Raw genomic sequence first — 112,010 nt, forward strand, 5'->3', positions numbered from 1 at the left:
ACGGCGAGCACCGTCCCGATCGATGCGATGGCAGTCCTGAAGCGCACGTGTTCCCCCGTTCCCCGCGCCCCGTCGGCGCACCGGGAGTCTAGGACGATGCGCTCAGCAACACACCACCCCTGTCCGCGAACTGTGCACGACGACACAGTGACGCGAGCCTGTGGAACACACCGAACGCAGAACGGCCCGGAACCTGTTGGTTCCGGGCCGTTTCGGTGTTGCCTTGGTGGAGCTAAGGGGATTCGAACCCCTGACCTTCTCATTGCGAACGAGACGCGCTACCAACTGCGCCATAGCCCCAAGTGCTCGACCACACTAGCACCACCGTTCGGCCGAACCGAAATCGTGGCCAGTCGGGCGAGCCGCGACTCAGACCGCGCGGCGCCGACGCATGATCGCGTCGAGGTCGGCCTGCTGGTACGTGTCGTCGTCCAGGACCCCCATGCCAGCCCACTTGCTCGGCGGACCCGTGGGCGTGGTCGGCTCGTCAGGCGTCTCGGCGACGAGCTCCGGAACGGCGGGAGCACGCAGCCCCAGCCGCTCGGCGAGACGCCCCTGGTCGTGCGCCGACAGTGACGCCGCCGCCTCTTCGAGCTCCGGACGCATCCGGGACACGGTGGCGAGCGACGGATCGGACTCCCCCGCACGGATCGCTGCGGCTTCGGCGTCCGCCTCGGCCTTGGCCTCGGCGACGCGCTCCTTGAGCCGCGCGGCGAGTTCGGCGGACGACTCCGGCGTGGCAGCGGGGGCGGTCGGACGCTCCACGTACAGCGGCTTCGGCACCCGGTTCGGGGTCCAGCTGCGGTCCTGCGCGGCTTCGGCGGACTGCTCGGTCGTCAGCGGCGGCGCCGGGTCCGTCCACGTGGTCGTGGGCCGGGAGGCACGGGTCGCGCCCGCCTCGGCCGCCGCGACACGGGTCTTCCGCGCCGTCGCCACCTGGTGCAGCTGGGCGAGGACCGCTGCGGACCCGCCCGCGGCGAGGAGTCCCGCGACACCGACGAGCCACAGGGCGGGTGCCGCGACGAAGACGACGAGTGCGACGACGACGCCGAGCGTGCCGAACAGGGTGGCTCCGAGGCGGGAGCGGCGCATGCGCATCGCGGTCAGGGCGGGCACCGACGACGCACGCTCGAGGACCGGGGCCTGCTCGGCGAGCCGGCGGGTGATCTCCCGCTGACGCGCGGCTTCGTGGGCGCGGACGATGGCGGTGCGCTTGGCCTCTTCGGACCGGGCGACACGCTGCGCCTCGGCCAGGGACTTCGCGTTCATCTCGACACGGACCTCGTCGGGGAGTTCGGCGGTCTGCGCCAGGATCCGCAGGGTCTGCTGCAGCCGGATCGCGTTGCGTTCGGTGGCCAGGTACTGGCGTCGGGCGGCCCACGACGGCATCAGGTAGACGAGCCAGAGGACGGCCGCGACGAGCAGGACGATGCCGCCACCCCACGAGCCGATTCCTGCCATGCGAACACGGTAGGGGCGGGGGTATCCCCGTCGCGTGATTGCGGAACGCGTGTTGCGCGTGTCGCGGCGGAATCTACAGCCGGGGCGTGGTGGTGATCGGCAGCGCCGCTTCGTCACGGGCGGCGAGCGGTACGGCGCCGAGTCCGGGCGGCACCTGTCCACGGACCCACCGCTCGAGGACGCCCTCTCGGACCTCTTCGGCGACGAGCGCGAAGCAGAAGTGGTCGCGCCAGTCGCCGTTGATGTGGATGTACCGGCGGCGCAGCCCTTCGTACCGGAACCCGAGCTTCTCGACGACGCGCAGGGACGGGGCGTTCTCGGGGCGGATGCAGATCTCGATGCGGTGCACGCCGACGGCCCGGAAGCAGTGGTCGACGGCGAGGGCGACCGAGATCGGGGTCACGTTGTGCCCGGCGGCGTCCTCGACGACCCAGTACCCGATCGAGGCACTCGCCAGCGACCCGTAGGTGATGCCGGAGACGTTCAGCTGCCCGACGAACCGGCCGTCGAGCTCCATCGCGAACGGCAGTCCGAGTCCCGCGCGGGCGTTGGCCTGGAGCGCGCGGATGCTGCCGCGGACATCGGTGGAGACGTGTCCTGAGGGGTTCGTGGCCTCCCAGGTGCGGAGCCACGATCGGTTCGACGCGAGTGCGACGTCGAGGTCGCGCGTGTCACGGAGCCGGAGGGGCCGGATGGTGACCCGCCCGTGGGACAGGGTCGGGATCGTCGTCATCGCTTGGTTCCTCCGGGATCCCGCCGCTGTGCGGGACGGGGTGTCCCGCCCGGGTCCGTGTGCACGGGCCCGGGCGGGATGGCCGACTCATTCGCCCGCGTTGAACTCCTTCAGCCACGACTTGAGGTCGGGGCCGAGGTCATCGCGGTCCGAGGCGAGCTGCACGATCGCCTTGATGTAGTCGAGTTTGTCACCGGTGTCGTACCGGCGTCCACGGAACACGACGCCGTACACGCCGCCGGTCCACTCCTCGGCGCTCGCCATCTTCATGAGCGCGTCGGTGAGCTGGATCTCGCCGCCCTTGCCGGGCTCCTGCTTCTCGAGGACGTCGAAGACCTCGGGGCGGATGACGTAGCGGCCGATGATGGCCAGGTTGGAGGGCGCCTCGCCCTGCGGGGGCTTCTCGACGAGCCCGGTGATCTTCACGACGTCGTCGGTGTCGGTCGGTTCGACCGTGGCGATGCCGTACAGGTGGGTCTGCGACTCGGGGACCTCGAGCAGCGCCACGATCGTGGCGTTCTTCTCACCCTGGACCTCGATCATGCGCTTGAGCAGCGGGTCGCGGGCGTCGATGATGTCGTCGCCGAGGAGCACGGCGAACGGCTCGCGGCCGACGTGCATCTTCGCGCGGAGCACCGCGTGGCCGAGGCCGAGCGGGTCGCCCTGACGCACGTAGTGCATGTCGGCGAGGTCCGTCGACTGGTTGACCTTCTGCAGCTTCTCGTGGTCACCCTTCTTCTTGAGGGTCTCCTCGAGCTCCGACACGTGGTCGAAGTGGTTCTCGAGTGCGTTCTTGTTGCGGCCCGTGATCATCAGGACGTCGGTGAGTCCTGCGCCGACAGCCTCTTCCACCACGTACTGGATGGCTGGCTTGTCGACGACGGGGAGCATCTCCTTCGGCATCGCCTTGGTCGCGGGGAGGAAGCGAGTGCCCAGCCCTGCCGCTGGGATCACCGCCTTGGAAATCTGGAAGCCCATGCCCCAGACCGTATCCGATCCGGGTTTCCGGGGCATGTCATCGCTACAGGGGACACGGCATCAGCGCGTTTCCCGGCGGGAAGCCGCAACGGGTGCCCTCGGTAGACTCCTGCGCATGATCGCCGATCTCGGGAACGAGAAGCGCGCCCTGCGAGCCGAACTCCGGCAGCGGCGGCGCACCCGGACCACGACGGAACGCGACGCGGACAGCGCGGCGCTCACCGCCACCCTGCAGCGCTTCGCCGAGGAGCGCCAGGTCACCTCGCTGGCGCTGTACCTGTCGGCGTCCGACGAGCCGAACGTCCGCCCGTTCCTGAACTGGGCGTTCGCGCACGACATCCGGGTCCTCCTGCCGGTCACGCGTGAGGACGGCCTGCTCGACTGGGCGGTCGGCGACGGTGAGAGCGAGACCGAGGGCATCTTCGGCATGCCGGAGGTCGTGGGCGAGGTGCTGTCCCCGCTCGCCATCAACGACGTCGACGCGATCCTCGCCCCCGCGGCTGCGGTCGGGCACGACGGCGTCCGGATGGGATGGGGTCGCGGCTACTACGACAAGACCCTCGGGTCCATGGCGAAGCGCCCGCCCGTCTATGCTGTGATCTTCGACGCGGAGTACCTCGACGAGGTCCCGCGCGAACCCCACGACGAACCCGTGGACGGCATCATCACGCCGTCGCGCATCATCACGTTCCGGAGCTGACGTGCCCACCTACTCGTACCGTTGCACCGAGTGCGACAACGCGTTCGACATCAAGCAGTCGTTCTCCGACGCCACCCTGACCGAGTGCCCGGTGTGCGGCGGTGTCCTGCGCAAGGTGTTCTCCCCCGTCGGTGTGACGTTCAACGGCGGCGGCTTCTACCGCACCGACTCCCGCCCGGCGCCGAAGTCCGAGGGCTCGTCGAGCACGCCGGCGAAGTCGGAGACGAAGGCCACCCCGGCCAAGACCGAGTCGAAGCCGAGCACGCCGAAGCCCAGCGCCTCCTGACCACGAAGACTCCTCGCCGATAGGTTGATGGGGTCGCCGTCCGGCGACTGTCCTCGACCGGAAGGAGACCCTCGCATGAAGGGCTTCAAGGAGTTCCTGCTCCGCGGCAACGTCATCGACCTGGCCGTCGCAGTCGTCATCGGTGCTGCGTTCACCGCGATCGTCACCACGATCGTCAACGCACTGATCAACCCGCTCATCGGCGCGGTGTTCAACGCGTCGAGCCTCGACGAGGCACTGGTCTGGAAGATCCCGACGGTGTCCGGCGGCCACGCGTCGATCCTCTTCGGCGCGATCATCGGCGCCGCACTGAACTTCGTCATCGTCGCCGCGGTCGTCTACTTCGCCCTCGTCGTACCCGTGAACCACCTGAAGAAGGTGGCGTTCGAGCGCGTCAAGAACGACGAGCAGCAGACCCCGCAGGACGTCCCCCCGACCGACGTCGAGGTGCTGCTCGAGATCCGCGACCTGCTCCGCTCCCAGAACGGCGAGCCGACGAGCACGGGTTCAGGTGCGCACGTCGCTCCGAGCACCGCGCCCGAGGGCCCCGGCATTGGCGGCTCCACGAAGCTCTAGCAGCGCACCGGAACCAGGTTCCGGGCACGACACCACGGAGATCCGCGGTGCTGTGTCCGGAACCAGGTTCCGTTCGGGGCGGGCGACCGTCAGGCGGTGACGCGGCGGCGCTTGGCGAACATCGCCACGGCGTACTGGATGCCCGCCAGGACGTGCCCTACGGTGCCGAGGTAGACGAAGACCAGTGCGACGACCCGCACCCACGGCGCGTTCTCGTCGACGGCGTGCACGGCCGAGAAGAGCAGCACCGGCAGGCCCATGAACAGCAGTGCGGAACGGATCTTGCCCGTCCACGTGACGTCGAGGTCCGGGTTGCCACGGAACAGCACGCTCGACAGCACGACGAGCACCAGGTCGACGAGCACCACGACGGCGACGACCCACCACGGCAGCAGTCCGGTCAGCACGAGCGACAGCACGATCGCGATGATGGCGAGTCGGTCGGCGACGGGGTCGATCGCCTTGCCGAGCTTCGAGCCCTGGTCGAACTTGCGGGCGATGAAGCCGTCCGCCCAGTCACTCACCCCGATGACGACGAGTACGACGAGCGCCCAGCCCGGGTGTCCGGCGACGACGAGCCACACGAACACCGGGATCAGCAGCAGCCGGACCAGCGAGATCAGGTTGGGCCAGGTCTGCCAGTCGGGGCGCTGCCGTACGGTGTCAGTCATCGCAGGCCAGGCTACCTGCTACCAGTGGGGCGGGACGTCGCGCCGGAGCTGGTCGTCGTTCTCCCCGTCGCGGTGTCGCGCCGGTTCCGGCGGCGGTGCCGGGTCGTAGCCCGGCACCGCCTGGGTGGTGACGCGTCTGCGGCGCCGCACCGGGCCTCCCGACAGATCGTCCGTCTCGCGTCCGGTCGACGCTGCTGGACCGGGAGGCGCGGCCGACGACGCGTCGTCGGCTCGCGTCCACGTGCCCACCAGCTGGTCCGTCTCCGGCGTGACCGGACCGGCGGGCCGGGAGGCCCGCCGACTCGGCCGGTCAGTCATCGGCGGGCGGGGATCGGTGGGATCGAGATCTCCTGCGTCGCACCGCGGTCGACACCGAGCACCGCGGCGACGGTGTTCGCGACGCGGTCCGGGTCGGAGAACAGCTGGAACGCGTGCACCCGCACGTAGTGCCAGCCGAGTCGGCGCAGTACCTCGGGGCGCAGGCGCAGGGACTCACGCAGCGAGCCCTTGACGAGCGACGCGTCAGTCTCGATCGTGACGCAGACCCCGCCGTGCGCGGCCACCAGGCCGAGCTTGCCGCGGTGTCCGAGCGCCACCGGGATGCCGCGCATCTCGAGGCGGCGGGCCAGGTCCACGAGCAGCGGGTCGGAGTCGTCCGGCACGTACTCGGCGGTGGTGCGCGCACGCACCTCGGCCAGGATCTCGGCGAGGGCGACGGTGCCGTGGCCCATGCGCTCGGCCTCGATGTCGGACGGCTGGAAGCAGGTGACGATCACCATCGAGCGGCGCGCACGGGTCATCGCGACCGCGAGCAGCCGCTCGCCGCCGGGCTTGCCGAGCGGACCGAAGTCGCGCAGGACGCGGCCGTGCGGGGTGCGGCCGTAGCCGATGGAGAACACGACGCGGTCGCGGCTCTGCGCCACCGACTGCTCGAGCGTCGCCACGATGAACGGCTCGGCGCGGTCGCCGATGACGAACTCGGTCAGGTCCTTGTGCCCCTGCGCCGCGGTCAGCACGGCCTGCTCGACGCGCACGGCGTGCTTCGCCGACGCGGTGATGACCATGAGCGACTCGCTCGGGCGGGTTCGGGCGTGGTCGATGACGAGTCGGACCACGCGGTCCACCTCGGCGTCGACGCTCTCGACGGCGCCGGACTCGGGGTCCGGCACGGCCTTGCCGTCGCTGACGTAGTCGAGCGCGATCGAGCCGTGGCCGAGGAACGACCCGGCCCACGGGAGCGACTCGATCTTGCCGCCGTAGAAGCGACGGTTCACGAGCTCGGCCAGGTCCTCGCCGCCGGCACGGTACGACCGCGAGAGCGAGAGGGTCGGCAGGAGGGTGGAGAGCTTCGCCAGGGCGGAGTCGGCGTGGAAGGCGTCGAGGGTGCCCTCGTCGACCTGCAGCGCACGGTGCTCGGGGTCGACGGCGATGCGGAACGGCGACGGCGTCTGCGTGACCGGGTCACCGAAGACGACGGTCTGGCGCGCACGACGGACGGCTCCGACGGTCTCGGCGATCGTCACGGCCCCGGCGTCGACCAGGATCACGGTGTCGAACGGCATCGTGTCGGCGATCTGCGACACCTCGTACGGGCTCGCGAGCCACACGGGCGCGATGGACCGGGACAGGTGCGGTGCGGAGTCCTGGAGCAGCCGCGAGGTGATCGCACCCTCGCGCAGCTGGGTCTTCAGCGCCGTGGCCTCTTCCGGCCAGTCGACGAGTCCGACCTTCCAGTTCTCGGCGAGCTGCCACGCGAGGCCCTGGGAGACCCCGGCCGCGTGGGCGTCGTCGACGAGGCGGAAGTCCGCCTCGACCCGGTCGAGCATGTCGGTGTTCGCGCCGAGCAGGGCCCGGTCGGACTCGAGCATGGTCTCGAGCGCGGACTGCCACCAGGCGAGCTCGAGCTCGGCCGGCACCTGCAGGTCCGGCACGTGCCGGTTCGCCAGGTCGGTGATGAGCGGCTCGAGCTGCAGGTCGCGCAGGGTCTGCATGAGCTCGGTGCGCTCCTGCAGGTTGTGCAGGACGTCGGACTCGGCGGCGAGCTCGGCGATGGTGGGGACGAGCTGGTCGACCGGGGTGTTCGCGAGCTGACGGTCGCGCTCGGTCCGGCCGAGCGGCTCGTCGAGGCGCGCGAGGTCCTCGGCGACGTTCGAGAACAGCACCTGCACGTCCGCGATGCCCGTGGGCACCTCGGGGTTCACGCCGGCGGCGACGTAGCGCTGCCAGAGCACGCGCTGCTGCTGCACCCGGGTTAGGGCCTCGTGCAGGTCGGAGACGTGCACGCCGGGTCGGACGTACTCGCGAGCGAGCTTCTTCAGGCGACGACGGTTCGTCGAGGACATCGGGGCGCCCTCGCCACGCGGGGCCGTGGCGGCGACGAGCTCCGACACCGAGCGGTCGAAGACCACCGGCAGGAAGCGGTCGAGGGTGTCACGGATCTCGGTGAGCAGGCGCAGGTAGATGCCGAGCTCGTTGATCGTCGTGAACTGGCGCATGTGCGTCGTGGCGACGAGGTCGTGCGCACGGCGGAGGAGCGTCGGCAGCCCCTCGGAGTCGAGGTCCTTCGCGATGCGGTGGGCGCGCTGGGCGCCGTCGCTGGTGGAGAACTTCGCCCCGTACCAGGGCGAGTCGTCGGGGCCGTAGCGGAACTCGCCGAGGTTGGCCGCGCTGACCATCGTCTCGGCGACGCGCGAGCGCCCCTCGACCATGGACGCCACGGACTGCTTCGACAGGCGCGCCGTCGTCGACGGTGGGACGGGCAGGAGCGACAGCCGCGACAGCTCGACCAAGCAGTCGAGCACCGAGACGCCGAAGTCGGCGTCCTTGCGGGTGAGCGAACCGCGGTAGTCCTTCAGGACCTTGCGGAGCCGGACCAGGGCGTCGTCGACCTCGCGGAGGTTCGGACGTGCGGCCTTCTCGTTCCGGGCGATGGCACGGACGACGTCGCGGCGCAGGGTCGACGGCGTGACCGCGACGCCGGGCAGCTGCACCTCGCCGAAGCGGGCCGCGATGCCCCGCAGGGTCGCACGGCGCGGGCTCACCACGAGGACGCGCTTGTTCGCGGCGACCAGGCCACCCAGGGCGTTCACGATCGTCTGGGTGCCGCCGGTGCCGGGCAGGGTCTTCACGACGATGGAGTTGCCGGCCGCGATCTGCGCGATCACGTTCTCCTGCTCGTCGTCGGCGTCGAGCAGCAGGGTGTCGGTCTCCGGGCTGCGCTCGTCCGACGGGGTCTGCTCGACCGGGTGGTAGGACTGCTCGACCTGCCACTTGGCGCTCGGGTTGCCGGCGAGGGCGTCGAGCACCGGGTGGGACAGGTCGCCGGTGTCCTCGACCATGCCGGTCGCGACCTCGGCGAACGTGGAGACCACGAGCCGGGCGTGCACCGAGAAGCCGGGGATGTGCGCGGTCAGGCCGCGCAGTCGGTCGATGACGGGGTTCGGGGTGAACGAGCCGTCCTGCTGCGCGAGCGCCACGAAGGACTGCGCGTCGAGGATGACGCCGAACTGTTCGTGCAGGGCGTCGGCGAGGCCCGGGTTGAGCACGGGCTCGCCGAGGAGCCGGACCTCGAAGTCACGGCCGTGGCGGCGGATCGCCAGCGGGCGCAGGAGCACCGGGCCGCGGAACTGCTCGTCGCCGTGCTTCCAGTCGGCCATGCCGATGCCGAGCTTGACGGCGTCGATGCCGCGCACCGTCGCGAGTTCGGTGCCCTTCGCCTCGACCTGGCCGGCGGCGACACGGGCAGCACGGAGGGCCACCTCGTCGCGGATCAGGCTGGACAGCAGGGTGGTCTTGCCGGTGATGAACTGGGCGAGGCCGCCCGGGTGCGTCGTCGACAGCTCGATGCGGGCGCGGGGGTGGTCGCTGAAGTGGGTGAGCGGGCTCGTGCCGCCGACGCCGGTGAGCTGGCCGCGCCAGCCGTCCCACGTCGGTTCCGCCGCGTTGCCCGCCTGCAGCCGGGGGTCGCCGAGGCTGATCGCCTGCGGGCTGGTCAGCTGCAGTTCCGGGCGGAGCGTACGGTCCGGTTCGTCGTCGGTCCGGTCCTCGTCCACGTCCTGCTGCTCGTCTCGGTCGTCTCGCTCATCGCGGTCGTCTCGCTCGTCGTCGGGGCGCGCGGGGGCACCCTCGACGGGGACGTCGTCGTTCACGTCGTCCTCACCGTCGGTCACCCTGTCCGCTCGCCACACATCCGACACTGTAGGCGGGAACGCGCGCCCTCTCTGGCAATGAACCGAGGTTTCGGGGTTTCCGGTACACGGCGTCAGGCGTCCGATCCGACGCGACAGACCTCCGATCGGCCGTCCGGCACGTCCGATGTGGTACCAACGGGGCATGGCCATCGACGACCGCACCACCCCGTCCGCCCCCACGCCGAACCGGCGTCGATCGGTCCCCGCCGAGATCTCCCGCTCGTGGCTGCTCGTCTCCGGTACCGCGACCGACCGGTTCGAGAAGTCCCAGCGGTCCCGCGCCGACCAGATCATCCTGGACATCGAGGACGCCGTCGACCCCGCCGCCAAGCCCTCGGCACGGCAGGGCGTCGCCGCATGGCTGGCCGGAGGCGGCGAGGCCTGGGTCCGGATCAACGACGTCACCACCGACTTCTGGGCCGACGACGTCGAGGAGCTCCGCGGCCTGCCCGGGCTGCAGGGCGTGATGCTCGCGAAGACCGAGTCCCCGGCCCAGGTCACCGACACGTGGCACCGGCTCGGCGGCCAGACCCCGGTGATCGCGCTGGTCGAGTCGGCGCTCGGCATCGAGGAGTCCGTCTCGATCGCGCGGGCGCAGGGTGCGTTCCGGCTGGCGTTCGGCTCCGGCGACTACCGCCGCGACACCGGCACGAGCGCCGACACCCTGGCGATGGCGTACCCGCGGTCGAAGCTCGTCGTCGCGTCGCGCGTCGGCGACCTGCCCGGCCCGATCGACGGCCCGACGGTGGGGTCGTCGCACCCGATCCTGCGCGAGCAGTCCCAGGTCGCGGTGTCGCTCGGGCTCACCGGCAAGCTGTGCCTGGACACCGAGCAGCTGCCCGTCATCAACGAGGTCATCTCCCCCACGCCGACCGACGTCGCCTGGGCGCAGGACTTCCTCGACGACTTCGAGGCCCGCGGCAAGGTCATCCGGGACGGATCCGACCTGCCGCGCCTGGGTCGGGCGCAGAAGATCCAGCGGCTCGCACAGGCGTTCGGCGTGGAAGCGCGGTAGGACTGCTCCCATGACCTGGTCCAACGTCCCCGGCGGTCCGCCGCAGTCCTCGCCCGGCCCCCAGGACCCGCAGCGCGCGGCCTGGGAGCGCGGTGGCACCACGCTGTTCCCGCCGGCGAAGCTCGCCGACCGGATCTCGACCGTGCTGCTGCTGGCCTTCGGTGCGGTCATGACGATCGTCACCGCTGTCGTCGGCATCATCGCCGTCATCTCGGCGACCGCGACGTGCGACGCCTCGGCCGGGTGTACCCCCGGCGGCTACATCGGCGGCACGGCCATCGCGGTCGGTGGTGCGTTCGTGATCGGGGTCGCCACGATCGTGCTGGCGATCGGCGCCTGGATCCGCCGGAAGTCGTCGTGGTGGATCGCCGCGATCGGCTTCGTGCTCGCGATCGGCGTGATCGCGTGGGGCGGGGTCGTCTTCGCGAACGCGGCCGACGGCGAGACCGCGTCGTCGTCGGTGTCCGCGAGCGCCTAGCGCCGACGCGCACCGCGCTGGTCCTGCCGGACCGACTCCGAACGACACGATCGGGGTCGTACGACAACGAGTTCGTCGTTCGTTGCGACCGCCGCCAGTTGCGCGCGCGCAGCGGCGACATCGTCGATGTCGTACGACGTCGACCATGTCGCACCGCGTCGCGTCGCGCGGGCCGACGCGACCGGGCGCCGGACGGGAGGCCCGTGGCGGACACGGCCCCGGGCCTCCCGTCCGACACGGCGTAGCGTCCAGGGCATGGTGACGGTGTCGCGGACGACGGTCGCGGTGGTCGGCGGCGGCCCCGCCGGGGTCGTCCTCGGACTGCTGCTCGCACGGGCCGGCATCGACGTGCGCGTCATCGAGCAGCACGACGACTTCAACCGGGACTTCCGGGGCGACACCGTGCACGCCTCGACGATCCGGCTGCTCGACGAGCTCGGCCTCGGCGAGCGCTTCCGGGCACTGCCGCAGTCTCGGCTCGACGACTTCTCCCTGCCGATGCCCGACGGGTCGCGGCTGCTGCTCGGCGACTTCTCGCGGCTCGAGCCCCCGTACGACCACGTGGCGATGGTGCCGCAGTGGGACCTGCTCGACCTGCTCGTCACCGCTGCCCGGCAGGAACCGTCGTTCGACATCGCGATGGGCCTCGCGGCGACCGGACTCATCGAGGAGAACGGCGTCGTCACCGGGGTGCACCTGCGCCGGCGCGACGGGAGCGGGGACGCCGAGGAACTCCGCGCCGACGTCGTGATCGCGTGCGACGGACGGAACTCCGTCCTGCGTCGGGCCGCGGGCTTCGTTCCGCGGGCGTTCCCGGTGCCGTTCGACACCTGGTGGTTCCGGCTGCCCCGGCGTCCGGGCGACGCGGCGAGCGCCCTGACGCCCGCGTTCTCGGACCGGGACGTGCTGCTGAGCTTCCCGCGGCCCGACTACCACCAGGTCGCGTACTTCGCCCCGAAGGGTTCGGACGCTGCACTGCGGGCCGAGGGCGTCGGCGCCTTCCGGGCGCGGGTGGCCCGGCTCCGTCCGGACTTCGCCGACCGGGTCGACGCGATCGGGTCGATGGACGACGTGCACGTGCTCGACGTCCGGATGGACCGGTTGCGGCGGTGGTGGCGGCCGGGTCTGCTGTGCATCGGCGACGCGGCCCACGCGATGTCACCCGCGGGTGGGGTGGGGATCAACCTGGCGGTGCAGGACGCCGTGGCGACCGCCGCGATCCTGGTGCCGGCGCTCCGGCACGGGCGGAGCGGTACGGCGCTGAACCCTGCGCTGGCCGCGGTGCAGCGCCGTCGGAGGCCGCCGGCCGTGGTCGTCCAGTCAGCGCAGGCCGTGCTGCACCGCGTCGTCTTCGAGCGGGCGTTCGCGGGGCAGCTGCGGAACGGGCCACCGCTGCTGCCCGTGCTGCTCGCCCGGTACGTACGGCCGTCGCGGGGCCTCTACGCCCGGGGCATCGCGTTCGGCCCGCTGCCGGAGCACGCGCCGGGCTGGGCGCGGCGCTGAGCCGGGGACGGGCGACGCTCCCTGGGCGTGACCGTGCGCCCCCGGCGCATGCTGGGGCGTATGAAGCAACGAGTCATCGGAGACGTGTCGGTCAGTGCCATCGGTCTGGGCGGGATGCCCATGTCGATCGAGGGACGACCCGACGAACGACAGTCCATCGCGACCATCCACGCCGCGCTCGAGAACGGTGTCACGCTCATCGACACCGCCGACGCGTACCACCTGGCCGCCCACGACGAGGTGGGGCACAACGAGGAGCTCATCGCCCGGGCCGTGCGGGAGTTCCACGGCGACACCGAGTCCATCCTCATCGCCACGAAGGGCGGACACCTGCGACCGGAGGCCGGCGCATGGGCGCAGAACGGCCACCCGGAGTACCTGAAGCAGGCGGCGAAGGCGTCGGCGAAGCGCCTCGGCGTCGAGGCGATCGGCCTGTACCAGTTCCACCGTCCGGACCCCGCGGTCCCGTACGCCGAGTCCGTCGGAGCACTCGGTGAGCTGCTCGACGAGGGGGTCATCCGGATGGCCGGCATCTCGAACGCGGACCCCGAGCAGATCCGGACGGCGAACGAGGTCCTCGACGGACGGCTCGCCTCGGTGCAGAACCAGTTCTCGCCGAAGTTCCGGTCGAGCGAGCCGGAACTCGAGCTCTGCGACGAGCTCGGGATCGCGTTCCTGCCGTGGAGCCCACTCGGCGGCATCGCGAACGCCGCGGACCTCGGCACCGCCTACGAGGACTTCGCGTACATCGCGCGGGACCGTGGCGTCACACCGCAGGTGATCGCGCTCGCGTGGGAGCTGCAGAAGAGCGACGTGGTCGTCCCGATCCCCGGGGCGTCGCGCCCGCAGTCGATCCTCAACTCGCTGACCGCACCGACCGTGAAGCTGCGGCCGGAGGACGTCGCGCGACTCGACGCATCGCAGCCGGCCGCCGTCTGAGCCGTCCCCGGCACGACGACGCCCCGCGGTTCCGGTCGGAGCTGCGGGGCGTCGTCGTGTCGGGATGTGGTGTTGCGACTAGTTGCTCGGGCAGACCGCCGAGACCTCGTCCAGCGAGGACTGCACGTCGGTCTGGGCGTCCTTCGCCTCGGCGGAGTCGCTCGAACCGCTGGAGGTGAGCGCCGAAGCGTAGCCCTCCGCGTCCTCGCTGAAGTCCTCGAAGGCGTCGTGGACGTCGTCGTTGGTGACCTTCGGCAGCGCAGCGTCGAGGCGGTCGGCGAACTCACCGACGAGCTTCGCCCGCGCAGCGGGATCGGCCGGCGCCGACGACGACGTCTGCTCGTCGATGAACGACTTGAGCTCGTTCTCGACCAGGGCGCACGCCTCGGCCTTCGTCTGCGCGGGCGCAGCGGCCGAGGTCTTCGACGGTGCGGACGTCTTCGACGTCTCCGCCGAGGCACCGTCGTCGGACGATCCGCCGGAGCAGCCCGCCAGCAGCGTCACGGCGACGAGCGCGGTGGTGACCGCGGTGAGGGTTCGGCGCATCAGGAGTTGCACTCCTTCTGGAAGGCGTTGCCGGCGTCCTGCACCTTGGTGCTGGACTTCGTGAGCGCCGAGACGTCGGCCGACTGCGTGTCGTCAGCGATGTCCTCGATCTGGTCGACGAGGTCACCGTATGCGTCCTCGAACGCCTCGCCCTTGTCCTGCAGGTCGTCGTCGGACAGGTCGTCGACGCCGTCGGAGATCTTCTCGTCGAGCTCCTTGAGCTTCGTGACGGCGGCGTCCGGGTCGGACTGCAGGTTCGCGGCCTCGGACTGCACGCCCTCGGCGGCGGACTTGACCGTCTTCTCGAACTGGGTGCACTGCTCGGCCTTCGACGGCCCGGTCGAGCAACCGGCGAGCAGGGTGAGCGCGAGGCCGGCGGTGGCGAGCGCGATGAACTTGTTCTTCGGCATGGTGGAGAGTCCCCCTCGATCGGTCCGCACTCCCCCGGATGAGGTGCAGATCCGTCATCGAGCGTACATGGGGCACTCACAGGATGACCGGCCGGCCAGCGTACCGTCGAGGGCATGCGCGCCATCACGTTCGACGACACCACCATGTCCGTGACCGACCTGCCCGACCCGGTGCCCGCCGCGGGCGAGGTGCTCATCGAGGTCGCCGCCGCCGGGGTGAACAACGCCGACCTGCAGCAGCGCGCGGGGAACTACCCGCCGCCGCCCGGTGCTTCGGAGATCCTGGGGCTCGAGGTCTCCGGCACCGTCCGGGCACTCGGCGACGGGGTGACCGCGGTGGCCGTCGGTGACCGCGTGTGCGCGCTGCTGTCCGGCGGCGGCTACGCGTCGCTCGTCGTGGCACCGGCAGCCCAGGTGTTGCCCGTCCCCGACTCGGTCGACCTGGTCGAGGCTGCCGGCCTGCCCGAGGCCGCCTGCACCGTGTACTCGAACATCGGCATGCTCGCCGGACTCCGCCCCGGCCAGACCCTGCTCGTGCACGGCGGCACCGGCGGCATGGGCTCCCACGCCGTGCTGTGGGCGAAGGCCCTCGGTGCCACGGTGATCGCCACGAGCGGCGGCGACCGCAAGGTCAAGGCGTCGCGGGACCTCGGTGCCGACCTGGTCGTCGACCACCGCTCCGAGGACTTCGTCGAACGCGTCCTGGCGTTCACGGACGGTGTCGGAGTCGACGTGGTGCTCGACGTCGTCGGGCCGGCCTACCTGGCACGGAACCTGCAGGCCCTCGCGCCCAACGGGCACATCGCCGTCATCGCCTCGGGCAGCGGCAGCACCGCCGAACTCGACCTCGGTGCCCTGATGCGGAAGCGGGCGTCGATCAGCGGGACGACCCTGCGCGCCCGACCGCTCGCCGAGAAGGCCGCCATCGTCGCCGCCCTCCGCGAGCACGTCTGGCCCTTCGTCGCCGACGGCAGCGTCCGACCGGTCATCGACACCGTCCTGCCCCTGGCCGAGGTCGAGGAGGCGCACCGGAAGGTCCGCGACGGCGAGGTCGTCGGGAAGGTGCTGCTGACGCCCTAGGCGTGGACGCGGGAGAGGAACTCGACCAGCGCCGGGTGCTGCGGTGCGTCGAGGACCTCGGCGGGGACACCCTGCTCGACGACCTCTCCCCGGTGCAGGAACACGATCCGGTCGGCGACGTTCCGTGCGAAGTGCATCTCGTGCGTTGTCATCAGGATCGTCGAGCCCTGCCGCTTCAGTTCGGTGACCAGGTCGAGCACCTCGCCGACGAGCTGGGGGTCGAGGGCGCTCGTGACCTCGTCGAGCAGCAGGAGCTCGGGGTCGGACGCGATCGCCCGGACGATGGCCACACGCTGCTGCTGGCCGCCGGAGAGCCGGTCCGGGTAGGCGTCGGCGAACTCCGCAAGCCCGATGCGCTCGAGCAGCCGACGCGCGGTCGCCTCCGCCTCGGCCCGGCCGACGCCGTGCACCTGCCGCGAGGCGAGCGTCACGTTGTCGAGCACGCGCATGTGCGGGAACAGGTTGAACTGCTGGAACACCACGCCGATCCGTGCACGGACGCCGTCGACGGCGATACGGGGATCGGCGATGTCGGTCCCCTGCAGCAGGATCTCGCCGTCGTCGATGCCCTCGAGCAGGTTCACCGTCTTGAGCAGGGTCGACTTGCCCGAGCCGGACGCCCCGATGACGCAGATGACCTCGTGGCGGTGCAGCGTCAGGTCGATGCCGCGCAGGACCTCGTGCTCGCCGAAGGCCTTGCGCACCCCACGCAGTTCGAGGACCGCAGCGTCCGCGCCCGACGCACCACGGGCCTCCTGGCCGACCTCGCTCATACGGTCCCTCCGATCTGCTCGCGCCGCTGCTGGCGGCGCGCGATCGCGTCCGTGACGCGGATCAGCGGCAGGCTGATCACCACGAACAGCAGTCCCGCGACGAAGTACGGCGTGAAGTTGTAGGTCTCCGCCTGGGCGATCTGCGCCGACCGGACCGCGTCGACGGCGCCGAGGATCGAGACCAGGCCGACGTCCTTCTGCATCGACACGAAGTCGTTCATCAGCGCCGGTGTGACCTTGCGGATCGCCTGCGGCAGCACCACGAGCCGCAGGGTCTTCGCGTGCGACAGTCCGAGCGACCGGGCGGCGAGACGCTGCGACGGGTGCACGGCCTCCATGCCGGCACGCAGGACCTCGGCGATGTACGACGAGTACGTCAGGACGATCGCGATGGTGCCCCAGACCTCGGCGGGCAGCCGCGGGAACACCCCGAGCCCGGGGATCCCGTAGCCGACCAGGTACAGCACGATGATGAGCGGCAGGCCGCGGAACAGGTCCGTGTAGCCGGTCGCCAGCATCCGCAGCGGGAAGAACACCGGGTTCCGCAGGCCCCGCACCACCGCGAGCAGGGTGCCGAACACCGCGACGCCGATGGCACTGAAGAACAGGATGCGGACGTTCAGCCAGAGGCCCAGCAGGATGTCCGGGAACGTGTCGATCGCGGTCTGCGGATCGAAGAACGACTGCTGGACCGCTGCCCAGCCCGGGGTGTTCACGACGCCGAAGTAGGCGATCGCGATCACCACGAGCGTCGACACCACCGACACCACGATCGACCGGCGTCCGCGCTGCCGGCGGTAGAGCCGCCGCTCGGCCTCGACCTGGCTCGGCGCGGCTGCGGCGACCGGGGTCCCGGCGCCTGCTGGCACGGTCATGCGGTTACTTCAGGACCGGGGTGTTGGTCTCCGAGGAGAGCCACTTGGTCTGCAGGTCCTCGAGCGTGCCGTCGTCCTCGAGCGTCGCGAGCGCCTTGTCGACCTTGCTCGTGAGCTCCGAGTCCTTCGGCAGGACGAAGCCGAACTGGTCACCCTTGCCGTCGGACGGGAACTGCGCCGACACCGTGCCGTCGTCGAGCTGCGCCGCGGCCATGTAGAACGCCGTCGGCAGGTCGGTGACGATCGCGTCGATCTGGCCGGACTTGAGCGCCAGGACGGCGTCGTCGTTCGAGTTGAAGACCTGCGGGGTGATCCCGAGCACGCTCTTCACGCTCGCGATCGACGTGGACCCGGTGGCGACCCCGATCGCGTCCTGCTTGAGGGCGGCGATGCTCGTGTCGTCGACGGCCTTCGAGGTGCTGGTCGTCACCACGGCCTGCGTGGTCGTGTAGTACGCGCTCGACATGTCGACGGCCTTCTTGCGCTTGGCGTCGATGGAGAACTGCTGGACGTTGAGGTCCCAGTCCTTCGGGCCCGGGGCGATCGCGCTGTCGAAGGTGCTGCGCTTCCAGACGACGTCGGACTTGCTGTAGCCCATCTCCTTCGCGACCGCGTAGGCCACGGCGGACTCGAAGCCCTTGCCGGACTCCGGCTTGTTGTCCTCGATCCACGGCGAGTACGCCGGCTCACCGGTGGCGATCGTCAGCTTGCCGTCGGTGACGGTGCCGTCGTCGTTGCTGCCGCTGCCGGCGGAGCACGACGTCAGGGCGAGGGCGGCGACCGCGGCTGTTGCGACGGCGAGGGTGAGGCGGAGGGATCGGGTCACGGTCGGGCCTTCGTGCGAGGGGGTGGGGGCAGGTCGAAGTGTACTTCGCGGTGGGATACCAACGCGAAACGGTGTCGCGGTACTACTCGGCCTCGTCGGCCATCGTGAAGTCCTCGAACGAGAAGCCCGGCGACACGAGGCAGCTCAGCAGCACCTCGCCGTCGTTCGGGATCGTCCGCTGCCACACGCCACCGCGCACGAACGCCTGCGCGTCGTTCACCCGGTCGCGACCGGCGTCGGGCCCGAGGGTGATCCGCGCGCCGGGCTCGGGAGCATCACCGGAGCCGCCGAGTTCGAGCTCGACGGTGTCGGGCCCGTGCCACATCCAGATCTCGTCGCTCGAGACCCGGTGCCAGGCCGAGGCCTCGCCCGGGGGCAGCAGGAAGTGGATCAGGGTGGCGGCTGGACGGTCCCCCGCGGGCGTCGTCACCGTGGCCGGCGAGGTCCAGGTACGGACGTACCAACCGCCCTCGGGGTGCGGCTCCATGCCGAGGGCGATGGCGCGCTTCGGCACGTCGAGCCACTCGATCAGTTCGCCGTCGACGGTGCGACGGGCGGCCATGCCGGGGCGGGGTGCGGTCTCGGTCATGATTCCTCCACAGGGATGACAGGGCGGGCGGGGCGGTCGGGCGACGACGTGGGCACGCCGGTCAGCGCTCCGTCGACGGCGCGGACGACCCCACGGATGACGGTGGCGGCTGCGCGCCCGGCGCCGTCCTCGACGAGCTCGGCGAGTGCGTCGGGCACGGTCCGGGCGTCGACGTCGAAGACGGCCAGGTCGGCGCGGGCGCCCACGGCGAGGTGGCCGATGCGGTCCGGTCCGACGGCGAGCCCCATGGCGTGCGCACCGCCGAGCGTCGCCGCCGCCAGGAGCCGCTCGTGCAGGTCGCGGTGCCCGTAGCCCTGGGCGCGGGCGATCCGGTGCAGGGCGGTGACGTCGGCCATCAGGTCGAGAGACGGGGACGACGACAACGAGTCGGTGCCGATGGCGATCGGGCTGCCCTCGCGCAGGTAGTCGGCGACGGGCGGCGGGTCGAGGCCGATGACGGCGTTCGACCGCGGGCACAGTGCGACGGCGGTGCCACGGGCGCGGAGGAGCGCCCGGTCGGCGGCGGTCATGTAGACGCCGTGCGCGATGTGGCAGTCCGGGCCGAGCACGCCGAGTCGGTCGACGAACGCGGTGGCGCTCGCCCCGAACCCGAGGGCCCGCAGCGCCCGGAACGAGGGCACGTTGGCCAGGTGCCAGTCGTTGCCGTGGCCGACGCCGTCGACACCGTCGAGTCCGGGGACGGGTCCGAGGGCGACGCGCTCCCCCTCGAAGGCCGCTTCGCCGAGGTGCAGGTGCAGTCGGAGTCCGCGCTGCCGGACGATGTCGGGGAGTTCGAGCAGGGGCGCGACCTCGAGCGAGTAGGGCGCGTGCGGTGACAGGCCGGCCCCGGGGGTGGTCGGGATCCGGGCGAGTTCGTCGAGCACCTGGTCGCGGCCGTGCGACTGCCAGGCGTCGTTCTCCCAGTCCATCACCTCCCAGTAGGCGATGCCGCCGAGGCCGGCGTCCTCGAGCGCGGTGGACGCCTCGATGTCGGTGACGATGTCCGCGATGCTCGTGACGCCGGCGCGGATCGACGCCGCCGCGCCCGCAGCGGCTTCGGCCCGCCAGTCGTGCGGCTCGGCGTAGTCCTGGTTGAACGCGGCCGCCCAGTCCTCGAAACCGGCGTACTGTCCACGGCCGACACTGGCCATGCCGGTGTACTGCAGGTGCGAGTGCGCGTTGACGAGGCCCGGCAGGAGGGCTCCGCGCCACTGCCGTTCGGTGAACGTCGTGCCGGAACCGGCGAGCTGGTCGACGACCCAGGACCGGTCGCCGACGTGCAGGATGCGGCCGTCCTGCACGGCGACCGCGCCGTCGGCGATCGGGGGCGCGGTCATCGGCACGACGACACGTGCCGAGTGCACGACGACCGAGTGGTCGGCACGCGGGGACGTGGCACTCATGCGGGGTCTCCGAAACGGCGCGTCCAGACGTCCGGCTCGCGGTCCGCCGGGTGTTCGGCAAGGCGGACGGGAGGAACGGGTCGAATCCCGAACGCGTCGAGCGCCACGCGGGCAGTCGCGTCGTCGACCGCGGGATCGATGGGCACGACGGCTCGCGCCAACTCGTCGCCCCGCTCGAGCAGCATGCGGACCGCCCCGAGCTGCGCCGCGAAGGACAGGTCCATGATCTCGATCGGGTTGCCCTCGGCCGCCGTGATGTTGATGCACCCGCCGCGGTCGAGCACGATGGGCCCGCCGTCGGCATCGGGGAACACGAGGCGCTCGGCCTTCGGGCCCACTTGCTGTCGGGTCGCACCGGCCGCCACCGCGTCGGCCAGCGCGACCTCGTGGTCGACCCCGCCCGCGACGGCGACGACCACCCCGTCCGCACACGAGCGCAGCACCCGCAGGTCGATGGTGTCGGCGACCCCGGTGGCGCTCAGCACGAGGTCGGCGTCCTGCACGGCCTCGGCGAGCGGCGCGACGGCGTGGCCGGCGAACAGCGCCTGCAGGGCGCGCACGGGATCCGTCTCGGCGACCGTGACCCGGAACCCGAGGGCGGACAGCACCAACGCGACCCCTTCGCCGACGTGCCCGAACCCGGCGACGACCGCCGCGCCTCCCGGGATCACCCGGTGCGTGCCGGACGCGAGCCCGTCGACCAGGTCGAGCACCGCGAACACCGTCGACTGCCCGGTGCCGTACCGGTTGTCGAAGAACGTCTTGGTGCGGGCGTCGTTGACGGCGACCACGGGGATGCCGAGCTCGCCCCGCGACGCCATCACGCGCAGGGGTCGGAGGCCGCTCGTGGTCTCCTCGGCCGCGCCGAGCATCGTCGGCAGCAGGTCCAGTCGTTCCTGGTGGGCGAGCCGGATGACGTGCGAACCGTCGTCGAGCAGGATGTGCGGTCGGGTGTCGAGCATCGCGAGGGCGAGCGCCTTCTGCTCCGGCACTGAGGCGGTGCTGCTCGCGTACACCGTCAGACCCGCTGCCCGGAGCGACGCGGCCACGGCGTCGTCGGTCTCGTCGGCGTGCGCGTAGACGACGACCTCTGCCCCGGCGTCCCGCAGCAACAGGCTCAGCACCGCCGTCTTCGGCTCGAGGAACATCGCGACGCCGATGCGGGTGCCACGGAGCAGTCCGCCGTCGCGGAGTTCCGCGGCGACCGCACGCGAGACGGGCATCGAGCGTCGTGCCCAGCGCAGGCGGGCGTCGGCGGCCGGGTCGTCCTCGGGGTCGCGGCCGGTGGAGACCAGGAAGACGTCGTCGGAGAGCATCGGGACGCCGAGCACCCCTGGGCGTGCGGTGACGACGGGACCGAAGGCGTCCTCGTCGACGGCGGGCAGGTGGCGGCCGGCGTCGATCACGATGAGCGTGGCGCCGCGGGGACGGTCGGCCTCGCGCTCGATGACGGGGGTGGAGTCCTCGGGGGAACCGAGGCACCACAGCTGGTCGATCGGTTCGTGCTCCGCGGCCGGGCGTGCGCCGAGTCCGGTGAGCAGCTCGTGCAGCGCCGCGGCGTCGCGGGGGTCGCCGCCGACGATGCGGAACCGGCGAGCCGCCACGAGCAGGTTCGTCACCGCGGCGAAGCGTCGGACGGCCGCCGACGCCCAGGATCGCGTCTCGGGGTCGGGTCCTGGCGGCATGCGTCAATCGTAGGGAATGCGCGGGGGCCCGCCGACGTACTCTCTGGGCATGAGCGATGCAACCACGACCGAAGCGTTCGACAAGGTGACGATGTTCGGCGCGGACTGGTGCCGCGACTGCCGCCGGTCGAAGGCGCTGCTCGACACCCTCGGCGTCGACTACGAGTACGTCGACGTCGAGCAGGACCTGTCGGCGGCCGACCGTGCCGAGGCGATCAGCGGGCGGAAGAACATCCCCGTCGTGGTGCTGCCGAACGGCAAGCACTTCGTCGAGCCGTCCGACGCCGAGCTGCGCGCCGAGCTCGAGGCCTCCGGCGCCGTCTGAGCTGCGGGCGCTCGAGCCCGCGATCTGTCGCTTCCGCGAAAGCGACAGATCTCGGCCGAACATCGGCGGCAGACCGTCGCGCTGGCGGCACCGACCGTGCGACGGGACGGGATCTGTCGCTTTCGCGCCAAGCGCGCCGAGCAGCACCGGGCGGACATCGGATGAATGGGGCATCATGAGCGGGTGATCATCGACGCTCACCACCACCTCTGGGACCCCGCCGACCGGCCGTACCCCTGGATGGACGACTCCGTCGCCCCGATCCGGCGGCGGTTCGACGTGGACGACCTCCGCGCGGCGACGCAGGGCACGGGCGTGACGCGGACGATCGTCGTGCAGGCCGTGCACGACCCCGGCGAGACCGCCTGGCTGCTCGAGCAACCCGGACCCGTCGCAGGCGTCGTCGGCTGGGTGGACCTGACCGCGCCGGACGTGACCGACCGGATCGCCGCCGTTCGAGCACTGCCCGGCGGCGAGCGCCTGGTGGGGATCCGGCACCAGGCACAGGACGAACCCGACGCGGACTGGCTCGCCCGCCCCGACGTCGTCCGCGGGGTCCACGCACTCGCCGCCGCCGGCCTAGTGTTCGACGTCCTCGTCCGTGCGCGCGAGCACGCCGCAGCACTGACCCTGATCGATGCCGTCCCCGAGGCGTCGTTCGTCCTGGACCACGCGGGCAAGCCGTCGATCGACACCGGCGACCCGGCCTGGCGGGGCCGGCTGACCGACTTCGCAGCGCGCCCGAACGTCACGTGCAAGGTCTCCGGCCTGTTCACCGAGGCCGGCCCGGACTGGCGCGACCGCCCCGTCGACCGGTACGTCCGCGGGGTCGTCGAGCAGTTCGGTCCCGAACGGTCGATGTTCGGCTCGGACTGGCCGGTGTCGACCCTGGCGACAGGGTACGCCGACGTCGCGCAGCGGACGACGTCGGCACTCGCCGACCTGTCGACGACCGAGCACGAAGCCGTCCTCAGCGGTACCGCGGAACGCGTCTACCTTGTCCGGGGGCGTCCACAGACATAGGATGTCTCCGGCTGCACTGGCGCAGCCGGAGAGCGAGGAACGATGCAGTTCGCACGACTCGGCCCGGCGGGGAGCGAGATCCCCGTGGCCATCGACACCGACGGCGAGGTCTTCGACCTCCGCTCCATCACCAGTGACGTCAACGGGGCCTTCCTGGCCTCGGACCCGGTCGGCCGCGTCGACCACGCACGCAGCGCCGGCGACCTGACGAGCATCGACCGAGACCGGGTCGACGGCATGCGGCGCGGTGCACCGATCGCCCGGCCCGGCAAGGTCGTCTGCATCGGCCTGAACTACCGCGACCACGCTGCCGAGACCGGCGCCGACATCCCCACGGAACCGATCGTGTTCATGAAGGACCCGATGACGGTGATCGGCCCCGACGACGAGGTCCTGATCCCCAGGAACAGCACGAAGACCGACTGGGAGATCGAGCTCGCGATCGTCATCGGCCGCACCGCCCGGTACTGCGAGTCCGATGCAGCGGCCGAGGCGTCGATCGCCGGCTACGCCATCGCGAACGACGTGTCCGAGCGCGAGTTCCAGCTGGAACGCGGCGGGCAGTGGGACAAGGGGAAGTCCTGCGAGACCTTCAACCCGCTCGGCCCGTGGCTGGTGACGCCCGGGTCGCTCGAGGCCGCCGGCCTCGACCCCGCGGCACTCGCGCTCCGGCTGACCGTCAACGGCGAGGTCCGGCAGGACGGCACCACCGCCGACATGATCTTCCGGCCCGTCGAGATCGTCCGGTACCTGTCGCAGTTCATGGTGCTGTACCCCGGCGACGTCATCAGCACGGGCACCCCGGCGGGCGTCGCACTGGCCGGTCACGCGCCCTACCTGCAGCCCGGCGACGTCGTCGAGCTCACCGCCGACGGGCTCGGCTCGCAGCGCCAGACGGTCGGGGCAGCCTGATGGCAGACCCAACCGGCAGCACCGGCAGCACCGGCACCGCCGGCAGCCACGACGGCGTCCGGGCGATCGTCACCGGGGGCGCGTCCGGCATCGGCGCCGCGATCGCCGTCGCGCTGCGGGACCGCGGCGCGGCGGTCGCCGTCCTCGACCTCCAGCCGTCCACCGCCGAGGGGTTCGTCTCCGTCACGTGCGACGTCGGCGACGACGCCTCCGTCCGCACCGCCGTCGCCACCGCCGTCGAGCAGCTCGGCGGCCTCGACGTCCTGGTGAACAACGCCGGCATCGGTGCGCAGGGCACGGTCGAGGACAACCCCGACGACGAGTGGCGCCGCGTGTACGAGGTCAACGTCCTCGGTGCCGTCCGGCTGTCGCGGGCCGCGCTCCCCCACCTGCGGGCGTCGGGCAACGCGAGCATCGTGAACACCTGCTCCATCGCCGCGACCGCGGGGCTGCCCCAGCGGGCGCTCTACTCGGCGACGAAGGGCGCGATCGCCGCCCTGACCCGCGCCATGGCAGCCGACCACATCCGCGAGGGCATCCGCGTCAACGCCGTGAACCCGGGGACCGCCGACACCCCATGGGTGGCGCGGTTGCTGTCGACGGCAGGTGACCCGGCCGCGGAGCGTGCTGCCCTCGAGGCCCGGCAGCCGCACGGTCGGCTCGTGCAGGCGGAGGAGGTCGCCGAGGCGGTCGCGTACCTGACGAGCCCGCTCGCCCGGTCGACGACGGGCGTCGACCTGGCCGTCGACGGCGGGATGCAGGCCCTCCGGCTGCGGCCCGCCTGATGGTCGGGCCGTGACGACCGGGAGGCCCGGCTATCGTCGACCTGTCGGCTCGCGTCCGCGAGCGGGCCGGGATCAGGAGGTGGTGACGTGGCGTCGCTGACCGACGATGCGATCGCACGCATCCAGCAGATGATCGTGAGCGGTGAGCTCCAACCCGGGCAGCGCCTCCCGCCCGAGAAGGAACTGAGCGAGTCGCTCGGCCTGTCCCGGAACAGCCTGCGCGAAGCGGTGAAGGCCCTCGAACTCATCCGCGTGCTCGACGTCCGACGCGGCGACGGCACCTACGTGACGTCGCTCGAACCGGGTGTGCTGCTCGAGGCCGTGTCGTTCGTCGTCGACATGCACCACGACCGGTCCCTCGTCGACCTGCTCGAGGTCCGACGCATCCTCGAGCCCGCGTCCGCCGTCCTGGCGACGGCGCGGGCCTCGGAGCAGCAGATCGACGAGCTCGCGACCCTGATGCAGTCCGTCGGCGAGGACACCGGCGTCGAGGACCTGGTGGCCCACGACCTGCTGTTCCACTCGACCATCGCGGGCATCGGCGGCAACCAGTACCTGTCCGGGCTGCTCGACGCCCTGTCGAGCAAGACCGTGCGGGTGCGGGTCTGGCGCGGGCTGACGCAGAACGGCTCCGTGCAGCGCACCCTCGACGAGCACGCCGCGATCGTGGACGCCATCCGACGGCGCGATCCGCAGCTCGTGCAGGCCCTGGTGGTGTCGCACGTCGAGGGTGTCGAGCGCTGGTTGCGACGCTCCCTCGACTGAAACCGAGAGCGCGTGCAGGTGGGTGGGTGTTGCGTTGGTCGTCGGCCCTGACTCCGGCAACCATGCCGCGGCAACCGCACCCACGAGGAGGAAACCGTGCTCGGTCTCATCATCAGCTTGATCATCGTCGGACTCATCGCCGGCGCCATCGCCCGGCTCGTCGTCCCCGGCAAGCAGAACATCTCGATCCCCATGACCATCCTGCTGGGCATCATCGGCTCGTTCGTGGGCGGGTTCCTCGGCTTCCTGATCTTCCAGCACGACCCGATGGACGGCTTCTTCCAGCCCGCCGGCATCATCGGCTCGATCATCGGCGCCATCATCGTGCTGATCATCTACGTCCGCTTCTCGGGCCGCGGCGCCAAGACCCGCTAGGCAGGTCGCACCGGCACGACCCGCCGCACGACCGAAGTCACCCCGAACCGCGCATCCGTGCGGTTCGGGGTGACTTTCGTCGTGCGGGGATCAGACGCTGAGCAGGCCCGCGGCGCGCAGGTCCTCCCACAGGGACTCCGGGACGACGGCGGCGGCCCGCTCCACGTTCGAGCGCACCTGCTCCGCGGACTGAGCGCCGAGCGCGATCGCGGCGACCGCAGCCGCTCGGCGCGGGAACGCCAGCGCGGCCTCGGGCAACGTGACCCCGTGCCGCTCGCACACGTCGGCGATGGCGTTCGCCCGCGCGACGAGCTCGGCCGGAGCAGCCGCGTAGTCGTACGTCGCCGTGGCGTCCGGCCGGTCCCGCCCGAGCAGGCCCGAGTTGTAGACCCCGACCGCGACGACCGCGACACCGAGCGAGGCGCACCGGGCGACGAGCTCCGCCGCGGGTTGTTCCAGGAGCGTGTACCGCCCCGCGAGCATGATGACGTCGCACAGCCCGGTGGACACCGCGGCGTCGAGGGCATCGACCGAGTTCGACCCGACACCGACGGCCCGGACGACACCCTCGTCCCGCAGCTCGGCGAGCGTCGGCAGTGCCTGTGTCAGGCCGTCCTCGAGCGAGTAGACGTCGGGGTCGTGCAGGTACGCGACGTCGACGTGGTCGAGTCCGAGGCGTCCGAGCGACTCGTCCAACGACCGCCGCACGCCCGACGGCGACGGATCCCACTGCCGCACGGTGTCGTTCGGCACCGCGAACCCGCCGGACGCCAGGTCGTCCCCGTCGCCGCGACCGGGCACGAGCAGCCGCCCGACCTTCGTCGACACCAGGAACGAGTCACGCGGGCGGTCGGCGAGCGCCGCCCCGAGCCGTCGTTCGGACAGCCCGAGGCCGTAGTGCGGTGCGGTGTCGAACCCGCGCACGCCGGCGTCCCACGCGGCGTCGACCGTGGCGCGGGCGTCGTCGTCGGACACCGCGCGCAACAGGTTGCCGATGCCGGCGCCGCCGAACCAGAACGGTCCCCGGTCGAGGTCGAGCTCCGTCATGCGTCCACCTGGCCGGCGAGCGACCAGACCCGCGGGATCCCGTCGTCGTTCCCCGAGTAGTCGTCGTCCGCCTCGAGCAGCGGGTTGATCGTCTCCTGCCACGCAGCGTTGACCGGGTCGTCGGCGAGCGCCCGACGCATCGCGCGGTAGTCCTCGACCTCGATCAGGTGGACCAGGTCCAGCCCGTCGCGCCACACCGTCCAGTCGTGCACGCCGGCCTCGCGCAGCCGGGCCGCGAGCGCGGGCGGGACCGAGGCGTGCACGGCGTCGTACGCGGTCTCGTTCCCCGCCCGCAGTCGGGTCCTCGACAGGATGCGCTGCATCAGTCGCGCAGGAACAGTTCGACCACCGGCACGGCGACGTCCGGCCGCACGATCGGCAGCGTGAGCGTCAGTGTCCCGTCCGGCTGCCCGCCGAGCCCGGTGTTCTGCGCGCGGGTCCCCGGCGGGATCTCGCGGAAGTGCAGCTCCGACGCGTCGTTCAACAGCTGCGCGTACGCCACCTTGCCGGCCAGGTCGGGCAGGTGCACGTGCTCGAACGGCCACGCGAACAGGTGCAGGTACAGGCGGTTGCCGTTCTGCGTGTACACGGTGTTGCGCGGCGCGACGAAGGACGACGGCCCGGCGCCGTAGACGGACCGGGCGTGCTGGTGCATCCACGTGCCGATGCCGTCGAGGGTCTGGCGGGAGACCCCGTCGAACTCGCCCCGGCCGGTGGGGCCGATGTTGAGCAGCATGTTCCCGTTGTTCGAGACGCCGTCGACGAGCATGCGGACGAGCAGGTCGACCGGCTTGAGGTTCACGTTGTCGCGGTCGTAGCCCCACGAACCGTTGAGTGTCTGGCAGGCCTCCCACGGCACCGGAGCACCGTCGACCTCCATCGGCTTGTCCGGCTGGTACTGCTCCGGGGTGACCAGGTCGCCGGGGATGTCGAGCCGGTCGTTCACGATGATGCCGGGCTGCAGGCGCTTCGTCAGGGCCATGAGCTCCTCGGAGCCCCAGTCGTCCCGACCCTTGCCGCCCCAGATGTCCTCGTGGTCGTTGTCCCGGTACGAGAAGTCGTAGAACAGGTAGTCGACCTGCCCGTAGTCGGTGAGCAGCTCCTCGACCTGACCGTGCAGGTACTCCCGGTAGCGCGACATGTCGCGGCCCCGGTCGAACGCCTCGATCTCCTCGGGCGAGTCGTCGCGCCGGGGGTGCACGCCGTCCACGGTGAAGTCGGGGTGGTGCCAGTCGATGAGCGAGTGGTAGAAACCGACCCGCAGCCCCTCGGCCCGGACGGCGTCGACGAACTCGCGCACGATGTCGCGGCCGAAGGGGGTGTTCGTGGACTTGTAGTCGGTGAGCTTGCTGTCCCAGAGGCAGAAGCCCTCGTGGTGCTTCGTGGTGAGCACGACGTACTTCATGCCGGCCTCGCGAGCACGGCGGGCCCAGTCGGCGGCGTCGAACAGGTCGGGGTCGAAGTGGTCGAAGTACTTCTGGTAGTCGGCGTCGGTGATCCGTTCGCGGTTCTTCACCCACTCGTGCCGTGCCGGCAGGGCGTAGAGCCCCCAGTGGATGAACATGCCGAACCGGTCGTGGGTGAACCACGCGGGGAACTCGGCGGCGTCGGTCGCGGTCTGCGGCTCTGCAGGTGCGGTGATGGTCATGAGGCCAGTGTTCCTTTCAGAGGGGGGGGGGAGGGGTGTCACCGGCCGCCGAGGCCGCTGGTGACGATGCCCTTGACGAGGTGCTTCTGCAGCAGGACGAGCAGGATCACGGTGGGCAGCATCGAGATCACCGACGCCGCCATCACGAGGTTCCACTCGGAGCCCTGCTGCCCGAAGAACTGCTGCAGGCCGAGCGGGATGGTGCCCCGGGCCTCGACGTCGTTGACGATGACGAGCGGCCAGAGGAACGAGTTCCAGTACGAGATGAACGAGAACACCGCGAGGACGGCCATCGTCGGCCGGGCGAGCGGGAGCATCACCGAGAAGAAGGTCCGGATGGCACCGGCGCCGTCGACCCGGGCGGCGTCGTCGAGTTCCTGCGGCACGGTCAGGAAGAACTGCCGCACCAGGAACGCGCCGAGGGCCGTGAACGCCCACGGGATGATGAGCGCCTGGAACGTGTCGACCCAGCCGAAGCCCTGCATCATCACGTACATCGGGATGACGAGGACGTCCTGCGGGATCATCAGCGTCGCGAGGAACAGGACGAAGACCGTGTTCCGTCCGCGCCACCGCAGCCGTGAGAACGCGTACCCGGACAGCACCGCGACGGCGACGTTGATCGCGGTGCCGGCAGCGGCGACGAAGATCCCGTTGAGGATGAAGCGGGCGAAGGGCAGGTACGTGAACGCCTGCGCGTAGTTGCCCCACTCGATCGATGAACCCCACAGGGTCGGCGGCGTCGTGAACACGTCCGCCGAGGGCTTCAGGCTCGTCGCCACCATGTAGATGAGCGGCGAGACGAACAGCAGGGCCACCAGGCAGAGCAGCACGTAGCCGACGGCGTGCCGCACCCGGCCGGACTGGCGGTGCGTGCGGGGCAGCGCCCGCGGGTTGATCGTCCGGTTGGACGAGGTCAGTTCAGTCATAGTGCACCCACCGCTTCTGTCCGAGGAACTGGATGGCCGTGATGCCGAGGATGATGACGAACAGCACCCAGGCGCCGGCCGATGCCAGTCCGAGCTGCTGCGTCTGGAACCCCGTGTTGTAGATGTACTGCACGAGGGTCTCGGTCGAGGTGCCCGGTCCGCCCTTCGTCAGCACGAACGGTTGGACGAACACCTGGAACGACGTGATCAGGGTCATCATCGTGGCGAAGAAGATGGACGGCGAGATGAGCGGGAACTTGATCCGCCAGAACATCTGCCAGGCGTTGGCACCGTCGAGCTGTGCCGCTTCGAGTTGGTTCTCGGGCACCGAGTCGAGTGCCGCCGAGAAGATCAGCATGTTGTAGCCGAAGCCCTGCCAGACGCTCATCGCGACGACGGCGAGCATGGCCCAGTTGTCGTCGGCGAGGAAGTTCGGTGCGTTCACGCCGACGGTCGACTGCAGGGTCGCGTCGATGGCGCCACCGGGCTGGTAGAGCATCCGCCAGACGACGACGTTCGCGACGATCGGCGTGATGGTCGGGATGAAGAACAGCACCCGGAACACGTGGCGGTGCCGGATCTTCGGTGTCAACCACGCGGCGAGGCCGAGCGAGACCACGAGGTTGAGCGGCACGTAGAGCACGACGAACAGCACCGTGTTGAGCGTGACCGTCCGGAAGATCGGGTCCGAGAAGAGCTGCGTGTAGTTCGACAGCCCGGCCCACGACCGTTCGCCGAGCATCGGCCAGTTCATGAAGCTCACGACGAGCGACGCGAGGATCGGGAACGCCGTGAACACGACGAGTCCGATCGAGTGCGGTGCGGCGAAGGCGGCGCCCCACCACGAGCGGCGGCCGAGTTCGGCGTCGGCGCCGCCGGTCTTCCGGCGGGGTGTGCCGCCGGTCGCGACCGCGACCGGCGGAGCGGCGACCGCCGCTTCGGCGGGTGGGTCCTGGATGGTGGTCATGCGACGACCTCCTCGTCGTTCGCGCGGTCCTGCACTTCGGATGGGGCGGACGGGAGGCGCGGGGCGGGCTCGACCCGCGCCTCCCGTCCGTCAGGGGGTGACGCCCGTCACTGCGAGCCGAGCTGGCTCGCGATGGACGACATCGTCTCCTTGCCGGAGGTCTGTCCGTTCACCGCCTGCAGCGCGTACTGCGCGAAGAGCTGGTTCAGCTGGTCGCTCTGCTTGTTGCCCGGCAGGGGCGTGGCGTCGTCGAGTCCGGTCTTCAGCGCGTCCTCGACCCCGTCGATGCCGGCGTTGTCGTACCAGGCCTGCTGCGCCGCGGTGCGTGCCGGGAAGGCGCGGCCCTGCTCGGCGAGCGAGGTGAGCGTGGCCTCGTTCGTCATCGTGCTGATGGCCTTGAACGCCTGCTCGGGGTACTTGCACTGCTTCGAGATGCCGAAGCCCGACCCGGCCGCGAACGAGCTGGGCCCGTCCGTGCCGGAGGGGATCGTGGTGATGCCGAGGTCGAACTTCACCTTGGCCTTCTGGCTGATGATCGACCACGGGCCGTCGCTGTACATCGCGACGTCGCCGGACACGAACGCGTTGTCGTCGGTGGAGCCGTCGGTGCTGGCCTGGGTGGCGTAGCCGTCCTTGACCAGGCCGCCGATCCAGTCGAGCCCCTCGGCGAACTCCGGGTTCGACGCGTCGAGCGTGCCGTCGGCGTCGATCACGCGGCCGCCGTTGTAGCCGAGGATCATCGACTCGAGCGGGATGTCCTCGACGCTCGTGCCCCAGATCGGGGTGCCGGCCGCCTTGAGGTCCTTCGCGGCGGCCTCGAACTCGTCGACCGTCCAGCCGGGCTTCGGCTCGGCGACGCCGGCCTTCTCGAAGATGTCCTTGTTGTAGAACATGACCATGGGGCCGGTGTCGTAGGGCAGACCGTAGAGCTTGCCGTCGACCTTCATGCCGTCGAGCCCGGTCTGGTCGTACTCGCTCAGGTCGAGGTTCGCCTTCTCCGCCATGTCGTCGATCGGCACGAGGACGTCCGTGTAGTTCGCAGCACGGAGCGACTGGATGCTCACGATGCACGGCGCGGTGCCGGTCGAGAGCTGCGTGCGGAGCTTCGTCCAGTAGTCGTTGAAGGGTGAGCCCTGGATCGTGACGTCGACCTCGTCGTCGGTCTTGACGGTGTCCGCGACCTTCTGCCAGGCGGCCTTGTCCTCCTTCCCGGCGATCCACATGGCCCAGGTCAGGGCGTCCTCGGACTGGCCGTCGCTGGCGGTGCTGCCGGACGAGCAGCCGGTGAGCACGAGGGCGGCAGCTGCTGCTGCCGCGAGCCCCGCGGTGAGTCGTCGTCGTTGCATCGGTGTCTCCACTTCGTCGTGGTGATGGGGTGTGTGGGGTGGGTTGCTGGCTCGCTTGCGTGCCGTCTCAGGCGACGCGGACCGCGTCGGGGACCGTCTCGGTGTCGACCACGGCCCAGGCCGGGCCGTCCGGGAAGGCGTGGGCGTCGAGGGAGTCGGCGAGCATCTCGGTGCCGGCTCCGGGGACGGTCGGCGGCCAGTAGCGACCGTCGTGGACGTCCACCGGGGTCACGAAGTGCTCGTGCAGGTGGTCGACGAACTCGATGCAGCGGGTGTCGAGGTCGCCGGTCAGCGCGACGGCGTCGAACATCGACAGGTGCTGCACCGCCTCGCACAGGCCGACCCCGCCGGCGTGCGGGCAGACCCGGACGCCGTGCTTCGCGGCGAGGAGCAGGATCGCGAGGTTCTCGTTGACCCCGGCGACGCGGGTCGCGTCGATCTGCAGCACCGACATCGATCCCGCCTGGATGAGCTGCTTCGCGATCACCCGGTTGGCCATGTGCTCACCGGTCGCGACGGGGATCGGGGCGATGCGCCGGGCGATCTCGGCGTGCGCGAGGATGTCGTCGGGGCTCGTCGGCTCCTCGACCCAGGCGATGTCGAAGGGGCGGAGCCGCTCGATCCAGGTGACGGCTTCGTCGACGTCCCACCGCTGGTTGGCGTCGATCGCGATGCGGATGTCGGGGCCGACCGTGGCGCGGGCGATGCCCATCCGGCGGACGTCCTCGTCGACGTCGCCGCCGACCTTGAGCTTGATCTGCTCGAAGCCCTCGTCGACGGCCTCGCGGCAGAGCCGGGCGAGCTTCTCGTCGTCGTAGCCGAGCCAGCCCGGGGTGGTCGTGTACGCCTGGTAGCCCTGCGTTTCGAGCCGAGCCCGACGGGTCGCACGGTGCGGCTCGGCGGCACGGAACAGCTCGAGCGCCTCGGCGGGGGTGATGGCGTCGGTGAGGTACCGGAAGTCGACCAGGTCGACGAGCTCCTCGGGGCTCAGGTCGGCGAGCAGGGCCCAGAGGGGCCGTCCGGCGCGCTTCGCCCGGAGGTCCCAGAGTGCGTTCACGACGGCGCCGATGGCCATGTGCATGACGCCCTTCTCCGGGCCGAGCCACCGCAGTTGCGAGTCGTGGACCATCGCGCGCCAGGTGCCGCCCATGTCCGCCAGGACCGCCTCGGTGTCGACACCGACGACGTGGCCGCGCAGGGCGGCGATCGCGGCTTCCTGCACCTCGTTGCCGCGGCCGATGGTGAAGACGAAGCCGGTGCCGACGAGGCCGTCCAGGGCGTCGGTCGTGATCTCGACGTAGGCGGCCGAGTAGTCGGGTGCGGGGTTCATGGCGTCGGATCCGTCGTGCTCCCGAGAGGTCGGGAAGCGGATGTCGCGCACGTGCAGACCGGTGATGCGGCTCATTCGTGTCTCCTGCCGTCCGGTCTCCGTCGACCGAACGAGGCAATCAAAACATCGGATGTCTCCAGCGTCAAGAGAACTCTTCGTCACGTTCTGGTCTCGAACAGCGCGAAGTGGTCGGATGGCTGCGCGGCTTGCGACCGGACCACGGACGGGAGGCGCGGTGCGGGTCGGACCCGTACCGCGCCTCCAGGCCGTGGTCGCGTGTCAGGCGGTGGCGAGCCGGCCCATCTCCGCCACCACGCCGCGGAGGCGGTCCGCCAGCTCGTCGCGCGAGCCGTCGGCGAAGCGGTGCGCCGACTCGATGAGCGCCGCCATCACGAGCGTCACCGCGGTCCGCGCGGAGTCGACGTCGGTGCGCTCCGCGGCGACCTCGAACACGGCGAGCCGGGCCCGCGCCATCCACTGCAGCATCGCGGGCACCATCTCCGGGCGCTCCTGCACGAGTTCCTTCACGCGGCGGCGGTCCGCGGGCAGCGTCACCGTCCGGGCGACGAGGTCGCACAGGTCCGACACGAGCGGGCCCTCGGCGGTCAGGAACGCCTGCCGAGCAGCCTCGGGGACCGAACCGTCGGGGAGCCCGAGTGCCGCGTCACCCTTCGACGGGAAGTAGTTGGAGAAGGTGCGGGGCGAGACCCCCGCGTCGGCGCAGATCTCCTCGACCGTGACACCGGCCAGGCCGCGGTCGATGACCAGCGCCAGCGCAGCCTGGTGGATCGCGTGCCGGGTCTGTTGCTTCTTGCGCTCCCGCAGGCCGCTGTCACCCGCCGGGTGGGATTCGATCGTGCTCACTGCTGCCCCTCGTGCGGGTCCGGGGCCTCCCGTCTGGCGACGGGAGGCCCCGGTGGCCGCTCCTACGCGCGGTCCCGCTGGACGGGGATCGAACCGGTGACGGGCGCCGTGGGCGACCCCATCGTGTCGGCCGCCTTCACGGCCTGCACCTCGAGGTCGTCAGCGGTCCCGGCCTGGTCGGCCTGCTCCTGCAGGGCCGAGCTCTTGCGGAGCGGCGGTGCCTTGAAGAACCAGCTGAGGACGAACGCGAGCAGGATCACGGCGAAGCCGACCCAGTAGACCGTGACGGCCGACGCGTTGAAGCCGGTCATGACCGGCTTGGTCAGGGCCGGGGTCGCGCCGTTGAGGTAGGACGTGTCGCTCGTCTCGCTGCTCGAGCTGCTGCCGTCACCGGCCCCCTCGTCGATCTGCTTCGACAGCTCGGGAGCGAGCTCATCGACCCAGTACGAGCGCTGCGCGGCGTCCGACCAGTCGACCACGAGCTTGCCGTCCTGCACGCTGGCGTGCGCCTTGTCGGCTGCGGCGGTCAGGGCCTGCTGCTGCACGGCCTCCGGGGCTCCGGCCGTGGCCGTGGTCACCTGCGCCGTGGCCTGGTCGAGGCCCGACTGCACCTGCGACTTCACCGGGGTGACGATCGGGTTCCAGATCTGCTCCATGACGCCCGCGTTCGCCTTCGCCGTGGCGACGGTCGGGTTCAGGGCGGCATCGAGCGCACCCGACAGGTTCTTCTGGTCCGCGGTGGCGTGCAGGATGTTCGCCGGCATGATCGAGAACAGGACGCTCAGCAGGACCGCCGTACCGAGCGTTCCACCGATCTGGCGGAAGAACGTGGCGGACGACGTCGCCACACCCATGTCACGCGGCTGCACGGAGTTCTGCGAGGCCAGGGTGATGCTCTGCATGAGCTGTCCGAGGCCGAGGCCGATCAGGAACATGCCGATCATCAGGAACCAGAGCGGCTTGTCGATCGTCATGAACGTCAGGACGACGTAGCCGACCGAGACCAGGGCCGTGCCGATCACCGGGAAGATCCGGTAGCGACCGGTGCGGGCGACGATCTGCCCGGAGGCGATCGAGGCGATCATCAGACCGCCGATCATCGGCAGGGTCGCGAAGCCGGACTCGGTGGGCGTCAGGCCGGTCACGATCTGCAGGTACAGCGGGATCGTCAGCATGGCGCCGAACATCGCGAAGCCGACCAGGAAGCCGAGGATCGTGGCCATCGAGAAGGTGCCCGAGCGGAACAGCTTGAGCGGGATGATCGCGTCGTCCTTCATGAGGGTCTCGATCACCAGGAAGGCGACGAGTCCGAGCGCGCCGATCACGTAGCAGGCGATGGCGCCGGCCGAACCCCAACCCCAGGTGCGGCCCTGTTCGGCCACGAGCAGGAGCGGGACGAGGGTCGCGATGACCGAGGTGGCACCCCACCAGTCGATGCGCGGCTTCGCCTTGGCGTCGCCGAACTTCGGCAGGTGCAGGAAGGCGATGACCATCAGGAGCGCCGCGACGCCGATCGGCACGTTGATCAGGAAGACCCAGCGCCAGCCGGTCACGCCGAGGATCGTGCTCGCGCCGGCGAACAGACCACCGATGAGTGGGCCGATGACGGACGAGATGCCGAACACGGCGAGGAAGTACCCCTGGTACTTGGCACGCTCACGCGGGGCGAGGATGTCCCCCATGATCGCGAGCGGCAGCGACATCAGCGCACCGGCACCGATGCCCTGGAAGGCGCGGAACGCGGCGAGCATGATCATCGAGGTCGACATCGTCGAGAGCAGCGAGCCGAGGATGAAGACCGCGATGCCGAAGATGTAAAGGGGCCGGCGGCCGAAGACGTCGGAGAGCTTGCCGTAGATCGGCGTCGTGATGGTCGACGCGATCAGGTAGGCGGTCGTGACCCAGGCCTGCTGGTCGAGGCCGTGCAGGTCGTCGCCGATGGTGCGGATCGCGGTGCCGACGATCGTCTGGTCGAGCGACGACAGGAACATGCCGGCCATGAGGCCGTAGATGACGAGCAGGATCTGACGGTGCGACATGATCGGCTTGCCCGGCGTGCTGGCCGGGGAGTCGTGTCGTCCGCGCGACACCTCGACGGGTGCGGTGGCAGTAGACATGGGGGTCCTTCAGGGGTACGTGGTGGTCGTCGTGCGGGCAAGGGACGCCGGAGCGTGTGTGGCGGGCCGTCGAACGGCGGGTCAACCTTGCAGACGCTGCAACTTTACATCACGAGCACGTTTGCCGCCAACGCAAACTTGCCATCCGTGCACGTTGGTGAACGGCTTCTCAGGTAGCGTCGTCGGGCATGGGGCGAACTGCGTGGACGGACGTGCCGGCGATCCTGCGCGAACGGGTCGAGCAGACCCTCGGCGGAACGGTGACCACCGCCGAGTCCCAGGCGGCCGGGTGGTCGCCGGGGAGTGCCGACCGCGTGGTCACGGCGACGGGGCGACGGGCGTTCGTCAAGACGGTCTCGCGATCGCGGAACGCCGACGCCTTCGACCTGCACCGCCGGGAAGCCCGTGTGGTGGCGCAGCTGCCGTCGACGGTGCAGGCGCCGCGCTTGCTGGACGCCTTCGACGCCACCGTCGACGGCGACGAATGGGTCGTCTTGGTCCTCGACGACATCGAGGGCAAGCACCCCGGGGCAGCACTCGACGGCAGGGACACCGCGGCGGTGCTCGACGCGCTGGACACCCTGCCGCCGGCGACCGGGGATCTCCGTGCCCTCCCCCGGATCGCCGACGACCTGCGCCACGAGTTCAGCGCCTGGGACCGGATGCTCGGCGACCCGACCCTGGCCGACCGGGTGGTCGAGGTCGTGCCGGCACACGTCCTCACCGCCGGACCCGCGATCGCCCGAGCCGCCGACCGAGCAGCGACACTCGTCGACGGTGAACACCTCGTGCACGCCGACTGCCGTGCCGACAACCTGCTCGTCGACGGTTCCGGGGTCGTCTGGGTCGTGGACTGGCCGTGGGCGAGCATCGGCGCGCACTGGCTCGACCCGCTGACCTACCTGGTCGACACCCTCGTCCGCGGCGAGGACAGCGACGTCGAGCACCACCTCGCCACCCACCCGGTGTTCGCCGGCCTGCCCGCCGCGACGGTCGACGCCGTCCTCGCTGGTCTCGCCGCACTGTTCTTCGAGCACGCGCTGCCGCCGGCACCGCCGAACATGCCGACCATCCGCGACTTCCAACGACGCGAGGGGGTCGCCGCGGCGGAGTGGTTGCTCCGCCGGTGGGACGCGGCACCGCGCTGACGACGGGCAACAGGCGTCGGGTACCCCGACTGTCCAGCAAGCGCGGCACCCCGGAGCGTACGGTCCCCCGCATGACTGATGAGCACCGCACTCCGCGTCCCGAAGACGACGCAGCGCGCCTCGGTCTCGTCGTCGTCGGAGAAGCAGCAGCGCTGCGCTCCGGTGACGAGGCGGCACTGGACGCGAGCGAACAGAACATCCGCGACACCATCGACGAGATGATCGACGAACCCCTCACCCCACGCCAGGAGCAGGTGGTCGAGCGGCTGGCGTCGGCCGGCGGGACCCTGACGGCGGGGCTCAGTGGCGCGCTCGCTGCGCAGACCGGGCGCAGCGTCGACGACGTCCTCGAGGGCGCGGCCCGCAGCGTCGTCTGGCAACAGCGGCTCGCCGACCAGCGCGATGCCGCCGCCGCTGAGGACCCGCGCGACACCGATCGGCGCAGCGGCGGCCAGCGCGAGGACGCCGGTGGACAGCAGCGCGAGCGCCGCGAACAGAACGGGCGCGACGAGGACTGATCCTCGCCACGCCCGCTCCGGGTAACGCTGACGACTACTCGGTCGGCTCCACGACGCCGGTTGACTGCTCGCGGACGACGGCCCGGGCTGCGGCCTGTCCCGTCGTCGCGCTCTTGACGATGTCGCTCAGGGTGAACCCGGCGGTCGTCCCGAGCAGGGCGTCGACCTCGCTGAACTGACTCACGACGCTCTTCGACAGGGCACCGGCGCCGTCGGAGGACACCACGGTCAGCTTGTCGATGTTGCCCATCGGCGCCGCGAGCTCGCGGGCGATGCTCGGCAGGGTCTCGATGGCCTTGACACGCAGGACGGCCTCGGAGTGCTGCGCGAGTGCGTCGGCCTGGGCCTTGGTGGCGTCTGCCTCGGCCTGACCCTTGGCACGGATCGCGTCGGCAGCTGCCTCACCCTCGGCACGGGAGGCATCGGCGGCCAGCTTGCGGGCCTCGGACTCGGCCTTCGCCTCGGCGGCGATCGCCTCGGCCGAGATGCGACGGGCCTCGGCCTGGGCACGAGCGGTCTCGACCTGGGCACCGGCGGCCGCTTCGGCCTCGACACGGGTCTTGCGCGCCTGCGCCTCGGCGACGGCGGAGACCTCGGACTCGAGCTCGGCACGGCGCAGTTCTGCGCGCTTCTGCGCGGTGATCTGCTCCTGCTCGACGACGCCCTGCGCCGCACGGGCCTGGGCGAGCGGCCCGGCGGCTGCGGCCTCGGCCGACGCACGGTCGGCGTCGAGCTGCAGCGCGGCACGACGGATCGCCAGGGTGTTCTCGGCTTCGGCGATGGCCTGGTCCGCAGTGGCACGGGCCTCTCGCGCTTCGCGGTCGGCCTGCGCCTCGGCGTTCTCCGCCTCGAGCCGGACGCGGGCGCGCTCGGCACGACCGAGGTCGCTGATGTACTCATTGCGGTCCGAGATGCCCTTGATCTCGAAGGAGTCGACGTCGAGGCCCTGGCTGTGCAGGGCGTCCTTCGCCACGTCGAGCACCGCGACGGTGAGCTGGTCGCGGTTGCGGATGATCGTGGACACGTCGGTCGCACCGATCGACGCACGGAGCGAACCCGACAGGACCTCGCGCGCGAAGTCGTCGATCTTCTTCTCCTGCCCCAGGAACCGCTGCGCGGCCGCCCGGATCGAGGCGTCGGTCTCGCCGACCTTGACGAGCGCGACCGCCTCGACGTCGATCGTCACGCCGCGGGAGTCCTGGGCATTGACGTTGATGTCGATCGCTCGCGAGCTGAGCGAGAGCTTCGCGACCTTCTCGAAGAACGGCCGGACCAGGACGCCGGCGCCGAGGACGACCTTGATGCCGGACTCGACGGTCTCGGTGCCGTCGTCGTTCTTGACCTTGCGCGAGCGCTTGCCGGTGATGATGAGCGCTTCGTCGGCGCCGGCGTTGCGGTACACGACCTTCGCGTAGATCAGCGCGATCACGGCGAGGACGATGATCCCCACGATGATCAGCGGGATGGCTCCGAGCGCGAACAGGACTTCCATGACTCCCCCTCCGGACCAGACGACAGCCTGGATTCCGCATCTGTTGTTCCGTCGGCTCCCATCCTAGGAGACCGCGCGGACGGACAGGAGGCGCGCTGCAGGATCACCTGCAGCGCGCCTCCTGTCGATGGTCGCGTCAGCGCCTACGCGCCCGCACGCCACCAGTCGTCGAAGGGCGTCGCCGGCACCTGGCGCTTGTGCTCGGTCGCGCGGTACCGCGACTCGATCGCCTCGGCGACCTCGAGCGGCACGTCGTGCCCCTGCAGGTAGGCGTCGATCTCGGCGTAGGACAGCCCGAGGTTCGCCTCGTCGGTCTGGCCGGGCGTCTCGTCGAGCAGGTCCGCGGTGGGGGCCTTCTCGTACAGCCGGGCCGGGGCGCCGAGGTGCTCGAGCAGCTGCCGCCCCTGGCTCTTCGACAGGCCGGTGAGCGGCGTGAGGTCGACGCCGCCGTCGCCGTACTTCGTGAAGAAGCCGGTCACCGCCTCGGCCGCGTGGTCGGTCCCGACGACGAGCAGCCCGCGCTGGCCGGCGACGGCGTACTGGGCGACCATGCGCATCCGGGCCTTGACGTTGCCCTTCACGAAGTCGCTCAGCTCGACGCCGGAGGCAGCGGTGTCCTGCATGACGCCGTCGACGCCGTGCTCGATGTTGACGGTGATGCCCGGGTCGGCCGCGATGAACTGCAGGGCGAGCTGGGCGTCCTCCTCATCGGCCTGCACGCGGTACGGCATGCGGACGGTCGTGAACTCGGCGGGGTGCCCCTCGGCGCGGAGCGACTCGACGGCGAGCTGGGTCAGGCGCCCGGCGAGCGTGGAGTCCTGGCCGCCGCTGATGGCGAGCAGGAACCCCTTCGCGCCGGTCGTGAGCAGGTAGTCGCGGAGGAACCCGACACGGCGGGCGACCTCCTGCTCCGGCTCGATGGTCGGCTGGACGTTGAGGTCCGCGGCGATGGCGGCTTGGAGTTCACGCACCACCCCAGTATCCCGCTGCACCGGCCGGTGTGCACAGCGTTCAGCGGACTGGTTCTGCGCCCACCGGCCGGATCGTGTTGTCGTGGTCGACGCCGATCGCGCAGGTGCAGACGACGCCGAGGGTCTCGGCGGTCTGCGTCAGCCGGAACCGCTCGACGTGCGTCGGGCCGACCCGACGGTCGAGCGGGTGGGTGTCGTGATCGTGCACAGTGACGTCCTGATCCTCGAGTGACTCCCGGTAACGGCACCGGGACCGACAGGCGGGTGGTGAGTCCGCACGGGTGCAATCTACTCGCCCGTGAACACGGACCAGCACACCCGTCCGGGGGGCATTCCTTGCAAACCCCGCGCGCGTTGACAGTTAGATATCAAACAGTTAGAGTCCTGATCATGCAGGCACCGGACCTCACCACCCCGCTCGAACTCATGCGGTGGATCGGATGGGCACAGCGCAAGGCGGCCGACGAGTGGGTCCGTGATCGGGACCTCACCCGCGAGCAGAGCTTCGTGCTCGGGTACCTGCAGCAGAACCCCGGGGCGATCCAACGCGACATCGCCGAGATCACCCGGACCAGCGCGGCCAGCGTCTCGAGCCTCCTGCAGGGCCTCGAGCGGCGCGGCCTCGTCGAACGACGCCCCGACGCCACGAACGGCCGGACGAAGACCGTGCACGCCACCCCGGCGGGCACCGACCTCATCGCCGGCTTCACCGACGCGATGGTCGCCCTCGACGACACCCTGCTCGCACCACTCGACCCCGACGAACGGGCCACCCTGCAGCGTCTGCTGCAGAAGGTGACCGCGGAGCTCGCACCGCCGACGCGGTAGCGCCCCGACCCGGCAACGTCCCCGACCCGGCAACGTCCCCGACCCGGCAACGTCCCCGACGCGGTAGCGCCGCCCCGGGACCGACGTCACCGGCGCGCTCGACGCGCCACGGGCCTTCCGGCCCCGCCCCCGCACGCGGCGACATCCCGTCGCGCCCTCCGCCCTGCCCAGAAGGAGGCAGTCATGACCACCACGACCCCCGAGAACACCGCCGCGGCCACGAACCGCTGGTACCTCTCCGCCGCCCCGATCGCCCGGGCCCTCGTGCACCTGTGCGTGCCGATGGCCGCAGCGATGGTCGTCAGCGCCCTGTACAACGTCATCAACGCCGGCTTCATCGGCGCGCAGCACGACACGTCGCTGCTCGCCGCGATCACCTTCGGCACCCCGCTGCTCGGCATCGTCATGGCCGTCGGCGGCGTGTTCGGTGTCGGCGGCAGCGCCCTGATGTCGCGCCTGCTCGGTGCCTCGGAGCACGACCCCGCCAAGGCCCAGGACATCAAGCACGTCGCCTCGTTCGCGCTGTGGGGTGCCGTCGTCACCGGCGCGGTCCTGGCCGTCGTCGGGCTCGCGTTCCTGCGACCGCTCGTCGCGGTGCTCGGCGCCGACGCCGCAGCGGTCCCCGCCACGAGCGAGTACGTCGCCGTGATGCTCGCGTTCGTCCCGGTGCTCGCCTCGTCGTTCGCGCTCGAGCAGATCGTCCGCTCCGAGGGCGCCGCACGCCAGGCGATGATCGGTCTGGTCCTGTCGACCGTCGGCAACCTGGTCTTCGACGTGCTCTTCATCCTCGTGCTGCACTGGGGTGTCGGTGGTGCCGCGCTGGCCGTCGGACTCGCGAACGTCGTGTCGATCGCCTACTGGGTGACCTGGCTGCAGCGGAACAGCGAGAACGTCAGCTTCGCCCCGAAGTGGTTCACCCTCCGTGCCGACGTCCTGAAGCCCGTCTTCGGCATCGGCGTCGGCGAACTGCTGCAGTCGGCCTTCCTGATCGTCACCACACTCGTGCTCAACAACCTCGCCGCCGCCTACGGCGACGACCCGCTCGCCGCCATGGGTGTCGCGGTCCGCATCGCGCAGGTCCCGGAGTTCCTGGTGATGGGCGTCACGATCGGAGTCCTGCCGCTGCTCGCCTACGCCTTCGGCAAGGGCGACGCCGCACGGCTCCGGGCCGCCCTGCGCGGAGCCGCCGTCACGGTCGGCGCGATCGTCCTCGTGTTCTCCGGCGCGGTGTTCACGTTCCGCGAGCAGGTCTTCACGATCTTCTCCGGTGACCACTCGGTACTCGCGATCGGCCTGACGATCCTGACGGCACAGCTCGTCGCCGCGATCGTGAACGGGTTCACGGGGCTGCTCACCTCGCTCTTCCAGGCGACCGGCATGGTGCTGCCCGCGATGGTGCTGTCGCTGGCGCAGGGCGTGCTGTTCATCCCGATCGTGATCGTCGGCAACGTGTGGTTCGGGCTCGCCGGGATCATCTGGGCGCTCACCGTCACCGAGGTCATCGTGTTCGTGGCCGCCCTCGTGCTGTGGCTGGCATCACGCGGGAAGATCGCGCGTGGCCTGGCCGCCGGCAGCGAGGAGCGGGCGGACGCCGCGCTCGCGGAGGCGCCCGCCGTGTAGCGCCCGCCGCGCTCGTGCCGCCTTCGCATGGTGAGCAGAAGAAGTCGGGTCCCGTTCCAGGACCCGACCTCTTCTGCTCACGAAGCGGGGTGAACGCGGCCGGCGTCGGACGGGAGGCCCGTGGCGGCCGGGTGGCGGGCCTCCCGTCCGGCGCGTGTCCGGGTCGCGGGCGCAGCACATGGTGAGCAGGAATGGTCGGGTCCCGGAAGGCGACCCGACCATTGCTGCTCACGAAGTGAGCGGGGCGCGCTACGCGCGGCCGCGACCGCGTCCGCCGCGGCGCAGGAGGAGCACGACGACGGCACCAGCGGCGAGGACCGTGCCGGCGCCAAGCGCGACCCAGACGCCGGGCGCGATCCCGGGCGCGGAGTCAGGGGCACCGTCCGAGGCCCCGGTGGCCGTCGCGGTCGACGTCGGAGACGGAGACACCGGTTCCGACGTCGGCGGAGTCGTCGCGGACGGTGTCGCGACCGCGGCCCGGTACTCGAACCCGTACGAGCCGTCGATCGGGTGTCCGTCCGGCGACACGTACCGCCAGAGCACCGTGTACGCGCCGTTCTCGAGCTCGACGGCCTTGCCCATCGTCATACCGGACACGGTCACGTCGCCCGTCGACACGTCGGTGCCGTCGGCGTCGGTGACCTGGATCCGCAGTCCAGCGTCGAGACCCGCGAGCGGTGCCTCGCTGAAGGTCAGGTCGACCCGGTCGAGCGGCTCGGTGACGACCGCGCCGTCAGCGGGCGTGCTGCTCGTCAGTGCCGAGTGCGCCGATGCCGGCTGGACCCCGAGGATCGCGAACACCCCACCGATGACGATCGCGAGGGAAGCTGCCGTCGTTCGTCCTGTCCGCATGCACAGACTCTACAAGCCGTAGAGCAGCGGACCGGGACGGGTCAGATCTGTTCGCCGAGGAAGTCGGCGTAGGACGGCTCGCGACGGGCGTCACCCGTAGCGGTGGAAGCGTGGCCCGTGCCTTCGAGGCGCTCGGCCACGAGGGCTTCGAGGTCCTCGGGCGACCGGAGACCGTGGCGGTGCCAGTCGTTCTGCATTCTGGCGGTCATGATGACCAGCCCTTCGTCGAGATGATGCGCATCTCGGATTCGTCCGGATCGACCCGCTGTGCCAGACCCCACATCTGTGAGGAGCATCGTGACGACGGGTCCCTGATGACCGATCCGGTACCTCCACGGTAGGGGTTCCGTCCGACGTCGTCGAGCGCGATGCGCTTCTCGGCCGACCGCGCGCCGGCTGGTCCGCGCGCCGGCGCGCGGTGGTGCGCTCCGGACAGGACGGGAGGCGCGGTGCCAGCTGGCACCGAGCCTCCCGTCCGTCGGGTCCGTGCCATCAGGGCACGTGACCGGTCGCGTGGTCTCGCTCTGGTCAGTCGGTGCCGGAGTCGAAGGCCGCGCCCTCGGAGGCGAGGTCCGTCCGACGACCGAGCGCGTCCTCGGCGTCCGAGGCGATGACGGCGCCGCCGAGGATCTCCTCGGACTCGCCCGCCTCGAGCTCGCCGACGAGCTCGGCCGTCGCACCACCGATGAGACCGGCGGCCGCGTACTGCTCGAGCCTTGAGCGGGAGTCCGCGATGTCGAGGTTGCGCATCGTCAGCTGACCGATGCGATCGTCCGGACCGAACGCGGCGTCGCCGACCCGCTCCATCGAGAGCTTGTCGGGGTGGTACGACAGCGCCGGACCCGTGGTGTCGAGGATGGTGTAGTCGTCGCCGCGACGCAGGCGCAGCGTGACCTCACCCGTGACGGCCGACGCGACCCAGCGCTGCAGGGACTCGCGGAGCATGAGCGACTGCGGGTCGAGCCAACGGCCCTCGTACATCAGGCGCCCGAGGCGGCGCCCCTCGTTGTGGTACGACGCGACGGTGTCCTCGTTGTGGATCGCGTTGAGCAGCCGCTCGTACGCGATGTGCAGCAGGGCCATGCCCGGTGCCTCGTAGATGCCGCGGCTCTTCGCCTCGATGATGCGGTTCTCGATCTGGTCGGACGCACCGAGGCCGTGTCGGCCGCCGATCGCGTTCGCCTCGTAGACGAGCGCGACGGCGTCCGTGTACTCCTCGCCGTTGATCGCGACGGGGCGTCCGGCCTCGAAGCGGATGCTGACGACCTCGGTCGCGACCTCGACGTCGTCACGCCAGGCGGCGACGCCCATGATCGGCTCGACGATGTCCAGGCCGCTGGAGAGCTCCTCGAGGCTCTTCGCCTCGTGCGTGGCGCCCCAGATGTTGGCGTCGGTCGAGTACGCCTTCTCGGTGGAGTCGCGGTACGGGAAGCCGCGGGCGACGAGCCACTCGCTCATCTCCTTGCGGCCGCCGAGCTCCTCGACGAACTCGGAGTCGAGCCACGGCTTGTAGACGCGCAGCCGCGGGTTCGCCATCAGGCCGTAGCGGTAGAACCGCTCGATGTCGTTGCCCTTGTAGGTGGAGCCGTCGCCCCAGATGTCGACGCCGTCCTCCTTCATCGCGCGGACGAGCATCGTGCCCGTCACCGCACGACCGAGGGGCGTCGTGTTGAAGTAGGTCTTGCCGCCGGAACGGATGTGGAAGGCGCCGGTCTGCAGGGCGACGAGGCCTTCTTCGACCAGGGCGCTCTTCGCGTCGACCAGGCGGGCGATCTCGGCGCCGTACTCGTGGGCGCGGCTCGGGACGGCGTCGATGTCCGGCTCGTCGTACTGACCGATGTCAGCCGTGTACGTGCAGGGGATCGCCCCCTTCTCGCGCATCCAGGCAACGGCGCAGGAGGTGTCGAGACCCCCTGAGAACGCGATGCCGACTCGTTCGCCGACGGGGAGACTGCTCAGGACCTTGGACACGGGGTCAATCGTACGGGGAGACCGGGGCACGCTACCGTCCAGCGCGACGGTTGTGGAGAACTCGTCCCGCGAACCGGGAACCGATCCGCTGCGCCCGGACAATACAGGGCATGAACCAGATCACGGGGGACCGAGCGGACTGGGCGCTGGGCATCGCCGGCGACGGCCGAGCGGTCGGACGCGTCTTCGACCGGCACGCCCCACGCCTGCGCCGGCACGCCGTCGGCCTCGTCCCCACACCGGCCGACGCCGACGACGTCGTGGCCATCGCGTTCCTCGAGGCCTGGCGGAAGCGCGAACGCGTCCGCTTCGTCGACGACTCCATGCTGCCCTGGCTGCTCGTCACGGCGACGAACACCGCGCACAACCTGACCCGCGCCACGCGCCGTCACCGGCTGTTCCTCGGGAGGTTCCCGGTCGACGACCCCGCTCCCGACCCCGCAGAGTCGTTCACCGACGCCGAAGCGGTCGCAGCGTTGCGCGGGCTCCCGATCGCGGACCAGCGGGTCCTCACCCTCTGCGTACTCGAGGGCCTCGGCGAACGCGAAGCGGCCGCAGCCCTCGGGGTCGCACCGGGGACCGTGAAGTCCCGGCTCCACCGGGCGAAGGCACGACTCCAGCAGCAGTACTCGACGTCAGCGGAACCCCTCGGAGGCACACTGTGAACGACCACATCTCCCCTCGTCTCGCGGCGATGCGCGACGCCCTCGTCGCCGACGTCGACGCGACCGCCACGGCCAACCCACCGGCCCGTCGACGCCGCCGACCGACGCGGGGCACGGTGATCACGGTCGCGGCGGCCTTCCTCGCCGGTTCGGCCGTGACCGGTGGGATCACCGCGGCGGCCCTGCCCGCGACCGACCAGGACGCCGTGCTCGAGACCGCCCTCGCCACGTCGACGCGGTACCAGGTGGAGGAGGGGAACCACGCGACACTGCTCGGCACGCCGGCGTTCGCCGTCACCCGCGGCGACGGCTCGTTCCCCCTCGGCACCCGTCCCGACGGCGCGGATCGCGTGACGCTCACGTGGGAGTGCCTCGAGCCGGGGACGTTCACGATCCGGGTCGACGGGACGACCGTGGACTCCGCCGCCTGCACCCCCACGAGCACGAAGGACCAGGTGACCGTGCTCGGTTCCCGCTGGGGCATGTACCCGGCGCCGGGATCGGGAGGAGCCACCGTGTCCGTGTCCGGCGAGGGTTCGGCGCGGTACGCGGTGTGGGCCTCGTGGGCGAAGTCGGCCTCGATCGCACGGCCGTCCGCTCAGCAGCGGGCGGAGACCGCCGACGGGAAGGTCACACTCGACGAGTACACCGCGGCGTTCAACCGGCTCCAGGCCTGCCTGGCGCAGGCCGGTCAGTCGATGGGCACCGTCCCGCTGTCGTGGTACGCCGACGGCGCGTGGACGAGCCGTCCGACGGGAACCGGACCGTGGTACCTCTACTCGACACCCTCGGACGGTTCGGAGATCTTCGACACCCAGTGCTACCCGCGCGAGTTCGGAGACGTCGACGCCGTCTGGCAGGACGAGCACCCGATGCCGGAGGACCCGCCGGTCCAGCCGGCCGCGGGGTGATCCGCAGCGATGAGATCGGCGTCGGTGCCCCTGGAAGGAGCTGCAGGGACGCGAACCCCTTCGACCTGCTGGTGCCCCTGGAAGGCGCTGCAGGGACGCGAACCCCTTCGACCTGCTGGTGCCCCTGGAGGGACTCGAACCCCCAACCGTTTCCTTAGGACGGAACTGCTCTTCCATTGAGCTACAGAGGCTGGCCCGTCCACTCTAGCGGCGGAACGGCTCCAGGAAGGTCGTGAGCTCGTCGACGTACAGGGCCGGCTGCTCGAACGGCGCGAAGTGTCCCCCGCGCGGCATCATCCGGTACGACACCAGGTTCGTCGTCCGCTCGAGCCATGCGCGCGGCGGCTCCACCAGGTCGCCGGGGAACAGCGAGAACCCGGACGGCACCTCGACCCGGCGGGCGAGCTGGTCGGCCGGGATCGCGGCGTTCGCGTGGTACATCCGCATCGCCGAGCCGATCGTGCCGGTGGCCCAGTACTCGGTCAGCAGTGCGAGCACCTCGTCCTGCGTGTACACCGACCACAGGTCGCCGTCGCAGTCACTCCAGGACCGGAGCTTCTCGACGATCCACGCGGCGAGCCCGGCGGGTGAGTCGTTCAGGCCGACCGCGACGGTCTGCGGCTTGGTGCGGTGCATCATCGCGTAGGCGCCCTCGGCGTCGCGCCAGCGGGCGGTCGCGGCGACGAACCCGCGTTCCTCCGGCGACAACGTGTCGAGGTCGATGCCCGGCCAGGCGAGCCCGCCGTCGATGCGGTGCACGGCGACGACCCGGTCGGCGTGGTCGAGCGCGAGGTAGCGGGCGACGTGCGTGCCGATGTCCCCGCCGGCGACGGCGAATCGTTCGTGGCCCAGTTCCGTCATCAGCTCGGCCCACATGCCGGCGACCGCGCGGGCGTCGATCGGCTGCGGTGGCGCGTCGGAGAAGCCGTACCCGGGCATGTCCGGCACGACCACGTCGAACCCGGCTTCGACGAGCATCGGCAGGACCTTGCGGTACCGCCACCCGGAGTCGGGCCAGCCGTGCGCGAGCAGGAGCGGCAACGCGTCGGGCGTGCCGGCTCGGGCGTGCAGCACGTGGATCCCGGTGCCGTCGATCGTCAGCCGTCGGCTGGGCAGCGCGGCGAGCTGTGCCCGGTGCGCGTCGAAGTCGAAGCCGTCGGCCTAGTACGCGATGAGGGCCCGGAGTTCGTCGACGTCCGCCCCGAGCGACCACCCGGCGCCGGCGGGTGCGTCCGGCCAGCGCGTGGCACGCAGTCGCGCGCGGAGGTCCTCGATGGTCGCGTCGTCGATCTGCGGTGTCTCGCCCATGGCGGCGACGCTACTCAGCGGGACCGACACCCGGACCGCGGGCGCCGTGCGACGTCTTCAGCAGCACTCGCAGGCGTCGGCTGCACGCTCGCCGGTCAGGGCAGCGACCGGCTGCTTGCACGCGTCGCCGCGCCAGGCCTCGAGCCCCTCGCGCACCGCGAACACGACGACGACCAGGCCCGCGACGGGGTCCGCCCACGACCACCCGAACAGCGTGTTCAGGAGCAGACCGATCAACACCGCGGCGGACAGGTAGCTGCACACCAGGGTCTGCTTCGAGTCCGCGATCGCCGACGCCGAACCGAGTTCCTTCCCGGTACGACGTTCGAGCAGGCTGAGGAACGGCATCACGGCGAGGCTCACCGCCGCCAGCACGATCCCGACGGTGCTGTGTTCCGGCTCGCGCACCCCGGTCAGGGTCAGCGCCGCGTCGACGCTGACGTACAGCGCCAGTGCGAAGAACGACACCGCGATGACCTTGAGCGCGACGCGCTCCCGCGCCTCGGGGTCCGGCCCGGCGAACTGCCACGCGACGGCAGCGGCGGACAGGACCTCGACGACGGAGTCGAGTCCGAAGCCGATCAGGGCGGTCGAGGACGCCACCGAACCGGCGGCGATCGCGATGACCGCCTCGATGACGTTGTACGTGATCGTCGCGGCGACGACCCACCGGATCCGTCGCTGCAGCACGCGCCGGCGGTCGGGGACGACCGCAGCCGTCACGCCGGTCATGCGCCGGGTCCGCAGCAGAGCGGGACGTCACAGTCCTCGTCGGTGCACGCTTCGCCGTCGTCGACGGCGAGCACGACCTCGAGGAGCGAACGGATCGCGGCCCCGAGGTGCGGGTCGGCGATCTCGTAGCGGGTGGAGCGCCCCTCGGGTACCGCGACGACGATGCCGCACCCGCGCAGGCAGGCGAGGTGGTTCGAGACGTTCGACCGGGTGAGCCCGAGGTCGGTGGCGAGCCGGCCCGGGTGGACCGGCGCCTCGAGCATCTCGAGCAGGATCCGGGATCGCGTCCGGTCCGCCATCGCCCGGCCGAGCCGGTGCATGACGTCGAGCCGCGGTGCAGTGGTCAGCATGCACTGACCATACAGCGTTCGCTGACCTGTCGGATCCCCATCGGCAGGCGGACCCGGGATGCGGCAGGCTGAGGCCGTCAGCCACCCACCAGGCACCACACACACCACCGGGGAACCACATGACGGATCAGACGACCGAGAACGCGTGGCAACGCTTCTGGGCACGCGGCGGGTGGTGGCGTTCGATCCTGCTCGCCGCCGTCTACCTGCTCGTGTACCTCGGCATCAGTCAGCTGATCGGCCTGTTCGTGCGGCCGTTCATCGACCTCGACGACCTGTACGGCGACCCCGCGAGCGTGCTCTGGGCCTCGATCCTGCCGATCGGCCTGATGGGACTGCTCCTGCTGCTGTTCGCGCGCTCACTCGGGTGGTTGCCGCACCTGTTCCGCCGGCGCACTGCACGCGCCCCGCGGTGGATGTGGATCGCGGTCGTCATCACCGTCGTCCCGCCGGTGATGAAGCTCGCCGGCACCGACTGGTCCCGGTTCACCCCCGCACTCGTCCTCGCGATCCTGTTCTTCGGGTTGTGCGTCGGGTTCGCCGAAGAACTCCTCACCCGCGGTCTCACGGTCGAGCTGCTCGAACACCACGGGTACAGCGAGCGTGCGGTCTACGTGCTGTCGTCGGTCGTCTTCGGGTTGATCCACTTGCAGAACCTGCTCGGCGGCGGCAACCCGCTGCTCGTGTTCGCGACGGTCGGCTACGCGATGGGCTTCGGCGCGATGATGTTCCTCGCGCTCCGGGTGAGCCGGTGGCTGATCGTCCCGATGCTCCTGCACGCCCTCACCGACCCCACCACCCTGATGGCGGCGGGCGGGCTCAACGATGCGCACGCCGTCGTGACCGGCGGATCGCACGCGCTGGTCACCTTCGCGTCGCTGTTCAACTTCGTCTACATCGCCTTCGGCATCGTTGCGGTCTTCCTCTTGCCGGGCCGCAAGCGCGCGCTCTGAACGCACCCACCTGACGGACTGGAGGCACGTGGCGGGTTCGCCACGTGCCTCCAGACCGAACATGGTGAGCGCGGCGGGCCGGCCGCTACGCGGCCACGAGGTACTCATCCCACTCGGCCTGCGGACGCTCGATGCCGCGCACGACCCACGACGACCCGTGCGGGATCTTCGGACGGAAGCGCAGCCGCCACCCCATCTCCTGCGGGGTGCGGTCACCCTTCTCGTTGTTGCAGGCCAGGCAGCAGGCCACGAGGTTCTCCCACGAGTCCTGCCCGCCGCGCGACTTCGGCTGCACGTGGTCGATGGTCGTCGCGTGCCGGTCGCAGTACGCGCACCGGTTCGCGTCACGGCGCAGGACGCCTCGCCGCGACACCGGCACGAGTCTCGAGTGCGGGATCCGCACGTACCGGGTGAGGATGATGACGGACGGACGGTCGTAGCTCGACGTCGACCCGGTGACCGGGTGTTCGAGGTCGGCGGCGACGATGGAGGCCTTCTGGTTCATGACCAGCACGAGGGCTCGTCGGAACGAGATCACCGCGAGGGGCTCGTAACCGGCGTTGAGGACGAGAGTGCGCATTGGTTCCCTTCCGACGTGCCTGGACGGCTTCCAGGCGCTGCGGGTGCGTCGGACCGGGGTCCTTCGCAGGTGACCGTCGCTCGCGCACACGTCCCCTGAACCACGAAGAGCACCACCCGGATGGGCAGTGCTCTCGTCATGCAGGGGCGTGCTCGTGCACGCAGGCGGTGGTCGACCGTATGTCGATGCGCGCGCGCCGACCCATGGTTCGGGTCGTGCGGAACATCGACATGGGGTCTCCCTGCTCGGGGCCTTGCGGACCGGTGCAGCGCCAGGCTACGTCAGAAACCGGCCCGGCACGAGGGTGCACGGGCCGGTTCCGGCGATGTTCACGGGATCGATGCCCCGCGGTCGGGTCGGACGCCGCGGCGCCTCAGATGCCTCAGATGCCGAAGCGGACGATGTGGTAGTCGCTGGTCCAGATCGGACGGATCGACACGGAGCCACCGGGCTTCGGGGCGTCCATGATCATGCCGTTGCCCATGTAGAAGCCGTCGTGCGCCTCGTTGTTGAAGATGACGACGTCACCGGGCTGCGCCTCGGACTCGGGGATCGTGGTGCCGGCCTGGTCCTGCAGCGGCACGGAGTGCGCGAGGTTGATGCCGTACTGCGCGTACACGAACATGACGTAGCCGGAGCAGTCGAAGCCCGACGGGTCGGCGCCGCCGAAGACGTACGGGGTGCCGATGTACTGCTTGGCGGTCGCGACGACGGCCGGCAGCGAGAACGGGGTGTCCGCGGCGGTGGAGCTGGCCACGTAGTCGGCGGCGGACGGGCCGGTGTACGAGGCGTACTGCTCGGCGGTCTGCGCACGCGCAGCCTGGGTCGCGGACGCCTGCTCCTCCGCGTCGGCTGCGGCCTGCGCCGAGGCCGCGGCCTGGTCGGCCGCTGCCTGCTTCGCCGCTGCGCGGGCGTCGAGCGTCGCGGTCGAGGTCGCGCCGTAGCCGTCGCGGCTCGTACCGGCCAGGGCCACCGCGTCGGACACCGAGAACTCCTGGCTCTCGGTCGCGCGGACCTGACGCTGGGCGTTCGCCGCGTCGGTACCGGTGGCGGGCTGCGCGGCGAAGGCCGGTGCGACCGCCACGGTGCCGAACATGCCGGCGGCGACCGTCAGGACGATGGGGGCGAGGAACTTGCGCTTGCGCGACGCCGAACTGGCCTTCGCTGCGGTGGCACTGGCTGCAGCCTGCGCGGCACGACGGCCGCCGGGGAGCGGCGCGGACCGCACGGGGACGACCTTGCGGGTCGTGCGCGCATCGGCCTGGCGGGCGGACCGCCGGGTGAGCGGGGCGTCGGTGGCGTTCTCGGTGTTCGTCGGGTTCGCGGGCGTCTGGTCGTCCGCGGCGGAACCGGTCTGCGTCAAGGGTGTGGTCTCCGGCGTCTCGTCATCACGCTGCCGTGGGTGTCCGGCGACGTGCAACCCCATCCGTTCGTCATCGTTTCCGATCGAGGCAGGAGACGGGTTCGAGACGTCCTGCCACGGGTCTCCGGCTCAGGCGCAGCGCGGGGACTCGACGAGTGTACGGGGCCGTCGTTACCTTGTCGAGATGAAACGGCCCGTTTGTAACGAAACGGTTAAGAAGCCCTGGTCAGAGCGGGGAAATCAATTCCGCTCGATGTACACGTGCTGCGCGACCTCGACGGGGAGCTCGATGCCCGAGTCCTCGCCCTCGACACGCACGGCGACGTAGGCCCCGGCGCGCTGCACGCCCGCGAGCCGACCGGGCATGACGCCGGCCGTGCGGAGCTGGTGCAGGAGTTCGGGTTCGAACTGCACGGGCTCGCCCAGACGTCGGATCACACCGGTCGCGACGGCGTCGGTGCCCTCGGTCGCGGCGACGATGTTCTGCACGCCGTCGAGGAACCCGGCGGCTGCGGGGCCGCCGATCTCGGCCAGGCCGGGGATCGGGTTGCCGTACGGCGACTCGGTCGGGTTGCCGAGCATCTCGAGCAGGCGGACCTCGACCTGCTCGCTCATGACGTGCTCCCACCGGCAGGCCTCGTCGTGGACGAAGGCCCAGTCGAGCCCGATGACGTCGGCGAGCAGTCGCTCCGCCAGACGGTGCTTGCGCATGACGTGGGTGGCGCGTGAGCGGCCCTCGTCGGTGAGTTCCAGGTGGCGGTCGCCGGAGACGACGACCAGGCCGTCGCGCTCCATGCGGGCGATGGTCTGCGAGACCGTCGGGCCCGAGTGACCGAGCCGCTCCGAGATGCGGGCGCGCAGCGGAACGATCGCCTCCTCCTCGAGGTCGAGGATGGTGCGAAGGTACATCTCCGTGGTGTCGACGAGATCGGTCACGGTCCGCCTCTCATGTCTGGGCCCAGCGGCCACCACCCTACTTGTTCGGACCGACGAACTCCGACCGACACTTGCACGGGGCAAGAAGAGCGCCGCAGCCGCACCCCGACGGGCAACCCCGTCCGGCCGGTACAGGCGCACCAGCACTGGGATCGCGCTCGGTAGGATCGGCGCATGGCAGACATCGTCATCCCCGCCGAACTCCTCCCGACCGACGGCCGCTTCGGCTGCGGACCGTCCAAGATCCGCGGCGCGCAGCTCGAGTCCCTCGTGACGCGCGGGGCCACGATCCTCGGCACGTCCCACCGCCAGAAGCCCGTGAAGGACCTGGTCGGCAGCGTCCGCTCCGGGCTCGCCGACCTGTTCCAGGTCCCCGAGGGCTACGAGGTCGTCCTCGGCAACGGTGGTTCGACCGCCTTCTGGGACGCCGCCGCGTTCGGCCTCATCGAACGCCGTGCGGAGAACCTGTCCTTCGGCGAGTTCGGGTCGAAGTTCGCCAAGGCGGCCGGCGCACCGTGGCTCGAGGCGCCGCACGTCGTCGAGGCCCCCGGCGGATCACTCGCCGCGCTCGAGCCGATCGACGGCGTCGACGTCTACGCCTACCCCCACAACGAGACCTCGACCGGCGTGATGGCCCCGGTCGTCCGCGCCGCCGGTGACGCCGGTGCGCTCACGGTCGTCGACGCCACGAGCGCCGCCGGTGGTGCCGCGTTCGACGTGGACGCCACCGACGTCTACTACTTCGCACCGCAGAAGAACTTCGCCTCCGACGGCGGCCTGTGGCTCGCGCTGTTCTCCCCCGCCGCGATCGAGCGCGTCGAGCGCATCGCGGCGAGCGGTCGGTACATCCCGGAGTTCCTGTCGCTCAAGAACGCCGTCGACAACTCGCGCCTGAACCAGACGCTGAACACCCCGGCGATCTCGACGCTGCTGCTGCTCGACGACCAGGTCCGGTGGATCAACGAGTCCGGCGGCCTGGCGTGGGCGGACACCCGCACGAAGACCTCGTCGTCGACGCTGTACGACTGGGCCGAGTCGGTCGACTACGCGACCCCGTTCGTCACCGATCCCGCAGCCCGCTCGCAGGTCGTCGCCACGATCGACCTCGACGACTCGATCGACGCCAAGGCCGTCGCCGCGACCCTGCGCGCGAACGGCATCGTCGACACCGAGCCGTACCGGAAGCTCGGCCGCAACCAGCTGCGCGTCGCGACGTTCACCGCGATCGACCCGGACGACGTCGCGAAGCTCGTGCAGGCGATCGACTTCACGGTCGACGCCCTGCGCTGACCCCACGCCCCGCCGTCCGGTCGACGGACACCTGGGAAACGACGAAGCACCACGGGAGACCGTGGTGCTTCGTCGTTCTGGTGGCGCGGGTCAGGAGCGGTGGAAGTCCGGGTCGACCTCGCCCGCATCGAGCTGGTCGACCACGAGGTCGGCGTCCGGGTCGACCGGCCGCACGCGCTGGGCGCGGCGACGGCGGGGCGGCTGCGGAGCCTCGTCGACTGCGTCGTCGTCACCGTCGGAGGCGTCATCGTCGACCTCGGCGAGCGCGTCGACGTCCACACCCTCGATGTCGTCGTCGTCCGACTCGTCCAGGTCGTCCTCGTCGGCGTCGAAGTCGTCGTCGTCCGACTCGTCGTCGGCTTCGTCGTCGTCCGCGTCGTCGTAGTCGGCGTCCTCGTCCGAGTCGTCGTCCGACTCGTCGTCGAAGTCGTCGTCCTCGTCGTCGTCGGACTCCTCGTCCGACTCGTGGTCCTGCGCCGCCCGGTACTCGGCCAGTCGTTCGGACCACGGCACCCACTCCGGTGCCACGAGCGAGCCGTCGCCGGGCATCAGCTCGACCTCGAGCACGGTGGGGTCCTCGTCGCCGACCTTCGCGACGCTGACGGTCCAGCGCCAGCCGGGGTACCCCGGCATGCGGTTCGCGAACAGGACGGAGACGACGCCGTCGCCCTCGTCCACGGTGCCGACGGGCGCGCCGATGCTCGACTCCGGGGTCACCTCGAGCAGCGCGGTCCGCGCCAGGTCGGTGTAGTCAACAGGTACTGCGTCGCTGTCTGTCATGGCGTCACGCCTCCAACTGGTCTGCGACGTGCCGCAGGATGGCGGCGAGTCGATCGCCGTTCTTCGGGTAGCGGCCGTGGCGGAGGTCTCCGCTGATCCGGTCGAGTTCCTTCACCAGGTCCTCGACGATCACGGCCATGTCGTCTGCGGAGCGACGGGTCATCCGCGACAACGACGGCTGCGGGTCGAGGAGCCGCACGGACAGTGCCTGCGACCCCTTCTTCCCCTGCACGACGCCGTACTCGAGCCGGGATCCCGCCTTCACGGTCACGACGCCGTCGGGCAGCGAGGAAGCGTGCAGGAAGACCTGGTCGCCGTCGTCTCCGGTGATGAAGCCGAAGCCCTTGTCGTCGTCGTAGAACTTGACCTTGCCGGTGGGCATGCGTGGACTCCTCGAGGTCGTGGTACGGCCGTGGTGCGTCGGATATCCTGGGTCGATGGCCAATCCGACCCGATCAACCGGGAACCCGCAGGATTCCGCAGAACCCCCGGTGACGTTCAATCGTACCGAACGCGCTCTGGCGTTCATGGTCGGTGGCATCTTCATCGCTGCGTTCCTCTGCATGGCGGCGATGATCGTCATGTGGCTGACGGTCCCGAGCGCGCAGGGTTCCATGCCGTGGCCGGTGATCATGGCGATCCCACTCGTCGGGTTCCCGATCGGCATGGTGCTGGTCTTCACGCTCCTCGGCATCACCTGGACGCGTCGCGCACGAGCCAACCGGACGGCTCGCTGACGTCCGCCCCGGACGCTGGCACCGGACGATGACGACCACCGCCGACCTGGCCGCCCGACTCCGGGCGCTGCCGGACGACTCCCTCGAACGACTCGTCGCTGCGCGGAGCCTGCCCCCGGCCGCCCTCGGCGAGACCGGTCCGCAACGGATCACCGACTTCTTCGACCTGGCCGAGGCGCTCCGCACCGACGACGCCGTCGACGCCGCGGTCGAGCACCTGCCCCGCGCCACCATCCTGGCGCTCCGTGACGGCGGTGACGCCGACAGCCTGGGCCCGGCGATCACGCTCGGCCTGGCCGACGAGGACGGCGCCGTCGACGACGCGGTCGCCGCACGCGTGGCCGCCCACCCCGACCTCGTGGCACTGGAACGGTCAGGAGGCCCGGATCGCCCCGACCGCGCTCCGCACGCCGACGACGTGGCCGGTCAGGACCGCGCACGCACCTCCGGCGCGGAGCAGGCGTTCTCGAGCATGACCGTGCTCGCCGAACTGCTGCGTGCGGTGGACGCCGGCTCGGTCCGCGAACTCGTCAAGGGCGGCATCGGCACACCACTCGCCAAGGCGCTGGCCGAGCGCATCGGCACCGAGGCGGACCTCGTGCCCGGGAGGCTGGAACTGCTCGACCGCGTGGGCTTCGCGGACCCGGGCTCCGGCCGCTGGACGGTCACCGACGCCGGGCAGGCCTGGCTGGTCGCCGACTGGCCGGACCGCTGGGCGACGCTGGTGTCGGCCTGGGCGGACACCCTCGGTACCGCGGTGCACGAGGTCCTCGCGCTCGCAGACGACGACCTGCGCGACCTCGTGGCGCTCGGACGCTGGGCGTACCCCGCGGGCTCCCGTTGGCTCGACGCCCTCCTGCTCGACGCCGCCGGTACCGCCGGGTCGCTCGGACTCGCGGTCGACGGCATCGTCACGAGCACCGGCCGGGCGCTCCTGGACGGTGACGCCGGACCCGCGTCGGAGGACCTGCCCGGCACCGTCGACCAGGTGTACCTGCAGCACGACCTGACCGTGATCGCTCCCGGGCCCCTCGCACCGGTCGACGACGCCGCCCTGCGCACGGTCGCCGTGCTCGAAGCCCCCGGGTTGGCCGCCCGGTACCGGATCTCCGAGGACACCCTGCGCGCGGCGTTCCGTGCCGGGCACTCCCGCGACGACGTCCTGGCGCTGCTCACCCGACTGTCGTCGACGGGTGTCCCGCAGCCGCTCGCCTACCTGGTCGACCAGGTCGCCGGACGCGACGGCAGCATCGTCGTCGACCGCGGCGAGGGTGGGGTCGGCGCCGTGGTGCGCGGCACCGCGGACCAGCTCGACCTCATCGGTGTCGACGCCGAACTCCGGCAGATGGCGTGGGAGCGCAGCGACCTGACGACGCTGACCACCCGCTACCCGGCGCACGTCGTGCACACCGCGCTCGAGGACCAGCGCTACCCGGCCGTGCTCGCGACCGGCGCCCGCCCCGAGACGCACCACGGGCCTCCCGGTCGGCGCAGCCCCACCGGACGCTCGCCGGAACAGGCGGCGCACGCACTCGTGGAACGACTCCGCCTGACCACCCAGCGTGGTGACGCCGAGCCGGAGCAGGAGTGGCTGGGACGGCAGATCGACCTGGCCGTGCGCGGGCGGACGCCGATCCGGCTCACGGTCCGCATGCCGGACGGGTCCGAGCGGCCGTTCTCGATCATCCCGACCTCCGTCGCGGCCGGCCGCGTCCGCGGCCGTGACACCAGCGTCGACGTCGAACGCACGTTGCCGTTGTCGCTCGTCGTGGCGGTCGAGAGCGACGCCTGAGGGGCGCGGTCACCCGAACGCAGGTGACGACGGCTAGGCTGGCAGGTCATGAACGGACCGCTGATCGTGCAGAGCGACCGCACCGTGCTCCTCGAGGTCGCTCACCCCGACGCCGAGGACGCACGCCACGAGCTCGCGGCCTTCGCCGAACTCGAACGTGCCCCCGAGCACGTGCACACCTACCGCATCACCCGCCTCGGCCTGTGGAACGCACGGGCCGCCGGACACGACGCCGAGGCGATGATCGCCACCCTCGAGCGGTTCGCCAAGTTCCCCGTCCCGCAGAGCGTCACGGTCGACATCCGTGACACGGTGTCGCGCTACGGGCGACTCGTCATCCGGCGGGAGGAGCGCGAGGACGCCCCGGTCATCGCGAACTCCCCCAGCGAGGAACTCGAGCGCCTTCCCGTGCTGCTCCTCACCGCCGAGGACCCGTCCGTCCTGGCCGAGGTCATCCGGTCGAAGCGGATCAAGCCGTTGCTCGGCGACATGCGGAGTCCCTCCGAGGTCGAGCTGCAGCCGTGGGCTCGCGGGCAGATCAAGCAGGAGCTCGTGAAGCTCGGCTGGCCGGCCGAGGACCTGGCGGGCTACACCCCCGGGCAGCCGCACCCGATCGACCTCGACACGGCCGAGTGGCACATGCGCCCGTACCAGGAGCAGGCCGTCGACACGTTCTTCGCGCAGGGCTCCGGTGTCGTCGTGCTGCCCTGTGGCGCCGGCAAGACCCTGGTCGGCGCCGGTGCGATGGCGACCGTCAAGGCGACCACGCTCATCCTCGTGACGAACACCGTGTCCGCACGGCAGTGGCGCAGCGAGCTCCTGAAGCGGACGACCCTGCAGCCGGAGGACATCGGCGAGTACTCGGGCAGCGTCAAGGAGATCCGGCCGGTCACGATCGCGACGTACCAGATCCTCACCGCCCGCCGGAAGGGCGAGTACACGCACCTGTCGCTGCTCGACGCCCTCGACTGGGGCCTCATCGTGTACGACGAGGTCCACCTGCTGCCGGCACCGGTCTTCAAGCTGACCGCGGACCTGCAGGCACGCCGTCGCCTCGGCCTCACGGCGACCCTCGTGCGCGAGGACGGCCGCGAGGGCGACGTCTTCTCGCTCATCGGCCCGAAGCGCTACGACGCTCCGTGGAAGGAGATCGAGGCGCAGGGCTACATCTCCCCTGCCGAGTGCTACGAGGTGCGCATCGACCTGCCGCACCAGGAGCGCCTGGAGTACGCGGCCTCGAGCGACGACGAGCGCTACCGGCTCGCCGCCACCTCGCCCGCGAAGACCCCGGTCGTGCGGGAGCTCATCGAGAAGCACCGCGGCGAGCAGATCCTGGTGATCGGGCAGTACATCGACCAGCTCGACGAACTGGCCGCGTCGCTCGACGCGGCCGAGATCACCGGTGCGACCCCGGTCGACGAACGCGAGCGGCTGTACGACGCGTTCCGAGCCGGCGAGGTGGACGTGCTCGTCGTGTCGAAGGTCGCGAACTTCTCGATCGACCTGCCCGACGCCACCGTCGCGATCCAGGTCTCCGGTTCCTTCGGGTCACGGCAGGAGGAGGCGCAGCGCCTCGGACGACTGCTGCGTCCGAACAAGGACGGCCTGCCCGCGTCGTTCTACACGCTCGTCGCGCGGGACACCGTCGACCAGGACTTCGCGCAGAACCGGCAGCGGTTCCTCGCCGAGCAGGGGTACTCCTACACGATCTTGGATGCCGACCAGGTCCAGGCGCCCGTGGGCTGACGTACGCACCGCTCTCAGGAAACCATTAGGGAACGGTCAGAAGATAGGACCATGAGCGATGGCCCCAAGATCCTGATCGTCGACGACGAACCGAACATCCGCGACCTCCTGACGACCTCGTTGCGCTTCGCCGGGTTCGCCGTCCGTGCCGTCGGCAACGGCGCCCAGGCGATCTCGGCCGTGCTCGAGGAAGAACCCGACCTGATCATCCTCGACGTGATGCTCCCCGACATGAACGGTTTCGGCGTCACCAAGCGCCTCCGCTCGTCGGGCTACACCTCGCCGATCCTGTTCCTCACCGCGAAGGACGACACCGAGGACAAGATCACCGGTCTCACCGTCGGCGGCGACGACTACGTCACCAAGCCGTTCTCCCTCGACGAGATCGTCGCCCGCATCAAGGCCATCCTGCGGCGCACGATGAACGACGAGGAAGACGCGATCATCCGCGCCGGCGAGCTGACGATGGACCAGGACACGCACGAGGTCACGATCGGCGACGCGCAGATCGAGCTCTCGCCCACCGAGTTCAAGCTGCTCCGCTACCTCATGCTCAACCCCAACCGCGTGCTGTCGAAGGCGCAGATCCTCGACCACGTGTGGGAGTACGACTTCAACGGCGACGCCGGCATCGTCGAGTCCTACATCTCGTACCTGCGCCGCAAGCTCGACCAGTACTCGGCCGAGCCCATCATCCAGACCAAGCGCGGCTTCGGGTACATGCTCAAGGCGTCCAAGGCCTCGTAGCGTCCGTTCTTCACGGCGGCCGTCCGGTTTCACCGGGCGGCCGCTGTCTATCGTTGGGGCAGCATGCACACGCGAATGAGCCGCTGGTGGGACGGGATCTCCCTGCGCACCAAGATCACCGGGATCACGGTGCTCCTGGTGGCGCTCGGCCTGCTCGTCGCCGGGCTCGGCACGATGACCGTCCTGTCCACGTACCTGATGGCGCAGCTCGACAACAACGTCAAGGGCACGACGGAGCAACTCGAGGGCCAGAACATCAGCGACGGCGAGCAGTACTGCAAGCTGTCGGTCGTGCTGTCGCAGAGCGCCTACGTCGCCGCGTACGACGCCGACGGCGACAAGATCTGCCAGACGAAGGCGTCGAGCCGTCCGGACATCCGCGAACTCGACTTCTCGGCAGCAGCGCAGAACGGTTCGCGTTTCTCGCTCTACGACAGCCAGCACAACCACGAATGGCGTGCCCAGGTCATCCCCGCGTCGCTGCAGAACCAGACGAGTGGCTCCACCGAGACCGGCTTCGTGCTCGTCGCGGTGTCGAGCGCCGACACCGACCAGACGATCCTGCGGTTCACCGCGATCTTCCTGAGCTTCGGTGCCTCGGTGATCCTGCTCGGGGCGATGCTCACGCGGCTGCTCGTCACCGCCACGTTCGACCCGTTGCGGGACGTCGAGGACACCGCTGCGCGCTTCGCCGCGGGTGACTTCAACCAGCGCCTCGAAGCGGACACCCCGAACACCGAGGTCGGCCGGCTCAACCGATCCCTCAACGTCATGCTCGAGCGCATCGACACCGCGTTCGAGGACCGCCAGCGCACCATCGACCAGATGCGCCGGTTCGTCGGCGACGCGTCGCACGAACTCCGCACGCCGCTGGTGTCCCTGCGCGGGTACGCCGAGCTGTACCGGATGGGTGCACTGCGCAAGGAAGAAGACGTCGCCCAGGCGATGGAGCGCATCGAGAAAGAGGCGAAGCGGATGGGTCTGCTCGTGCAGGACCTGCTCCAGCTCGCCCGCATCGACGAGTCGAAGCCGCTCGAGCTCGGGCCGGTCGATCTCGTCGCCATCGCACGCGACTCGGCGCTCGACACCATGGCGTCCAACCCGGACCGCGAGATCCAGGTGCTCGTCGAGGACGCCATGACGGGCGAGAGCGTGCCCCAGGCCGTGCGGCCGCCCTCGTCCTCGTCGTCGCTCTCATCGGGCTCGCCGTCCGACACGGGCGAGGTCCCCCCGGCGTCGCCCACCTCGGCGAACACCACGGGCCCCATCGCGTTCTCGCGGCAGACGATCGCGCGTCTCCGTGCTCGTCGGACCCGGGCGATGGACATCGAGGCCGGTGCCGCCCCCACCGACGAGACGACACCGCTGCCCACGGTCGTGATGCCCAAGCGCCCGCCGATCGTCTTGGCGGAGGAGAACAAGATCCGCCAGATCGTGACGAACCTGATGGGCAACGCCATGCGGTTCACCGAGCACGACGACCCGATCGAGATCGGCGTCGGCGTGGACGACGACCGCGGCATGGCCCACATCGACGTCATCGACCACGGCGAGGGGATCCCCGCGCAGCTGCGCGACAAGATCTTCCAGCGGTTCTGGCGTGCCGACACCTCGCGCGCTCGGGACACCGGCGGCTCGGGCCTCGGACTCGCCATCGTGTCGGGCATCGTCGCGGCACACCACGGCTCGGTCGAGGTCTTCGACACCGAGGGCGGCGGCGCGACCTTCCGCGTCTGGCTGCCCCTGCTCCCCCGCGACTACGCCGCCTGACGCGGGCGGGCGGCGCGGCTGCGCGCCCGCGCCAGCGCGCGCGCGCCGGCGCGCGCGCCGGTACCTGCGCCCGAGGTTCCAAAATCTCGGCATCTCGCGCCCTGTGGCGCTCGAGTTCGGAACCTCGGCGTTCAGCACACGGCGAGTCGTGGAACCCCGGCGCACCGAGTCCGCCGCAACCCGTTCTGTCCGGAGCCGCATCACACCGACCAGCGAGGCCGTCCATCGACGAGGAGCGGCACGAAGCTCTCGCCCTGACGGAGCATGCGCACGAGACGCCGGGCCGGCCGCGGTCGGACGCAGCGACGGAGAACGACGCTGGACGGGCCTCCAGTCCAAACCGACCGGCTCGGCGAGGTTCCACGACATGCCGCGCGTTGACCGCCGAGGTTCCGAACAACGGCGAACCCGGCCCCGAGATGCCGAGATTTCGGAACCTCACGGGCGGGGCAGGACGGGGCGGGACGGGACGGGCGAGACGGGACGGGACGCGCGCCACACGGACGCCCCCCCGCCCCCGCCCCCGCCCCCGCACGCGGAAGGGCCCCGCACGCGCAGCGTGCGGGGCCCTTCCGGAACAGCGGACCTAGAAGTCCATGCCACCCGTCGGGTCGCCGGCCGGAGCGGCCGCGGCACGCTCGGGCTTGTCGGCGACGACGACCTCGGTCGTCAGGAACAGACCGGCGATCGACGCAGCGTTCTGCAGCGCCGAGCGCGTGACCTTGGCCGGGTCGATGATGCCCGCGGCGATGAGGTCGACGTACTCGCCGGTCGCAGCGTTGAGGCCCCAGCCCGACTCGAGCTCGCGCACCTTGGCGGCGACGACACCCGGCTCGAGACCGGCGTTCAGCGCGATCTGCTTGAGCGGCGCGTCGATGGCCACGCGGACGATGTTCGCACCGGTCGCCTCGTCACCCTCGAGCTCGAGGGCCTCGAGTGCGACGGCACCGGCCTGGATGAGGGCGACGCCACCACCGGCGACGATGCCCTCTTCGACGGCAGCCTTCGCGTTGCGGACGGCGTCCTCGATGCGGTGCTTGCGCTCCTTGAGCTCGACCTCGGTCGCGGCACCCGCCTTGATGACGGCGACGCCACCGGCGAGCTTCGCGAGGCGCTCCTGGAGCTTCTCGCGGTCGTAGTCGGAGTCGGTCGCCTCGATCTCGGAGCGGATCTGGCGGACACGGCCGGCGATCTGCTCGGCGTCGCCGGCACCCTCGACGATCGTGGTCTCGTCCTTGGTGATGACGACCTTGCGGGCACGACCGAGCAGGTCGAGCGTCGCGTTCTCGAGCTTGAGGCCGACCTCTTCCGAGATGACCTGGCCACCGGTCAGGATCGCGATGTCCTGCAGCATGGCCTTGCGACGGTCGCCGAAGCCCGGGGCCTTGACGGCGACGGACTTGAAGATGCCGCGGATCTTGTTCACGACGAGCGTGGCCAGGGCCTCGCCGTCGACGTCCTCGGCGATGATCAGGAGCTGCTTGCCCGCCTGGATCACCTTGTCGACCACCGGCAGGAGGTCCTTGATGTTCGAGATCTTCGAGTTGACGATCAGGATGTAGGCGTCCTCGAAGACGGCTTCCTGACGCTCGGGGTCGGTGACGAAGTACTGCGACAGGTATCCCTTGTCGAAGCGCATGCCCTCGGTCAGCTCGAGCTCGGTGCCGAAGGTGTTCGACTCCTCGACGGTGACGACACCTTCCTTGCCGACCTTGTCGATGGCCTCGGCGATGAGCGCGCCGATGGTCGGGTCTGCAGCCGAGATCGACGCGGTCGCGGCGATCTGGTCCTTGGTCTCGATGTCCTTCGCGTTGGCGAGGAGCTGGTCGGAGACGGCGGAGACGGCCTTCTCGATGCCGCGCTTGAGCGACACGGGGTCGGCGCCGGCGGCGACGTTGCGGAGGCCCTCGCGGACGAGTGCCTGGGCGAGGACGGTCGCGGTGGTCGTACCGTCACCGGCGACGTCGTCGGTCTTCTTGGCGACCTCCTTGACGAGCTCCGCACCGATCTTCTCGTACGGGTCGTCGAGCTCGATCTCCTTGGCGATGGAGACACCGTCGTTCGTGATCGTGGGGGCGCCCCACTTCTTCTCGAGGACGACGTTGCGGCCGCGCGGGCCGAGCGTCACCTTCACGGCGTCGGCCAGCTGGTTCAGGCCGCGCTCGAGGCCACGGCGGGCCTCCTCGTCGAAAGCAATGATCTTAGCCATGTGAGTTCTCGTCCCTCCCGGACGTCGTGGGGTCGTGCTGGCACTCAACGTGAGCGAGTGCCAACGCCGATTCTGGCACTCGCCCGGTGCGAGTGCAACACGATCTGGAGGCTCGTCACGTCTTCCCAGCACACGTTGCGCCAACAGCGCACCCCGACCACCGCCGCGGGCCGCCCGCCACGCACGCCGAGCGACGCGGCCCACGCACGACGAACGCGCCGCCCCTGACGGGACGGCGCGTTCACGATGCGTGTCGTGTGGTCAGGCCGGTCGGACTGCCTCCGCCTGCGGGCCCTTCGACCCGGTGCCGACGTCGAACACCACTGCCTGGCCCTCCTCGAGGACCTTGTAACCCGACATGTCGATGGCCGAGTAGTGCACGAACACGTCCTGGCCTCCTCCATCGACGGTGATGAAGCCGAAGCCCTTTTCAGCGTTGAACCACTTCACGGTTCCGTTGGCCATGATCTCTTGCTCCCTGGTACTGCTGTGCGAACGACGTGTTCGTCGTCTGCAAGGGACTCTGCTGGAAGCACGCCGATCAGGCAAGAGGTGTGACGTTGTTTCACGTCGATTCCGACAGAAATCAACGTGCCCGAAACACGACCGTCACAAATGCGGGCGGAACGGGCCCGCGGAATGCGGATCAGCCGGTGTAGTCGGCCCCGAGCACGACGCTCACGTCGGCGTTCGGGAACGCTGCCGACTGCTGCACGGCGGTGACCCCGAGCTGCTTCGCGATGCCCTGCGCGACGGCCGCCTGTGCGGCCTGCTGGTAGTACACGATCGTCGACGTCGACCCGGTCGTGCCGGCGTCCCCGGTCGAGGCGACCTGCCAGCCGGCGCCGGTCAGCGTGGCGCTGGCGCGGGCGGCGAGGCCGGTGGTCGTCGTGCCGTTCAGGACGACAACGGTGGTCGTGCCCTGCTGCGCCGGCGTGGCCGCGGCCGCTCCGGAACCGGCATCCGCACCGGCCGACGAGGAGGCCGAGGGCTTCGAGGTGGCGGACGCGGACGGCTTCGACGTGGCCGACGAGCTCGTCGACGCCGAGGGCGAGTCCGACCCGCTGAACGAGTAGCTGCCGTTCAGGAGTGCGAGGACGAGCACGCCGATGCCGACGAGCACGCCGGTGGCGAGTGCCGCCCAGGCGAACGCGATCCAGCCACGGCCGCGGCGCTGGGCACCGCGGTGTGCGCCGACCCGGGGGCCGTCGGCGACGTCGTCGAACCGGTCACGGGGGAATCTGGTGCTCATCGTTCCTCTTCACGTCCTTCGGGAGCGCCGCCGGGCGCGACGAAGCTGCGCGTCGCCCGGGCGCTGGTGCGCGCGTGCCGGAGCCGCTGCAGCCTGGTGACGAGCTGCGGGTCGTACGCGAGTGCCGCGGGCGAGTCGATCACGCGGTTCAGCACCTGGTAGTAGCGCGCCGGCGACATCTCGAACTCGACCCGGATCTCCGCTTCCTTCGTGCGGTCGTGCCGTGCCCGGTCGTGCTCGAACGACAGCACGTGCCTGGCGAGCTCGGTGAGCTCGTCAGCGCGGTGCTCGTCGGTGGGGCTGGTCACGGCGGTTCCGATCACGTGTCGGGGAACGGGTCTCGCACATCGTAGGGGCGTCGAGCATCCGGACCCTGGCACGGCGCTGGACTGTCGCGAACACCGGTCACAGGTTCGGGTCGCGGAACCAGCGCACCCGCGTGCCGAACGGGTCCGAGACGGCGACCGCGGTGCCGTCGATCGAGACCGTGGCGAAGGCGTCCGGATCCGCGGGGTCGACGTCGTCGGGCACCGTCGCCGCGACACCGCGCAGGATCCCGGTGCGTTCGAGCGCGATCCAGTGCACACAGCGTTCGCGGACGCGGTCCACGAACCGCTGGCGCTCGGCGCCCGGCACGTAGACCAGGGTCCCGGTGGTCAGGACGACGGGCTCCACGTCGTCCGGCAGGGCGTCCAGTGCACGGTCGAGGTCACCGGGCAGCGTGCCGACGAGGCGGACGGGAGGCGCGGCGAGCGTCGCGCGCGCCGCCTCGCGCATCAGGGCGATCCGGTCCGTCGCCTCGGGCGGGACGGCCTCGACCAACCGGTCGAACGCGCCCGGTGCGGCGAGGTCGATCGGGTTCGGATCGAGCAGGACCCGTGCACCGATCGAGATCGGCGAGCGCGCCGGCGCGGGCACGTCGCCGGTGACGTCGACGACCAGTCGGATCGACGGGTCCTCCGGCGCCGTGTGCATCCGGACGACGTCGCCCTCGGGACCCACCCGGTGGTCGAGGGTCACCCGGTCCGGGATCGAGCAGAGCCCCGCCGCGGCGCCGGCGTCGACCAACCCGAGCGGCCGCGGTGCCCGCTCGGCGAGTGCCGCGAACAGCGGGACGACGGGACCGAGCCGCCGCGGGTCGTTGGCCTGCACCGTGGCGGAGGCGAGGGCCGTGACCAGGGCGGGGCGGGCCTCCCGTCCGATCGCGCGCAGCGCACCGGGATCCGACGGGTCCGCGCCCAGCCGCCGCGCGACGGCGAAGAGCAGCTCCGGCTGCCGCTGCTGCTCGGGGACCTCGGCGAGGAGCGCGACGAGCGCGGGGTCCAGCGACCGTGCCCACGCGGCGTACGTCGGCGAGACCGCCTCGATGCGGTCGGCGTACGCGGCGTACCGGGCCCGTGTGTCCATCAGCGCCCGGGGCGGTGCATGCCGACGTGGCGGATGCCGGCTTCGTCGTACGGTTCCCCGAACCGGACGAAGCCGTACTGCTCGTACAGGGCCGCGACGTACTCCTGGGCGTGCAGGACGAACGGGTCGTGCCCGTGTCGGTCGAGGACGGCGGCGACGAGCCGTCCGGCCACACCCTGTCCACGGTGCTCCGGGTGGGTGGCGACCCGGCCGATCACCCACTCCGGTGGCGACGCATCGGCCGGGTGGACCTCGTCCGCCGCCGGACGGATGAGGCGCAGGTACCCAACCGCATCGGTGTCGGTACCGAACCACCAGTGCTCGGTCTCGGGCTCGCGGTCACGGCCGTCGAAGTCCTCGGCCGTCACCCGTTGTTCGAGTGCGAAGACGCGGTTCCGGAGCACCACGATGCCGTACAGTTCGTCCGTCGTCAGACGGGTCCAGCGGGCGTGGTGCACGGAATGCTCGGACATCGTCGCGAGTTTACTGAAGTGGTCGGGAGTGCCCGGAAGAACCCGACCGGAAGCAGGAGGAACCAATGGCATACAACGTCGACAAGTCCGACGCCCAGTGGCGCGAGGAGCTCTCCCCGGACCAGTACGCCGTCCTGCGTCAGGCGGGGACCGAGCGGCCGTGGACCGGTGAACTCCTCGACGAGGAGCGTGCCGGCGTCTACACCTGTGCGGCCTGCAACGCAGAGCTGTTCAAGAGCGGCACGAAGTTCGACTCCGGCTGCGGCTGGCCGTCGTTCTACGAGTCGGTGAACCCCGACGCCGTGCAGCTGATCGACGACAAGTCGCTCGGCATGGTGCGCACCGAGGTCCGTTGCGCGAACTGCGGCTCGCACCTGGGCCACGTGTTCCCCGACGGTTTCGGTACCCCCACCGGTGACCGGTACTGCATGAACTCGATCTCGCTGAACTTCTCGGAGAAGTCCGGCGAGTGAGCGTCCGACGCCCTCACCGGTAGGATGAGCGGCGTCAGCCGGCATGGCGCAATTGGTAGCGCACCGTACTTGTAATACGGGGGTTGCGGGTTCAAGTCCCGCTGCCGGCCCCAGGACCGCCATCCGGCGGAGCGATGCCCCGGGTGATCACTCACCCGGGGCATCGGCGCGTGTGGAACACGGATCAGGGAGTGTTCCGGGCGCTCGACGCGGTAACCAGCCGGTCGTGCGACGAGGATGACACCTCGCCGAACCGTGCGTCCACACCCGGACCCCACATCAGCGCGAATCCGCACGAACGTGCACGGATCTTCAGCGTCCGCCGGTGATCTTGCGCTCCCGCTGAGCGACGCCGGCGGTGCCGTACGGGTAGTCGTCGATGCGTGGTGCGCTGGCGTCGGTGAGCTCCGTGAGCTCCGCTTCGGTCAGCACGAGGTCGGCCGCACCGAGGTTGTCCTCGAGCTGCGACACCGTCCGGGCGCCGAGGATCACGCTCGTCACCGCCGGCCGGGCGAGCAGCCAGGCGAGGGCGACCTGCGACCGTGAGGCGCCGTGCGCATCGGCAACCGCGGACACCGCGTCGAGGACGGCCCAGGTGCGCTCGTCGCCGTTCCGCGCTTCCCACGCCTCCATGCCGCGCGACGGGTTCTCGCCGAGTCGGGTGGAGCCGGTGGGTGCTTCGTCGCGCTGGTACTTGCCGGACAGCCAGCCGCCGGCCAGGGGCGACCAGGGCAGCAGACCGATCCCGGCGTCGAGGCTGGCGGGGACGATCTCGTGCTCGATGTCGCGGACGAGCAGGTTGTACTGCGGCTGCAGGGTGACCGGCGGTGCCCAGCCGTGCGCCTTCGCCTCGTAGACGGCCTTGGTGATCTGGTAGCCGAGGTAGTTCGAGAACCCGTAGGACCCGATCTTGCCCGCGGAGACGGCGTCGTCGAGGAAGCGCAGGGTCTCCTCGATCGGTGTCAGGGCGTCCCACGCGTGCATCTGGTACAGGTCGATGTGGTCGACCCCGAGGCGCTCGAGCGAGGCGTCGAGGGCGACCCGGAGGTGCCGGCGCGACAGGCCGACGTCGTTCGGGCCGTCCCCCTGCGGGAAGCGGCCCTTGGTGGCGAGGACGACCTGCTTCGCCTCGGTGGGGTGTGCCGCGAGCCAGCGGCCGATGATCCGCTCGGACTCGTTGCCCGAGTAGACGTCGGCCGTGTCGATCAGGGTGCCGCCGGCCGCGACGAACGTGTCGATGATGGTGTGGGAGGTGGGTTCGTCGGCTTCACTGCCGAACGTCATGGTGCCGAGGGTCAGCGTCGACACCGATGTCCCGCTGTTGCCGAGGAGTCTGTAGTCCATGGCGGGGACGGTACGCGCGACGTCCCCCTTCAGCGAGGACCTGGCAGTACCCGTCAGCGCGACGCGGACAACGCGCGCCGGTCAGGAACGCAGGAACGCCAGCGCCGCTTCGCGGAACGCCCGCGAGGTCGGCGCGTTGAAGTGGTTGCGCCCGGGGATCTCGAAGAACGACGCGTCCGGAGCTGCCTGCGCCAACCGCACGGCGCTGTCGCGGATGCCGTCCTCGCTGCCGGCCGCCATCAGGATCGGCTGCGCGGGGGCGTTGTCGGGCGTGGGCTCGATGCTGTTCCGCATCCCCTCGACCATCGCCACGAGCGCCGCGAGGTCGTTCCCCTCGACGTTCCCGGCCATGGTCAGGTAGCCGTTCGTCACGCGGTCCTCGATCGGCGTTCCGTCCGCCAGGTACGCCTTCGCCTGGTCGACCCGCACGCGGCGCATCGGGTCGGCGTCCGGGATGCCGCCGAACACCGCGCGGGTGATGCGGTCCGGCAACCGTTCGGCGGTGTGCCAGCCGACGCGTGCGCCGAGCGAGTACCCGAGGAACGCGACCTCGTCGAGCAGGTACGTGTCGATGACGGTGGTGACGTCCGCGACGAGCAGGTCCATCGAGTACGCGCCGGGGTCGCGCGGCTTCGCGCTCCCACCGTGCCCGCGCTGGTCGAACGCCAGCACGCGGTAGCCGGCGCGGACGAGGTCGCGGGTCCAGCCGGAGGCGTGCCAGTTCAGCACCGCCCCGGAGGCGAACCCGTGCACCGCGACGACGGCGGGGGCGTCGGGATCGCCGAAGTCGTAGGTCGCGAGCCGGAGGCCGTCGGGCGACATCACGATGCGAGGACGGGGCGCTTCGGGGACGAGTGACATGTCCCCTCCAGGGTACCGGGGCACTGTGGTCACCATGGACGGCTACGGCGGTGACCAGATCCGAGCGGCGGAGCGGCCGCACCTCGACGCGGGCGAGCCGCTGATGCAGCGGGCGGCCGACGGGCTCGCACGCATCGTCGGCGACCTGCTCGACGACCCGGCCGTCCGGCCGGGCGACGGACCAGGGTCCGTCCTGCTGCTGGTGGGCAGTGGCGACAACGGTGGTGACGCCCTGTTCGCGGGTGCGCGGCTGGCGGCGGCCGGGAGGCACGTGGCGATCCTGCGCGTCGGCTCACGGGTGCACGAGGCGGGCCTGGCAGCGGCGCTGGACGGCGGAGCGCGCCTCCTGGACGGTCCGTCCGGTCCACGTGCCGGCGGTGTGCCGGCACACGACGGCGACCGCCTGGCCGCGGTCGCGACCGACGCGGCGCTCGAGGCCGACCTGGTACTGGACGCGATCCTCGGGATCGGCGTGCGGGGGCCTGCGGCGCTCCGCTCCCCCGCCCGCGAGGTCGTCGACGCCGTCCGCGAGCTCGCCCGCGACCAGCGCGCACCGTTCGTCGTCGCCGTCGACGTGCCGAGCGGCATCGACGTCGACACCGGCGGGATCGCGGACGACCACGTCCTGCACGCCGACGTCACCGTCACGTTCGGCGCGGTGAAGGCCGGGTTGCTGATGGGGCCGGCCGCCACCCTCGCGGGACGGATCGAGCTCGTGGACGTCGGGATCGGCACGGACCTGGCGACGGTGGAGCCGCTGGTCCGCACCTGATCCCGATCCGATCAGTGGTGCTGGTAGAGCACCGGCTCCGGCAGGCCGTGCTCGGCGCGGATGCTGCGCGCGATGCCCTCGACGGCGATGAGGGCGTCGACCACGAGCTCCGGCGTGACCGGGAACGGCATGTTGTGGATGGTCTCGCCCTCCACCGTCGCGGCCTCGGCCACGGCGCGGAGCTCCGTCGTGTCGTCGACGGTCAGACCGATCTCGGTGAGGGTGTTCGGCAGACCGACCTTCGTGGTGAAGACGACGAAGTCCTCGATCTCCTCGGCGGGCGCGCCCTCGAGCACGAGCTGCGCGATCGTGCCGATGTTGACCTTCTGGCCGTGCGCCAGGCCGTGCGCCTGCGGGGCCGCGGTCAGTCCGTTGTGGATGGCGTGCGCCGCCGCGAGCCCGCCGGACTCGAACCCGAGGCCCGACAGCAGGGTGTTCGCCTCGACGACCTTCTCGAGCGCGGGCGTGACGACCTTGGCCTTCACTGCCTCGATGGCCTGCAGGGCGTTCTCGTGCAGCAGCTTCCAGGACAGCTCGGCGAGCGCGACGCCGGTCTCGGTCTGCAGGCCGCCGGCCATGGTGTCGGCGTTCGCACGCTTGGCGGCGCGGGCCTCGACCCAGGTGGCCAGGGCGTCGCCGATGCCGGCGATCAGGAACTGGACGGGGGCGTTCGCGACGAGCTTCGTGTCGATGAGCACGAGGTCGGGGTTGTGGGGGAAGAACCGGTACTCGATGAACTCGCCGGCCTCGGAGTAGATCACCGCGAGGGCCGACGTCGGGGCGTCGGTCGACGCCGCTGTCGGCACACTGGCCCAGCGGATGCCGGCGAGGTGCCCGGAGGCCTTGGCTGCGTCGATCGCGGATCCGCCGCCGAGTCCGACGATGACGTCGGCGTCCGTCGAGCGGATCTCCTCGACCAGGGCGTCGACCGCCTCCGGGGTGGCGAACCGGCCGAACCCGACACGTTCGATCCGCAGGTCCGCGGTCCGGAAGCTCTCCGTCACCGCGGCCTCGACGATGCCCCACACCACGTCGTCGGCGACGATCAGGGGGCGCTTGCCGATGGGGGCGACGAACTCGCCGACGCGGGTGATCGCGTCCTTGCCCTGCACGTAGCGGGCGGGGCTCATCACGGTGCTGATGGGAGTGGCCATGGTTGCGGTTCCTTCCGGTTGTACGACACGTGTCGGGGTCGCCGACGTCCTCGACGGTACGCGCGGGGCATGCGTGCGGCGTGCGAGTCCCGCGGGCCGTACATTCGGGGGCATGACGTTCAACGACGACTCGCGACTCTCCGGCGGCCGAGTGAAGCGCCGGGGCCGGACCGCCGCGGTCGGCGGAGGCGCGGTCGGCGTCACGGCCATCGTCGTGTTCCTGATCGCCCAGTTCACGGGCTTCGACCTGAGCGGGTTCGTCGGCGGGGACGGCACGACACAGATCCAGCAGCAGGGCGAGACGGTCGACGCCGCGCCGGAGTGCCGCACCGGCCGTGACGCCAACCAGCAGGTCGAGTGCCGGATGGAGGGGGCTGCCGAGTCCCTCGACGGCTACTGGACCGCCGAGGCCCGGACGCTCGGCATCTCGTACACGGCACCGGACTTCTTCCTCTTCGACGGCTCGACCGACACGTCGTGCGGCCAGGCGTCGGCCGCCACCGGGCCCTTCTACTGCCCACCGGACCGCGCGATCTACCTCGACACCGCCTTCTACGACGACCTGCAGTCGACGTACGGGTCGTCGGGCGGGCCGCTCGCGCAGATGTACGTCGTCGCGCACGAGTGGGGCCACCACATCCAGCAGCTGCAGGGCGCGTTCGCCAGCACGGACCGCTCGGGCACCGGGGCGTCGTCCGGCAGTGTCCGCGTCGAGCTGCAGGCGGACTGCTACGCCGGCGCCTGGGTCGGCGACGCGGCGAACACCGAGGACGCGGACGGCGAGACCTTCTTCGAACCGATCAGCCGGGCCGAGATCGCCGATGCGCTGTCCGCCGCGAGTGCCGTGGGCGACGACAGCATCCAGGAGCGCTCGAGCGGCCGGGTCGACCCGGACTCGTTCACGCACGGTTCGAGCGAGCAGCGTCAGCGCTGGTTCGTCCGCGGCTACCAGCAGGGCGCGACGAGCTGCGACACGTTCAGCGTCCCCGGTTCGTCCCTGTAGGCAGTGGACCCGGCCACGGACGACACGGGAGGCCCGGTGCCAGCCGGCACCGGGCCTCCCGTCCGTTCGTCAGCGCGTCAGCGCTTGGTCGGTGTGGGCGTCGGCGTCGCGCTCCGCGTGCGCGAGGGCGTCGCGCTCGGCGTGGGGGTCGGGGTCGCCTCGGTGGCACCGGCCGCGGTGACCACGAAGGTGCGGAAGTCGTCGTTCGTGATCGGCGACGTGAGCTCGTACTGCTGCCCGTTGACGAGCACCAGGGGCGTGCCGGGGAACTCGCTCAGCGACGAACCGGGGATGTCCCCGCCGGACACCGCGGTCGTCTGCTCGTCGACCCACTTGCTGTAGTCCTGGTCGGCGATGCAGCTCGCGACGGCCCTGCGGTCCTGCAGACCGGAGACCCCGGTGACGATCTTGGTGAGCTGCGCATCGGTGAGGCCGGGTGTGCCCTCTTCCGGCTGCTCGGCGTAGAGCGCCTTGTTGACCGCGTAGAACTGGTCCGGCGAGTGCTCGGCGACGCAGGCGGCGGCGTTCGCGGCGCGCAGCGAGTACTTCGTGCCCTGCGACCGGTTCGACAGGATCGCGAGGGGGTGGATGTCGACAGTGGCGGCGCCGGAGTCGACCAGGCTCTCGATGTAGTCGCCGTTGGCCTGCTCGAACTCGCCGCACGTCGGGCAGAGGTAGTCGACGTAGAGCGTGATGCGCACCGTGCCGACACCGGCGGTCGCCGAAGCACTCGGCGACGCGCTGCTCGACGCCGTCACCGGCTTCAGGCCCTCGCCGAGGGTGATGCCACCCTGCGACATGGTCGACGGCCCGGGGCCGGCGGGCTTCACGGAGTCCACCAGGACGAGCGTGACGATGGTGGCCGCTGCGAGCAGCACCACGCCGAGCCCGATCTGGAGTCCGAGCCTGGTCCCGCGCTGGCGGCGCTTCTGCTGTGTCCTGTGGCGCTGCGCTCGCTGTCGGGCGGCTTCGCGGCGCTCGTTCCGCGCGGCGCGGGCGTCACCCTCGGGGCGGTTGGTCATCGGTGCGTCGTCCTCCTGATCGGCGTCCGCACGACCTACCCCCGCTCGGCGGACGGACCCGGCGATTGTAGTGGGCCGCTCTGGGAACCACCCAACCACGCTCTGGGAACCGACCGGCCAGGTGGAAAACAGTGGCGCACCCGCGAGAACTCGTGTTGTATGAACCTCGATGGTCGACGACGACCATCCGGGGCCCTCGCGGGCTGACCGCTTCACTCGGATCGTCCGGCACGTACCTGCCGGTGAAGAAAGGACCGAACGCTCATGGCGTCCGTCACCTATGACAAGGCAACCCGTCTCTACCCCGGAGGCACCCGCCCCGCGGTCGACTCCCTCGACCTGGACGTCGCCGACGGCGAGTTCCTCGTCCTCGTCGGCCCCTCGGGTTGCGGCAAGTCCACCTCGCTCCGCATGCTGGCCGGCCTCGAAGAGGTCAACTCCGGTCAGATCCGCATCGGCGACCGCGACGTCACGGACGTCCCGCCGAAGGACCGCGACATCGCGATGGTGTTCCAGAACTACGCGCTCTACCCGCACATGACCGTCGCCGAGAACATGGGCTTCGCGCTCAAGATCGCCGGCGTCGGCAAGGACGAGCGTGCCACCCGCGTGCAGGAAGCTGCCAAGCTCCTCGACCTCGAGGACTACCTCGGCCGCAAGCCGAAGGCGCTCTCCGGTGGTCAGCGTCAGCGCGTCGCGATGGGCCGCGCGATCGTCCGTCAGCCGCAGGTGTTCCTCATGGACGAGCCGCTGTCGAACCTCGACGCCAAGCTCCGCGTCCAGACCCGTACGCAGATCGCGTCGCTCCAGCGTCGTCTCGGTGTCACCACGGTCTACGTCACGCACGACCAGACCGAGGCACTCACCATGGGTGACCGCATCGCGGTGCTCAAGGACGGCATCCTGCAGCAGGTCGGCACGCCGCGCGACCTGTACGAGAAGCCGAACAACGTCTTCGTCGCGGGCTTCATCGGCTCGCCGGCGATGAACCTGCTGCCGGCCGACGTCGTCGAGGGCGGCATCAAGTTCGGCACGCTCAACCACGCGATCGACCGCGACACGCTCTCCAACGCGCGTTCCGGCCAGATCACGGTGGGCATCCGCCCCGAGGACGTCGTCGTGGCGCAGTCGGGCGAGGGCCTGCCCGTCACGGTCGACGTGGTCGAGGAACTCGGCGCCGACGGCTACCTCTACGGTCACGCCGACGTCAAGGGCACGCGCGTCGACATCGTCGCCCGCGTGGACGGCCGTTCGCACCCGTCGATCGGCGACACCATCGTGGTGACGCCGAAGTCGGGCCACGTGCACGCCTTCGACACCGAGTCGGGCGAGCGCCTGGACGACAAGGCCGTCGTCAGCGCGTAACCGAAGCGCACTCCCCGAGAGCCCGCGCCGCCTCACAAGGGCGGGTCGCGGGCTCTCGGCTGTCCCCCACGACACCGAAGGATCCACCGTGCCCGACTCGATGTCCATCACCGCAGCCACCGTCGACCCCGGCCTGCTCGACCTGCCGTGGGACCTGCCGCTGGCGGACTGGCCGGACGAGACCATCGTCGCCCTGCCGAAGGGCATCTCCCGGCACCTCGTGCGCTTCGTGCACCTGAGCGGCTACGTCGCCGCCGTGAAGGAGACCGGCGAAGAGGTCGCCCGTGCCGAGTACGACATGCTCCGCACGCTGCAGCGGATGGACGTGCCGTGCGTGGACCCCGTGGCGGTCATCACGAACCGGGTGGACGCCGACGGCGAGCAGCTGCACCCCGTGCTCGTGACGCGCCACCTGCGCTTCTCGCTGCCGTACCGCGCGCTGTACTCGCAGACCCTGCGCCCGGAGACCGCCACCCGGCTCGTCGACGCGCTCGCCCTGCTGCTCGTGCGGCTGCACATCATCGGCTTCTACTGGGGCGACGTGTCGCTCTCGAACACGCTGTTCCGTCGCGACGCGGGCTCGTTCGCCGCGTACCTGGTCGACGCCGAGACCGGCAAGCTCTACCCCGGCGGCCTGTCGAACGGGCAGCGCGAGAACGACCTCGAGGTGGCGCGCGTGAACATCGCCGGCGAACTCCTCGACCTCGAAGCGGGTGGGCGTCTCGACGAGAACGCCGACCCCGTCGACGTCTCCAACCGCATCGTGGCGCAGTACCGGACGCTCTGGACCGAGCTCACGGGCACCGAGCAGTTCGACATCAAGGAGCGCTGGCGCATCAACGACCGCGTCGAGCGACTCAACGAACTCGGCTTCGACATCGAGGAGCTCTCGATCCACACGACCGAGGGCGGTTCGCAGGTGCGGATCCAGCCGAAGGTCGTCGACGCCGGGCACCACCAGCGACGCCTGCTGCGGTTGACCGGCCTGGACGCCGGCGAGAACCAGGCCCGACGTCTGCTCAACGACCTCGACTCGTACCGGGCGCGCAACGGCCGCGACGAACTCGACGAGGAGATGGTCGCGCACGAGTGGGTCTCGCGGGTCTTCGAACCCGTCGTCCGTTCGATCCCCCGCGACCTGCGCGGCCGACTCGAACCCGCCGAGGTCTTCCACGAGCTGCTCGAGCACCGCTGGTTCATGTCCCAGCAGGAAGAGCGTTCGGTCTCACTGCCCGAGGCCACGACCGCCTACATCAACGACGTGCTGCGCCACCGCCGTGACGAGCGCCTGCTCATCAACCCGCCGACGTCGTCGATGACGCTGCCCATCCCCGTGGTCGACGACGCCGAGCCCGCGGGCGACGAGTCCGACGACGTCGAGGACTGGCGCGCTACCGTCTAACCGCGCCCGCCCGTTCCATTCCCGTTCCGTTCCCGTTCCGCCGAGATTCCGAAATCTCGGAACCTCGGCGCGCGGAACGGCCGTCTGTGGAACCTCGGCACGACGCGTGCGGCGAGTCGTGGAACCTCGGCACGACGCGCGCGGCGAGTCGTGGGACCCCACGGACGCACTGGAGGCCCGGCGCCGGTCTCGTGGACCGGCACCGGGCCTCCAGGTGGTGACGTCGACCGCCCGCAGCGGCCGGGCCGACGCCGGTGCGGCTACTCGGCGCGACGGCGCCGGGCGACCTCCCACAGCGTGACGCTCGCCGCGATGCCGGCGTTGAGGGACTCGGTCGCACTCGAGATCGGGATCGACACGATCGCGTCGCAGGTCTCGGTGACGAGGCGTGACAGGCCCTTGCCCTCGGAACCGACGACGATGACGATCGGACGGTCGGCCAGCGCGAGGCCGTCGAGCTCCACGTCGCCGTCGCCGTCGAGACCGAGGACGAACAGGCCCATCGACTTCAGGGACTTCAGCGTCTGGGTGAGGTTCGGGGCCATCGCAACGGGGGTGCGGGCCGCGGCACCGGCCGAGGTCTTCCACGCCGACGCCGTCACGCCGACCGAGCGACGCTGCGGCACGATGACGCCGTGTCCGCCGAAGGCCGCGGTCGAGCGGATGATCGCACCGAGGTTGCGCGGGTCGGTGATGCCGTCGAGTGCGACGAGCAGCGGCACCTGGTCGCGCGAGAACGCCTGCTCGACGATGTCCTCGGACACGGCGTACTGGTACGCCGGCACCTTGAGGGCGACGCCCTGGTGGACGCTGTCGTGGCCGGTGATGCGGTCGAGCTCGGGGCGCATGAGCTCGATGATCGGCACGCCGCGGTGGTTGGCGAGCGCGAGGATCTCCTTGACGCGGTCGTCGACCTCGATGCGCGACGCGATGTAGAGCGTCGACGACGGGGTCTTCGTGCGGAGCGCCTCGAGCACGGAGTTGCGTCCGGTCACGAGCTCGGAGTCGTCGGTCTTCCGGGCCGGCGGGCGACCCGTGCGACCCTGCGGGGTACTCGAGGAACCGTGACGACCCTTGGCGGCCTCGAAGCGGTCCTTCGCGGCCTTCCGCTTGCCGGCGGGGTGGTACGGGCGGTCCTCGGCCTTCGGGGTCGGCTTGCGACCCTCGAGCGCCTGGGCGCCCTGTCCGCCGGAACCGACCTGCTTGTTGCCCTTGCGACCGGTGCGGACGGCGCCGGGCCGACCCTTCTTGCTTCCCGAGACGTTCTTCATGCGTAGCTCCTGTTCGGCACTGCCGTGTTCAGGCGATGCTCCAGCGTGTTCCGGACGGCGTGTCCTCGATCGTGATGCCCGCGGCGGCGAGGTCGTCGCGCACGCGGTCGGCCGCGGCGAAGTCCCGTGCTGCCCTGGCGTCCGCGCGCTCCTGCACGAGGCGTTCGACGAGAGCGGCGAGCGGGCCTGCCGAGGTGTCCTGACCGCCCCCCGACCAGTGGGCGGCTCGCGGGTCGATGCCGAGGACCTCCACCATCGCGGCCACCTGATGGTACGCGACCCCGAGCGTTTCCGCATCGTCGGCGTCCAGGGCGGCGTTGCCGGTCCGCACGGTCTCGTGCAGGACGGCCAGCGCCTGGGGCACCGCGAGGTCGTCGTCCATCGCCGCGGCGAAGGCGTCCGGCACCGCGGGGGCGTCGGCGAGGTGCACCCCTTCGAGCCGTACCTCGGCCCGCTGCAGGAACCCGTCGATGCGGTCGTAGGCGGCTTCGGCCTCGGCCAACGAGCCGTCGTGGTGGTCGATCGAGGAGCGGTAGTGCGCCGCCCCCAGGAAGTACCGCACCACGGCGGGGCGGGCAGCGGCGAGGAAGTCGGCGGCGAAGATCGAGTTGCCGAGCGACTTCGACATCTTCTGGCCCTCGACCGTGACGAGTCCGTTGTGCAGCCAGTAGGACGCGAACGGGTCCCCAGCGGCGGTGGACTGCGCGAGCTCGTTCTCGTGGTGCGGGAACCGCAGGTCGAGCCCGCCGCCGTGGATGTCGAACGCCGGGCCGAGGTACCGCCGCGACATGGCGGAGCACTCGATGTGCCAGCCCGGGCGACCGGGGCCCCACGGGGAGTCCCACGCCGCGGTCGACGGCTCACCCGGCTTCGCACCCTTCCAGAGTGCGAAGTCGCGGGCGTCGCGCTTGCCGCGGGGGTCGGCGTCGGTTGCCTCGACCATGTCCTCGCGGCGCTGCCGGGTCAGGGCGCCGTACGACGGCCAGCTGCCGGTGTCGAAGTAGACGTCACCGGAGTCGTCGGCGGCGACGTAGGCGTGGCCGCGGTCGATGAGCTTCGTGATGATGTCGTGCATCTGCGGCACGCTCGCGGTGGCGCGGGGCTCGTACGTCGGCGGCAGGATGCCGAGGGCGTTGTACGCGGCGGTGAACTCGAGCTCGACGCGGTAGGCCCGGGCGAACCAGGCTTCGTCGGTGCCGGCGGCCAGGTCGAGCACCTTGTCGTCGATGTCGGTGACGTTCCGCACGAGGGTGACGCGCAGACCACGGTAGGTCAGCCAGCGGCGCCAGATGTCGTAGACCAGGGCGGAGCGCAGGTGCCCGATGTGCGGCGACGACTGCACCGTCGGACCGCAGACGTAGACGCTGACCTGTCCGTCGACCAGGGGGACGAGGTCGACGACGGCTGCGGCGCGGGAGTCGTAGAGGCGAACGGTCACGCCCCAAGCCTAGGACGTCAGGCCGGTCGGACGAGGGCTGTTGCGATCGCGGCGAGCCCTTCGCCCCGACCGGTGAAGCCGAGGCCGTCGGTCGTCGTGCCGGACACCGCGACGGGGGCACCGACGACGGCGGACAGGGCGTCCTGCATCTCGGCGCGACGTGCACCGATGCGCGGTCGGTTCCCGATCACCTGGACCGTGACCGAGGCGGGGGCGAGGCCGGCGTCGAGGAGCATCGCCACCGCGCCACGGACGAAGACGTCGCCGGCCGCGCCGGCGTAGGCGGGGTCCGCGGTGCCGAACGTCCCGCCGATGTCGCCGAGTCCGCCGGCGGACAGCAGCGCGTCGCACACCGCGTGCGCCACCGCGTCGCCGTCGCTGTGTCCGGAGAGCCCGGGTTCGCCGGGGAAGTCGAGCAGGCCGACGCGGCACGGCGACGCCGCGTCGAACGCGTGCACGTCGACCCCGAGGCCGAGCCGGACCGCCGAGGCAGCGGGCACACCCGGCGCCGAGGCCCGCGACCGGACGATCGACTCCGCCCGCCCGAGGTCCCACGGCGTCGTGATCTTGAAGGCATCGGCGTCGCCCGGGACGAAGCGCACCGTGCCACCGGCCGCCTGGAACACGCCGGCGTCGTCGGTCTCGGACTGCGTCGACACCGCGTACGCCCGGCGGAGCGCGTCGAGCGGGAAGCCCTGCGGCGTCTGGACCCCGACGAGCGCGGACCGGTCGACGGTCTCGACGACGACGTCACCGGCGACCCGCTTGATCGTGTCCGTGACGGGCAGCGCGGGGACGTACCCCGCACCAGCACCCGAAGCGACCGCGTCGAACACCCGGTCGAACTGCGCAGCGGGTGTGAGGCACCGAGCCGCGTCGTGCACCAGCACCGCGGTGACGGAGTCCGGCAGCACGGCCAGGCCGGCCTGGACCGAACCATGGCGATCCGTGCCTCCTGGGACGACCGCCGTGTAGGCGACCGCAGCGCCCGCGACCGAGGCGACCACCCGGCGGCAGTCATCGAGCAGCGCCGACGGCGCGACGACGACCACCAGCGTCGGGGACGACGACGAGAACAGCGGCTCGAGCGCGCGCGCGAGCATCAGCTGCCCGGCCACGGGCACGAACGCCTTCGCGGTGCCGATTCCGAGTCGGGTGCCGGACCCGGCTGCAACGACGACGACCGCCCGGTCCACCCCTTCGGGGAACCGTGCGGTCGTCGTGGTGTTCAGTGCTGCTGCGCTCAGTGGTTCGACGCGCTCAGGACGCGAGGACCTCGTCGAGGACGGTCGATGCCTTGTCCTCGTCGGTCTTCTCCGCCAGGGCCAGCTCGGAGATCAGGATCTGCCGCGCCTTGGCCAGCATCCGCTTCTCCCCCGCGGACAGGCCGCGGTCCTGGTCGCGACGCCAGAGGTCGCGGACGACCTCGGACACCTTGATGACGTCCCCGGAAGCGAGCTTCTCGAGGTTCGCCTTGTACCGGCGCGACCAGTTGGTGGGTTCTTCCGTGAACGGTGCCCGGAGGACCTCGAACACCTTGTCGAGCCCTTCCTTGCCGATCACGTCGCGGACTCCGACCAGGTCGACGTTGTCCGCCGGTACCTCGATCGTCAGGTCACCCTGCGTGACCCGCAGTTTCAGGTAGACCTTTTCCTCGCCCTTGATGACGCGCGTCTTGACTTCAGAGATGGTTGCCGCCCCGTGGTGGGGGTAGACGACGGTCTCGCCGACCTCGAATTGCATGTATCAGGCTCCGTTCCCAGACTTCCAGTTTACCACAAGGGGTGTTCGGGTAAGGGGACCCTCAGCACTGGGGCTTCCCGGTGATCGCTAGGATGGAGCGGGACCGTCCGGTCCTCATCGACTTACGGAGGAATCTCTTGCGAGCTCGGGTACTCGTGTCCGTCGCCGTTGCGGCAACCATCGCGCTGGGCGCCACCGGGTGCGAGTTCATGTCGCCTGCGCACACCGTCGACATCAAGCAGATCACCGACGGCGTGAACGTCTCGACCGGCAAGGTCGACGTCCGCAACGCCATCCTGATCTCGGACGACGGCGAGGGCGCACGCTTCATCGGCACGCTCGTGAACAACTCCGACACCGACGGCATCACCGTCTCGGTCGAGATCGGTGGCGACACCGAGACCGTGCTGGTGCCGGCGAACTCGCACGTCGACCTGGCGAACGACTCGCAGCACGACACCCTCGACTTCGACAGCGCGGACGCCGAGCCCGGTTCGCTCGTCAAGGTGTACTTCTCCTACCCCGACGCCGAGGGCGTCTCGGCCAACGTGCCGGTGCTGACCACCTCGCAAGAGGAGTACGCCACCCTCGCGCCGACCTCGACCCCCGAGCCGACCGGTCAGGTCACGCTGCCGGTCGAGACCCCGTCGGCCACGCCGACGGACGGCGAGTAGCCGCTCCGCGCACGCGGCACCGTCGCAGCGCGCAAGCGCCACGCTTCGCACAGGAGGCCCGGTGCCGGTCCCAGAGACCGGCACCGGGCCTCCTGTCCGTGCGTCTCAGGCCTCGATGCGGTACCCGAGACCGCGCACCGTCACCAGGATCTCCGGGGTGGACGGCACGCGCTCGATCTTCGAGCGGATGCGTTTGATGTGGACGTCGAGCGTCTTCGTGTCGCCGAAGTAGTCGGAGCCCCACACCCGGTCGATGAGCTGGCCACGGGTGAGCACCCGGCCGGCGTTCCGGAGCAGGAGCTCGAGCAGCTCGAACTCCTTGAGGGGCATCGCCGTCTCCGAGCCGTCCACCGACACCGTGTGCCGCTCGACGTCCATCCGGATGCCGCCGACCTGCAGGATCCCGCTGTCCGCCGGGTCGTCCTCGGTGCGGCGCCGCAGGACCGCGCGGATGCGGGCCAGCAGCTCGCGGGTCGAGTACGGCTTCGTCACGTAGTCGTCCGCGCCGAGCTCGAGCCCGACGACGATGTCGACCTCGGAGTCCTTCGCCGTCAGCATGATGATCGGGGCGTTCGACCGGGTGCGGATCTGCCGGCAGACCTCGGTGCCGGACAACCCGGGCAGCATGAGGTCGAGGAGCACCAGGTCCGGGTTCTCCGAGTCGAACTTCGACAGCGCGGTCACGCCGTCGGCAGCGACGGAGGTCTCGTACCCCTCGCGCTGCAGCAGGAACTCCAGGGGCTCGCTCAGGGCCGGCTCGTCGTCGACGATGAGGATCTTGGTCACGATGGCTGCTCTTCCAGTTGCTCTTCGAGTGCGGTGGTCAGTTCGGTGTCCGCCTCGGGCAGGCGGATGGTGAAGGTCGAGCCCTTGCCGGGTTGCGACCAGACACGGACGTCGCCGCCGTGGTTGCCCACGACGTGCTTGACGATCGCCAGGCCGAGGCCGGTGCCGCCGGTGGCGCGCGACCGGGCGGGGTCGACGCGGTAGAAGCGTTCGAACACCCGGTCGAGGTCGGCCTCGGGGATCCCGACACCCTGGTCGGTGATCGCGATCTCGACGAAGCCCTTCGCGGACCGGACGCCGACGCCGACGCGGGTGCCGTCGGGTGAGTACTTCACCGCGTTGGCGATCAGGTTCGACACCGCGACCTGCAGCAGGCCGGGGTCGCCCATCACCCGGAGCTTCGACTTCTTCGCCCGGATGATCTCGATCGACCGGGCACGCGCGACGACCTCGTTCGCGTCGATCGCGGCCTGCACGATCTTGTCGACACCGGTCTCCTCGCTGTTCTCCAGCGCGTCGACCGACTGCAGCCGGGACAGCTCGATGATGTCCTTCGTCAGGGCGCCGAGCCGTTCGGACTCGGTGATGAGCTGCGCGGCGAACTTCTTCACGTGCGCGGGGTCGTCGGCCGCGAGGACGAGCGTCTCGGACAGCAGGCCGATGGCGCCGATCGGGGTCTTCAGCTCGTGCGAGATGTTGGCGACGAAGTCACGGCGGACCTCGTCGATGCGCCGGCTCTCGGTCAGGTCGTCCGCGGTGATCAGCACGTACCGGTTGCCGAGCTGGGCGGCACGGAAGCTGAGGTACCCGATGAGCTCCCCGTGGCGTCCGCGCGGGAGTTCGAGGTCCTCCGCACCCATCTCGCCGCTCTTGCGCACCCGGTCGACCAGGTCGAGGAGCTCCTGGTGCACGAGCCGTCGCCGGACGACGAGCCCGACGGTCAGCGCCTGGGGCGACGCGGCGACGACGGTGTTCGACGGGTCGATGACGACCGCCGGGTTGTGCATCGTCGCGATCACTGCTGCGACGCCGTCGGGCAGGGTCCGCTCCGCCACGTCGGCAGCACGTGCCGTGCGCTCGGCGGTGATGATCAGCACCACGACGCCCGCGCCGAAGACCCCGCCGAGGAGCATCGACAGTGGCACGAGCCACGCGTTGTCCATGTCGCCAGTGTAGGGATGGTCACGCGGGGTTCCGGTACCGTTCACCCGCCCCGGAAGGCCGGAACACGAAGCGTTCAGCCCCACGTCACCGTTCGTTCACCTGGGCTGACGACACTCGTCCGGTACGCAGAGAGAGGTACTCCCCCATGCGCGAAGTCTTCCAGCAGGAACTCCAGGACGTCCAGGAGCGACTGACCGAGATCGCCGGACTCGTCGAGTCCGCCATCACCCGGGCCACCCAGGCCTTCAGCGACTCCGACGTCGCCCTCGCCGAGGAGGTGATCGCCGACGACCAGAAGATCGACGAGGCCGCCAACAGCCTCGACGAGATCGCCATCGACATCCTGGCCCGCCAGGCACCGGTCGCCCGCGACCTGCGGGTCGTCGTCACCGCCCTGCGCGTGAGCTCCTCACTCGAGCGCATGGGTGACATGGCCGAGCACATCGCGCAGCTCGCCCGTCAGCGCTTCCCCGAGAAGGTCGTGCCGAAGGGTCTCCGCGGCACCTTCAAGGAGATGGGCAAGCACGACGTCGCGATGGCGCAGAAGCTCACGCGGCTGCTCGCGACCGAGGACATCGCCCTGGCTGCGGAGATCCGCGACGAGGACGACGCCGTCGACGAACTGCACGCGAGCGTGTTCGACTTCGTGCTCGGCGAGGCCTGGAAGGGCGGGCCGATCGACACCGTCGACGCCACCCTGGCCTCGCGCTACCACGAGCGCTTCGCCGACCACGCGGTCTCCATCGCGAAGAAGGTCGAGTACCTGGCGACCGGCGACTGGACCGGCGCGTCCACCTCGACCGCCGCGGTCTGACCGGCGTCGGTCCGCCCGGGCCGCTCGATTCTGCGAGGATCGTGACATGGCCCAGGTCGCGATCATCGTCAACGGCATGCCCGGTTCCGGCAAGAGCACGATCGGCGCGGCGCTGGCCGAGGTGCTCGGCTGCCCGTTCCTGTCGAAGGACCGCATCAAGGAGCCCCTCGCCGACATCGTCGGCCCGATGATCGCGTCGCGTCCGCTCGGCGGGATCGCGATGGACACCGTGTGGGCGATGGCCGGCGCGGTCGAGAACGGCGTCGTCCTGGACGCCGTCTGGGTCACGCCGGAGAGCCGGGACTTCCTGACCGCCGGACTCCTGACGGCCGGTTCGCCCCGTGCCGTCGAGGTCTGGTGCCACGTCGACCGCGCCACGGCCGACGAACGCCTGCGTGACCGCTACGAGCCGGACGCTCCGCTCCGGCACGAGGTCCACGGCGACCTGGCGTCGATCATCGACGCCTGGGACACTCTCGGTCCCACCGCGGGACCGACCGGGCTGCTCCCCGTCGTCCGCGTCGACACGACGAAGCCCTACGACGTCGGGGCCCTCGTGCAGGAGATCGCGTCGCACTTCGTCTGACCGGCCACGGCCCGGGGAGCCGACCGCCCTGCGGAAGCGACACGTCGCCGATGCGGTGATCCGTTCCTCCCGGCAGAGCGACAGAAGTCGGCGGAACGTTCGCGGCACACTGTCGCTTTCGCGAACGCACCCGGCCGCACGACGAACGCCCCGCCCGGACTCCGGACGGGGCGTTCGTGTGTGTCGAGCTACTTCTTGGCGCCCTGGGCGGCCACGGCGGCAGCGCCGGCGGCAGCGGCCTCGGGGTCGAGGTAGTACGCCGGCTTCGTCGGACGGAAGTCGTCGTCGAGCTCGTACACCAGCGGGATGCCCGTCGGGATGTTCAGCCCGGCGATGTCGTCGTCGGAGATGTCGTCGAGGTGCTTCACGAGCGCGCGGAGCGAGTTGCCGTGCGCGGTGACCAGCACGGTCTTGCCCTCGCCCAGGTCCTTCGTGATGTCGGATTCCCAGTAGGGCAGCAGGCGGTCGATCACGAGCTTGAGCGACTCGGTGCGGGGCAGCTCGTCGCCGAGGTCGGCGTAGCGACGGTCGCCGGCCTGCGACCACTCGGCGCCGTCGGCGATGGGGGGCGGCGGGACGTCGAACGAACGGCGCCACTCCATGAACTGCTGCTCGCCGTACTCGGCCAGCGTCTGGGCCTTGTCCTTGCCCTGCAGGTCGCCGTAGTGGCGCTCGTTGAGGCGCCAGTCGCGCTTGACCGGCAGCCACGCCAGGTCGGCCTGGAGCAGCGCGATGTCGGCCGTCTGGATCGCACGGGTGAGGAGCGAGGTGTACAGGACGTCGGGGACGATGCCCGACTCGGCGATGAGGTCGCCGGCGCGCTTCGCCTCCTTCTCGCCCAGCTCGCTGAGCCGGACGTCGACCCAACCGGTGAACAGGTTCTTCTGGTTCCAGTCACTGTTTCCGTGACGGAGCAGGACGAGCGTGGAGGTCATGCTGCCGAGTCTACCGAGCGTCAGCAGGCCCGTACCCTTGACGGCATGCCCATCGGGAACGTGACGCGCGGGACGACCGGGTACAACCGGCTCCGTCGTGTCGACCGGTGGATCGCGTCGTTGCCCGCGCTCCGCAGGGGCGACGACCCGCTGGTCGCCGACGTCGGCTACGGGGCCTCGCCCACGACGACGCTGGAGCTGCGCGACCGTCTGTCCCTGGTGCGCCCGGACGTCGAGGTCACCGGCATCGAGATCGAACCGGCACGCGTGGCGTTCGCGAACGCCGGCACCCGCGACGGCGTGACGTTCCGGCTCGGCGGCTTCGAGACCCCCACGCCCGGACAGCGCCGACCGGCCGTGATCCGGGCGTTCAACGTGCTGCGGCAGTACGACGAGTCCGCCGTGGTGGCGTCGTGGCGGATCATGCAGGACCGCCTGCAGCCCGGCGGAGCACTCGTCGAGGGGACCTGCAACGAGGTCGGCCGGGTGGCCTCGTGGGTGACGCTCGACGACGTCGCGCCGCACACGTTCACGGTGTCGCTCCGGCTCGCCGGGCTCGACGTACCGAGCATCGTGGCGGAACGGCTGCCGAAGGCCCTGATCCACCGGAACGTGCCCGGCGAGCGGGTGCACGCGTTCCTGCGCGACCTCGACCTGTCGTGGGCTGTCGCGGCTCCGCTCGGTACGTACGGGCCTCGGCAGCGGTGGATCGCCACGGTGCGGGGAATGCGCGACCGCGGGTGGCCGGTCCTGCACGGGCCGACGCGGTGGCGGCTCGGCGAGCTCAGCGTGCCGTGGTCCGCGGTCGAGCCCGCCTGACGACGACCCGGCGACCCGGCGACCCGCCGACGCATTCGCGACGATCCACGAGTCGATCGCCGCGTGCGCTGTCGGAAGATGCACACGCACACGATGCATGCGCATCACCCGACAGAACACCAGTCGATCGACTCGTGGACTGTCGGAACCTGCGCACGCATCAGGCGACGGCGACGACCCCTAGGAGCGCTTGACGGCTCCGAGCCGGGGCAGCCGCGGGACGTTCGCCGTGGCGCCGGCCTCCGGCGGGACGATGGTCTCCTGCGCCGCCGTCACCACGACGTCGTCGGCGGTGAGCGTCAGGGTCGCGGTGGGGTCGAGGGAGCGTTTGACCACAGCGAGACCGATCGGCCCGAGTTCGTGGTGAACCGCCGAGGCTGCCAGCCGTCCGACTTCCTTGTCGCCGAGCACCACGGGAGTCCCCGGCGCCGGCAGGACCGCGTCGGAGCCGTCGAGGTGCAGCTGCACGATCCGACGCGGCGGGTGGCCCAGGTTGTGCACCTTCGCGACGGTCTCCTGCCCGCGGTAGCAGCCCTTCGTCAGGTGCACGGCGGAGCGGAGCCAGTCGAGCTCGTGCGGGATGGTGCGCTCGTCGGCGTCGGACAGTGTCGGGCGCCAGGCGGCGATCCGCAGTGCCTCGAACGCCAGCAGCCCGGCGACGGGCCGGTCGGACGCTGCCAGACCGGTCGCGGCCCCCGGCGTGAGCACCGCGATCCGGAGGGTCCAGTCGGAGCCGGGGTGAGCCTCCAGGCTGGCGTAGCTCCACCCACCGGGCGTGACGGCCGCCCATGGGTCGACCCACTCGACGACCGCGTCGGCGACGGCACCGGCGTCGGTGAAGGACCCGACGGTGACGAAGTCGGCACTGCGGTCCGCGACCTCGACCCGGAGCATGAAGCGCATCGAGTCGAGCCAGGCGGCGAGCGGTGCCGCGTCCTGGGGCTCGGTGAGGAGCCACGCGACCGAACCGTCGTCGACCACGCGGGCGGCGTGCTCGACGCGGCCGGACTGGTCGAGCACGAGGGTCTCGGTGCTGACGCCGGTCGGCAGGCCGGTCAGCTGCTGCGAGGTGATCGAGTTGAGCCACGACAGGCGGTCCGGTCCGGCGACGGTGACGACGCCGAGGCCGAGCTCGACGACGGCCGAGCCACGTTCGAGCAGCCGCTGCTCACCGATGGGGTTGCCGAAGTGTGCGGCGGGTGCGCCGAGCGCACCAGATGACGCGACGAACCCGTCGCGCACCGCGAACGCCGACATCAGTCGACCTTCGCGAGCTGCCCCGAGGCGTGCGAGGTGAGTTCGCGACCGAGCGCGGCGATGTCCCACGCCCAGAAGAGCTTGCCCTCGACCAGGCCGTACAGGCGGGTCGCGGCGGAGTAGTCCTTCGCGTTCGGCGAGCGCATCACGGCGTCGGTGGCCAGGTCGATCCGGCCCTTGAGCACCCGGCCGACGTAGAGCTCGTTGACACCCGTCGGGTGGACGATCGCGGCTTCGACGTCGAAGCCGTCCGTGGTGTTGCGCAGCGCCTCGACGCTCTCGACGGTGCTGAACGGGGTCGGCCCCTCGCCCAGGAGCATCGCGGGGCCGCGGTCACCGGGTTCGGTCGGACGGTCGATCCGCCAGTAGCCCATCTCGGCGGCGAGCGGGGTGTGGTCGTCGTCGAGCAGCCACGTGGTGGACGAGTAGTTGAGGTACGGCAGGCCGTCGTGGCTGAAGCTCACGCGCTGGCCGAACTCGTAGGTACGGGGTGCTTCTTCGTCACCGACGGGGTACTCCACGACGCCGGTGCCCTCCCAGACGCCGACGAGCCACGACAACGGGACCAGTTCGGGCGCCAGGCCCTCGGGGAGCTCGATCAACGCTGACCCTTGAACAGCTTCACGACGACGACCACCGAGATGAACGCGATCGCGAGCGACGCCAGGCCGAGGAGGCCCACGTAGAACAGCTCGAGCGCAAGCAGCGAATCCATGCCCCGGAGTCTACGCGGCTCGGCTCAACGCGCCAGGAGCACCACCGCGGTGACGAGCACCACGACGAAGGCACCGGAGGACGCGATGCTGATCCGCTCGACCAGTCCGTCCTTCGTCGCGGTGATGAGCTGGAGCACGAAGCTCACCATCACGCAGGCGACGAACACGAGCAGCAGCCAAGCGAAGGAGTCGCGCTCGGCGAGCGTCAGGACGAGCACCGCCCCGACGACGGCCAGGATCCAGACCGGCAGGACGGACGTCAGCGTGAGACGCCGCTGGTCGGTGGGCTGCACTGGCTGGGTCACGCGTTCCATCATGACAGGGGTCGCGCCCGGCGCGCAGGCGCAGCGCGGCCGTGCAGCGCCGCGGTGCACTGCGTGCGCGCTTGCGGGTTCCCGCGCAAACCGTCCGGCCGGATGAGGACTTCCCGAGCATCACTAGGATGTGTCCACGACGTCATCCACCTGCGGAGGTCCTGTGGCACAGCTCCTGGTACTCACCTCGACCGCGCCCGGCGACGTCCTGCCGAGCCTGGGTCTCCTGAGCCACAGGATCCGTCACGTGCCGGCCGAGGCCGCGCAGCTGGTCAACGCGCCGCAGAGCGACCTCATGTTCGTGGACGCCCGCACCGACCTGGTCAGTGCGAAGGCCCTGTGCAAGATCCTCGCCTCGTCCGGGTCGACGACGCCCATCGTGCTCGTGGTCACCGAGGGCGGGCTCACCGCCGTCAACAGCGACTGGAACGTCGACGACGTGGTGCTCGAGAGCGCCGGCCCCGCCGAGATCGACGCCCGCATCCGGCTGTCCGCGGGCCGTGCGGCCAAGGGGCAGTCCAGCTCGAAGATCCAGGCCTCCGGTGTCGTCATCGACGAGGCGAGCTACTCGGCGAAGGTCCGCGGCCGACCGCTCGACCTGACGTTCAAGGAGTTCGAGCTCCTCCGCTTCTTCGCCACGCACCCGTCGCGCGTCTTCACCCGCGAGCAGCTGCTCAGCGAGGTCTGGGGCTACGACTACTTCGGTGGCACCCGAACGGTCGACGTGCACGTCCGTCGACTCCGCGCGAAGCTCGGCGACCTCGAGTCGCTCATCGGCACGGTCCGCAACGTCGGGTACCGCTTCAACGTCTACGACGACGAGGCCGAGCGCCTGATGGGCCAGTAGTGCCGGACCTCGCACGGTTCGTCGCCCCCGGCGAGGCGCCGCCGTTCTCCGACCAGACCCTGGTCGACGTCCGCGCGGGGCGCGCGACGGTCCTCGAGGCCGACGACGGGGTCGCCGTGGTCCGGGACGCCGAGCTGGAACTCGTCGTCGACCGGGAGGCCCGTGGGCACGGCACCGGGACCGCCCTCGTCACGCAGGCGCTCGCGCTGGGCGGCGGGGCCGCTCCCGTGCTCGCCTGGGCACACGGGGACCACCCGGCAGCGCGGGCACTGGCCGATCGGTTCGGCTGGCGCGCCGTCCGGACCCTGCTGCAGCTCCGAGCGCCGATCGACGAGGCCGACGCCCCGTCCGTCGACGTGCCGGCCGGGTACAGCCTGTCCGCGTTCCGACCCTGCACCGAGGACGAGGCCGACTGGCTCACCCTGAACGCCGCGGCCTTCGCGCACCACCCCGAGCAGGGGCGGATGACGCTCGACGACCTGCACGCCCGCGAGTCGGACGCCTGGTTCTCCGGCGACGACCTGCTGCTGCTCCGCGACGCCTCCGGGCAGCTCGCCGGCTCGTGCTGGCTCAAGGTCGAGGACGGCATCGGCGAGTTCTACGCCGTCGCCGTCCGGCCCGACCTGCAGGGGCAGCGGCTCGGCGGGGTGCTCATGCGCGCGGGCACCGCTCGGCTCAGCGGCCGGGGGCTGAGCGCCGCCGCACTGTACGTCGAGGGGGACAACGAGCCGGCGCTCGCGCTGTACCGGCGGTCCGGGTTCACGCAGCACGCGATCGACGTGCAGTACGCCGCGCCGGAGCACGCGGAGGCTCCGACCGGCCGGTAACATTGCGTGGTCGGCGAGGGGTCGGCCAGTGGGGGAATCGGGAAGTCGGGGACGCGGTGGCGCAGTACGGTCAGGGTGAACCGCTCGGTGCGTCGTACCGGTTGGTCGAGCTGCTCGGGACCGGTGCCACCGGCGAGGTCTGGCGCACCGAGCACACCGCGACCGGCGAGCACGTCGCTGCGAAGCTCCTCCGTGCCGAGCTCGCGGCCGACCCGCAGATCGTCGAACGCTTCGTCCGCGAGCGCTCGGTGCTCCTCGCCCTGCAGCACCCGTCCATCGTGCGTGTCCGCGACCTGGTCGTCGAGGGCGACCGGCTCGCGATCGTCATGGACCTGGTGCCGGGTGGGTCCGCGCGCGATCTGCTCGCATCGAACGGTCCGCTGGCACCACGGGACGCACTGACCATCACCGCTGAGACCCTCGACGCCCTCGCGGCGGCGCACGAGCGCGACGTGACCCACCGCGACGTCAAGCCCGACAACGTGCTGCTCCAGACCCCGTGGGTCCCCGGTGCGACCGGCGACGTCCGGGTCACCGACTTCGGCATCGCGTCCGTCGTCGCCGAGCGCGAGCGCACCACCACCGGGCTCCTCGGCACGCCGCAGTACATGGCCCCAGAGTCGATCAGCCACGGCCGCGCGGGTCCCGCTGCGGACGTCTACGGCGCCGGGGTCATGCTCTACGAGCTGCTCTCCGGTCGCACACCCTTCGCCGGACCGGGCACGGACTTCGCCGTGGCGTACCGGCACGTCACGTCGAACCCACCGCCGCTCGACGTGCCCGATGCGCTGTGGTCTGCGGTGTCCGCTCTGCTGACGAAGGACCCGAACAGCCGTCCTGCAGCAGCGGACGCCGCGGCGACCCTGCGCCGGCTCGCCCGGTCCCTCGCCGCGGCCCCCGCGCTGGCCGCGACGAGCGACCCGGACGCGTTCGACGAGGTCGAGCGGCCCGCCACCGTGGTCCGTGGGGTCCGCCCGGAGCACGACGCCGACCGGGGCGACACCGGGACGCCCGAGGACGAAGCCGTGGTCGGCCCGGCGCCGGAACTCGGCCCCGCCGGTTCCCAGACCGTCATCCGGCCGATGGCACGACAGCCGCCCCCGGCCGCGCCCGCTGCCGAGCCCGCACCGGCGCGTCGGTTCACCCGCCCCGAGTGGCTGACGAACCGTGCGCTCCTGTTCGGCGGTGTGGGCGTCGTGCTCGTGGCCGCGCTCGTCGTCGGCGGGGTCGTCTGGCTGCCCGGTGCGCTGCGGAAGACGCCGGGCGCCGGCACCGCGACCGCACAGGCCGCCAACGCCTACCAGCAGGACCGCCCACTGCCCACGGGTCTCGCCACCACCCGCCGCGCGACCATCGACCCCGCGAAGGGCACCGTGGACCTTCGCGTCACGTACGCAGCGCAAGCGTCGGCCCTGACCGGTCCGTTCCTCGAAGTCGTCCCCGGTGCCCGCTCGGGTGCCTCGTGCCCCGCCGTCACCTGGACCGGCGAGGGCATCTCGGCGAAGCGCAACCAGCCCTCACTGACGGGTGTCGACACCGCGTGCGCCTGGGCCCTGTCCGGCGTCGAGGTCCCCGCCGGCGGCGACGTCACGGTCGAGGCCTCGGTGCCGCTCGCCTCCGTCACGGACGGCGCGGCGCTGCAGACGTGGCTCGACGGCGTCGGCGAGGCGACCACAGCTGCCGTGACCGACGACTCGGTGCGCGGGACCGCCTACCCGGTGCAGCGGTTGCAGGGCATCGAGGTCCGGACGCCCGACCGCACGGTCAGTCAGACGGCCCTGCCGGTCACCCTGGTACCGGTGTGGCCGAACGGTGCCGACGAGCTCAACCCGCTCTACCGCAGTCCCGCCACGGGACGCCCGTCGCAGATGCTCGTCGACGTGGCCGGCGGGGAGTCCGGCGTGCGGTTCGCCGACGGCTGCTCGGGGGCACTGGCGGTGTCGTCCGACGGGCTGGTCGTCACGGCCCTGTCGGTCGCGCCGTCGTGCACGGTGCGGGCGACGGTGGGGAACTTCACGAACCTCGAGAGCTCGCCCTTCGGGATCACGACGCGCGACTGAGCGCGCTGTCCACGCGACCAGGTGGCGGACGGGAGGCCCGTGGCGGGCACGGCCACGGGCCTCCCGGCCGACGGTCTCGGCGTCGCCGTCAGCTGCCGGCGGACGCGGTCTGCACGAGACGGACGGCCCCTCCCGATGCGGCGTAGCCGCGGCCGACGGTCAGCGCGACGGGCGCGCGACGCGGCAGCGTGACGCCGAGGAGCTCGCCGTCGTAGTCGACGTCCGGCTGCAGCAGCACACCACACCGTGACTTCCGGACCGAACGGGTCCAGTGGCTGTACAGCGACCGGAGGTCAGCGGACCGGCCGGCCGCCACGACGCACAGTCCGGGGCGCTCGGTCGTGAGCAGCGTCGCGATGGCCTGGTCGCCGTCCTCGAACCGCTCCGCGTCGTCGATCAACAGCAGCACCGGACCGCGTTCGAGCCGGAGCCCGGCCAACAGGGCCGGGACCTCGTCAGGGCCGACGGCGATGCGGTCGAAGGAACCGGAGGCGAGCGGGGAACGGCGGTCACAGATCGCCCACACGGCCGGACGCACGCCCTCGGCCGTCCGCGCGAGCTCGGCGACGGCGAGGAGCACGCTCGACTTGCCGGACCGGGCCGGGCCGGCGATCAGCACGTGCTCGCCGTCGTAGACCTCGACCGACGCCGGCTGCAGGTCGTCCTCCGCGATGCCGATCGGGATCCGCCAGGGCTCACCCGCGAACACCGCACCGGCGCCGAGCTCGTCCACGAGCACGGCATCGGGCAGCCGACCGACGGCACTCGCCTTCCGGCTGCTGCCCGGACGGGTCTCCGCGATCCGGGTGACGGCCTCGGCGAGCGGGACGTCCGGGGTCGCGACGTGCGACTGCAGCCGCATGGTCGAGTCGATGAAACGGCCGGGCACCGGCGGCGGGACGTCCTTGGGGCGAACCCCGATGGACGCGTAGTCGTAGGGGTCCGCGAGGCGGAACATCCACTTCTGCGTGGTGACCTCGTCCATCGCCGACGGCACGGCCTTCGCGCGCGTCGTCGAGACCGCGAAGGAGATGCCGAGCGCGGGGCCCTCGGCGTACACCCGGTAGAGCGCATCGAGCAGCTGCTGCCCCTCGAAGTCCTGGTACTCGTCGCGCAGGGCGGCGAGGCCGTCGATGAGCACCACGGCACGGCGCCCACCGGGTGCCGCACGACGACGCTCGAGCTCGACGCGGAGGTGCCGCAGGAACCGCGTCTGCAGCTCCCCCGCACCCGCACCGGAGCCGACGTAGGCCGTCGTGTGCGGCAACTGCGCGAGCGGAGCGAGGTCCCCCGGACCCATGTCGAGCACCAGCAGGTCGAGCTCGTCGGGGCTCGACGCTGCGGCGAGCTGCAGCGCGATCGTGGCGAGCGCGGTGCTCGTCCCGCTGCCCGGGATGCCCATGAGCATGAGGTTGCCCTCGTCCAGATCCCATCCGGTGGTGACCTGACGCTGGTGGTCGGGGTCGTCGGCCAGGGCGACGGGGACGGTTCCGGACCGTAGGTCGGTGCCCGGGCCTGACTCGGTGAGCTCCGCCAGCTCGACGCGGTCGCCGAGCGCCTCGGGCCAGATCGGACGCGGCGGGGCGTACCCGGCTGCCGTGTTGGCCTGCCCGATCGCCTCGATCAGCTGGTCGAGGTCGGTGACGTCCGAGGCGGTCGGCGCCGGTGCCGGCATCGGCGCGGGGACACCGAACACGTCGGTCGGACGGACCGAGACCGGCTGCTCGGCACGCTCGTCACGGGCTCGGCCGGTGACGAGGGCGGTCTGCACCGGGGTGATGTCGTCCTGCCCGAGCTTGACGTAGGCGCGACCGGTCTGCTGTCGACCGATCCCGGCTGCGGCGGGGACACCGATGACGTTCGTCGAGTCCTCACGGCTCTGCACCCGCAGGGCGACCCGCATGTTCGTGTTCGCGAGGATGTCCTCGCTCACCACACCAGCAGGCCGCTGGGTCGCCAGGATCATGTGGACGCCGAGCGTGCGGCCGACGGCCGCGATGCTGACGAGCGACGTCAGGACGTCCGGGAAGTCCTTCGCGAGCATCGCGAACTCGTCGACGACCAGCAGCAGCCGCGGCATCGGCTCGACCGGCTTCGTCGCCAGGTAGGCATCGAGGTTGTCGATGTCGGCTCCGGCTGCCGCGAACACCCGCTGACGTCGTTCGAGTTCGGCTTCGAGTGCCCGGATCGCACGGTCGGCGAGCTGTTCGTCGAGGTTGCTGATCGTGCCGATGGTGTGCGGCAGTCGCTCGCAGGCGGCGAACGCGGCCCCGCCCTTGAAGTCGACGAGCAGGAAGTTGAGGCGCGTCGGGTCGTTGCGTGCAGCGAGCCCGGCGACGAGCGACCGCAGGAACTCGCTCTTGCCCGAACCCGTCGTTCCGCCGACCAGGCCGTGGGGGCCGTCGCGCACCAGGTCGATCTCGAGCACACCGCTCTCCGACGAGCCGATCGGGGTCGAGAAGCCCGTGCGCGTGTCCCACGCCGTGCGGATCCCGTCGCCCGACAACAGCTCCGGCAGGCGGACGAGCGCGGGCAAGGACGCCCCCGGCACGAGCAGTTCGGGATCGTCGAAGTGCGCCACGCTGCGCGCGCTGCGCTCAGCGGTCTCGACGCTGAGGCCGGCGAGCACGACGTCCTCGACACGGGTCCGGTCCTCCGGTCGGTACACGGTGGCTGCAGCGTCCGCACCCACGGTGATGATCGACGTGCACGCGGCGGGCAGCTGCTGCTCGTTCGTCGCGATGACGATCCCGCTCACCCGGTGTGGTCGTTCCCCTGGGCGCAGGGACTGCCCGGGCACCGAGCGGCCCTGACCGAGCAGGTTGCGGGCAGGGGCATCCCGTCCCTCGGTGAGCACCTCGGAGTCGACCACGACGAGCAGGTTCGGCGTCGGCAGCTCGTCGAGCGACTCCCGCAGGCCACGGAGCATCGCCGCGCTCTGGTCGCGCTGCGCTGACATCCAGCGGGCGCCGGTACTGCTCCCCGCCACACGCGCGTGCGGCAGCCAGGAGGCCCACCCCCAGTCCTCCGCACGGCCCGCGTCGCAGAAGACGCCCACCGTCAGGTCCGCGGGACCGCAGTGCACGGTGGCCTGCGTGAGCAGGCTGCGCGCGAGGGCGAGGGCGCCCTGACGATCGCCGACGATCCCGACGACGCCGGCGTCGGACAGGTCGGCCACCACCGGCGCGGCCGTCAGGCGACTGTCGGCGATGGCGGCCTTCGCCTCGTCCTCGAGCTTCGCGGACGTTGCACGCTGATCGACCTCGGGCCGCCAGGGAGCGTCCCCGGTGCCGGCGTGCAGGCTCAGGAAGTCCTCGTCGTCCGATCGACGCTGCCACAGCAGGGTGGTCGGCAGTTCTGCTCGCCGCACCACGGTCGCCGGGTCGGGCACGAGCTCCTGGCGGCGAGCGGCCTCGACGGCCGCGGCCTCGGAGATCTCACCGCGGAAGGACTCCACAGCCTCGGCGAAGCGGGTGTCCTCTTCTTTGAGGTTCTTCGCGCGGCGGTGCTTCTGCTCGAACCACATGCCGATCGCGGTGACCGGGGAGAGCAGGGCGAACAGCGCGAACCGCGCGTCGCCGAGCAGGAGCACCATCGCCCCGGCGAGCACCAGGGGCGCGGCGACGGTGATCCAGCTGAACTTCGAGGCCGGCGGCACGTCCTTGCGTCCGGGCGGCACGACCGTCTCGGCGTCGGAGGTCCGGCCGGCGCGTGGTGGGCGGTTGAACGGTGCCGTCGCCGCCGGGGTCAGGTTCGCCATCGAGCCGGCCGCGGGCACGGGCACCTCGTCGAGCGCCGGCCGGACGAGCAGCACGGCCCCGCCCACGATGACGCTCGTCGTCCCGGTGAGCAGGACGCCCTCGGCATCGATGCGCTCCCCGGCGATGACGGTGCCGTTCGTCGATCCCGCATCACGCACCCGGACACCGTCGTCCTCGCGCTCGACGGTGCAGTGCTCCCACGACGCGCTCTCGGTGGGGAGCACGACGTCGGCCTGCGGCGCCCGGCCGACCACGAGCTTCCGCCCGCGCGGGACCGGCACCACGAGCCCGGCTTCGAGCCCGCCGGCGAGCGTGACGGTCCAGCCGTCGGTACTGAGCGGCCGTTCGTCGGGGGTTCGTCCGATGCGGGAGCCCTCGAGCAGCACGAGGTCACGGAGCGGGGTGTCGACGCTGGTGCGGTGCCCGTCGACCGCCAGGGTGGTGCCGGGTTCGAGTGTGAGGCCGACGGCCGCGGACACGAGCTCCCCGAGTGAGGATGCGCCGGACCACCCGTCGACCTCGACCGCTTCACGTCGGTCGTCGAGCTCGATCAACAGGCGCATGCTCGCGTTCCTCTTCCGGGTCGGTGCGTGGGTGGGTCAGTCCGTGCTGGAGTCGTCGAACCAGACGAGCGACGCGGTCTGGGCAGCGTCGGTTCCGCTCCCGGTGCCGTCGCCGGACGCGGTGCTGGCCGGACGGAGACCGAGCTGCTGTGCCGACGCCGCGAGCACTGTCGCGTGTGCGCCGAGTGCCTGCTGCTTCGTGAAGTCGAGCGCCGGACCGGCGATGCCCGCATCGGCGTCGATGTCGAGCGCAGCGAGGGCGTCGGTGACGTCCGCCGGCTCGATGCTCCGCGCCGTGCCGACGGCGCGGACCAGGGCGATGACGGCGTCGTGGCTACGCGAGTCCGCTGCGCCCGCGACCGCCGAGAACGGCTGGTCACCGGTCAGGTTCTCGGCGTCCTGGTCGCCGGCGAGCACCCGGACTCCGCCGAGGAAGGCGGACATCGCGCGGCCCCCGGCGTCGGAGGCGAGCGCGCGGGCGTCGTCGGTGGCGACACCGACGGTCCGGAAGGAACCGCTCAGGCTTCCGCCGGCCTCGACGAGTGCGGCGCCGAACGCCGGGCTCGTCGCATCCGGCGTGAGGACGACCGGCACCGTGACGTTCTCGGCCTGGAGCGCGGCGACGAAGGCGCCCTGGCGTTCCGCGGAGCCGCTGACGACGACGGCGTCGGAGTCAGGCGTCGGGGTCTTCGCGTCGGCGTCGGCATCTGCGTCCGCGTCTTGCTCGTTGCTCGTCGCGCCGGTGCGCTCGGCGATGGTCGTGGCGAGCGCTGCGGTGTCCGCGGTGTCGTCACCGTCCAGGACGTGCGCCACCCGCAGGCCCGCCGGAGCACCGCCGCCCAGGTCGACCAGCAGTGGAGCGTCGGCGTCGCCGAGTGCCGTCGTCATCGCCTTGCTGATCGAGTCAGCGGCCGGCGCCGTCGACCAGGAGTCCTTCTCCGCCGGTGCGTAGGGCAGGACGACCGGGATCCCCTTCGCCGCAGCTGCCGTGAGGGCGCCGGACACGTGGCTGCCCGACGAGGCGACGACGATGCCCGCGACGCCGCTCTTCGCCAGGGCGTCGACCGCGGCCGTGCCCCCGGCCGCGGTCCCGCCGTCGTTCTTCGTGACGAGCGCGACGTCGGTGCCACCGAGTGCGAGCCGACGCTCCGCCACCAGCGCGCCCTGCGCCGCTTCGTTCCACTCGGACCCCTCGCCGTCTCCGAGCGTGACGATGATGCCGATCTTCGTCTTCGCCGGGACGTGTGCCACCGTGATCTTCACCGGCACGGTCGCCGACACCGCTTCGGCCGGGGTGCTGCTGCCGAACGCCCGGGACGTCAGGACGGCGACGACGATCGCGGCCACGAGGAGCACCGCGATGCCGACGAAGAGCAGCGGACGGCGGCTGCGCGGACGCGTTCCGTCAGCGCCCTCGGTCGCAGTTGCTTCGGTCGTCTGGTCACTCATCGGTCGGCCCCGATCCGGAAGGTGTACAGCGTGGTCGACGTCGCGCTGGCCGGGACCTTCAGCTGGAACGCTGGCAGCGTCGTCGCCGCATCGAGCGATGCACGGAACTGCTCCTGCTGGAGCAGGATGCCGGCGACGTCCTCGGCGCGGACGTTCGCGTAGCCCGCGGCGTTCTGCGACGCCAGGGCGAGCTGGTAGTCGGCGGAGTCGGACTTCGCCGCGCTCGTGGCCATGGCGCCGAGGATGCCGGAGCCGTTGACCTTGCGGTCGCCCAGGTCGAGCATCACGCGGTTGAGGTCGCCGGTCAGCAGCGTCGAGGCACCCTGCACGTCGCGCGTCGAGGCGCTCGTGCTGGCCGCGATGCGCTCGAGGCTGGACGCCGTCTGCCGGTCGACCGCGGAGGAGAGCTCCGAACCCTCTTGCTCGAGCGTGCTCTTCTGCTCGTCGATCGTGCCCTTCGAGTCCTTCGTGACCTCGTCAGCGGTGGACTGCAGGCCCGAGATCGACTTGTCGAAGGCGTCGCGGACGGCTTGGTTGCTCTCGGAGGCCGTGGTCGAGACCTTCCGCACCTGTGCGTCGATGGCCTTCTTGAAGGTCTCCGACGACTGGTCGGAGGCGTCCTCGAAGGTCTTCTGGACCTCCGCAGCGAGGTCGATCTGCGTCTGGCGGACGGTCCCGAGCTGTGTGGCGATGACCGTCTGCGACCGGTCGGCGTCCGAGACCGCTGCGCGAAGGCGCTCGATCGTGGAACCCACGTCGTCGCTCCCACCACGGACGGCATCACGGACAGCGCGGATGCTGTCGTCGAGCTCGGTCAGATCGGTCCGCAGGCCGGCGACCGCGCTGCCGATGGACCCCTCGGTCGTCGCGTCGGCACTGGTCGAGTCGACGACTTCCTGCCAGCGCGCCGTCTGGTCGTCCAGTCGTTCGTCCATCGGGTCGGTGAACCCGAGGCCGGGCTGGAGCACGGTTCCCTCGGGCGCACCGGCGCAGGGCTCGGCCGTCAGGTAGCCGCGGAGGCGATCAGCATCGGCCTGGTCGAGCTGTCCGAGCGTCGCGAGGGCGCAGAGCTGGTCCGCGACCGCCGAGTTCTGACGCTGCATCGACAGCGGGAACCCTGCACCGTCGACCAGGTCACGTGCTGCCTCGGCACGGTCGTGCGTGGTCTGCACGGCCGTCGCCAGTGCGTCGATTCGCGTGCCGATCTGGTCCGCGCTCGTCGACAGCGCGCGCAGTGCGTCACCGGTGCCGCCGTCCCCACCGTTCTCGTACTCGTCCAGTGCGTCGGAGATGCGGGTGAGCTGCGTGTCAAGGTCGGCAGCGCTCGCGATCGCGGCGTCCACCGTCTCCGGCTGCAGCCGCGCGGCGAGTGCCTGCCCGGTGCTCACCAGGCCGATCAGCGAACCGTTGATCGCGGTGGACGACTCGTAGAGCGTGCAGGTCAGCGAGTCTCGCGCGTCCGTCGCGGCGCAGGTCGTCGCGTCCGGGGCCTTGGGGCCGACGGCAGCGGCGAGCTGCGCACTCACCTGCTGCTTGCACGCCTCGCTCGCATCGGCGTAGCCCTTGAGCTGCGACGAGACACTGAGCAGGTTGCCGTAGACGCTGCCGCCCGCGGTCGAGGTCTTGGGCGTCGCCGCGCATCCGTTCCCGTCGAGGACCGGAGCGGGCGCCGTCGCCGAGGTGTCGCCGAGCAGGCCGTCGAGACTCGTGGTGGTCTGCTGGAGCTGCTGCAGCACGGTGGACTGTGTCGCCTTGACGGTCGTGCTGAGATCGCCGTTCAGGGAACCGAGCTCGCCGGACAGGGACCGCATGGTGCCTGCCAGGGACGAGCTGCTCTCCTTGAGTCGCTCGGCCGTGCTGACGCCGAGGGTCTTCGACGTGGTCTCGAGGTTCGACCGGACCTCGGTGATCGTGCCGCCCGCTCGTGCGAGCACCTCGTTCACCTGCGAGATGAGGTCGATGGTGCGGCGCTGGAGCGCGAGTTCGGAGTCACTGTCGGACCCGAACGCCGCGTTCACCACGCCGGTCGAGGACAGGTCCGTGGACAGCCCGGGCTGCGCGGCGACGTCGAACGTGGGCGCCGTGAAGTCCTTGACGTCGGCGACGAGGTGCAGCGTGCTGCTCGCGCCGGACGTCGGCGGTGCCAGCAAGCGGCCCCACTGGACGACCGCGTCGCCGTCCTCGTTGGTGCTGACGACGCCGTCGGTGGACGAACCGGAGTCGGCGGCATCCGTGACGATGCGGTCGGCCGCGGTGCCGGTGAGGACGGTCGAAGCGGCGACGCTGAAGGGCGCGCCCACGAGCGCCGGCGTCGAGCGGGAGGTGCCGGCGACGTCGTAGGTCAGGTTCTTCGACGTGACCGTGAGGTTCTCGATCGTCAGGTCGATCGCGATCCTGCCCGAGTACCCGTCGAAGTCGGCGAGGTCGGTACCGGTCTTCTTCGACGTCGAGTACTGCGTCGTGATGCGGAGCGGGAGGTCACCAGCCGCCTTCGCGGGGTCGTGGTCGGTCGTCGCCGACGAGGAGTCCTTGCCCGCGACGGAGATCGCGGTGTCGGAGATCGACGTGATCGAGCCGTCCGCGGCCAGACGCGTGTCGACCGTCTGCAGGATCCGCGACGGGTCAGCCACCGGCTTGTCGTCGGACGTGCACCCGGCGAGCACCAGCGCGGCGACACCGGTGACGGCGACCGCCCCCACGAGTCGGCGACTGGTGCTTCGTGCTCCGGTGTTCCCGGCACGCTGGTTGATCACGGTCTTCCCCCCAAGAGAATCGTCGAGCACATCGATGCTAGTTGCTCGATGACGTCGGGTCCGCGTGGATCGGCCGCCCTGGCCGCCCCCGTTCGGGCCACAGACCCCGACTGGCATACAACGTATCGCATCCGGAGCGTCGAGCGGTCGCTGTCCACAACCGCGCTGGTACTCTCCACGCATGATCCAGGGGGACCAGGGCTTCGGGCCCATCGAACGACGACGTCCGCACGCACGACCGGGGACAGATCGGTGACGCTCAACCTCTCGCCGGTCCTCATCGCGCTGATCGCGATGATCGCGATCCCGGCCGCCGTCAGCGCGCTCGTCCGCCGGAGCGATCGCAAGCGACCACCGTCCACCGTCGTCGGCGACGAGGCGTACGGCGTGCTCTTCACCGTCCGCGCACGCCGGTGGAACTACCTCCTGCTCCGCATCATCGGGATCGTGTTCATCGTCGCGGGAGGGTTCTTCTTCCTCGCCACGCTCACGCTGCTCGACGACCCTGACGCGATCGGGATGCTCATCACTGCTGTCGCCATGGTGCTGTTCGGGATCCTGTTCGTCTACCTCGGCGTCGGGCAGAAGCGCCGTCGTGTCGAGGCGTACGACTCCCAGCTGGTGGTCACCCCGATGTTCCGCGCAGCACGGACCGTCGACCCGACGGCGATCAAGCACATCCGTCCCACCACCAACCGGTTCGGCGGCCTGGACATCAAGGTGAACGGGCAGCGCGGCGTCATCAGCGTCATCTCCATCGATGCGGCCTACCCGGAACTGTGCGCATGGCTCGAGCAGCGTGCGCCGGCGCAGTGGAACGACTTCGTGCGGGTCTTCGGGCGCTGACCGCGCGCCGCATGTGGAATCGCAGACATGACGGCACAGATTGGATCTGCTCACTACCGCGTGTCGTACACGCGGCGAGAGGGCTCGGTCGCGCCAAGAACCATCGCTCCACCCTCGCGCGCAAGAGCAGCACTCCGCCCTTCATCCGCCAACCGTCTCCATGCTATGCGGGCACCTCTGCGTAGCGGTAGATCGTCGGGACCACTTTCACGACCTTGAGCATTTTCCGTAGCTTGAACGAGCCAGCGCCAAGTTCGAAACGGTATTCGGCACCCGCATTCACTGCGGACGCTACATCGTTCATGTTCGAGCGATCCCCACCAACCCAAAGCAGATTCCCACAGTCGGTGTCGAAGTTCACTTGGGGCTGCGAACCACCCCTCGACGAATGAACTTCCGCAGCAACAGACCGGACGCGACAGACAACGTTCACGCGGTGCTCATCGTCATACTGCCCTAATACCCACGGGCCGACACCGAACGCCAGGACAGGGACCACCACGACACCCGTGAGAACGACGATCGCGCTAGCGCGGTCACGAAGAACACGACCACGGGTACTTCTTATGTGCCTTGCGGTCCGTCGGCCATATCGCTTGCTGCGTTCTACACGTCGATGGTGCCGCACGATCGCTCCATTGAAAGACGGTTCAAGTCTCGTCGGCAGCCGCGCTCATCGGCTCGCCGCTCGCCGGCGCACTGGTCAGTTTCTAGTCATGCTTTCCGATGGCTTCGAACCAGTCCACAAAGGATTCTTTGGAGGAACTCGTCAGTGCGGCGACAGGGTCCGTGGACTCAGATTCTTCGACGAGGACAATCGAGTCACCATCAATGCCCTCCATCACGGGCGCTGCCGCAGACTTCGGATCGGCACCCTCTGGCCAACAGAGATACAGGAGGGGCTCTTCGGTCACCGACTCGACCACGAGGCGCTTCTTCGCCAGGAGGGCCACGATGTCAGAGACGGCAAATGAAGCGGCTCCCGCTGCGCAGGTGATCTCGATGACAGGCCTGCTCTTCCCGCGATTCGTGGAGATCACCGACACTTCCGCTTGAACACTCTCAGCACTCCACACCGGAGCGTTCGGCACGTCGACCTCCGAACGCTTTGCTCTTCCAAACACAACACATCCCCGTTCTGTGGACCCGGTCAAACGGCGCGTTTCGTAGGGTCAGCGAAGGCCCGGTACCGCAAATGCGAGCCGATGCAAGCTGCCGCAAAACTCGCAAGCACGAAAGGAGGGACGGCGAACATCCAGCCACCTCCGAGTCGTGTGAGCACCAACAGCCCTACGAACAACGCAACGATCATGATGCGCGTGCCCGACGAAACCGGCCGGAGCCGCAGGCTCAGACCGCCACCGATTGACCCAGCGACGCCGCCCACGATCGAGTACGGCGTTGCTGCGAGAGCATGATCGCCCGCGATTGCGATGGGGAAGATGATTCCGAACGAGCCGAGGACCACGGCAGCAATGAGGACGCCACGGTGCTGTCCAACGCCCCCCGCGTTCGGTTCCTGTGCTCTCGATCGGCCGCTCACGGAAGTCCAAGGTACTCTGCCGCATTGCGAACGCCGTCGGTGCCCACGCCGACCGCTGCACCGACTCCAGCCGAGTCCCAAAGCCGCGTGGCGTTGGCGCCAGACCCGAAGACACCGCCCGCTGTACTGGGGTTGAAGCGTCCGAATTGGTTGAGCGTGGACGACTGGCTGGGTCCACCCGGGAGGAAGGTGCCTCCGGCGCCTACTGCGCCGTTCCACAGCAGGTCGAATCCGGACGTTTCCTTGCCGCTGACCTTGTCCCCGACCCACCCCCCGAGCATGCTGCCACCGCTACCGACACCGGCGGTCCAAGCCCGCGCGACACCCGAGTTGGCAAGGTTTCCGCCCATCTTCGCCAAGGTGCCCCCCGCCGGACCAGCCAAGCCTCCGACGCTGCTCGAGAGGCCTCCTCCGACCATGCTCCCAGCGAGGCCTTGCAGGGAGAAGTCCTTCTGATGGGACATCGAGTACGAGAAGCCCGAACCTGCGCTACCAACAGCCCCGTTGACGGAGGCGTTCGCCAAGACCGCTCTCCCGACACGGCCGGCACTCGCGGCTGTCTGAGCCACTCGCGCCCCCGCTGCCACACCCGCACCTCCGAGAGCGCCTGTCACACCCCCGATGACTGTGTCGACTCCAACAGCGCCCCAATCAACCTTTCCGTCCTTCCCGCGATTCGACTTGATGGACATACCCCCGGCAAGCGCCGCGCCGCCACCGGCCATCACGGCAATGGCCACCAACGGACCCAGCGGTGTGCACATCGCCAGGACAGTTGCGGCGATCCCGACGCCGATGGCGATGTTGGAGATGAGCTCCGAGTGCTCGTCAGCCCAGTCACGCACGTTGGCGATCGCACCCTGGTTCGCATCCCGGTACGCCTGCAAGTCCTTGTCCGTCGCCGGCCGCAACCCGAGCGGGTCGACAGCCTGCAACGGATCGTTGCCGGCGTACGAGTACGGGTTCCCCGACCACGCCGCACCCAGGATCGGCGCGAGTGGATCGACCGACAGGAAGCCCCGCGCCGCAGGGTCGTACACACGTGCGCCGAGCCACTCCAACCCGGCGACGGCCACACCGCCCGAGCCGGTCAGTGACACTCCCGCCGGCAGCCCCATGTCCGTGACTGCAGCGAGCGCCGCCCACGGATCCGCAGCATCGGTGGCGCGCGCGCTGCGCCACGCGGGCTGCGTGACAGCATCGCCGATCGCGGTGACACCACCGGGCAAGTCGAGCAGCGAGGTGTCGGCGATGCTGATCAGCGACGGCACGACCGCGGCGGAGTCCCACCACGCGGCGACCCCACCCACCTCAGCGAGCTCACCGAGCGCGTCGACCCAGACGTCGAGCCGACCGGTCTCGGCGTACGAGGCGTCGCGGTCGACGACGGCAGCGAGGTACCCCAGGTCGGACCACGCGTACTCGGTGGTGGATCCGTCAGCGGCGGTCCGTCGGATGCGTCGACCGAGACCGTCGTGGACGTACTCGATCCGGCCGGCTTCGGTGGTCGTCGCGACCAGCTGTCCGGCAGCGTCGTACTCGTGGCACGTCTCGACACCGCGGACGGTCTCGGCGACGAGTCGCCCACCGTCGTCGTAGGCCCACGTCGAGTCCCCGGCGCGCACGAGCTGGCCGGCAGCGTCGTACTCGTACGACACCGTTCCGGACGGGCCGTCGATCGCGGTGATCCGCGCGTCGGCATCGCGCTCGATCCGCGTGCTGGTGGCACCGTCGAGCGTGGTCGAGGTGTGCGCGACCAGCGCGCCTCCCTCGTACGACCACGACTGCACCAGGTCGCCCGTGGCCGCCTGGACGATCCGCCCCGAGGCGTCGTAGGAGAACGTGTCGGCAGCGGTGCCGTCACGGTCCACCCCGACGACCCGGCCGACGGCGTCGCGACGGTAGGTGGTGCGGGTCCCGTTCGGGTCGACCCGAGCGGTGCGGTTGCCGTCGGCGTCGTACTCCCACGCTACGGATTGGTCGCCCCGGGCTCGGCGGACGAGCAGGCCACGGCGGTCGTGCTGGAGCTCGTGCTCGATCGTCCGGCCTGCCCCACGGGTGTGGTCCGACACGACGACCGTTCGGTGGACGGCATCGCGGGTGATCTCCGACTGCACGGCACCGTCGACGAGCACGGCCCGCTGGCGGCCGGCTGCGTCGTACGTCCACTCGGTGGTGCGGCCGTCGGGATCGGTCTGGCGGATCTGGCGCCCGGCCGGGTCGTAGGCCGCCGTGGTCGTCCGTCCGAGCGGATCGGTGACGGCGACCACGTGGTCGGCGGCGTCGTACTCTCGTCGAGTGGTCCCGCCGGCAGGGTCGGTGATCGTCACAAGGCGCCCGCGCTCGTCGTACTCGAACGAGGTGACCCCGTCGAGACCGTCGACGACCTGGATCAGCTGGCCCGCGGGGTCGTAGCGGAACCGACGACGGCCGAAGCGTGCGTCGTGGCTGGAGACGAGCCTCCCGGCCTGGTCGTAGCGGAACCGCGCGGTGCCGGAACCCGGAGTCGTCTGCATGACCACGCGCCCGACGGCGTCGTACGTGATCTCCTCGACCTCGCCGGTGGGCAGGGTCCGGGCCACGACACGCGAGTCCGCGTCGTAGGTGAGCGTCGTCTGCGCCCCCGCGGCGTCGGTGGCCGCGGCCGGACGCCCGCAGGCGTCGTACTCGTACGTGGAGCGCGCGCCCGAGGGGGCGACCAGCGCTACGACGCGACCGGCGAGGTCGCGCTCGAGTCGGGTCAGTTCGCCTTCGCCGTCGACGAGTTCGACGGGGCGACCGGCGGCGTCGTAGGTGATGAATTCGGAACCGGTCTCGTCAGACGTGGACTCGACGGATCGGCCGTACTCGTCGAACCGGACGGTCGCGGTGTCGAAGGCGTCGCGCAGCGTCGCGACGCCTGTCGCGACGTCGTCCGAGAACTCCTGACGGACGCCCGTCGGGTCGACGGTCGCCTTCAGCTCGCCGACGACGTCGTACTCACGACGCCAGGTCGCGCCGGCGGGGTCGGTGACGGCCTGGAGGCGCGACAAGGCGTCGTGCGCGAACGTCCAGACCGCGCCGCCCGGCAATGCGAGCTCCGCCAGGTTCCCCTGGTCGTCGAACGTCCGCGAGACACGCCGACCCAGCGGGTCGGTGGTCGTCGCGAGCTCGCCGTTCGGGGCGTAGTCGAACGTGGTGCGTGCTCCGAGTGGGTCCACGACCGCTGCGATGCGTGAGCCGGCGCCGTACTCGAAGCGCCAGACGGCTCCGTCGGCGTCACGCCGTTCGACGAGGAGCCCCGCTGCGTCGTAGCGGTACTCGCTCCGGGCGCCGGACGGGCTGACAGCGGCGACCGGGCGACCGGCGGCGTCGCGCTCGATCCGAGCGGTGGCGCCGACGGCGTTCGTGGTCGCGACGAGCTCGCCGAACGTGTCGTGGTCGAAGGTCAGGACCACGCCGGTCGGGTCGACGACGTGGGTGAGCGCGCCGTCTCGCCAGGTCAGCTCGGTCCGGCCGCCGACTGGGTCGGTGATCACCGACGGGTCGCGGTCGTCGCCCACGTACTCGTAGGAGACGACGGCGCCGGCCTCGGTGACGACGGTCGTGACGCGGTCCTGCTCGTCGTACCCGTAGGTCAGGTCACCACCGGACGGCGTGACGGTGCGGGTCTTCCGGCCGCGGTCGTCGTACGCGTGCACGGTGACGGACCCGTCGCGCTCGGTCGCCGACACCAGGTTGCCGTGCCGGTCGTAGCTCATCGACTGGCGGCGGTCGTCGGAGTCGATGACCCCGACGAGACGCCCCTTGGCGTCGGCGATGTAGGAGTTCGACCGCGAGCCGTCGTGGTCCGACACCACCGTGACACGACCGGGCAGGTAGGCGAAGCGCACGGTGCGGCCGTGCGGGCTGACCTGCTCGACGACGCGGCGCTGGTCGTCGTAGGTGTTGTCGACCTCGACGACACCGGCCGCGCTGGTGACCGTCGTGATCAGGTCGTCGTCGTTCCAGCCGTAGGTCCGGGTGCCGACGGCGTCGGTCACCGTGACGAGGCGGCCCCGGTCGTCGTACCCGTACTCGACCCTGCGGCCGTCGGACGTGCGGAGCACCGCGACCCGGCCGTCGACGTGGTCGACGTCGATCGAGCGGCCTCGCTCGTGCACCAGGCGGACGACGACGTCGTCGCTGTTCCGTTCGATGCGGACCGCTGTGCCGGCTCCGCCGCGCTGTCCGAGCCACTGCCCCGACGGCGAGAAGTCGATGCGCTCGCCCTGGTTGTCGCGGACGACGAGCCGGTCGCCCTCGACCGAGAGCCAGCGGTTCTCGCCCACGCCGCGCGCCCAGCCCTCGCCGTCGCGCGGGAACCGGACCTGGCGGCCGTCGGCACCGACGAAGGACGCGCCCTCGTCGTCGATGAGCAACCGGGTCTCGAGGATCGACGCCCACCCCGGACCGAAGAGCCCGACGTGCTGGTCCAGCGAGTTGTACATGCGCGTGACCTGTAGCGCCGCCGATGCGCCGGCGAACCCGAGGTCGAGCTCCGGTTCGAGGAAGTTGCCCGTCGTGGTGTTGACCGGGTCCATCGAGTAGCCGGTCGTCGGCTGGGCCCCGTAGGCGGATGGCGGATCGAACTGCAGGTCGGTGCGGGACTGTGAGACCCCCGCGGCAGCCAGAGCTGCAGCGAGCGCGGCATCCGAGACCGTGGAGACGGCGCCTTCACCGCCGGCAGCAGCGAACGCGTCGGCGATGGTGTTCGCCCACGTGACGTCCTGGCCGTTGGCGGTGATCCACTGCTCGAAGGCGTTCACCAGGCTCGTCGCGTCGATGTGCCCCCAGGAGCACTTCGACGCGAAGTCGGTGAGCTTGCCGCGCAAACCGGCCGGCTTGCCGTCGAGGGACTGGTTCAGCGTCGACGACCCGGTGGCGAACGAGCGGAGGTCGGCGGGCTTGGCGGACGACGTTCCACCGCCGCCCCCGCCACCGGACCCGGGGTTCGGCGTCTGGCGCGGAGTGCTCGGTCCGGTCGCCTGGTCGAAGGTCGGTGCGTCCTCGTGGTGGACGGTGGGCGGCACGGGAGCCCCGGCGACCTTGTCGTGCACCCACTCGAAGAAGTTCCGGTCGCCGTACTCCGCTTCCCAGTCGCGGGCTTCCTTGCGACGGGCGTTCTCCCGCTCGGCGGCGGCCTTCATCTTGTCGACCCACCCCGCGACGGTGCGGAGGTTCGCGGCGATCGTCGAACCGTCGGACGCTGCCGTCGACGCGTTCTCCGCGAAGAGCTCGGAGAAGTGCCCCCGGAACTCCTGCGACGCGGTGGTGACGTAGGACTGCCGTGAGCCGGCCTGTCCCTCGATCGACTCGGCCGCGCCGTTCAGTGCCGTGCTGAGTGCGTCGGCCGTGGCGTTGTCGAACTCGACCGGATCGTTGCCGTGCAGGTCAGCCATGGTTCATCCCCCGAAGTCGTACTGGTCGTGCTGGTCACGCGGCCCCACCGACCGCGAACGCCCGGACCGCCGCGAGCGCGACGGTCCGGGCGGAACGAGTGGCTGCTTACGCGCCGCCACCCGCGGTGAAGATGTCCTGCGAGATCTTGTCGAGCTGCGTGCGGAGCTGCTCGAGCTCGGTCTTCGCCTTGTCGAGGGCGGCCTTGGTCTCCGGCCAGGTCGACCCACGGAACGTCGCCGCGAGCGGGCCGTCCCAGACGTTCGAGTCGGACAGGATCCGGCCCTGGGCGTCGAGCTGCGAGATCTGGTCGGTGAAACCACCGTTGATGATCGACTGGACCTGACGGATGGCGGTCTTGGCCTGCTCGGTCGAAAGGACACGCGACATGATGAACCTCTTTCATTCGTAGCTGCACCCCCGCGCAGTGGAATCCCCCCGGAGGCTCTGACGGGACCCACCATACCCACAAACCGACGCAGATGTCACCGTTCGTATATCGTGACCGTTCCTTCACAAACAGTCCGTTCACCGCGGGTTTCCACAGCGTCCACCGGAGCCCCTCCGGCCGTGGTGCCCTGGTGGCAGGATGTGGACATGGACACCGAACCGCAGCTCGACGGCGAATCCGTCGCACCCGACCTCGACGACTTCGACGAGGTCGTCGAGATCGAGCACGAGTCGCTGCCGTCGGACCGCTACTTCGACCGTGAGCTCAGCTGGTTGCGCTTCAACCAGCGGGTGCTCGAACTGGGCGAGGACCGCACGCAGCCCCTGCTCGAGCGTGCGAACTTCCTGGCGATCTTCGCGTCCAACCTCGACGAGTTCTTCATGGTCCGGGTCGCCGGCCTGAAGCGCCGCATCGACACCGGCATCGCCGTCCCGACCAACGTCGGCCGTGCACCGAGCGACGTCCTGCGCGACATCGCGAAGAAGGCCCACGAACTGCAGGACCGGCACGCCCAGGCGTTCATCGGCTCGCTCAAGCCCGACCTCGACGCTGCCGGCATCCACATCGAGCACTGGTCCGACCTGGACGAGGCCGACCGGCTGCGGATGCGCGAGTACTTCAACGAGCAGATCTTCCCGGTCCTCATGCCCCTGGCGGTCGACCCAGCGCACCCGTTCCCCTACATCTCCGGGCTCTCGCTCAACCTGGCGGTCCGGGTCCGCAACCCGAAGTCGCAGCGGCAGGAGTTCGCGCGCCTGAAGGTGCCGCAGAACTTCTCCCGCTTCATCAAACTGCCGGACGACAACTCCGGGCGGATGCGGTTCATCCCCCTCGAAGACCTCATCGCGAACCACCTCGACGACCTGTTCCCGGGGATGGAGGTGCTCGAGCACCACGTGTTCCGGGTCACCCGCAACGAGGACGTCGAGATCGAGGAGGACGAGGCCGAGAACCTCATCCAGGCCCTCGAGCGCGAACTGCTGCGTCGCCGGTTCGGTCCGCCCATCCGCCTCGAGATCACCGAGGACATGGACCCGGTGACCCTCGACCTGCTCGTGCGCGAGCTCGACATCACCGAGCAGGAGGTCTTCCGGCTGCCGTCGCCGCTCGACCTCGGCGGCCTGTTCGAGATCTCGAAGATCAACCGTCCGGACCTGCACTACCCGAAGCACGTGCCGACGACCCCGGTGCAGTTCCAGCCGGGCGAACCGAACACGAAGCCCGACCTGTTCCGCGCGATCAAGGCGAACGACGTCCTCGTGCACCACCCGTACGAGTCCTTCGCGACGAGCGTGCAGGCGTTCCTCGAGCAGGCCGCGGCCGACCCGCACGTGCTCGCCATCAAGCAGACGCTGTACCGCACCTCTGGTGACAGCCCCATCGTCGAGGCCCTGATCGACGCCGCCGCCGCGGGCAAGCAGGTCCTGGCGCTCGTCGAGATCAAGGCGCGCTTCGACGAGCAGAACAACATCACGTGGGCCCGCAAGCTCGAGAAGGCCGGCGTGCACGTCGTCTACGGCCTGGTCGGGCTGAAGACGCACTCGAAGCTCGTGCTCGTCATCCGGCAAGAGGGCGGCACGCTCAAGCACTACAGCCACATCGGTACGGGCAACTACAACCCGAAGACCTCGCGCATCTACGAGGACATGGGCCTGTTCACCGCGGACGACACCGTGGGCAAGGACCTGACGCGCCTGTTCAACGAGCTGTCCGGCTACGCGATCGAGAAGAAGTTCAAGCGGCTGCTCGTGGCACCGCTGCACCTGCGCAAGGGGCTGCTCAAGCGCATCCAGACCGAGGCGGACAACGCGCGCGCCGGCAAGCCGTCCGGCATCCGGATCAAGGTCAACTCGATGGTCGACGAGCAGATCATCGATGCCCTCTACCTGGCCAGCCAGGCCGGTGTGCCGGTCGACGTCTGGGTGCGCGGCATCTGCTCGCTCAAGCCGGGGATGGAAGGGGTGAGCGACACCATCCGGGTGCGGAGCATCGTCGGCCGGTACCTCGAGCACTCCCGCGCGTTCGCGT

The 112,010-nt window shown here is 70.7% G+C and carries 104 protein-coding genes, 3 tRNA genes and 1 pseudogene (2 of these 108 cut by a window edge); 42 read left to right on the forward strand and 66 right to left on the reverse strand.

Annotation, left to right across the window (positions count from 1 at the left end; translation table 11 throughout):
• The 5 genes from ACXKZB_RS16475 to galU all read right to left on the reverse strand — a co-directional run.
• Window positions 1-47 carry the 5' portion of a hypothetical protein gene (locus ACXKZB_RS16475; protein ID WP_488823874.1) on the reverse strand. Its footprint begins 1,822 nt before the window's first position, so 47 of the gene's 1,869 nt are visible here — the first part of the coding sequence; its start codon is at window positions 45-47; the stop codon falls past the left edge of the window.
• A 177-nt stretch (window positions 48-224) separates the two neighbouring features.
• Window positions 225-300 (reverse strand) — tRNA-Ala (locus ACXKZB_RS16480).
• A 69-nt stretch (window positions 301-369) separates the two neighbouring features.
• Entirely contained in the window at window positions 370-1,461 is a 1,092-nt protein-coding gene (locus ACXKZB_RS16485; protein ID WP_488823875.1) for a hypothetical protein, read from the reverse strand.
• 73 nt (window positions 1,462-1,534) lie between these two features.
• The gene (locus tag ACXKZB_RS16490) at window positions 1,535-2,194 is read right to left on the reverse strand and encodes a GNAT family N-acetyltransferase (protein ID WP_488823876.1); all 660 of its coding nucleotides are present in this window, start codon (window positions 2,192-2,194) and stop codon (window positions 1,535-1,537) included.
• Window positions 2,195-2,281: 87 nt separating this feature from the next.
• The gene (galU, locus tag ACXKZB_RS16495; RefSeq protein WP_123312114.1) at window positions 2,282-3,172 is read right to left on the reverse strand and encodes a UTP--glucose-1-phosphate uridylyltransferase GalU; all 891 of its coding nucleotides are present in this window, start codon (window positions 3,170-3,172) and stop codon (window positions 2,282-2,284) included.
• A gap of 115 nt (window positions 3,173-3,287) precedes the next feature.
• On the opposite strand from galU, the gene ACXKZB_RS16500 reads away from it, so the two are divergent.
• The 3 genes from ACXKZB_RS16500 (at window position 3,288) to mscL (ending at window position 4,734) form a co-directional block, all read left to right on the forward strand.
• On the forward strand, window positions 3,288-3,872 hold the full coding sequence (locus ACXKZB_RS16500; protein WP_111086298.1) for a 5-formyltetrahydrofolate cyclo-ligase: 585 nt from the start codon (window positions 3,288-3,290) through the stop codon (window positions 3,870-3,872).
• A 1-nt stretch (window position 3,873) separates the two neighbouring features.
• Window positions 3,874-4,158, forward strand: coding sequence for an FmdB family zinc ribbon protein (locus ACXKZB_RS16505; RefSeq protein WP_123312113.1), 285 nt, complete (start codon window positions 3,874-3,876; stop codon window positions 4,156-4,158).
• 75 nt (window positions 4,159-4,233) lie between these two features.
• A complete protein-coding gene (mscL, locus tag ACXKZB_RS16510; RefSeq protein WP_488823877.1) occupies window positions 4,234-4,734 on the forward strand; it encodes a large conductance mechanosensitive channel protein MscL in 501 nt (166 codons plus the stop codon).
• 89 nt (window positions 4,735-4,823) lie between these two features.
• Here the strand turns inward: mscL and ACXKZB_RS16515 are convergent, their stop codons facing one another.
• Both ACXKZB_RS16515 and ACXKZB_RS16520 read right to left on the reverse strand, forming a co-directional pair.
• Complete coding sequence (locus ACXKZB_RS16515) at window positions 4,824-5,405, reverse strand: CDP-alcohol phosphatidyltransferase family protein (RefSeq protein WP_488823878.1); 582 nt, start codon at window positions 5,403-5,405, stop codon at window positions 4,824-4,826.
• Window positions 5,406-5,719: 314 nt separating this feature from the next.
• Window positions 5,720-9,574, reverse strand: coding sequence for an AAA family ATPase (locus ACXKZB_RS16520; protein ID WP_340195549.1), 3,855 nt, complete (start codon window positions 9,572-9,574; stop codon window positions 5,720-5,722).
• A gap of 163 nt (window positions 9,575-9,737) precedes the next feature.
• On the opposite strand from ACXKZB_RS16520, the gene ACXKZB_RS16525 reads away from it, so the two are divergent.
• From ACXKZB_RS16525 to ACXKZB_RS16540, 4 genes are all read left to right on the forward strand, one after another.
• Window positions 9,738-10,610: an HpcH/HpaI aldolase/citrate lyase family protein gene (locus ACXKZB_RS16525; protein WP_111086303.1), complete on the forward strand. Its 873-nt coding sequence runs from the start codon at window positions 9,738-9,740 to the stop codon at window positions 10,608-10,610.
• A gap of 10 nt (window positions 10,611-10,620) precedes the next feature.
• On the forward strand, window positions 10,621-11,088 hold the full coding sequence (locus tag ACXKZB_RS16530) for a DUF6264 family protein (RefSeq protein ID WP_340195550.1): 468 nt from the start codon (window positions 10,621-10,623) through the stop codon (window positions 11,086-11,088).
• A gap of 255 nt (window positions 11,089-11,343) precedes the next feature.
• Window positions 11,344-12,591: an FAD-dependent oxidoreductase gene (locus ACXKZB_RS16535; RefSeq protein WP_488823879.1), complete on the forward strand. Its 1,248-nt coding sequence runs from the start codon at window positions 11,344-11,346 to the stop codon at window positions 12,589-12,591.
• A 60-nt stretch (window positions 12,592-12,651) separates the two neighbouring features.
• Entirely contained in the window at window positions 12,652-13,530 is an 879-nt protein-coding gene (locus ACXKZB_RS16540) for an aldo/keto reductase (RefSeq protein WP_488823880.1), read from the forward strand.
• Between the two features lie 78 nt (window positions 13,531-13,608).
• Here the strand turns inward: ACXKZB_RS16540 and ACXKZB_RS16545 are convergent, their stop codons facing one another.
• Together ACXKZB_RS16545 and ACXKZB_RS16550 are read right to left on the reverse strand one after the other, a co-directional pair.
• Window positions 13,609-14,076, reverse strand: a complete 468-nt coding sequence (locus ACXKZB_RS16545) for a hypothetical protein (RefSeq protein WP_488823881.1) — start codon at window positions 14,074-14,076, stop codon at window positions 13,609-13,611.
• Window positions 14,076-14,486 (reverse strand): hypothetical protein, encoded by a 411-nt coding sequence (locus ACXKZB_RS16550; protein WP_488823882.1) that lies wholly within the window; start codon window positions 14,484-14,486, stop codon window positions 14,076-14,078. Before ACXKZB_RS16550 ends, ACXKZB_RS16545 begins: the two co-directional genes overlap by 1 nt.
• Before the next feature lie 114 nt (window positions 14,487-14,600).
• Here ACXKZB_RS16550 and ACXKZB_RS16555 point away from each other — a divergent pair, with 114 nt between their 5' ends.
• Window positions 14,601-15,566 carry an NAD(P)H-quinone oxidoreductase gene (locus ACXKZB_RS16555; protein WP_488823883.1) on the forward strand — a complete coding sequence of 322 codons (966 nt, stop codon included), beginning with the start codon at window positions 14,601-14,603 and terminating at the stop codon, window positions 15,564-15,566.
• On the opposite strand, the gene ACXKZB_RS16560 is transcribed toward ACXKZB_RS16555, so the two are convergent.
• The 6 genes from ACXKZB_RS16560 to ACXKZB_RS16585 form a co-directional block, all read right to left on the reverse strand.
• The gene (locus ACXKZB_RS16560; protein ID WP_488823884.1) at window positions 15,563-16,339 is read right to left on the reverse strand and encodes an amino acid ABC transporter ATP-binding protein; all 777 of its coding nucleotides are present in this window, start codon (window positions 16,337-16,339) and stop codon (window positions 15,563-15,565) included. The two genes, ACXKZB_RS16555 and ACXKZB_RS16560, sit on opposite strands and share 4 nt — an antisense overlap.
• Entirely contained in the window at window positions 16,336-17,214 is an 879-nt protein-coding gene (locus tag ACXKZB_RS16565) for an amino acid ABC transporter permease (protein ID WP_123293349.1), read from the reverse strand. Before ACXKZB_RS16565 ends, ACXKZB_RS16560 begins: the two co-directional genes overlap by 4 nt.
• A gap of 4 nt (window positions 17,215-17,218) precedes the next feature.
• Window positions 17,219-18,040 carry an ABC transporter substrate-binding protein gene (locus tag ACXKZB_RS16570; RefSeq protein WP_488823885.1) on the reverse strand — a complete coding sequence of 274 codons (822 nt, stop codon included), beginning with the start codon at window positions 18,038-18,040 and terminating at the stop codon, window positions 17,219-17,221.
• An 82-nt stretch (window positions 18,041-18,122) separates the two neighbouring features.
• The gene (locus ACXKZB_RS16575; protein ID WP_228509890.1) at window positions 18,123-18,629 is read right to left on the reverse strand and encodes a cupin domain-containing protein; all 507 of its coding nucleotides are present in this window, start codon (window positions 18,627-18,629) and stop codon (window positions 18,123-18,125) included.
• The gene (locus tag ACXKZB_RS16580) at window positions 18,626-20,032 is read right to left on the reverse strand and encodes an amidohydrolase family protein (RefSeq protein WP_488823886.1); all 1,407 of its coding nucleotides are present in this window, start codon (window positions 20,030-20,032) and stop codon (window positions 18,626-18,628) included. The genes ACXKZB_RS16575 and ACXKZB_RS16580 overlap by 4 nt, the downstream gene beginning before the upstream one ends.
• Window positions 20,029-21,717 carry an adenosylhomocysteinase gene (locus ACXKZB_RS16585; protein WP_488823887.1) on the reverse strand — a complete coding sequence of 563 codons (1,689 nt, stop codon included), beginning with the start codon at window positions 21,715-21,717 and terminating at the stop codon, window positions 20,029-20,031. Before ACXKZB_RS16585 ends, ACXKZB_RS16580 begins: the two co-directional genes overlap by 4 nt.
• Before the next feature lie 49 nt (window positions 21,718-21,766).
• Here ACXKZB_RS16585 and ACXKZB_RS16590 point away from each other — a divergent pair, with 49 nt between their 5' ends.
• The 6 genes from ACXKZB_RS16590 (at window position 21,767) to ACXKZB_RS16615 (ending at window position 25,902) form a co-directional block, all read left to right on the forward strand.
• Entirely contained in the window at window positions 21,767-22,042 is a 276-nt protein-coding gene (locus tag ACXKZB_RS16590) for a glutaredoxin family protein (protein ID WP_123312083.1), read from the forward strand.
• A gap of 183 nt (window positions 22,043-22,225) precedes the next feature.
• Window positions 22,226-23,065 (forward strand): amidohydrolase family protein, encoded by an 840-nt coding sequence (locus ACXKZB_RS16595; protein ID WP_488823888.1) that lies wholly within the window; start codon window positions 22,226-22,228, stop codon window positions 23,063-23,065.
• Window positions 23,066-23,107: 42 nt separating this feature from the next.
• Entirely contained in the window at window positions 23,108-23,977 is an 870-nt protein-coding gene (locus tag ACXKZB_RS16600) for a fumarylacetoacetate hydrolase family protein (protein ID WP_488823889.1), read from the forward strand.
• Entirely contained in the window at window positions 23,977-24,762 is a 786-nt protein-coding gene (locus ACXKZB_RS16605) for an SDR family NAD(P)-dependent oxidoreductase (RefSeq protein WP_488823890.1), read from the forward strand. Before ACXKZB_RS16600 ends, ACXKZB_RS16605 begins: the two co-directional genes overlap by 1 nt.
• 87 nt (window positions 24,763-24,849) lie before the next feature.
• Window positions 24,850-25,527 (forward strand): FadR/GntR family transcriptional regulator, encoded by a 678-nt coding sequence (locus ACXKZB_RS16610; protein WP_111086323.1) that lies wholly within the window; start codon window positions 24,850-24,852, stop codon window positions 25,525-25,527.
• Window positions 25,528-25,623: 96 nt separating this feature from the next.
• The gene (locus tag ACXKZB_RS16615) at window positions 25,624-25,902 is read left to right on the forward strand and encodes a GlsB/YeaQ/YmgE family stress response membrane protein (protein ID WP_488823891.1); all 279 of its coding nucleotides are present in this window, start codon (window positions 25,624-25,626) and stop codon (window positions 25,900-25,902) included.
• A 90-nt stretch (window positions 25,903-25,992) separates the two neighbouring features.
• On the opposite strand, the gene ACXKZB_RS16620 is transcribed toward ACXKZB_RS16615, so the two are convergent.
• The 9 genes from ACXKZB_RS16620 to ACXKZB_RS16660 form a co-directional block, all read right to left on the reverse strand.
• Complete coding sequence (locus ACXKZB_RS16620) at window positions 25,993-26,949, reverse strand: aldo/keto reductase (protein WP_488823892.1); 957 nt, start codon at window positions 26,947-26,949, stop codon at window positions 25,993-25,995.
• The gene (locus ACXKZB_RS16625; protein WP_488823893.1) at window positions 26,946-27,272 is read right to left on the reverse strand and encodes an L-rhamnose mutarotase; all 327 of its coding nucleotides are present in this window, start codon (window positions 27,270-27,272) and stop codon (window positions 26,946-26,948) included. Before ACXKZB_RS16625 ends, ACXKZB_RS16620 begins: the two co-directional genes overlap by 4 nt.
• Window positions 27,272-28,597, reverse strand: coding sequence for an alpha-L-fucosidase (locus ACXKZB_RS16630; protein WP_488823894.1), 1,326 nt, complete (start codon window positions 28,595-28,597; stop codon window positions 27,272-27,274). Before ACXKZB_RS16630 ends, ACXKZB_RS16625 begins: the two co-directional genes overlap by 1 nt.
• 38 nt (window positions 28,598-28,635) lie before the next feature.
• A complete protein-coding gene (locus tag ACXKZB_RS16635; protein WP_123312067.1) occupies window positions 28,636-29,526 on the reverse strand; it encodes a carbohydrate ABC transporter permease in 891 nt (296 codons plus the stop codon).
• Window positions 29,519-30,493, reverse strand: coding sequence for a carbohydrate ABC transporter permease (locus ACXKZB_RS16640; protein WP_123312065.1), 975 nt, complete (start codon window positions 30,491-30,493; stop codon window positions 29,519-29,521). The genes ACXKZB_RS16635 and ACXKZB_RS16640 overlap by 8 nt, the downstream gene beginning before the upstream one ends.
• Window positions 30,494-30,600: 107 nt before the next feature.
• The gene (locus tag ACXKZB_RS16645) at window positions 30,601-31,839 is read right to left on the reverse strand and encodes an ABC transporter substrate-binding protein (RefSeq protein WP_488823895.1); all 1,239 of its coding nucleotides are present in this window, start codon (window positions 31,837-31,839) and stop codon (window positions 30,601-30,603) included.
• A 67-nt stretch (window positions 31,840-31,906) separates the two neighbouring features.
• Complete coding sequence (locus ACXKZB_RS16650; RefSeq protein ID WP_488823896.1) at window positions 31,907-33,244, reverse strand: enolase C-terminal domain-like protein; 1,338 nt, start codon at window positions 33,242-33,244, stop codon at window positions 31,907-31,909.
• A 204-nt stretch (window positions 33,245-33,448) separates the two neighbouring features.
• Window positions 33,449-34,033 carry a TetR/AcrR family transcriptional regulator gene (locus tag ACXKZB_RS16655; RefSeq protein ID WP_488823897.1) on the reverse strand — a complete coding sequence of 195 codons (585 nt, stop codon included), beginning with the start codon at window positions 34,031-34,033 and terminating at the stop codon, window positions 33,449-33,451.
• A gap of 62 nt (window positions 34,034-34,095) precedes the next feature.
• Complete coding sequence (locus ACXKZB_RS16660) at window positions 34,096-36,150, reverse strand: MDR family MFS transporter (protein ID WP_488823898.1); 2,055 nt, start codon at window positions 36,148-36,150, stop codon at window positions 34,096-34,098.
• Between the two features lie 188 nt (window positions 36,151-36,338).
• Here ACXKZB_RS16660 and ACXKZB_RS16665 point away from each other — a divergent pair, with 188 nt between their 5' ends.
• Both ACXKZB_RS16665 and ACXKZB_RS16670 read left to right on the forward strand, forming a co-directional pair.
• Window positions 36,339-37,298, forward strand: coding sequence for an aminoglycoside phosphotransferase family protein (locus ACXKZB_RS16665; protein WP_488823899.1), 960 nt, complete (start codon window positions 36,339-36,341; stop codon window positions 37,296-37,298).
• 71 nt (window positions 37,299-37,369) lie between these two features.
• The gene (locus ACXKZB_RS16670; RefSeq protein ID WP_488823900.1) at window positions 37,370-37,816 is read left to right on the forward strand and encodes a hypothetical protein; all 447 of its coding nucleotides are present in this window, start codon (window positions 37,370-37,372) and stop codon (window positions 37,814-37,816) included.
• A 34-nt stretch (window positions 37,817-37,850) separates the two neighbouring features.
• Here ACXKZB_RS16670 and ACXKZB_RS16675 read toward each other — a convergent pair whose 3' ends face one another.
• The 3 genes from ACXKZB_RS16675 to ACXKZB_RS16685 form a co-directional block, all read right to left on the reverse strand.
• Window positions 37,851-39,308, reverse strand: a complete 1,458-nt coding sequence (locus ACXKZB_RS16675; RefSeq protein WP_488823901.1) for a flotillin family protein — start codon at window positions 39,306-39,308, stop codon at window positions 37,851-37,853.
• Window positions 39,309-39,451: 143 nt separating this feature from the next.
• Window positions 39,452-40,279 (reverse strand): NAD(+) synthase, encoded by an 828-nt coding sequence (nadE, locus tag ACXKZB_RS16680; protein ID WP_396289361.1) that lies wholly within the window; start codon window positions 40,277-40,279, stop codon window positions 39,452-39,454.
• A gap of 40 nt (window positions 40,280-40,319) precedes the next feature.
• Complete coding sequence (locus tag ACXKZB_RS16685; RefSeq protein ID WP_488823902.1) at window positions 40,320-40,487, reverse strand: hypothetical protein; 168 nt, start codon at window positions 40,485-40,487, stop codon at window positions 40,320-40,322.
• A 182-nt stretch (window positions 40,488-40,669) separates the two neighbouring features.
• Between ACXKZB_RS16685 and ACXKZB_RS16690 the strand changes: the two genes are divergently transcribed.
• Both ACXKZB_RS16690 and ACXKZB_RS16695 read left to right on the forward strand, forming a co-directional pair.
• Window positions 40,670-41,107, forward strand: a complete 438-nt coding sequence (locus ACXKZB_RS16690; protein ID WP_123312049.1) for a MarR family winged helix-turn-helix transcriptional regulator — start codon at window positions 40,670-40,672, stop codon at window positions 41,105-41,107.
• Between the two features lie 183 nt (window positions 41,108-41,290).
• Window positions 41,291-42,727, forward strand: coding sequence for an MATE family efflux transporter (locus ACXKZB_RS16695; RefSeq protein ID WP_488823903.1), 1,437 nt, complete (start codon window positions 41,291-41,293; stop codon window positions 42,725-42,727).
• 249 nt (window positions 42,728-42,976) lie between these two features.
• Here ACXKZB_RS16695 and ACXKZB_RS16700 read toward each other — a convergent pair whose 3' ends face one another.
• From ACXKZB_RS16700 to argG, 3 genes are all read right to left on the reverse strand, one after another.
• Window positions 42,977-43,579, reverse strand: a complete 603-nt coding sequence (locus tag ACXKZB_RS16700) for a copper resistance CopC family protein (protein WP_488823904.1) — start codon at window positions 43,577-43,579, stop codon at window positions 42,977-42,979.
• Window positions 43,580-43,620: 41 nt separating this feature from the next.
• On the reverse strand, window positions 43,621-43,788 hold the full coding sequence (locus ACXKZB_RS16705; protein ID WP_185021300.1) for a hypothetical protein: 168 nt from the start codon (window positions 43,786-43,788) through the stop codon (window positions 43,621-43,623).
• 319 nt (window positions 43,789-44,107) lie between these two features.
• Complete coding sequence (argG, locus tag ACXKZB_RS16710) at window positions 44,108-45,550, reverse strand: argininosuccinate synthase (protein ID WP_123293324.1); 1,443 nt, start codon at window positions 45,548-45,550, stop codon at window positions 44,108-44,110.
• Window positions 45,551-45,660: 110 nt separating this feature from the next.
• Here argG and ACXKZB_RS16715 point away from each other — a divergent pair, with 110 nt between their 5' ends.
• Both ACXKZB_RS16715 and ACXKZB_RS16720 read left to right on the forward strand, forming a co-directional pair.
• Window positions 45,661-46,215 carry an RNA polymerase sigma factor gene (locus tag ACXKZB_RS16715; RefSeq protein WP_123293323.1) on the forward strand — a complete coding sequence of 185 codons (555 nt, stop codon included), beginning with the start codon at window positions 45,661-45,663 and terminating at the stop codon, window positions 46,213-46,215.
• A complete protein-coding gene (locus ACXKZB_RS16720) occupies window positions 46,212-47,126 on the forward strand; it encodes a hypothetical protein (RefSeq protein WP_488823905.1) in 915 nt (304 codons plus the stop codon). The genes ACXKZB_RS16715 and ACXKZB_RS16720 overlap by 4 nt, the downstream gene beginning before the upstream one ends.
• Before the next feature lie 116 nt (window positions 47,127-47,242).
• Here the strand turns inward: ACXKZB_RS16720 and ACXKZB_RS16725 are convergent.
• From ACXKZB_RS16725 to cmtR, 4 genes and pseudogenes are all read right to left on the reverse strand, one after another.
• A tRNA-Arg gene (locus ACXKZB_RS16725) sits at window positions 47,243-47,317 on the reverse strand.
• Between the two features lie 13 nt (window positions 47,318-47,330).
• Window positions 47,331-48,434: pseudogene (locus ACXKZB_RS16730) on the reverse strand (epoxide hydrolase family protein).
• Window positions 48,435-48,491: 57 nt separating this feature from the next.
• A complete protein-coding gene (locus tag ACXKZB_RS16735; protein ID WP_488823906.1) occupies window positions 48,492-49,166 on the reverse strand; it encodes a cation diffusion facilitator family transporter in 675 nt (224 codons plus the stop codon).
• Complete coding sequence (gene cmtR, locus ACXKZB_RS16740) at window positions 49,163-49,516, reverse strand: Cd(II)/Pb(II)-sensing metalloregulatory transcriptional regulator CmtR (RefSeq protein WP_123312036.1); 354 nt, start codon at window positions 49,514-49,516, stop codon at window positions 49,163-49,165. The genes ACXKZB_RS16735 and cmtR overlap by 4 nt, the downstream gene beginning before the upstream one ends.
• 119 nt (window positions 49,517-49,635) lie before the next feature.
• On the opposite strand from cmtR, the gene ACXKZB_RS16745 reads away from it, so the two are divergent.
• Window positions 49,636-50,469 carry a CPBP family intramembrane glutamic endopeptidase gene (locus ACXKZB_RS16745; RefSeq protein ID WP_488823907.1) on the forward strand — a complete coding sequence of 278 codons (834 nt, stop codon included), beginning with the start codon at window positions 49,636-49,638 and terminating at the stop codon, window positions 50,467-50,469.
• Window positions 50,470-50,554: 85 nt separating this feature from the next.
• On the opposite strand, the gene ACXKZB_RS16750 is transcribed toward ACXKZB_RS16745, so the two are convergent.
• The 3 genes from ACXKZB_RS16750 to ACXKZB_RS16760 all read right to left on the reverse strand — a co-directional run bounded on the left by ACXKZB_RS16750 (window position 50,555) and on the right by ACXKZB_RS16760 (window position 53,348).
• The gene (locus tag ACXKZB_RS16750) at window positions 50,555-51,049 is read right to left on the reverse strand and encodes an HNH endonuclease (RefSeq protein WP_488823908.1); all 495 of its coding nucleotides are present in this window, start codon (window positions 51,047-51,049) and stop codon (window positions 50,555-50,557) included.
• A 382-nt stretch (window positions 51,050-51,431) separates the two neighbouring features.
• Entirely contained in the window at window positions 51,432-52,475 is a 1,044-nt protein-coding gene (locus tag ACXKZB_RS16755; RefSeq protein WP_488823909.1) for a C40 family peptidase, read from the reverse strand.
• Between the two features lie 177 nt (window positions 52,476-52,652).
• Window positions 52,653-53,348 carry an iron-dependent transcriptional repressor DtxR gene (locus ACXKZB_RS16760; protein WP_123312028.1) on the reverse strand — a complete coding sequence of 232 codons (696 nt, stop codon included), beginning with the start codon at window positions 53,346-53,348 and terminating at the stop codon, window positions 52,653-52,655.
• Between the two features lie 174 nt (window positions 53,349-53,522).
• On the opposite strand from ACXKZB_RS16760, the gene serC reads away from it, so the two are divergent.
• Complete coding sequence (gene serC / locus ACXKZB_RS16765; protein ID WP_123312026.1) at window positions 53,523-54,638, forward strand: phosphoserine transaminase; 1,116 nt, start codon at window positions 53,523-53,525, stop codon at window positions 54,636-54,638.
• A gap of 90 nt (window positions 54,639-54,728) precedes the next feature.
• Here the strand turns inward: serC and ACXKZB_RS16770 are convergent, their stop codons facing one another.
• Window positions 54,729-55,418 carry a DUF3027 domain-containing protein gene (locus tag ACXKZB_RS16770; protein ID WP_488823910.1) on the reverse strand — a complete coding sequence of 230 codons (690 nt, stop codon included), beginning with the start codon at window positions 55,416-55,418 and terminating at the stop codon, window positions 54,729-54,731.
• 4 nt (window positions 55,419-55,422) lie between these two features.
• Complete coding sequence (locus tag ACXKZB_RS16775) at window positions 55,423-55,800, reverse strand: cold-shock protein (RefSeq protein WP_111085215.1); 378 nt, start codon at window positions 55,798-55,800, stop codon at window positions 55,423-55,425.
• 109 nt (window positions 55,801-55,909) lie between these two features.
• Here ACXKZB_RS16775 and ACXKZB_RS16780 point away from each other — a divergent pair, with 109 nt between their 5' ends.
• The 5 genes from ACXKZB_RS16780 to ACXKZB_RS16800 all read left to right on the forward strand — a co-directional run bounded on the left by ACXKZB_RS16780 (window position 55,910) and on the right by ACXKZB_RS16800 (window position 62,210).
• Window positions 55,910-56,155 (forward strand): hypothetical protein, encoded by a 246-nt coding sequence (locus ACXKZB_RS16780; protein ID WP_148061738.1) that lies wholly within the window; start codon window positions 55,910-55,912, stop codon window positions 56,153-56,155.
• A 28-nt stretch (window positions 56,156-56,183) separates the two neighbouring features.
• Complete coding sequence (locus ACXKZB_RS16785; protein WP_488823911.1) at window positions 56,184-57,947, forward strand: helicase-associated domain-containing protein; 1,764 nt, start codon at window positions 56,184-56,186, stop codon at window positions 57,945-57,947.
• 48 nt (window positions 57,948-57,995) lie between these two features.
• Window positions 57,996-59,693, forward strand: coding sequence for a DNA repair helicase XPB (locus tag ACXKZB_RS16790; protein WP_488823912.1), 1,698 nt, complete (start codon window positions 57,996-57,998; stop codon window positions 59,691-59,693).
• Between the two features lie 51 nt (window positions 59,694-59,744).
• Entirely contained in the window at window positions 59,745-60,440 is a 696-nt protein-coding gene (locus ACXKZB_RS16795) for a response regulator transcription factor (RefSeq protein ID WP_017888045.1), read from the forward strand.
• A gap of 63 nt (window positions 60,441-60,503) precedes the next feature.
• Complete coding sequence (locus ACXKZB_RS16800) at window positions 60,504-62,210, forward strand: sensor histidine kinase (RefSeq protein ID WP_488823913.1); 1,707 nt, start codon at window positions 60,504-60,506, stop codon at window positions 62,208-62,210.
• 586 nt (window positions 62,211-62,796) lie between these two features.
• On the opposite strand, the gene groL is transcribed toward ACXKZB_RS16800, so the two are convergent.
• The 6 genes from groL to ACXKZB_RS16830 form a co-directional block, all read right to left on the reverse strand.
• Entirely contained in the window at window positions 62,797-64,419 is a 1,623-nt protein-coding gene (groL, locus tag ACXKZB_RS16805; protein WP_123312014.1) for a chaperonin GroEL, read from the reverse strand.
• Between the two features lie 261 nt (window positions 64,420-64,680).
• A complete protein-coding gene (locus ACXKZB_RS16810) occupies window positions 64,681-64,884 on the reverse strand; it encodes a cold-shock protein (protein ID WP_111085222.1) in 204 nt (67 codons plus the stop codon).
• Window positions 64,885-65,065: 181 nt separating this feature from the next.
• Window positions 65,066-65,671 (reverse strand): LytR C-terminal domain-containing protein, encoded by a 606-nt coding sequence (locus ACXKZB_RS16815; protein ID WP_488823914.1) that lies wholly within the window; start codon window positions 65,669-65,671, stop codon window positions 65,066-65,068.
• Window positions 65,668-65,979 carry a DUF3263 domain-containing protein gene (locus tag ACXKZB_RS16820; protein ID WP_396289380.1) on the reverse strand — a complete coding sequence of 104 codons (312 nt, stop codon included), beginning with the start codon at window positions 65,977-65,979 and terminating at the stop codon, window positions 65,668-65,670. Before ACXKZB_RS16820 ends, ACXKZB_RS16815 begins: the two co-directional genes overlap by 4 nt.
• Window positions 65,980-66,076: 97 nt before the next feature.
• Window positions 66,077-67,078, reverse strand: a complete 1,002-nt coding sequence (locus ACXKZB_RS16825) for a DUF2332 family protein (protein ID WP_488823915.1) — start codon at window positions 67,076-67,078, stop codon at window positions 66,077-66,079.
• Complete coding sequence (locus ACXKZB_RS16830; protein WP_488823916.1) at window positions 67,078-67,551, reverse strand: GNAT family N-acetyltransferase; 474 nt, start codon at window positions 67,549-67,551, stop codon at window positions 67,078-67,080. The genes ACXKZB_RS16825 and ACXKZB_RS16830 overlap by 1 nt, the downstream gene beginning before the upstream one ends.
• 65 nt (window positions 67,552-67,616) lie before the next feature.
• On the opposite strand from ACXKZB_RS16830, the gene msrB reads away from it, so the two are divergent.
• Both msrB and ACXKZB_RS16840 read left to right on the forward strand, forming a co-directional pair.
• The gene (msrB, locus tag ACXKZB_RS16835) at window positions 67,617-68,024 is read left to right on the forward strand and encodes a peptide-methionine (R)-S-oxide reductase MsrB (RefSeq protein ID WP_123312006.1); all 408 of its coding nucleotides are present in this window, start codon (window positions 67,617-67,619) and stop codon (window positions 68,022-68,024) included.
• 37 nt (window positions 68,025-68,061) lie between these two features.
• Window positions 68,062-68,137 (forward strand) — tRNA-Thr (locus tag ACXKZB_RS16840).
• A gap of 199 nt (window positions 68,138-68,336) precedes the next feature.
• On the opposite strand, the gene ACXKZB_RS16845 is transcribed toward ACXKZB_RS16840, so the two are convergent.
• Together ACXKZB_RS16845 and ACXKZB_RS16850 are read right to left on the reverse strand one after the other, a co-directional pair.
• Window positions 68,337-69,368, reverse strand: a complete 1,032-nt coding sequence (locus tag ACXKZB_RS16845) for an aldo/keto reductase (protein ID WP_488823917.1) — start codon at window positions 69,366-69,368, stop codon at window positions 68,337-68,339.
• Window positions 69,369-69,449: 81 nt separating this feature from the next.
• Complete coding sequence (locus ACXKZB_RS16850; protein ID WP_488823918.1) at window positions 69,450-70,229, reverse strand: alpha/beta fold hydrolase; 780 nt, start codon at window positions 70,227-70,229, stop codon at window positions 69,450-69,452.
• Window positions 70,230-70,263: 34 nt separating this feature from the next.
• On the opposite strand from ACXKZB_RS16850, the gene ACXKZB_RS16855 reads away from it, so the two are divergent.
• The gene (locus tag ACXKZB_RS16855) at window positions 70,264-71,001 is read left to right on the forward strand and encodes an NAD(P)H-hydrate epimerase (RefSeq protein WP_488823919.1); all 738 of its coding nucleotides are present in this window, start codon (window positions 70,264-70,266) and stop codon (window positions 70,999-71,001) included.
• 11 nt (window positions 71,002-71,012) lie between these two features.
• Here ACXKZB_RS16855 and ACXKZB_RS16860 read toward each other — a convergent pair whose 3' ends face one another.
• Window positions 71,013-72,155 (reverse strand): glycerol dehydrogenase, encoded by a 1,143-nt coding sequence (locus tag ACXKZB_RS16860; protein WP_488823920.1) that lies wholly within the window; start codon window positions 72,153-72,155, stop codon window positions 71,013-71,015.
• Between the two features lie 112 nt (window positions 72,156-72,267).
• Here ACXKZB_RS16860 and ypfJ point away from each other — a divergent pair, with 112 nt between their 5' ends.
• A complete protein-coding gene (gene ypfJ / locus ACXKZB_RS16865) occupies window positions 72,268-73,158 on the forward strand; it encodes a KPN_02809 family neutral zinc metallopeptidase (RefSeq protein ID WP_488823921.1) in 891 nt (296 codons plus the stop codon).
• A gap of 77 nt (window positions 73,159-73,235) precedes the next feature.
• Here ypfJ and ACXKZB_RS16870 read toward each other — a convergent pair whose 3' ends face one another.
• Entirely contained in the window at window positions 73,236-74,180 is a 945-nt protein-coding gene (locus ACXKZB_RS16870; protein WP_488823922.1) for a DsbA family protein, read from the reverse strand.
• A gap of 264 nt (window positions 74,181-74,444) precedes the next feature.
• Between ACXKZB_RS16870 and ACXKZB_RS16875 the strand changes: the two genes are divergently transcribed.
• The gene (locus tag ACXKZB_RS16875) at window positions 74,445-75,545 is read left to right on the forward strand and encodes an ABC transporter ATP-binding protein (RefSeq protein ID WP_222658675.1); all 1,101 of its coding nucleotides are present in this window, start codon (window positions 74,445-74,447) and stop codon (window positions 75,543-75,545) included.
• An 88-nt stretch (window positions 75,546-75,633) separates the two neighbouring features.
• Window positions 75,634-76,947, forward strand: a complete 1,314-nt coding sequence (locus ACXKZB_RS16880; protein ID WP_123311992.1) for a DUF4032 domain-containing protein — start codon at window positions 75,634-75,636, stop codon at window positions 76,945-76,947.
• Window positions 76,948-77,207: 260 nt separating this feature from the next.
• Here ACXKZB_RS16880 and rlmB read toward each other — a convergent pair whose 3' ends face one another.
• From rlmB to ACXKZB_RS16900, 4 genes are all read right to left on the reverse strand, one after another.
• Entirely contained in the window at window positions 77,208-78,218 is a 1,011-nt protein-coding gene (gene rlmB / locus ACXKZB_RS16885) for a 23S rRNA (guanosine(2251)-2'-O)-methyltransferase RlmB (RefSeq protein WP_123311990.1), read from the reverse strand.
• 28 nt (window positions 78,219-78,246) lie between these two features.
• Complete coding sequence (gene cysS, locus ACXKZB_RS16890; RefSeq protein ID WP_222658676.1) at window positions 78,247-79,656, reverse strand: cysteine--tRNA ligase; 1,410 nt, start codon at window positions 79,654-79,656, stop codon at window positions 78,247-78,249.
• A gap of 17 nt (window positions 79,657-79,673) precedes the next feature.
• The gene (ispD, locus tag ACXKZB_RS16895; protein ID WP_488823923.1) at window positions 79,674-80,852 is read right to left on the reverse strand and encodes a 2-C-methyl-D-erythritol 4-phosphate cytidylyltransferase; all 1,179 of its coding nucleotides are present in this window, start codon (window positions 80,850-80,852) and stop codon (window positions 79,674-79,676) included.
• 64 nt (window positions 80,853-80,916) lie between these two features.
• Window positions 80,917-81,399, reverse strand: coding sequence for a CarD family transcriptional regulator (locus tag ACXKZB_RS16900; RefSeq protein WP_017888066.1), 483 nt, complete (start codon window positions 81,397-81,399; stop codon window positions 80,917-80,919).
• A gap of 209 nt (window positions 81,400-81,608) precedes the next feature.
• Here ACXKZB_RS16900 and ACXKZB_RS16905 point away from each other — a divergent pair, with 209 nt between their 5' ends.
• Window positions 81,609-82,073, forward strand: a complete 465-nt coding sequence (locus ACXKZB_RS16905) for a hypothetical protein (RefSeq protein ID WP_148061737.1) — start codon at window positions 81,609-81,611, stop codon at window positions 82,071-82,073.
• Between the two features lie 105 nt (window positions 82,074-82,178).
• Here the strand turns inward: ACXKZB_RS16905 and ACXKZB_RS16910 are convergent, their stop codons facing one another.
• Complete coding sequence (locus tag ACXKZB_RS16910; RefSeq protein WP_111085241.1) at window positions 82,179-82,859, reverse strand: response regulator transcription factor; 681 nt, start codon at window positions 82,857-82,859, stop codon at window positions 82,179-82,181.
• Entirely contained in the window at window positions 82,856-84,022 is a 1,167-nt protein-coding gene (locus ACXKZB_RS16915; RefSeq protein ID WP_123311982.1) for a sensor histidine kinase, read from the reverse strand. The genes ACXKZB_RS16910 and ACXKZB_RS16915 overlap by 4 nt, the downstream gene beginning before the upstream one ends.
• A gap of 146 nt (window positions 84,023-84,168) precedes the next feature.
• Here ACXKZB_RS16915 and phoU point away from each other — a divergent pair, with 146 nt between their 5' ends.
• Window positions 84,169-84,837 carry a phosphate signaling complex protein PhoU gene (gene phoU / locus ACXKZB_RS16920; protein ID WP_488823924.1) on the forward strand — a complete coding sequence of 223 codons (669 nt, stop codon included), beginning with the start codon at window positions 84,169-84,171 and terminating at the stop codon, window positions 84,835-84,837.
• 46 nt (window positions 84,838-84,883) lie between these two features.
• Complete coding sequence (locus ACXKZB_RS16925; RefSeq protein ID WP_488823925.1) at window positions 84,884-85,423, forward strand: P-loop nucleotide/nucleoside kinase family protein; 540 nt, start codon at window positions 84,884-84,886, stop codon at window positions 85,421-85,423.
• A 188-nt stretch (window positions 85,424-85,611) separates the two neighbouring features.
• On the opposite strand, the gene ACXKZB_RS16930 is transcribed toward ACXKZB_RS16925, so the two are convergent.
• Window positions 85,612-86,358 (reverse strand): phosphoglyceromutase, encoded by a 747-nt coding sequence (locus ACXKZB_RS16930; RefSeq protein ID WP_222658679.1) that lies wholly within the window; start codon window positions 86,356-86,358, stop codon window positions 85,612-85,614.
• A gap of 45 nt (window positions 86,359-86,403) precedes the next feature.
• Here ACXKZB_RS16930 and ACXKZB_RS16935 point away from each other — a divergent pair, with 45 nt between their 5' ends.
• Window positions 86,404-87,177: a class I SAM-dependent methyltransferase gene (locus tag ACXKZB_RS16935; protein WP_488823926.1), complete on the forward strand. Its 774-nt coding sequence runs from the start codon at window positions 86,404-86,406 to the stop codon at window positions 87,175-87,177.
• A 180-nt stretch (window positions 87,178-87,357) separates the two neighbouring features.
• Here ACXKZB_RS16935 and ygfZ read toward each other — a convergent pair whose 3' ends face one another.
• The 3 genes from ygfZ to ACXKZB_RS16950 all read right to left on the reverse strand — a co-directional run bounded on the left by ygfZ (window position 87,358) and on the right by ACXKZB_RS16950 (window position 89,455).
• Complete coding sequence (gene ygfZ / locus ACXKZB_RS16940) at window positions 87,358-88,434, reverse strand: CAF17-like 4Fe-4S cluster assembly/insertion protein YgfZ (RefSeq protein WP_488823927.1); 1,077 nt, start codon at window positions 88,432-88,434, stop codon at window positions 87,358-87,360.
• Window positions 88,434-89,036, reverse strand: coding sequence for a heme-binding beta-barrel domain-containing protein (locus tag ACXKZB_RS16945; protein ID WP_111085252.1), 603 nt, complete (start codon window positions 89,034-89,036; stop codon window positions 88,434-88,436). Before ACXKZB_RS16945 ends, ygfZ begins: the two co-directional genes overlap by 1 nt.
• A gap of 137 nt (window positions 89,037-89,173) precedes the next feature.
• Entirely contained in the window at window positions 89,174-89,455 is a 282-nt protein-coding gene (locus ACXKZB_RS16950; protein WP_488823928.1) for a hypothetical protein, read from the reverse strand.
• Between the two features lie 172 nt (window positions 89,456-89,627).
• Between ACXKZB_RS16950 and ACXKZB_RS16955 the strand changes: the two genes are divergently transcribed.
• The 3 genes from ACXKZB_RS16955 to ACXKZB_RS16965 are packed head-to-tail and all read left to right on the forward strand — an operon-like array spanning window position 89,628 to window position 93,198.
• A complete protein-coding gene (locus tag ACXKZB_RS16955; protein WP_111085255.1) occupies window positions 89,628-90,311 on the forward strand; it encodes a response regulator transcription factor in 684 nt (227 codons plus the stop codon).
• A complete protein-coding gene (gene mshD / locus ACXKZB_RS16960; protein WP_488823929.1) occupies window positions 90,311-91,138 on the forward strand; it encodes a mycothiol synthase in 828 nt (275 codons plus the stop codon). Before ACXKZB_RS16955 ends, mshD begins: the two co-directional genes overlap by 1 nt.
• A gap of 56 nt (window positions 91,139-91,194) precedes the next feature.
• Entirely contained in the window at window positions 91,195-93,198 is a 2,004-nt protein-coding gene (locus ACXKZB_RS16965; protein ID WP_488823930.1) for a serine/threonine-protein kinase, read from the forward strand.
• 88 nt (window positions 93,199-93,286) lie between these two features.
• Here the strand turns inward: ACXKZB_RS16965 and ACXKZB_RS16970 are convergent, their stop codons facing one another.
• From ACXKZB_RS16970 to ACXKZB_RS16980, 3 genes are read right to left on the reverse strand one after another with little or no spacing between them, the layout of a single operon-like run.
• Window positions 93,287-97,522, reverse strand: a complete 4,236-nt coding sequence (locus ACXKZB_RS16970) for a type VII secretion EssC family protein (protein ID WP_488823931.1) — start codon at window positions 97,520-97,522, stop codon at window positions 93,287-93,289.
• A 36-nt stretch (window positions 97,523-97,558) separates the two neighbouring features.
• Window positions 97,559-98,971, reverse strand: a complete 1,413-nt coding sequence (locus tag ACXKZB_RS16975; protein ID WP_488823932.1) for a hypothetical protein — start codon at window positions 98,969-98,971, stop codon at window positions 97,559-97,561.
• Window positions 98,968-101,724: a hypothetical protein gene (locus ACXKZB_RS16980; RefSeq protein ID WP_488823933.1), complete on the reverse strand. Its 2,757-nt coding sequence runs from the start codon at window positions 101,722-101,724 to the stop codon at window positions 98,968-98,970. Before ACXKZB_RS16980 ends, ACXKZB_RS16975 begins: the two co-directional genes overlap by 4 nt.
• Before the next feature lie 252 nt (window positions 101,725-101,976).
• Between ACXKZB_RS16980 and ACXKZB_RS16985 the strand changes: the two genes are divergently transcribed.
• Entirely contained in the window at window positions 101,977-102,570 is a 594-nt protein-coding gene (locus tag ACXKZB_RS16985; RefSeq protein WP_488823934.1) for a hypothetical protein, read from the forward strand.
• Window positions 102,571-102,733: 163 nt separating this feature from the next.
• Here the strand turns inward: ACXKZB_RS16985 and ACXKZB_RS16990 are convergent, their stop codons facing one another.
• The 4 genes from ACXKZB_RS16990 to ACXKZB_RS17005 all read right to left on the reverse strand — a co-directional run bounded on the left by ACXKZB_RS16990 (window position 102,734) and on the right by ACXKZB_RS17005 (window position 109,921).
• Entirely contained in the window at window positions 102,734-102,931 is a 198-nt protein-coding gene (locus tag ACXKZB_RS16990) for a hypothetical protein (RefSeq protein ID WP_488823935.1), read from the reverse strand.
• A gap of 349 nt (window positions 102,932-103,280) precedes the next feature.
• Window positions 103,281-103,661: a hypothetical protein gene (locus tag ACXKZB_RS16995; protein WP_488823936.1), complete on the reverse strand. Its 381-nt coding sequence runs from the start codon at window positions 103,659-103,661 to the stop codon at window positions 103,281-103,283.
• Window positions 103,662-104,109: 448 nt separating this feature from the next.
• Window positions 104,110-109,533 carry a DUF6531 domain-containing protein gene (locus ACXKZB_RS17000; protein ID WP_488823937.1) on the reverse strand — a complete coding sequence of 1,808 codons (5,424 nt, stop codon included), beginning with the start codon at window positions 109,531-109,533 and terminating at the stop codon, window positions 104,110-104,112.
• A gap of 106 nt (window positions 109,534-109,639) precedes the next feature.
• The gene (locus ACXKZB_RS17005; RefSeq protein ID WP_027466625.1) at window positions 109,640-109,921 is read right to left on the reverse strand and encodes a hypothetical protein; all 282 of its coding nucleotides are present in this window, start codon (window positions 109,919-109,921) and stop codon (window positions 109,640-109,642) included.
• 207 nt (window positions 109,922-110,128) lie between these two features.
• Here ACXKZB_RS17005 and ACXKZB_RS17010 point away from each other — a divergent pair, with 207 nt between their 5' ends.
• Window positions 110,129-112,010: the 5' portion of an RNA degradosome polyphosphate kinase gene (locus ACXKZB_RS17010; protein ID WP_222658691.1), read on the forward strand. 284 nt of this gene lie beyond the right edge of the window; only the first 1,882 of its 2,166 coding nucleotides appear in the window; it begins with the start codon at window positions 110,129-110,131; its stop codon lies beyond the right edge, outside the window.

It is taken from the genome of Curtobacterium sp. ABR8, assembly GCF_057812125.1.

What these genes read in the sequence shown, in the direction of transcription:
- ACXKZB_RS16810 (WP_111085222.1), bottom strand. Translation starts at nt 64,884, where the DNA reads ATGGCCAACGGAACCGTGAAGTGGTTCAACGCTGAAAAGGGCTTCGGC.
- ACXKZB_RS16695 (WP_488823903.1), top strand. Translation starts at nt 41,291, where the DNA reads ATGACCACCACGACCCCCGAGAACACCGCCGCGGCCACGAACCGCTGG.
- ACXKZB_RS16675 (WP_488823901.1), bottom strand. Translation starts at nt 39,308, where the DNA reads ATGGAAGTCCTGTTCGCGCTCGGAGCCATCCCGCTGATCATCGTGGGG.
- ygfZ (WP_488823927.1), bottom strand. Translation starts at nt 88,434, where the DNA reads ATGTCGGCGTTCGCGGTGCGCGACGGGTTCGTCGCGTCATCTGGTGCG.
- ACXKZB_RS16535 (WP_488823879.1), top strand. Translation starts at nt 11,344, where the DNA reads ATGGTGACGGTGTCGCGGACGACGGTCGCGGTGGTCGGCGGCGGCCCC.
- ACXKZB_RS16970 (WP_488823931.1), bottom strand. Translation starts at nt 97,522, where the DNA reads ATGCGCCTGTTGATCGAGCTCGACGACCGACGTGAAGCGGTCGAGGTC.
- ACXKZB_RS16860 (WP_488823920.1), bottom strand. Translation starts at nt 72,155, where the DNA reads ATGGCCACTCCCATCAGCACCGTGATGAGCCCCGCCCGCTACGTGCAG.
- ACXKZB_RS16850 (WP_488823918.1), bottom strand. Translation starts at nt 70,229, where the DNA reads ATGTCACTCGTCCCCGAAGCGCCCCGTCCTCGCATCGTGATGTCGCCC.
- ACXKZB_RS16925 (WP_488823925.1), top strand. Translation starts at nt 84,884, where the DNA reads ATGGCCCAGGTCGCGATCATCGTCAACGGCATGCCCGGTTCCGGCAAG.
- ACXKZB_RS16620 (WP_488823892.1), bottom strand. Translation starts at nt 26,949, where the DNA reads ATGACGGAGCTCGACCTCGACCGGGGACCGTTCTGGTTCGGCGGCGCC.
- ACXKZB_RS16560 (WP_488823884.1), bottom strand. Translation starts at nt 16,339, where the DNA reads ATGAGCGAGGTCGGCCAGGAGGCCCGTGGTGCGTCGGGCGCGGACGCT.
- ACXKZB_RS16565 (WP_123293349.1), bottom strand. Translation starts at nt 17,214, where the DNA reads ATGACCGTGCCAGCAGGCGCCGGGACCCCGGTCGCCGCAGCCGCGCCG.
- ACXKZB_RS16530 (WP_340195550.1), top strand. Translation starts at nt 10,621, where the DNA reads ATGACCTGGTCCAACGTCCCCGGCGGTCCGCCGCAGTCCTCGCCCGGC.
- ACXKZB_RS16855 (WP_488823919.1), top strand. Translation starts at nt 70,264, where the DNA reads ATGGACGGCTACGGCGGTGACCAGATCCGAGCGGCGGAGCGGCCGCAC.
- groL (WP_123312014.1), bottom strand. Translation starts at nt 64,419, where the DNA reads ATGGCTAAGATCATTGCTTTCGACGAGGAGGCCCGCCGTGGCCTCGAG.
- ACXKZB_RS16870 (WP_488823922.1), bottom strand. Translation starts at nt 74,180, where the DNA reads ATGACCAACCGCCCCGAGGGTGACGCCCGCGCCGCGCGGAACGAGCGC.
- ACXKZB_RS16605 (WP_488823890.1), top strand. Translation starts at nt 23,977, where the DNA reads ATGGCAGACCCAACCGGCAGCACCGGCAGCACCGGCACCGCCGGCAGC.
- ACXKZB_RS16815 (WP_488823914.1), bottom strand. Translation starts at nt 65,671, where the DNA reads ATGAGCACCAGATTCCCCCGTGACCGGTTCGACGACGTCGCCGACGGC.
- ACXKZB_RS16600 (WP_488823889.1), top strand. Translation starts at nt 23,108, where the DNA reads ATGCAGTTCGCACGACTCGGCCCGGCGGGGAGCGAGATCCCCGTGGCC.
- ACXKZB_RS16550 (WP_488823882.1), bottom strand. Translation starts at nt 14,486, where the DNA reads ATGCCGAAGAACAAGTTCATCGCGCTCGCCACCGCCGGCCTCGCGCTC.
- ACXKZB_RS16795 (WP_017888045.1), top strand. Translation starts at nt 59,745, where the DNA reads ATGAGCGATGGCCCCAAGATCCTGATCGTCGACGACGAACCGAACATC.
- ACXKZB_RS17005 (WP_027466625.1), bottom strand. Translation starts at nt 109,921, where the DNA reads ATGTCGCGTGTCCTTTCGACCGAGCAGGCCAAGACCGCCATCCGTCAG.
- galU (WP_123312114.1), bottom strand. Translation starts at nt 3,172, where the DNA reads ATGGGCTTCCAGATTTCCAAGGCGGTGATCCCAGCGGCAGGGCTGGGC.
- ACXKZB_RS16915 (WP_123311982.1), bottom strand. Translation starts at nt 84,022, where the DNA reads ATGGACAACGCGTGGCTCGTGCCACTGTCGATGCTCCTCGGCGGGGTC.
- ACXKZB_RS16775 (WP_111085215.1), bottom strand. Translation starts at nt 55,800, where the DNA reads ATGCCCACCGGCAAGGTCAAGTTCTACGACGACGACAAGGGCTTCGGC.
- ACXKZB_RS16490 (WP_488823876.1), bottom strand. Translation starts at nt 2,194, where the DNA reads ATGACGACGATCCCGACCCTGTCCCACGGGCGGGTCACCATCCGGCCC.
- ACXKZB_RS16745 (WP_488823907.1), top strand. Translation starts at nt 49,636, where the DNA reads ATGACGGATCAGACGACCGAGAACGCGTGGCAACGCTTCTGGGCACGC.
- ACXKZB_RS16825 (WP_488823915.1), bottom strand. Translation starts at nt 67,078, where the DNA reads ATGGACACACGGGCCCGGTACGCCGCGTACGCCGACCGCATCGAGGCG.
- ACXKZB_RS16830 (WP_488823916.1), bottom strand. Translation starts at nt 67,551, where the DNA reads ATGTCCGAGCATTCCGTGCACCACGCCCGCTGGACCCGTCTGACGACG.
- ACXKZB_RS16935 (WP_488823926.1), top strand. Translation starts at nt 86,404, where the DNA reads ATGCCCATCGGGAACGTGACGCGCGGGACGACCGGGTACAACCGGCTC.
- ACXKZB_RS16665 (WP_488823899.1), top strand. Translation starts at nt 36,339, where the DNA reads ATGGGGCGAACTGCGTGGACGGACGTGCCGGCGATCCTGCGCGAACGG.
- ACXKZB_RS17000 (WP_488823937.1), bottom strand. Translation starts at nt 109,533, where the DNA reads ATGGCTGACCTGCACGGCAACGATCCGGTCGAGTTCGACAACGCCACG.
- ACXKZB_RS16690 (WP_123312049.1), top strand. Translation starts at nt 40,670, where the DNA reads ATGCAGGCACCGGACCTCACCACCCCGCTCGAACTCATGCGGTGGATC.
- ACXKZB_RS16545 (WP_488823881.1), bottom strand. Translation starts at nt 14,076, where the DNA reads ATGCGCCGAACCCTCACCGCGGTCACCACCGCGCTCGTCGCCGTGACG.
- ACXKZB_RS16750 (WP_488823908.1), bottom strand. Translation starts at nt 51,049, where the DNA reads ATGCGCACTCTCGTCCTCAACGCCGGTTACGAGCCCCTCGCGGTGATC.
- cmtR (WP_123312036.1), bottom strand. Translation starts at nt 49,516, where the DNA reads ATGCTGACCACTGCACCGCGGCTCGACGTCATGCACCGGCTCGGCCGG.
- ACXKZB_RS16845 (WP_488823917.1), bottom strand. Translation starts at nt 69,368, where the DNA reads ATGGACTACAGACTCCTCGGCAACAGCGGGACATCGGTGTCGACGCTG.
- ACXKZB_RS16575 (WP_228509890.1), bottom strand. Translation starts at nt 18,629, where the DNA reads ATGACCGAGACCGCACCCCGCCCCGGCATGGCCGCCCGTCGCACCGTC.
- ACXKZB_RS16630 (WP_488823894.1), bottom strand. Translation starts at nt 28,597, where the DNA reads ATGACCATCACCGCACCTGCAGAGCCGCAGACCGCGACCGACGCCGCC.
- ACXKZB_RS16930 (WP_222658679.1), bottom strand. Translation starts at nt 86,358, where the DNA reads ATGACCTCCACGCTCGTCCTGCTCCGTCACGGAAACAGTGACTGGAAC.
- ACXKZB_RS16785 (WP_488823911.1), top strand. Translation starts at nt 56,184, where the DNA reads ATGACGACCACCGCCGACCTGGCCGCCCGACTCCGGGCGCTGCCGGAC.
- serC (WP_123312026.1), top strand. Translation starts at nt 53,523, where the DNA reads ATGGCAGACATCGTCATCCCCGCCGAACTCCTCCCGACCGACGGCCGC.
- ACXKZB_RS16590 (WP_123312083.1), top strand. Translation starts at nt 21,767, where the DNA reads ATGAGCGATGCAACCACGACCGAAGCGTTCGACAAGGTGACGATGTTC.
- ACXKZB_RS16790 (WP_488823912.1), top strand. Translation starts at nt 57,996, where the DNA reads ATGAACGGACCGCTGATCGTGCAGAGCGACCGCACCGTGCTCCTCGAG.
- ACXKZB_RS16585 (WP_488823887.1), bottom strand. Translation starts at nt 21,717, where the DNA reads ATGCCGCCAGGACCCGACCCCGAGACGCGATCCTGGGCGTCGGCGGCC.
- ACXKZB_RS16645 (WP_488823895.1), bottom strand. Translation starts at nt 31,839, where the DNA reads ATGCAACGACGACGACTCACCGCGGGGCTCGCGGCAGCAGCAGCTGCC.
- ACXKZB_RS16875 (WP_222658675.1), top strand. Translation starts at nt 74,445, where the DNA reads ATGGCGTCCGTCACCTATGACAAGGCAACCCGTCTCTACCCCGGAGGC.
- msrB (WP_123312006.1), top strand. Translation starts at nt 67,617, where the DNA reads ATGGCATACAACGTCGACAAGTCCGACGCCCAGTGGCGCGAGGAGCTC.
- ACXKZB_RS16515 (WP_488823878.1), bottom strand. Translation starts at nt 5,405, where the DNA reads ATGACTGACACCGTACGGCAGCGCCCCGACTGGCAGACCTGGCCCAAC.
- ACXKZB_RS16975 (WP_488823932.1), bottom strand. Translation starts at nt 98,971, where the DNA reads ATGAGTGACCAGACGACCGAAGCAACTGCGACCGAGGGCGCTGACGGA.
- ACXKZB_RS16905 (WP_148061737.1), top strand. Translation starts at nt 81,609, where the DNA reads ATGTCGCCTGCGCACACCGTCGACATCAAGCAGATCACCGACGGCGTG.
- ACXKZB_RS16800 (WP_488823913.1), top strand. Translation starts at nt 60,504, where the DNA reads ATGCACACGCGAATGAGCCGCTGGTGGGACGGGATCTCCCTGCGCACC.
- ACXKZB_RS16555 (WP_488823883.1), top strand. Translation starts at nt 14,601, where the DNA reads ATGCGCGCCATCACGTTCGACGACACCACCATGTCCGTGACCGACCTG.
- ACXKZB_RS16525 (WP_111086303.1), top strand. Translation starts at nt 9,738, where the DNA reads ATGGCCATCGACGACCGCACCACCCCGTCCGCCCCCACGCCGAACCGG.
- ACXKZB_RS16500 (WP_111086298.1), top strand. Translation starts at nt 3,288, where the DNA reads ATGATCGCCGATCTCGGGAACGAGAAGCGCGCCCTGCGAGCCGAACTC.
- ACXKZB_RS16770 (WP_488823910.1), bottom strand. Translation starts at nt 55,418, where the DNA reads ATGACAGACAGCGACGCAGTACCTGTTGACTACACCGACCTGGCGCGG.
- ACXKZB_RS16715 (WP_123293323.1), top strand. Translation starts at nt 45,661, where the DNA reads ATGAACCAGATCACGGGGGACCGAGCGGACTGGGCGCTGGGCATCGCC.
- ACXKZB_RS16900 (WP_017888066.1), bottom strand. Translation starts at nt 81,399, where the DNA reads ATGCAATTCGAGGTCGGCGAGACCGTCGTCTACCCCCACCACGGGGCG.
- ACXKZB_RS16700 (WP_488823904.1), bottom strand. Translation starts at nt 43,579, where the DNA reads ATGCGGACAGGACGAACGACGGCAGCTTCCCTCGCGATCGTCATCGGT.
- rlmB (WP_123311990.1), bottom strand. Translation starts at nt 78,218, where the DNA reads ATGAAGAACGTCTCGGGAAGCAAGAAGGGTCGGCCCGGCGCCGTCCGC.
- ACXKZB_RS16540 (WP_488823880.1), top strand. Translation starts at nt 12,652, where the DNA reads ATGAAGCAACGAGTCATCGGAGACGTGTCGGTCAGTGCCATCGGTCTG.
- ACXKZB_RS16650 (WP_488823896.1), bottom strand. Translation starts at nt 33,244, where the DNA reads ATGAGCCGCATCACCGGTCTGCACGTGCGCGACATCCGCTTCCCGACC.
- phoU (WP_488823924.1), top strand. Translation starts at nt 84,169, where the DNA reads ATGCGCGAAGTCTTCCAGCAGGAACTCCAGGACGTCCAGGAGCGACTG.
- ACXKZB_RS16755 (WP_488823909.1), bottom strand. Translation starts at nt 52,475, where the DNA reads ATGGGGTTGCACGTCGCCGGACACCCACGGCAGCGTGATGACGAGACG.
- ACXKZB_RS16580 (WP_488823886.1), bottom strand. Translation starts at nt 20,032, where the DNA reads ATGAGTGCCACGTCCCCGCGTGCCGACCACTCGGTCGTCGTGCACTCG.
- ACXKZB_RS16640 (WP_123312065.1), bottom strand. Translation starts at nt 30,493, where the DNA reads ATGACCACCATCCAGGACCCACCCGCCGAAGCGGCGGTCGCCGCTCCG.
- ACXKZB_RS16625 (WP_488823893.1), bottom strand. Translation starts at nt 27,272, where the DNA reads ATGCAGCGCATCCTGTCGAGGACCCGACTGCGGGCGGGGAACGAGACC.
- ACXKZB_RS16660 (WP_488823898.1), bottom strand. Translation starts at nt 36,150, where the DNA reads ATGTCTACTGCCACCGCACCCGTCGAGGTGTCGCGCGGACGACACGAC.
- ACXKZB_RS16635 (WP_123312067.1), bottom strand. Translation starts at nt 29,526, where the DNA reads ATGACTGAACTGACCTCGTCCAACCGGACGATCAACCCGCGGGCGCTG.
- ACXKZB_RS16485 (WP_488823875.1), bottom strand. Translation starts at nt 1,461, where the DNA reads ATGGCAGGAATCGGCTCGTGGGGTGGCGGCATCGTCCTGCTCGTCGCG.
- ACXKZB_RS16705 (WP_185021300.1), bottom strand. Translation starts at nt 43,788, where the DNA reads ATGACCGCCAGAATGCAGAACGACTGGCACCGCCACGGTCTCCGGTCG.
- ACXKZB_RS16670 (WP_488823900.1), top strand. Translation starts at nt 37,370, where the DNA reads ATGACTGATGAGCACCGCACTCCGCGTCCCGAAGACGACGCAGCGCGC.
- ypfJ (WP_488823921.1), top strand. Translation starts at nt 72,268, where the DNA reads ATGACGTTCAACGACGACTCGCGACTCTCCGGCGGCCGAGTGAAGCGC.
- mscL (WP_488823877.1), top strand. Translation starts at nt 4,234, where the DNA reads ATGAAGGGCTTCAAGGAGTTCCTGCTCCGCGGCAACGTCATCGACCTG.
- ACXKZB_RS16735 (WP_488823906.1), bottom strand. Translation starts at nt 49,166, where the DNA reads ATGACCGGCGTGACGGCTGCGGTCGTCCCCGACCGCCGGCGCGTGCTG.